Here is a 114,414-nt window from a genome sequence, read left to right on the forward strand (position 1 = left end):
GCAGTATAGCAAGCGGAAGCAGCGGGAATTGTATTTATGTGGGGAGCGAGAGCACCCATCTTCTGGTAGACACCGGAATCAGCAAGAAGAGGATAGAGGAAGGACTCCGCTCATTGGAAATCAAAGGGGAAGAGCTGGATGGAATTTTAGTTACCCATGAACATGCGGATCATATACAGGGGCTTGGCGTGTTCAGCCGCAAATATGAGATTCCCATTTTTGCAACGCCGGGGACGATCCGGGGAATCAGGGATTATAAGTCGCTGGGCAAGATGCCGGAAGGATTGTACCGGGAAGTACATGCGAATTCCGAGTTCATGATAGGAGATATCGCCGTACATCCCTTTGCCATTTCACATGACGCAAATGAGCCAAGCGGTTACCGGTTCGAGCAGGGAGAAAAGCGTGTGGCTGTCGCCACCGATTTGGGAAAATATGATGCGTATACGGTTGAGAATCTTAAGAATCTCAATGCTGTACTGTTAGAATCGAACCATGATTTACATATGCTTGAGGTAGGGCCGTACCCATATTATTTGAAGCAGAGAGTGATGGGAGAACGGGGACATTTATCAAATGAATTGTCAGGACGCTTACTTTGTGATATACTACACGGTGACTTGCAAAATGTGATGCTGGGACATTTAAGTAAGGAAAATAATTACGCGGAGCTTGCATATGAGACTGTAAAACTTGAGGTGACTCTCGGGGACAACCCATATCGAGGCGATGAGATACCGATTTCTGTAGCAAAAAGAGATGTGATATCTCAGGTCATCACAGTTTAGAGATTCGGTGCGGGCCGCTGGACCACAGGAGGCTGGATTTTATGAAAAAATGTATTGTTACTGTAGTTGGAAAAGATTCTGTAGGAATTATCGCGAAAGTATGCTCATATCTGGCAGAGAACAACATTAATATTTTAGATATATCACAGACTATTGTGGATGGTTATTTTAACATGGTGGCAGTGACAGATGTGGACAATTCCGCTAAGGAACTGGAACTCGTATCCGAAGAGCTCCGCAGCCTTGGATTACAGATTGGTGTGGATATTCATTGCCAGAGTCAGGAAATCTTTGAAAAAATGCACAGACTGTAACAGTATGTACAAGGTATGATTTTATTAATTTAGAGAGGAATCCTTAATATGGGAAGAGTAGCAGTTGTAACCGACAGTAATAGTGGAATTACGCAGGCGGAGGGAAAGGACTTGGGAATATTCGTTCTTCCGATGCCGTTCTATATTAACGAAAAGTTATTTTTAGAAGAGATAACGCTGAGTCAAGAAGAGTTTTATCAGCGGCTTGGCGATGACGCGGATATCAAGACTTCACAGCCGGCGCCGGCAGATGTGATGGAGTTATGGGACAAGGTACTGAAGGAATATGATGAACTGGTGCATATTCCAATGTCCAGTGGACTGAGTTCCTCCTGTGAGACTGCGATTATGCTGGCTGCCGATTATGACGGTAAGGTACAGGTAGTGAACAATCAGCAGATTTCTGTCACACAGCGCCAGTCAGTTCTGGATGCGGTCATGCTGGCAGAGGCGGGGAAGAGCGCCGGGGAAATCAAGGAGATTTTGGAGGCGGTAAAGTTCGACTCTGACATTTATATCACAGTAGATACGCTGAAATACTTGAAAAAGGGCGGTAGACTGACGCCCGCGGCAGCGGCGATTGGAACGGTTCTCAACTTAAAGCCTGTTCTGCGGATTAAAGGGGAAAAGCTGGATGCATATTCTAAGACAAGAGGGTGGAAGGCGGCAAAAAAGACGATGATACAGGCCGCGCAGAAATCGATGTCCGAGGACTTTACGGACTGTAACAGTCCGGAGGGGATTTGCCTCTTTGCCGCCTATACATGCAGTCAGGAAGAAGCTCAGGACTGGAAGAAAGAGCTGGAATCCTCATTCCCGGGGTATGATATATATATGGCGCCGCTTTCTCTCAGTGTGGCCTGTCATATTGGGCCTGGCGCAAAAGCAGTGGCATTCACGAAAAAACTGAAAATTTAGATGAAAACAAAAAGTCCGTGCAGATTTCTTTCTGTGCGGACTTTTTATGGATTAGGAGTGGAATCAGACGATGCGGAGCTGTTGTTCATATTCACTGATGAAAGGATATTTATACTTGTTGGTCACTACGGATTCGTAGATGTCGGCGGCATAGATTCCCTGCTCCAGCATATGGATGCCAGCGCGTGTGATACCTCTGGCGCTTGCCAGCTTTGTGATAAGAGGGACCGAAGCATTCCGCTTCATTTCTCTCAGGACCAGTGTGGAATCCTTGCGGAACCCCAGAAGTCTGGCATACTGGCAGATGCCGCTCTCCTCGTAAAGAAGGAGGTCGGATTTGCGGATGCCCAGCAGGATGTGGAGCAGCATACGGCTGACACGGGTCATGGTAATCTCTCGCGTTTTCAGCAGATCACAGAATTGCTCCCAAGAGATGAGCGAATTGCGGTAATTGATAATACGATTTGCCAAGTCCTGCGTAACATCTGCGTATTCTGTCAGGCTTTCCTTTGTTTCGGAGAGCAGACGGTACTTTAGAAGAAGGGAAAAGTCATTGGAATATACGGGATAGCGGATTCTATGATTCTCTTCCAAAAGACGAATACAAGGAGCGGGTACATGGTCCTCCAGCCTTGTCAATACTTCCGTGAGCCTAGGTTCGTCGAATTCCGTGTCGGACTCTATGTGCAGTGAATTGCTGGAATAGGCCAGCAATCTCCGGATGGCGGACGCAGAACTATAAGTGTTGGAAAGCTCTGTGTCGTGGTAATCGGAGTCCAGACGCTTTAGTGTATAAGCCCGTACAGAGCTTTTGGCCAGATAGATAGCCTTGATATATTCCACGCCAAGCGTGTTGTTAGGGTAATCCAGAACTGCCTCCAGTGCAGCGTCGCCGGTATAGTCACGGAGAGCTTTCTGCCGGGCTAATGGGAAGGAGAGGCCACGGCGCAGATAGGTACGAAGGGCAGTCTGATATTCTTCCGGCTCTTCTGCAAAAATGCGGGCAATTTTGTTGAGGGTCTCGAAGTCTCCGCATTCGCTTCCAAAACAGATGGACTCTACACAGCCAAGTGATTCGAAGACAGCGAGAGCGCCCCGGGCGAAATATTCTGCACTTCCACAGGCATAGCAGACAGGCAGCTCCAATACTGCCGAAGCACCGCTTTTTAAGGCTGCCTCAGCCCGCAGATGTTTCGGCATGATCGCGGGAGCCCCCCTCTGGACAAAATCACCGCTCATCAAGACGACGGCGGCATCGGAGTCAGTCATTTCCAGTGCCTTTTCTATATGGTATTTGTGCCCGTTGTGGAACGGGTTGTACTCTGCGATTAGTCCTACAATTTTCATATCGATAAAAGAATCTCCTTGTATATCATTCTGTAAACGATTATACTATAAAAAGGTTCTATTTTCCATGGGAAAATAACAGATTGAAGAAGAGGGGAGGGAACAGAATGAACTATGAGAAGATACAGGGACTCTTGGATTCCAGAGGCTACAAAGAGTTGAAAGAAGAGATGGAGAAGTATTATCCTGTCGATATAGCGGCGCTCTTAGAGGAAGTGGATGAAAAAGAGATGCTGATTCTGTTCCGGCTTTTGGCAAAGGAAGAGGCTGCGGAGACATTCACTTATATGAACAGTGATATGCGTGAGACGTTGATCGACGCACTTACGGACTCTGAGCTGGAAGAGGTCATGGATGAGATGTATCTGGACGATACGGTGGACGTACTCGAGGAGATGCCGGCCAATGTAGTGGAACGACTTCTTCTGGCCACGGACGAGGATACAAGAAAGCAGATCAATACAATCCTTCAATATCCCGAGGACAGCGCGGGAAGCGTGATGAATGTGGATTATGTGGGGCTGCGGCCCGACATGACGGTGGCTGACGCCATACTTAAGATTCGTCAGGTCGGCATCAACAAAGAGACTATTTACACGCTCTACATTACAGAAAAGAGAAAGCTTCTGGGTGTCGTAGACATCAAGGATCTCCTCACCAGCGGGGAGGGGCGGACCATGGAGGAGATTATGGACACCAACATCCTCTATGCCCACACGACGGACGATCAGGAGGATGTGGCTAAGACGATCAAAAAATATGGCCTCGTGGCGATTCCTATCGTAGACCATGAATCCTGCATGGTCGGGATTGTGACCGTCGATGACGCGATGCTTGTCCTTCAGGATGAGACAACGGAGGATATCAGCATCATGGCTGGTGTCAGCCCCAACGAAGAGAGCTATTTTGGGACAAGTGTATTTCAGCATGCAAAGAACCGAAGCACTTGGCTCATGTTCTTGATGCTCTCCGCGACGCTTACCGGGATGGTGCTCGGCCACTACGAAGCGCAGATATTAGCGCTCCCTGTCCTGAACACTTTTATTCCTATGCTGACGGGAACCGGAGGAAATTGCGGTTCACAGAGTTCAACTCTGATTATCCGGGGGCTGGCGGTAGGAGAAGTGCGTTTTAAGGATGCATTCCGTGTGATTTTTAAAGAGGTGCGGGTGGCTCTGCTCGTGGGAGCTTTTCTTGCCGTGGTGAACGGAGTGCGGATTTTGATTATGTACCATGACAGAGATCCCCTGCCGCTTGCTGTCGCGCTTGGCATTACGCTGATGGGGACGATTCTTATGGCGAAGACGGTTGGGTGTACCCTGCCTCTTATCGCAAAAAAATGCGGTCTGGATCCTGCCATTATGGCAGCTCCTCTGATTACCACGCTGGTGGACACCGGAACCACCATAATCTATTTTCAAGTAGCGATGCTGATTTTCCCACAGCTGCGGAATTTATAAGAATACGTAGAGCTTTATTGTGGTTTGCCCGGGATTGTTAAAAAATTATCCAAACTTGTATACAGTGTTTTTATACGGTATAATAAAAAATAGAGTGTTAATTTCCAAAAATAAGGGAATTAAGATAGTAAGAAGGGAGAAACATTATGAATGTATTAGTAATCAACTGTGGAAGTTCATCTTTGAAATTCCAGCTCATCAACTCTGATTCAGAGGCAGTTCTGGCAAAAGGTTTATGCGAGAGAATCGGGATTGACGGAAGACTCACTTATCAGCCGGCCGGCGGGGAAAAGGCAGTGACTGATAAAGCGATGCCGACACATACGGAGGCAATTCAGTTTGTAATCGATGCGCTGACAGACGCGCAGACAGGTGTTGTGAAGAGTCTGGATGAAATCAATGCGGTGGGACACCGTGTAGTACATGGAGGAGAGAACTTCTCCAAGTCTGTTGTCGTGACAGAAGAAGTAAAGAAAGCAATCGAAGAGTGCAACGATCTTGCGCCGCTGCACAATCCGGCGAACTTGATTGGAATCGCTGCTTGTGAAAGCTTGATGCCGGGAACACCTCAGGTAGTTGTATTTGACACTGCTTTTCATCAGACTATGCCGGAGAAGGCATATATGTACGGACTTCCGTATGAATACTATGACAAATATAAAGTGAGACGTTACGGATTCCACGGGACAAGCCACAGCTTTGTATCTAAGAGAGTTGCAGAGTTCCTTGGAAAGCCTTATGACGCTACCAAGACAATCGTATGTCATCTGGGCAACGGTTCTTCCATCTGTGCAGTCATGAACGGGAAATCCGTTGACACTTCCATGGGACTCACTCCACTGGAAGGACTTGTGATGGGGACACGTTCCGGAGACATTGATCCGGCTATCATGGAGTTCATCGCTAAGAAAGAGAATCTCGACATTGCCGGAATCATGAATGTATTAAATAAAAAGTCTGGTGTAGAAGGACTTTCCGGTGTATCCAGCGATTTCCGTGATTTGGATGCGGCAGCCAAGGAAGGCAATGCAAGAGCTGCGCTTGCCCTTGAAGTGTTTGCTTACAAAGTTGCGAAATATGTGGGCAGCTATGCGGCAGCCATGAACGGTGTGGACAACATCGTCTTTACCGCAGGCATCGGTGAGAACGACGGCGCGATGCGCGTCAAAATCTGCAGCTATCTTGAATTCCTTGGAATCAAGATTGACGAGGAAGCTAACGGCAAACGTGGGGAAGAAATTGTAATCTCTACGCCGGATTCTAAGGTGACTGTCCTCGTTATACCGACAAATGAAGAACTTGCCATCGCAAGGGAAACTGTTGCATTATTATAGGAGACACCATATTTTGTAGATAAGTGGATAAAAACCTTAAATTTCGCGAATAATTTTGTTGACAAATACTTTTTACATGATATAATAGTTTAGGTATGAATAGGAGTAACGAATATGTTAATAAACCTATCCGAAGTCTTGACAGAACCGCATAAGACTGTAGAGGAAAGCGTTGTTTCTGATATGAAGGAGGTCTTCTTTGGCGGACAGAAGTTCAGTATAGCTGAGATGAGTCCGGTGCATATCCGTATTGAATATGCCGGGGAGAAGAAGCTTTATATTACAGGAGATACAAGTCTTACTGTAGTGATTCCGTGCGACAGATGTCTTGCGGAAGTACCCACAGAGATGAAGCTTGTATTTGAGAAGAGCGTGAATACAGATACAGAGTGCGGGGATGAAGAAGACGGTTCCGATGAAGCGAATTATATTGACGGATATCATCTCGACGTGGAGAAGCTCCTCTGCAATGAGATTTTAGTAGGGTGGCCGATGAAAGTTCTATGTAGCGAAGACTGTAAAGGGATTTGCAGTGTATGCGGCCAGAACCTCAACGAGGGCTGCTGTGACTGTGAAGACACGAGTCTGGACCCCAGAATGTCAGTTATCCGCGATGTTTTTAAGAATTTTAAGGAGGTGTAACCTATGTCAATTTGTCCAAAGAATAAATCTTCCAAAGCAAGAAGAGACAAGAGAAGAGCGAACTGGAAGATGAGCGCACCAAACCTTGTTAAATGCAGCAAATGCGGAGCACTCATGATGCCGCACAGAGTTTGCAAGGCTTGCGGTTCCTACAACAAGCGCGAAATCGTAAGCGCTGAATAAGTGAATCTAAAAGGGCTTTCCGGATGACCGGGAAGCCTTTTTGATGTAAAAATATATGTTGATTTTTAAAGCGATGTTTAGTAGAATAATCTTTAGTAATGCTGGGAGGTAACAGTATGAAGGAAATGACAAAAATAGCGCTGGATGCGATGGGCGGAGACAATGCTCCTAAGGAGATTATAAAGGGAGCCATGGAAGCCGTTTCGGCACGCAGTGATATCAAGGTAATTCTGACGGGAAAAGAAGATGTCATCAAAGAAGAACTGGCAGGATATACTTACAACAAAGAGCAGATTGAGGTGGTGAATACGACGGAGGTCATTGAGACTGCCGAGCCGCCGGTGATGGCAATACGAAAGAAGAAGGACTCTTCTATTGTAGTGGGCCTTAAGATGGTGAAGAACGGGGAGGCAGACGCGTTTGTATCTGCCGGGAGTTCCGGGGCCATCCTCGCGGGAGGCCAGCTTTTGGTCGGACGTATCAAGGGTGTGGAGCGTCCGCCTTTGGCGCCTCTTATACCGACGGAAAAGGGATTTTCACTACTCATTGACTGCGGGGCTAATGTAGATGCAAGGCCGTCACATCTGCTTCAATTTGCAAAGATAGGCTCTGTCTATATGGAGCATATTATGGGGGTAAAGAACCCTAAGGTCGCAATCGTGAACATAGGGGCGGAAGAAGAAAAAGGTAATGCGCTTGTGAAAGAGACATTCCCTCTCCTGAAGGAATGCCAAGACATTCACTTTACGGGAAGCATCGAGGCCCGGGAAATCCCTCATGGACAGGCAGATGTGGTAGTCTGTGAAGCTTTCGTTGGCAATGTCATCCTGAAACTGTACGAAGGCGTCGGGGCCGTGCTTGTGGATAAAATCAAAGGCGGCATGATGGCGAACCTGCGCAGCAAGATTGGTGCCCTTCTGGTGAAGCCGGCTTTAAAGGCCACGCTGAAGGATTTTGATGCCAGTGAATACGGCGGAGCGCCGCTGCTTGGACTGAACGGTCTGGTGGTCAAGACACACGGCAGTTCTACGGCAAAGGAAATCAAGAATACGATTTTCCAGTGTGTGACGTTCAAAGAGCAGGACATCAATCAAAAAATAAAAGAATGTATTCAGCAGCCGGAAGAAGCTGCCGAATAAGCAGAGATGCGGAAAGGGTATGGTAATTAGGTATGGAATTTGAAAAATTACAGGAAATCATCGCTGATGTATTAGCAGTAAATGCAGAGGAAATCACAATGGATACTACTTTTGTAGACGATTTGGGGGCAGATTCCCTCGACATTTTCCAGATTATTATGGGGATTGAAGATGCATTTGACATTGAAATAGACAATGAAGATGCGGAGAAGATTGTGACCGTCGGAGACGCAGTAGAACAGATTAAAAACGCGAAAAATTAGGCATATATTCGAAAAAGCCCAATTCAGGGCTTTTTCGTTTTAAAAAGGGGAAAATTATGAGCCGTAATGTAAAAGAATTAGAGGAGAAAACCGGATACCAGTTCCACGACAGAGATTTGCTCAAGCATGCTATGACGCACAGTTCCTATGTGAATGAAAAGCATTTAAAAAAGCATGACTGCAACGAGCGCCTGGAATTTTTGGGAGATGCGGTGCTGGAGCTGGTATCCAGTGAATATTTGTTTTTTGAGAATCAAACGATGCCGGAGGGCGAATTGACTAAGCTGAGGGCAAGCATGGTCTGCGAGAAAGCGCTTGCTTTTTGTGCCAGAGATTTGGAGCTTGGCTCTTTTTTACTATTGGGTAAAGGCGAGGACGCGACCGGAGGACGGAAACGTGATTCTATAACTTCAGATGCCCTTGAGGCGCTGATTGGGGCTATTTATTTGGATGGTGGTTTTGCTAATGCAAAAGAGTTTATCTTACAGCACATTTTGAATGATCTGGAAGGTAAGCGGCTCTTTTTTGATAGCAAGACTATCCTGCAGGAGATTGTGCAGGGGAATCTGGAAACAGGGGTTTCCTATCATCTTATAAAAGAGGAGGGCCCGGACCATAATAAAGCCTTCCATGTAGAAGTACGCATCGGGGAAGACAGCTATGGGACAGGTATCGGAAGAACGAAGAAGGCGGCGGAACAGGATGCGGCCTATCAAGCCATATTGAGATTAAGAGAGGGAAAGGCGTAAGACGGTGGAGGCATGTATTTAAAGAGCATTGAAGTACAGGGGTTCAAGTCCTTCGCCCATAAGATTGTGTTCGAGTTCCATAACGGAATCACCGGTATTGTAGGACCGAACGGAAGTGGAAAGAGCAATGTAGCCGACGCCGTGCGCTGGGTCTTAGGCGAACAGAGGGTGAAGCAGCTTAGGGGCGGCAGTATGCAGGATGTCATTTTTTCCGGCACAGAGAACCGCAAACCTCTCAGCTATGCGTCTGTGGCGATTACACTGGACAACTCTGACCACAAGCTTCCGGTGGAATTTGAGGAAGTGAAGGTGACCCGAAAGCTTTACCGCTCAGGAGAGAGTGAATACTTAATTAACGGCAGTTCCTGCAGGCTGAAGGATATCAATGAGATGTTCTACGATACGGGTATTGGCAAAGAAGGATATTCTATTATAGGGCAGGGGCAGATCGATAAGATCCTCAGTGGTAAGCCGGAGGAAAGAAGAGAATTATTTGACGAAGCAGCGGGAATTGTAAAATTCAAGCGCCGCAAGAATATGTCACTGAAAAAGCTGGAAGAAGAGCAGCAGAATCTTGTCCGGGTCAATGATATCTTGAGCGAGCTGGAAAAGCAGTACGGTCCTCTGGAGAGGCAGGCTGAGACGGCACGGGAGTATTTGAAAAAGAAGGAAGAGCTGAAACGGTACGATATCAACATGTTCCTCATGGAAACTGCAAGACTGAAGGGGCAGATTCAAGAGATCGACGATAAACTTGGACTGACACAGGAGGAATTAGCGGAGGCGACTCAGGCGTATTCTGACATGAAGACGGAATATGAGTCCATCGAAGAGCAGATGGATGAGATTGATGATTCTGTGGAGAAGGCAAAACGGCAGCTGAATGAGACGACGCTTTTAAAACAGCAGTTAGAAGGGCAGATAGCGCTTTTAAAGGAGCAGATCAAAAGCGCCCGCATGAATGACGAGCATTATGAACAGCGGGCCAGAAATATTTATGCAGAGCTGTCTCTGCGGGAGAGTCAGAAGGAAACGCTGCAGAAAGAAAAAGATGATATAGCGGGGAAGCTGCAGAAGGAAGAAGAGCGGCAGAAGCAGGCCAGGTCGGCGCTGATAGAACAGCAGAGCCGCATAGCAGAGATGACGGCTTTGATCGATGAAAATCAGAGCGAAATCAGAGAGCTTCTTGGGAACCGCGCGTCCACCAAAGCGAAGATACAGCATTATGATACGATGATGGAGCAGATGAAGGTAAGGGGAGCGGAGCTTTCCAAGCGCCTTCTGGAATCACAGAGCGATGGGGAAAGGCAGAAAGGGCTGTATACCCAATATGAGTCGGAACTGCGGGAGATATCCGGTAAAATCGCCGGATTTGTGGAAGGAATCAAGGGCTATGAAGCCGAGATAGAGAAGCTGCAGCAAGAGATTACGCAGAAAAATAATCAGCTCCGCATCGGCCAGACAGCCTATCACAGGGAGCAGTCACGGCTTGATTCTCTGAAAAATATTACGGAGCGCTACGACGGCTACGGGAACAGTATCCGCCGGGTCATGGAGAAAAAGGAACAGGAAACGGGCCTTCTCGGTGTTGTGGCGGATATCATCAAGGTAGAAAAGAAATACGAGATTGCTGTCGAGACAGCACTTGGCGGAAGTATTCAGAATATAGTGACGTCTGATGAAGAGACCGCAAAAAAAATGATTGGTTATCTGAAGCAGAATAAATTCGGGCGGGCTACATTTTTACCACTTACCGCTATCAAAGGGGGGCAAAGTGTAGGAAAGCCCGAAGCGCTGAAGGAAAAAGGTGTTATCGGGGTGGCCAGTGAATTGGTCAAAGTAGAAGGAAAATACGAGAAACTGGCCGAACATCTGCTTGGCCGCACGATCGTGGCGGACACCATTGATACGGGAATCATGCTGGCGCGCAAATACAGGCAGGCACTCCGCATTGTCACGCTGGAAGGTGAATTGATAAATCCGGGCGGGGCCATGAGCGGCGGGGCATTCAAGAATTCCAGTAATCTGCTCAGCAGGCGCCGGGAGATAGAAGAGTTTGAAAAGACGGTACAGCTATTGAAACGGGAGATGCAGGAAGCGGAGAAAGAGCTGGAGGAGACGAAGGCGAAAAGAGCCGCTCTGTATGCGAAAGTGGAAGAAGTCCAGCACGAACTGCAGAAAGACTATGTTGTGCAGAATACAGCCAAGATGAATCTGGAACAGGTGGCGGGAAAGCAGCGGCTGACGTCAGAGAGTATCGCGCAGATTCAGAAAGAGCGGGCACAGCTTGAGGAACAGGCGAAAGAGATTGAGGAGAATCAGGATTCTATTCAAGTGGAGCTGGAGACTTCGGAGAGTCTGGAAGGAGAGCTTTCGGCGAAGATAGAATCGATGCAGATGGAACTGGAAGCGGAACGTCAGGCAGAGAGCTTGGAAGTGAAGCGCAATGAAGAGATACATTTGGCCTTTGCGGCGCTGGAGCAGAAAAAGGTATTTATCGATGAGAACTTTCAGAGAATTGACGAAGAGATAGAAAAATTCAACGAGGAGCTGAATCTTCTCGACGAGAACAAAGGGGAGACAAGCAGCGAGATTGAGCAGAAGGAAACACAGATAGCTGATATCCGGAGGACGATAGAAGATTCAAAGGAATTGTTCGCTGAGATTAATGAGGAGATTGCCAAATTCCAAAAGGAGCGGGAAGAACTGAATAAAAAGCACAAATCTTTCCTCGGTAAGCGGGAGGAACTGTCCCGCCACATGGCAGAATTGGATAAGGAAGTATTCCGCCTTACAAGCCGGAAAGAGGGGTATGAAGAAGCCTCTGAGAAGCAGATTAATTATATGTGGGAGGAATATGAGCTGACCTATAACCGCGCCATGGAAATCCGGGATGAGAATCTGACCGATTTGGCGTTGATGAAGAAACGGATTCAAGAATTAAAAGGGGAAATCAAAAGCCTCGGCTCTGTCAACGTCAATGCAATCGAAGACTTCAAGGAGCTTTCCGAGCGTTATGATTTCTTAAAGACGCAGCATGACGATTTAGTGGAGGCGGAAGCGACCTTGAACCAGATCATTGAGGAACTGGACGCCGCCATGCGGAAACAATTCGCCGAACAGTTTGCCCTTATCTCTCAGGAATTCAACCTCGTGTTCAAGGAATTATTCGGAGGCGGAAAGGGAACGCTGGAGTTGATGGAGGACGAAGATATTTTGGAGGCGGGAATTCGCATTGTCGCACAGCCCCCGGGCAAAAAGCTGCAGAATATGATGCAGCTCTCAGGAGGAGAGAAAGCTTTGACGGCCATTTCCCTTCTCTTTGCGATTCAGAACCTGAAGCCATCTCCGTTTTGCCTTCTCGATGAAATCGAGGCGGCGCTGGATGACTCGAATGTTACCAGATTCGCACAGTATTTACATAAACTGACCAAGAACACTCAGTTTATCGTTATTACTCACAGAAGAGGGACGATGACTGCCGCTGACCGGCTCTATGGAATTACCATGCAGGAAAAAGGGATTTCCACATTGGTTTCTGTGGATCTTTTAGAGGATGATCTTGACAAATAGAGGAGGATAAAGGATGGATTTTTTTAAACGGCTGGTCTCCGGCCTTACCAAGACCAGAGAGAATATTGTTTCCGGCATAGATAGTATTTTTCACGGATTTTCCAAGATTGATGAGGAGTTCTACGAAGAGCTGGAAGAGATTCTTATCATGGGAGATTTAGGAGTGAAGGCGACTTACGCCATTTTGGATGATTTGAGGCAGAAGGTCAAGGAGCAGCATATCAAGGAGCCGCTTGCCTGTAAGCAACTGCTGATCGACAGTATTAAAGAGCAGATGAATGTGGGAGAGACGGCCTATGAGTTTGAAGAGAAAACATCGGTGGTACTTGTTATCGGAGTCAACGGTGTCGGGAAGACGACGACCATAGGGAAGCTGGCAGGAAAGCTGAAAGGACAAGGCAAGAAGGTCGTGCTGGCGGCGGCGGACACATTCCGTGCGGCGGCCGGTGAACAGTTAAAGGAATGGGCAAAGAGGGCGGACGCAGATTTGATCGGCGGGCAGGAAGGAGCGGACCCGGCGGCCATTGTATATGACGCGGTGGCCGCTGCCAAGGCCAGAAAGGCAGACGTACTGCTGTGCGATACGGCGGGCAGGCTTCACAATAAAAAGAATTTGATGGAAGAGTTAAAAAAAATTAACCGTGTGTTGGAGAGAGAGTATCCGGAGGCTTTCCGTGAGACTTTGGTAGTATTGGATGGGACGACGGGGCAGAATGCATTGTCTCAGGCAAAAGAGTTCAGTGAGGTCGCTGATATTACGGGAATCATCCTGACCAAGATGGACGGTACCGCAAAGGGCGGTATCGCGGTTGCCATTCAGGCGGAACTGGGAATCCCGGTGAAATATATCGGTGTCGGAGAAACTATTGACGATTTACAGAAGTTTGATTCGGACGACTTCGTAAATGCACTGTTTACAATGGAAGAAGGAGAAGAGGCATGTTAACATTAGAAAAATTTGAAGAAGCCAGTGAAATCGTGAAGAGGGTCACAAGGCCCACAAAGCTTATGTACAGCGAGTGCCTGAGTGCGCAGGCCAACGGGAAAGTCTATTTAAAGCCTGAGAATATGCAGTATACAGGAGCCTACAAGCTGAGAGGGGCTTACTATAAAATCAGTACGCTCTCAGAGGAGGAGCGCGCGAAAGGGCTGATTACCGCATCCGCCGGCAATCACGCGCAGGGTGTCGCTTATGCTGCGAAAGAGTTCGGATGTAAGGCCACTATCGTCATGCCTACGGTAACCCCGCTCATCAAGGTAGACCGTACTAAGAGCTATGGCGCAGATGTCGTGCTTTACGGGGATGTCTACGATGATGCGTGCGCCAAAGCATATGAGCTGGCTGAGGAGCACGGGTATACTTTCGTCCATCCTTTCGATGATTTGGACGTGGCCACCGGTCAGGGAACCATCGCTATGGAAATCGTGCAGGAGCTGCCTACCGTAGATTATATCGTGGTTCCTATCGGAGGGGGCGGCCTCATATCAGGGGTCTCTACACTTGCCAAGATGCTGAATCCAAAAATCAAGGTTATCGGTGTCGAGCCGGCAGAGGCGGCCAGCATGTCTGCAGCGGTGAAAGAAGGCCATACGGTGACGCTCTCCAGCGCGAATACAATCGCCGACGGTACTGCGGTCAAGACGGTGGGTGAACAGAATCTGCCTTATGTGCTTGAGAATGTAGATGATATCCTGACAGTAGAAGATGAAGAGCTGGTAGGCGCTTTCCTTGACATGGTGGAGAATCATAAGATGGTCGTAGAGAATTCCGGATTGCTGTCCGTGGCGGCTTTAAAGCAGATGGATTTAAAAGGGAAAAAGGCGGTCTGTATTTTGAGCGGCGGAAACATGGATGTGATTACGATGTCCTCCGTGGTTCAGCATGGACTGATACAGAGGGACCGTATCTTTTCTGTATCTGTGCTTCTGCCCGACAAGCCGGGCGAACTGGTGCGGGTTGCCCAGACAATAGCCGACGAGCAGGGAAATGTTATCAAGCTGGAGCATAACCAGTTCGTAAGCATCAACCGGAATGCGGCGGTAGAACTCCGTGTCACGATGGAAGCCTTTGGAACAGAACATAAACAGAGGATTATACGGGCGCTGGAGGCAAATGGTTTCCGGCCGAAGACAATCAGCGCGAAATTATATTAGAGAGGATGTGGAATCAGGCGATGGAGTACAGAATACCCAGACCGGGCGAATGCTACAGGCATTTCAAGGGAGACCGTTATCAGGTGATAGCTTTGGCAAAACACACGGAGACAGGCGAGGAGCTGGTGATATATCAAGGAATCTATGGAAATCATCCTGTTTATGCCAGACCTCTTGAAATGTTTGCCGGAAAGATTGACCGGCAGAAGTTTCCGGATGTCAGACAAGAGTATCGATTTGAATTGGAAGAGGATACGGCGGTTACAGATGCCGGAGAGCAGAGTCTGCTCATGCAGTTTTTGGAATTAGGGACAAACGAGGAGAAAATCGCGTTTCTTCAGGGCGTGGAAACAGAGATTACCGCTGAATTTATCTCTGCGGCAGCCCAGAGCCTTGATATGACAGAAACCTCAGAAGCACTGGAGCAGCGCTATCAGGATGTCCTCCATCACCTGAAGACACTGGTGAAATATGAAAGCGGGAGACTGAGATAAGTCGGATGGGGCGGGAGTTACTGGATTTCCCGCCTTTTATATTGCTGTCCACAGTGATGAGACATCACGTCAATGCATTAAAATAAATACAATTTGAAAATATCCTTGACATTAGTTGTATAATTGTATACGATTATACAAAATACTACCGAGGAGTGGAAAATGATGGAGAATAGAAAAGTTTACTTAAATGAACACACAAATCTGCTGCAGCTGGAAGAACACATGTATCCGCTTGTGGATGTGCAGACGCCCAATGTATTCCGGAACTTGTTTCACTATGACGAGATTCCGAAGATTGCTTTTAACGACAGGATCGTGCCCCATGATATGCCGGATGAGATATGGATTACGGATACTACATTCAGGGACGGGCAGCAGTCAAGGGCGCCGTACACTACGGAGCAGATCGTGACCATTTATGACTACTTCCACCGCCTTGGAGGCCCCAAGGGAAAGATTCGCCAATGTGAGTATTTTCTCTACAGCAAAAAGGACAGAGATGCTGTTTATAAATGTCTGGAGAGGGGATATGAATTTCCGGAAGTCACCAGCTGGATACGGGCAAGTAAGAAGGATTTCGAGTTAGTCAAAGAACTTGGGCTCAAAGAAACCGGCGTGCTTGTGAGCTGTTCGGATTACCACATTTTCTACAAATTGAAGATGACAAGAAGGGAAGCCATGGAGCATTACCTATCGGTTATCAGAGACTGTCTGGAAATTGGGGTAAGCCCCCGGTGTCATTTGGAGGATATTACCCGCTCAGACATCTACGGATTCGTGATACCATTTTGTTTGGAACTTATGAATCTGATGGAGGAGTATAAGATTCCTATAAAAATCCGGGCGTGTGATACGATGGGATACGGAGTGAACTTTCCGGGGGCTGTAATACCACGGTCCATACCGGGCATTATCTATGGCCTTAAGAATCATGCCGGTGTGCCAAGCGAGCTGATAGAATTCCATGGACATAATGATTTTTATAAGGCGGTAAATAATTCGACCACGGCCTGGCTCTATGGTGCATCCGGTGTGAACTGTTCCTTGTTCGGAATCGGTGAGCGTACAGGCAACACTCCGCTGGAAGCGATGGTATTTGAATACGCACAGCTTCGAGGAACACTGGATGGCATGGACACAACGGCAATCAGCGACTTAGCTGATTATTATGAGAAAGAAATCGGCTACCGGGTACCGTCAAGGACACCTTTTGTCGGAAGAAACTTCAATGTGACGAGAGCGGGGATTCATGCCGATGGACTTTTGAAAAATGAAGAGATATATAATATTTTCGACACAGGCAAGTTCCTGAACCGGCCGCCCCTTGTGGCGGTGTCGAATACATCGGGGCTTGCGGGAATCGCCCACTGGATGAACAGTTATTTTAAGCTTGCGGAAGACAGACAGGTGGATAAGAATTCGATTCTTGTACAGCGGGTAAAGGACTGGGTAGATGAAGAGTACGAGACAGGGCGTGTCACGGTACTCACCGATGAAGAATTGACAACAGTCATTGAGCGGATTTGTGCCGAAGAGGGAATAAATTTATAACAACTACATAACGAATCAGGAGAACAAAAAGAAAGAAAATGGAAGATAATTCATTGAGAAGTCGAGTTTTTCAGTCAATAAGAGATGACATTCTAAAAGGGAAGTACAGCGAAAAAGAAGAGCTTAGGGAGGCTACGCTAGGGAAAGAACTGGGCGTGAGCCGTACACCAGTTCGAGAAGCCCTTCGGCAGCTGGAGCTGGAGGGCTTGGTGGAAATCGTGCCAAACAAGGGCGCCTATGTCACTGGAATCTCCCAGAAGGATGTACATGATATTTACATGATACGTTCTATGCTGGAAGGACTGTGTGCCAGATGGGCCGCAGAGCATATTACGCCGGAACAGCTGGAAGCCTTGGAGGAAGTAATACTTTTGGCGGAATATCATGTGGAAAAAGGACATTCCGCTCAGATGACAGAGCTCGATGGAAAGTTCCATCAAATATTGTATGACGCGTGTGAGAGCAGGATATTGGAACATGTATTGTCAGATTTTCATAAATATGTCCAGCTTACCAGACGCAAATCCGTGAGGACTGAGGACAGGGCCAGAAAATCTATCGAAGAACACAGGGAGATGCTGGAGGCCATCCGGGCAAAGGACGTGGAGCGCGCGGAGAGACTTGCCAACGTCCACATTATGCATGTGATGGAGAATCTTCATATGGAACAGGACTAATTTATGATTTTAATATAGCGCAGGAGGGAGAAACATGAGCAAAATTCAGATGACCGAACCAATTGTAGAGATGGACGGAGATGAGATGACACGAATTCTCTGGAAAATGATAAAGGATGAGCTGTTGATGCCGTTCATAGACTTGAAGACGGATTACTATGATTTGGGATTAGAATATCGAAATGAAACGAACGATCAGGTGACCATCGACTCCGCAAACGCAACAAAGAAATATAAGGTGGCAGTAAAGTGTGCCACGATTACCCCGAATGCGGCACGAATGACGGAATATAATTTAAAAGAAATGTGGAAAAGCCCGAATGGTACGATTCGTGCCATTTTGGACGGAACGGTTTTCCGTACCCCGATCGTAGTCGAAGGAATCGAGCCTTGTGTGAAAAATTGGAAGCGGCCGATTACAATTGCCCGTCATGCGTACGGAGACGTATACAAGGGTTCTGAAATGAAGATACCGGAAGCGGGAAAAGTGGAGCTGGTATATACAAAAGAGGACGGAACTCAGGAGCGTGAGCTGATACATCAGTTTACCGGAGCAGGGATTGTACAGGGTATGCACAATGTGGAAGAATCCATCGAAAGCTTTGCCAGAAGCTGCTTCAATTATGCGCTGGATATCAAGCAGGATTTGTGGTTTGCCACGAAAGATACGATTTCTAAAAAATACGACCACACTTTCAAGGATATCTTTCAAGAAATCTTTGATGCAGAATATAAGGAGAAATTCGCAGAGGCAGGAATTGAGTATTTCTACACGCTGATCGACGATGCGGTGGCACGTGTGATGAAGTCTGAGGGCGGCTATATCTGGGCCTGCAAGAATTACGACGGCGATGTGATGAGCGACATGGTATCTTCCGCCTTCGGCTCACTTGCGATGATGACATCCGTATTGGTATCTCCCCACGGGTATTATGAGTATGAGGCTGCCCACGGCACTGTGCAGCGCCATTATTATAAGTACTTAAAAGGAGAGGAGACTTCTACCAACTCAGTGGCAACTATTTTCGCTTGGACAGGAGCATTGAGAAAACGCGGAGAACTGGACGGAAATCAAGAGCTTATGGAGTTCGCCGACAAATTAGAGAAGGCGACTATTGATACGATTGAGGAAGGGAAGATGACGAAGGATCTGGCATTGATTACCAGCCTACCTAATCCAGTCGTGCTGAACAGTGAGGCGTTTATAAAGGCGATTGCAGAGAAACTTGATAAGTAATAAAAAATGGGAAGTTCCCGCCTATTCGGCGAGTTCTTCCCATTTTTCATATAATTCTTCCAATTCAGCCGCATTGGCGGCCTTTTCTTTTGCCAGTTCCTGACAGCGCACCGAGTTGGTGTAGACTTCCTCCTGAGAGAGCAGGGCATCGATCTCAGCATCCCGCTCTTCAAGCCAGCCAATCCGTTCTTCCGTCCGCTTTAAATCATTCTGGCGCTTACGCTCCCGGGCCTGTGCTTCTTTTTGCTCCTGCCAGCTTAATTTGGACTCAGAGACGTCCACAGCGGGTACAGCTTCTGTACCGGAGGTGCCGGTGGCGGGCGGGACGGCGTAGACTTGTGTCAATTCATCTTTCTTCTCAAGATAGTAGTCGTAATTGCCGATATAATTCACAAAGGTGTTGTTCACCAAATCGAGAATGCGTGTGGCGGTCTGATTAATAAAGTAACGGTCATGAGAGACATAGAGCACCGTTCCCGTATAATCGTTGAGCGCCCGCTCCAGAATCTCTTTCGAAGCAATGTCTAGATGGTTTGTAGGCTCATCAAGAATCAGGAAATTGGCCTCGGAAAGCATCAGCTTTGCCAGCGAGACGCGTCCCCTTTCCCCTCCGCTCAAATCACCGATTAATTTGAAAACATCATCTCCTGTAAAGAGAAAGGCGGCGAGCATATTGCGGATTTCCGTGTTGGTGAGCTTCGGGTATGCATCCGATATTTCCTGAAAAATAGTCTTCTCCATATGGAGTACATGATGCTCCTGATCGTAGTAGCCGACTTTTACATTTGTGCCAAGAGTGAAGAAACCACTGTCGGCGGGGATGACGCTGTTGAGTATCTTTAGAAGCGTCGTCTTACCGGTGCCGTTATCCCCGATGATGGCCACATGCTCTCCCCGGCGGATATCGAAGCTGATGCCGGTAAACAGAGTCTGCGGCGGGAAAGATTTACTTAAATTTTCCACATGGAGGACATCGTTCCCACTGACGCAGGCAGGCTCCAACTGCAGATGGATATCTGTGTTCTGCTCTACCGGTTTTTCCAGAGGAGTGATTTTATTCAGCAGCTTTTCCCGGCTCTCTGCACGCCGGATAGATTTTTCTCTGTTAAAGGAGCGGAGCTTTTCGATAACCGCTTCTTGATGCTTGATTTCCCTCTGCTGGTTAAGGTATTCTTTCAGCTTGGCATCGCGGAGCTGCTTTTTCTTTTCGGCAAAATCCGAATAATTTCCCATATAAGTCATGACGCTGCCAAGCTCAATCTCAATGACTTTTGTCACCACTCGATTGAGGAAATAACGGTCATGTGAGACTATCAATACTGCGCCTGGATAATTGAGCAGGTAAGTTTCCAGCCATGCGATAGAATTCATATCCAAATGGTTGGTCGGCTCGTCCAGCAGTAAAATATCCGGCTTGGTGAGAAGAAGCTTCCCGAGAGATACACGGGTCTTCTGACCGCCGGAAAGGGCGTCCACCGGTTTGTCGAATTCCTCTTCCGTAAAGCCCAGTCCCTTGAGGACGCCGGTCAATTCACTCTTGTAGGCGTATCCGTCGGCCCGCTCAAAAGCGGCGGTGAGACGATGGTAGGAAGCGAGCCTCGCATCCAGCTGTTCACCGCTTAGATGTGACATTTCCAGTTCTATGGTACGGATTTGCTTTTCCATCTCTATGATTTCGGCCTTGGCGGTCTTCACTTCTTCATATATCGTATTGCCACTCATCAAATCCTGATGCTGTGCCAGATAACCTACCGTTTTTCCCTTCGTCAGGATAACTTCCCCGCTGTCTGCCTGAAGTTCCCCCATGACTATCTTGAGAAGTGTAGACTTTCCGGCGCCGTTCAGGCCTACGAGCGCAGCCTTTTCCCGGTCCTCTATATGAAAGGAACCATCTTTTACGATTATCTGGTCCCCGAATGCTTTGTTCAGGTTATGACATGCAAGTATCATGAATAAAACCTCCTGTTAGTTCCTGTCAAATGCTCTATCTACCTAATTATAACGAAAATATAATAAAAAACAACTATAAAGTTTGACTTTTATATGTCAATTTAATATAATAAAGTTTAGAAAAATAAGGAAGGTGGATGCTAGGGTGGAAGAAAGAGAAATATCTCAGGCCGTTATAAGAAGACTTCCGAGGTACTATCGTTATCTTGGGGAACTGCTTGAACATGGAGTAGAGCGCATTTCCTCCAACGATTTGAGTAAGAGAATGAAAGTCACAGCGTCCCAGATACGTCAGGACCTCAACAATTTCGGCGGATTCGGACAGCAGGGCTATGGGTATAATGTTAAATATTTATATACAGAAATCGGCAAGATTTTAGGTCTCAACGAGAATCATAATATTATAATAATCGGAGCCGGTAACCTTGGGCAGGCGCTGGCTAACTATTCTGCATTTGAGAGCAGGGGTTTCATTTTAAAAGGGATTTTCGATGTCAATCCAAGGCTCACAGGCGTGACCATCCGTGGGATTGAGATTCGTATGATGGAAGACTTGAAGGACTTTGTCAGAGAGAACGATATTGAAATCGGGGTGCTTACCATTCCGAAGACTAAGGCGGTAGAGGTCGCCAATCTTTTAGTGGATAACGGTGTAAAGGCAATCTGGAACTTTGCGCATACAGATTTGAATCTGCCGGACAATATTATCGTAGAGAATGTACATTTATCTGAAAGTTTGATGAGACTGTCTTACAACATTACCCGCTACAACGAAGAACATAAGAATGATTAAAATCAATTAGAAACGTGTAGGGAAAAGACAGACATCCCTGCACGTTCTATCGTTTAAGGCGGAAAAGTGCGGTACAAAGTGGAAAGAAGGGAATAATATGCGGTATATAGTGACGGCTGCCCAGATGAAGGAAGCAGATATGCGGACGATTCATGACGTGGGAATCCCCTCTCTGGTACTGATGGAGAGGGCGGCACTCTCCTGTATCAATATCATGAAGCAGGAGGGAGTAGATATCTCCAATCCCCTCATTGTCTGCGGCTCGGGCAACAACGGCGGAGACGGTTTCGCGATAGCCAGACTCCTCTCGGAGGAAGGAATTTTTGCGGACGTAGTGTTAGTGGGAAGAATGGAATCCCGGAGTGAAGAGACGAGAACACAGATGGAAATTCTGCGAAATCTTGGCGTGTCCGTGGGAAACTGTTTGCCTGACAGGGAATATAGTGTTATTATAGATGCAGTGTTCGGCATCGGCCTTACACGACCAATAGAAGGAACATACAAAGAAATTATAGAGCAGATGAATTCCTATGATGCAGAGAAAGTAGCAGTCGATATCCCGTCCGGGATATGTGCGGACACAGGGAAAGTGCTGGGGACTGCTTTTAAGGCAGATATCACGGTAACGTTTGCGTATGCGAAACGCGGCCATATCTTTTATCCCGGAAGTGAGCTGTGCGGGCAGGTATTTGTCATGCCGATTGGGATTGAAGCTCCGGGGCTTGGCAAGGTGCAGGACGTCAGCTTTGCGCTGGATATGGAGGATATTTGGAAGCTTAAACCGGAACGCCCCGCGGATTCCAATAAGGGATGCTTTGGGAAGATGCTTCTGGTCGCCGGGAGCAAAGGGATGTGTGGCGCGGCTTATTTGAGCGCCGGCGCCGCCTATGCGGCAGGGGCAGGATTAGTGCGTGTCTATACGGAGGAGTCCAACAGAGAGATTCTGCAGGGACTCTTGCCCGAGGCTGTCCTCACGACGTATGATGAAAGGGACGGTGAATCCGCAGTCCGACAGCTTGCAGAGCTGCTCGACTGGGCGGATGTGGCCTGCATGGGCTGCGGCCTCGGAAAAGGAAGGACGGCAGTAATGCTTACAGAGGCATTGCTGGAGTTTAACCGAAAGCCTTGTGTCCTGGATGCGGATGCATTGAATATTTTAGGAGAGAACCATGGATTGATGGAAATCCTGAAATCGGCTAAGGCAGACTATATATTGACGCCGCATATGAAAGAGATGTCACGGCTTGCCGGACATACGGTACAGGAATGGAAAAAAGAGCGGGTGGAACTCGTGAGGGATTTTGTGAAGGAATATCCCGCAGTATGTGTATTGAAAGACGCAAGGACACTTGCTGCCGCAAGGGAAAAGCAGCTTTTTATCAATACTTCAGGTAATGCTGCCATGGCAAAAGCGGGGGCCGGAGATGTACTTGCGGGATTGACAGCAGGACTGCTGGCGCAAGGCCTGCCGGGCTGGGAAGCCGCGGTTCTGGGTGTTTATCTTCACGGGCTTGCCGGTGAACGTGCCGCTGCCGATAAGGGAATGTACAGTGTACTGGCCCGGGATATCATAGACGGAATAGGAATGACATGGAAGAGTTTGGAGGAACAGCATGAAGACTTACAGCAGAATACGTGCAGTCATAGATTTGGACGCAGTAAAGCATAATATAAAGATGATGCACGCCCGTTTACAGAAGGGTACAAAGATTACGGCAGTGGTCAAAACAGACGCATACGGCCACGGCGCCGTGCCTATCGCGAGAATGTTGGAGGATATGGAAGAAATATGGGGCTTTGCGGTGGCCACGCTGGATGAAGGGACAGTGCTGAGAAATGCAGGGATAAAAAAACCGATTCTCTGTCTTGGATGTATTTTCCCGGATCAGTTTGAGGCTATGATCGCTCAGGAGATACGGATGACGACTTCTAATCTGGAGCTGGCGCGGCTCGCGTCGTATAAGGCACAGAAGATGGGCAAAAATGCCATATTTCACATAAAACTTGACACAGGCATGTCGCGTCTGGGATTTCCGGCCGATGAGGAGAGTGCCGCCGCGATCATGGAGGTAAGCCGTCTGCCGTTTGTAGAATTGGAGGGGCTTTACACTCATTTTGCCAAGTCTGATGAAACAGATAAAGAGCCCAGCCGGCAGCAGTTCGGCCGATTTGTAGAAATGAAGGAGAGGCTGGCGGAGCAGGGCTTGGTGTTTCCTTACCACCATTGCTGCAACAGCGCGGGAATCATCGATATCCCGGAGGCCGATATGGATTTTGTGAGGGCCGGAATCGCCACCTATGGCCTGTATCCTTCAGAGGAAGTGCAGAAAGGGATGGTTCCGCTCAAGCCGGCCATGGAGCTGATTGCCCATGTGGTACATGTGAAATGGATTGAGCCGGGAACTCCGGTCAGCTACGGGTGGACGTATAAGGCGCAGAAACGCACAAAAGTAGCAACGATTCCTATGGGATACGGAGACGGTTATCCCAGAAGCCTGTCAAACAAAGGATATGTGCTCATACACGGTAAAAAGGCGCCGGTTCTGGGGCGCATATGTATGGATCAATTTATGGTCGACGTGACGGATATTGAGGATGTAAAGTTTGGGGACAAAGTGACGCTGGTAGGGAAAAACGGAGATGAATTTCTTCCGGTAGAGACGCTGAGCAATCTGGCCGGCCGGTTCAATTATGAGTTTATCTGCGACATTAATAAACGGGTGCCCAGAGAGTATGTACAGGGCGGAAAAGTAGTAGAACAGACAGATTATTTTGATTAATCAGAATATGCACGGAATACTTCCGAAAAAAGATGGAAATACTTTTGTTATCTTTAAGACGGAGTGTGAATGAAGTGCAGATTAGACGTGGAGATATTTATTATGCAGATTTAAGCCCGGTGGTTGGTTCCGAACAGGGGGGAATCCGCCCGGTTCTTATTATACAGAATGATATAGGGAACAAGCACAGTCCTACCGTGATTTGTGCCGCTATAACTTCAAAAATGAATAAAGCAAAGCTTCCTACTCATGTGGAGATAGATGCCAAGAGATATCATATCGTGAAGGATTCCGTAGTCCTTCTTGAGCAGATACGGACGATTGACAAGCAGCGGCTGAAAGAATTGGTCTGCCACGTGGATCGGGAACTGATGAAAAAAGTTGATGAAGCACTGTGTGTAAGCCTGATGCTTCATACATAGAAAAGGAGATTTAAAAAAGAAGTATGGACGAGGAGAGCAGTTTACTGCAGAGAATGAAAAGGGCGTTCTCAGATAACGGAGACAAGGAAAAGGCCGCCGGAGAAATCATAGCAAAATTGGAGGAGGGATACGATAAGGGGATTCTTCCAAAGCGGGGACTTAAAATGATGTGTAATATCTTTGACTATATGGAGGCTGAGGCCAGAGATATTATGACCCACAGAAAAAATATCGTGGCCCTTTCAGGGGATATGACAGTGGAAGAAGCTGTCTTGTTTATGCTGGAGGAAAATAACTCCCGTTTTCCTGTGTATGAGGAAGACATCGACAGTATTGTCGGGCTCATGCATCTTCGGGATATCATGGCATGTTATATGGATGAAAGTCTCCGCGGACTGCCCGTGGGAAGCCTGAAAGAGTATATCCGGCCGGTATGCTTTATCCCGGAGACAAAGAGTATAGACAAGCTGTTCCAGCAGATGCAGAAGGATAAATGCCATATGGTGGTCGTTCTGGATGAATATGGCCAGACAGAAGGCATAGTTACGATGGAAGACATCATAGAGGAGATAGTGGGGAATATTCAGGACGAATATGACGAAGAAGAAGAACTGATTATCCAGCAGGCAGACGGTACATATGTAGTGGATGGAATGACGCAGCTGGAAGATTTGGAAGAACTGCTGCAGGTGGATTTTGACGAGGAAGACTATGATACTATCAACGGATATCTGATAGACTGCCTCGACCGGATTCCCTCAGAAGATGAAAAATGTACCGTACAATTTGAAGGATATCTATTCGAAGTGTTGTCTGTAGACAATAATACAATACGGAAAGTGCGTATTGTAAAGAAGGATAAAGAGTGATAGACTATAAAAAGATTAAGTTTACATAAGAGAGGTAGAAACAATGTCAGGACATTCAAAATTTGCAAACATCAAGCATAAAAAAGAAAAAAACGATGCCGCGAAGGGGAAGATTTTCACTAAGATCGGCAGAGAGATTGCTGTGGCCGTGAAGGAAGGCGGCGGACCGGACCCTGCCAACAACAGCAGACTGCGTGATGCCATTGCGAAGGCAAAGGCCAATAATATGCCGAACGATAACATTGACAGAAGTATAAAGAAGGCTGCCGGGGACGGAGACGCCAACAATTATGAACATATTGTATACGAGGGATATGGACCAAATGGAACGGCCATCATTGTGGATGCGCTGACCGATAACCGCAACCGTACGGCATCTAATGTGCGGAGCGCTTTCACGAAAGGGAACGGAAACATCGGTACAAGCGGCTGTGTATCTTTTATGTTCGACCAAAAGGGGCAGATAATCATTGACAAAGAAGACTGTGACATGGATGCGGATGATCTGATGATGCAGGCTCTTGACGCGGGGGCAGAGGATTTTGCAGAAGAAGAAGACAGCTTTGAGATTCTCACCGCGCCTGAAGACTTCAGCGAAGTGCGCCTTGCGCTTGAGGAAGCCGGCATTGCCATGGCAAGTGCGGAAGTGACCATGATTCCTCAGACATGGGTGTCTCTCGAGAGTGAGGAGGACATTAAAAATATCCAGAAAACTTTGGATCTGCTGGAAGATGACGATGATGTGCAGGAAGTTTACCATAACTGGGAGGAAGCATAGAAGCTGTCCACTACCTTAAGGGAGGAAATACTATGACACAAGAGATACAGGAAGGCCTGAATCGGCTGTTTGAACTTCTGGTACCGTTCTCTAAGGAATTTAACAAAAAAACATATGCTGACATTTTCAAGGATAAGTATGAGGAATTCCGCCCCTTATTCTCCGCCATTGCCCATGAGTGCGAGACGGCAGAGAACCCGGACGAGGCGTTGGAAGAGATTGCAAGAGTCATGCCGGACAAAATGCATGCGATTTTGAAAAAGGAAGGCACCAAAAGAAAGCAGGAGAATGCACTGATGAAGTACAATCTGGGCATGGTGGCATTTGTCATCCCTATGTTCCGCTATGGCAGAATCGACAGCTGTGAGAAAATCGTGGATAGAATGGTCGAGCTGTGGAATGACAACGGACTTTCTATGGACATAAGCAAGTCTACATTCGAGGACATAGAGGGAGGGTTCAAATCCCATTTCTGCTATATTACAACGGCGGTCTGCCAAAGTCTTGGCAAGGCAGATGACTGTTATGAACTGAATCTGCTGCGGAACTACCGGGACGGTTATCTCGCTTCGGCAAGCGGCGGCATCGAAGAAATCAATGAGTACTATAATGTGGCGCCGACCATTGTGAGAAGGATTGGACGCATGGACAATGCAGGAGCTATTTATCAAGAGATTTGGGAAAGATATTTGAATCCGTGCGTCAAACTCATAGAGGAGAACCGACAGGAAGAATGTAGAGAAGTATATTCTGATATGGTGCGTTCTCTTGAAAAAAAATATTTATATTCATAGGAGGACACCAGATGAGCAATTACAAAATAGAGACAAAATGTATTCAGTCAGGATATACACCGAAAAATGGAGAAGCAAGAGTACTGCCGATCTATCAGAGCACTACTTTCAAATATGATACAAGCGAGCATATGGGGAAATTGTTTGATTTGGAGGAGAGCGGTTATTTCTATACTCGCCTTCAGAATCCTACGAATGACGCAGTTGCCGCAAAGATTTGTGATATGGAAGGCGGAGTGGCGGCTATGCTTACGTCTTCAGGACAGGCGGCCAATTTCTATTCTATCATGAATATAGCGGAGGCGGGCGATCATATCATTTGTTCCTCAGCAGTCTATGGCGGTACATACAATTTATACGCTCACACGATCCGCAAGATGGGGATTGAGGCTACATTTATAGATCCCGACTGTTCTTTGGAGGAACTGAACGGAGCGTTCAAAGAAAATACGAAGGCCTTGGTCGGTGAGACGATTGCCAATCCGGCTTTGAATGTACTTGATATTGAAAAATTTGCAGAGGCGGCTCATGCCCACGGCGTTCCGCTTATCGTGGACAATACGTTCGCTACGCCTATAAACTGCCGTCCCTTTGAATGGGGGGCAGATATCGTGACACATTCCACGACCAAATATATGGACGGACACGCGTCCTGCGTGGGCGGCTGTATCGTGGACAGCGGCAATTTTGACTGGAATAAATACGCGGATAAATATCCGGGGCTTACGACACCGGATGAGACGTACCATGGTCTAATCTATACAGAAAGATTCGGAGAAGCGGCTTACATTACGAAGGCTACAGCACAGATGATGAGAGATCTTGGCTCTATCCAGTCACCTCAGAATGCGTTTTTGCTGAATATAGGTCTTGAGACGCTGCATCTTAGAATGCCCCGCCATTGCGAGAATGCCCTGAAGGCCGCACAGTATCTGCAGGCACATGAAAAGGTAGCATGGGTGAACTGCCCGTCGCTGGAAGGTGATAAGTACTATGAGCTTTCTAAGAAGTATATGCCGGGCGGTACTTGTGGCGTTATCACATTTGGTTTAAAGGGCGGCAGGGATGCCGCGGTCAAGATGATGGACAGTCTGAAGATGATCGCAATCGTGACCCATGTAGCTGATGCAAGGAGCTGCGTACTTCATCCGGCTAGCCACACACACAGACAGATGAACGATCAGGAACTGAGAGAGGCAGGCGTACAGCCGGATCTCATTCGTTTCAGCGTCGGAATTGAAAATATCGAGGATATTATTGAAGATTTAAAGCAGGCACTTGAGGAAGTGTAGTTTAAAGCAGACAAAATTAGGGCGGACAGCATATCATGAATCGGATATGCCGTCCGTTTTTTTGCTTTGATTTTGGACATATTTTTCGTTCCTCTGCGCATACTATTGCCAGATTTAATACAAATTGAGGAGGAAGATGGTATGTACGATGACAGTGACATGAAAGAGTATAAAATCAAGAAGAAAAGAAAAGACATGGAAGTATCCGGCACAGAGGAAGAAAGAAACGGGGAAAGTGAAGACAGCAGGGTACGAAATGCAGCGGACGGAGAAGAGAAGAAGGGCGACGGCACAAAAAAGGAGCCGGAGAATTTGTCCGAAGAAGATTCCCATATTAAAGAGATGGGGGCTATGCCGCTGGAAGGCAAAGAGCAGCACCGCATTGAGCTTCTTACGATTATCGGGGAGATAGAAGGGCATGAAGCGGTATCCGGAAATACAAAGGCGACAAAATATGAGCATCTGCTCCCCAAACTGGCACAGATCGAGAACAGCTGTGAGGTGGATGGAGTACTGATATTGTTGAATACGCTGGGAGGAGATGTGGAGGCGGGTCTTGCAATCGCTGAAATGATTGCGTCTCTGAGTAAACCCACAGTGTCTCTTGTTCTAGGAGGAAGCCATTCCATCGGCGGCCCGCTGGCTGTTTCTTCCGACTATTCTTTTATCGTACCGAGCGGCACTATGATTATCCACCCCGTCAGATCAAGTGGAATGTTCATCGGGGTCATGCAGAGCCTGCGGAACATGGAGCGCACGCAGGACAGAATTACGAAATTCTTGTCAGAACATTCTAAAATGTCTCAGGAGAGAATTGAGGAATTGATGCTGGATTCCACGCAGCTGGTAAAAGACGTGGGGACAATGCTGGAAGGAAAGGATGCCGTAAAAGAAGGATTGATCGACGAAGTAGGCGGAATCAAGGACGCTTTGAAAAAATTGCATGAAATGATAGACCAAAATAGGGAAAATACTGATGAAAATTAGGTAATGACATAAACTTTCCATAATGATATAATAAGATATGTATGTATAAACAGCCGGACAGAATAATGTTTTCTGTCCGGCCGGATATAAAGTACTAAGCGGGTTTGGAATCCGTTAGAAAATACAGGGGCGTATTTAAGGGGGAAGTTTAATGGCTTCAAAGACAAGCGGTAAAAAAACAACGGCGAGGGGGAGAGGCAGTACAAAAAAGACAACGAAAAGTACTGCCAGAAATACAAAGAACACAAGAACAAAAAAGACACAAGGGGCAGGGGAGAGTTTCTTGGTCAAGGAAATTGCAATTTGGCTTACATTAGCCGTCAGCATTCTACTGATAATCAGTAATTTTGGGCTGGCAGGGTTCGTGGGGGCGAAGATTGCGGATTTCATGCAGAAAATATTAGGTTTTATCGCCTATGTATTCCCGTTCCTGCTATTTGCGGGGGTTGCATTTTTAGTCTCAAATATAGGGAATCCGATAGCTTACATAAAAACGGCGGCAGGAGTTGTCCTGACCGTTTTGCTTTGCGTTATGGCACAGTTGATAGATGATAAGGGCGGAATTACCGGTGAGAAGATAGCCGGTGTCATGACTCCGGCAGTGGGAGTCGCGGGAACCTATGTCATCGTGATTATTCTTATGGTAATCTGTATTGTACTGATTACAGAACGCTCTATATTGGGCGGAGTCAAGAAGGGCAGCGCAAAAGCATACGACAGGGCAATGGAGGATGTAAAACGGCACAAGGAAGAAGCGGCCGTTAAGAAGGCGGAGAGGGAGCAAAGGAGGCTTGACCATCAAGTGTCCGGTGTTTCCTTCAATACGACCCTCGATAAGAGCCAGACAGCACATACAGACTTGGAAGAGGAAAAACCGGTCAAGGAGAAGCGTACAAGAGGAACCAAGGCCACCAACCGTACCAAGCAGGATGTGAACAGTGTGCTGGCAGGGGCCGACGAGGCCGCTGCCAAACACATTTTGGAGCAGACTGGCCAGATATCCTTGGATGAAGTTGTAATTAACCGGGCGATGCCGTTGTCAGCCACAGAATTGATGCCGGAACCGGAAGAAATTGTTGAACCTGAACCGGTCAAGGAAACAGCCGGCATGAAGACGCCGGAATTTTTGCGGGATGCCATGGCAGAGGCCGGCGTGCTGCATAACATAGATAAGACTAAGGTTGACGTAGCACAGGAGACGGCGAATGTTGAGCAGACAATTTCCAAGACGGCGGAGCTTAAGAAGGAGTACAAGATACCACCGCTGAACCTCTTGAAAAAGGGAACAAAGAGCAGTGGTGATACTGACGGACATCTCCGTGAGACGGCCTTGAAGCTGCAGAAAACACTGCAGACCTTCGGCGTGAATGTGACAATAACTAATATCAGCTGCGGACCCTCTGTCACACGTTATGAGCTGCAGCCTGAGATGGGGGTAAAGGTCAGTAAGATTGTGGGATTAGCCGATGATATCAAGCTGAATCTGGCGGCTGCGGATATCCGTATCGAGGCGCCCATACCGGGGAAAGCGGCAGTCGGAATCGAAGTGCCGAACAAGGAGAATTCTGCCGTTATGCTCCGGGATCTTTTAGAATCGGAAGAATTTAAGAAGAGCACGTCCAAGATATCCTTCGCAACAGGCCGGGATATTGCGGGAAAGGTGGTCGTATCGGACATTGCCAAGATGCCTCATGTTCTTGTGGCGGGCGCCACGGGTTCCGGTAAGTCGGTCTGCATCAACACCTTGATCATGAGTATACTTTATAAGGCAAAGCCGGATGAAGTAAAGCTGATCATGGTAGACCCTAAGGTGGTAGAGCTGTCGGTCTATAATGGAATTCCGCATCTGATGATTCCGGTCGTCACGGATCCGAAGAAGGCCGCCGGTGCGTTGAACTGGGCAGTGGCGGAGATGACAAGGCGTTATCAGCTGTTTGCGGAGTATAATGTCCGCGACATCAAAGGGTACAACGATAAGGTAGAGAATATCAAAGATATTGACGATCCGGAAAAACCGAAGAAGATGCCGCAGATTGTCATTATCGTGGACGAGCTGGCGGATCTTATGATGGTAGCTCCGGGAGAAGTGGAAGAGGCAATCTGCCGTCTGGCGCAGCTTGCAAGAGCTGCGGGGCTGCACTTGGTTCTTGCCACCCAGAGACCGTCTGTAAATGTTATAACTGGCCTGATCAAAGCGAATATGCCGTCAAGGATTGCATTTTCTGTATCCTCCGGTGTTGATTCGAGGACAATTATCGATATGAACGGCGCAGAGAAGCTGCTCGGCAAGGGAGATATGCTTTTTTATCCCGCCGGATATCAGAAACCAGTACGTGTACAGGGCGCGTTCGTGTCAGATAAGGAAGTGCAGGCCGTGGTAGAATACCTTAAGACCAATATTGGAGAGGCTGACTACGATGAGGAAATACAGAATCAGGTGAATCTGGGACAGAGCAGTGCAGGAGGAACCGCTGGGACTGTTCAAGATGACAGGGATGTGTATTTTGTCGACGCAGGAAAGTTTATCATAGAGAAGGACAAAGCTTCTATCGGCATGCTGCAGCGTGTCTTTAAAATCGGTTTCAACCGGGCGGCCCGGATTATGGATCAATTGGCAGAAGCCGGTGTAGTGGGGGAAGAGGAAGGCACAAAGCCAAGAAAAGTGCTGATGTCCTTAGAAGAGTTTGAACAATATATTGACGAGTATGTCTAAGAGAGAAAGGAGAATGCAAACGATGAAAACTGACATTCAGATTGCACAGGAGGCTCAGATGGCGCACATTAAAGATGTGGCGGCATCCATTGGAATAAATGAGGAGGATTTAGAGTTTTACGGCAAATATAAAGCGAAACTCTCCAATGAACTTTGGGAAAAGGTGAAAGACCGTCCGGATGGGAAGCTCGTGCTTGTGACCGCAATCAATCCTACACCTGCCGGGGAAGGGAAGACAACTACGACAGTAGGACTCGGACAGGCCATGGCAAAGTTGAACAAAAAAGCTTTGATTGCGCTCAGGGAGCCATCCCTTGGCCCCTGCTTCGGCATTAAAGGCGGGGCGGCCGGAGGCGGATATGCGCAGGTCGTACCCATGGAAGACTTGAATCTTCATTTTACTGGGGATTTTCATGCTATCACCTCGGCAAATAACTTGCTGGCAGCTCTTCTGGATAACCACATCCAGCAGGGGAACGCCCTTCAGATCGACCCGCGTCAGATAGTTTGGAAACGGTGTCTTGATATGAACGACCGTGTACTGCGCAACATTGTAGTCGGGCTGGGAAACAAAATGGACGGCATGGTGCGGGAGGATCATTTCGTCATCACAGTTGCCTCTGAGATTATGGCAATCCTCTGTCTGGCTAATGATTTGGAAGATTTGAAAGAACGGCTTGGCAAAATTATCGTTGCCTACTCCTTTACAGGCGAACCGGTCACGGCCGAGCAGCTTCATGCGACCGGAGCTATGACTGCCCTTTTAAAGGATGCTATCAAGCCCAATATTATACAGACTCTGGAGCATACACCGGCCTTGGTCCATGGTGGCCCGTTTGCAAATATCGCCCATGGATGCAACAGCGTTCAGGCTACGAAAATGGCCCTGAAGCTCAGTGATATCACCATCACGGAGGCTGGATTTGGCGCAGACCTTGGGGCTGAAAAGTTTATGGATATCAAGTGCAGGAAAGCAGGATTAAAACCAGATGCTGTAGTTTTAGTTGCAACTGTGCGTGCTTTGAAGTATAATGGAGGAGTTGCCAAAGCGGATTTGAATGAAGAGAATCTGGATGCTTTGGCGAGAGGAATTGTCAATCTTGAAAAGCATATAGAAAATCTACAGAAATATGGTGTGCCGGTTGTGGTCACGTTGAACTCTTTCGTCTCAGATACAGAGGCTGAATACGAGTATATCCGTAAGTTCTGTGAGGACAGAGGCTGTGAGTTCGCTCTTTCTAAAGTATGGGAAAAGGGCGGCGAAGGCGGAATCGAGCTTGCCAAGAAGGTTCTTGAGACATTGGAGACAAAGACAAGCGGATATCACCCATTATATGCGGATGAGCTTTCTCTTAAGGAAAAGATTGAGACAATCGCGAAGGAAATATACGGGGCCAGAGGCGTTATTTATGAGCCTGCTGCAAATAAGCAGTTGGCAAAGATAGAAGAGATGGGCTTTGGCAATCTGCCGATATGTATGGCGAAGAATCAATATTCTCTGTCTGACGACGCAAAACTTCTCGGCAGGCCGACCGATTTTGATATTCATATTCGTGAAGTTTACGTGAGCGCAGGAGCAGGCTTCGTGGTTGCGCTGACGGGCGCGATCATGACAATGCCGGGACTTCCCAAAGTACCGGCCGCAGATGGAATCGATGTGGTTGACGGCAAAATAACCGGATTATTCTAAGGAGAGTGAATAGTATGGCACATCTGATCGATGGAAAATCAATATCAGCACTGATAAAAGACGAATTGAAAGTTGAAGTAGACGGTCTTCATGCACAGGGCAAGGATGCCTGTCTTGCAGTAATCCAAGTCGGGGAAGACCCTGCGTCAACAGTCTATGTAAGAAATAAAAAGAGGGCATGCGAGTATATTGGAATTAAGTCCCAGTCCTATGAACTTCCGGAGGAGACGACGGAGGATGAACTGGTGGCCCTTGTGAAAAAGTTGAATAAAGATGATGAAGTCAATGGAATTCTGGTGCAGCTTCCGCTGCCGGAGCACATCTGTGAGGAGAATGTCCTGCTCACCATTTCACCGGAGAAGGATGTGGACGGTTTTCATCCAGAGACAGTGGGAAAGATGTGCATAGGAACCAAGGGATATCTTCCGTGTACGCCGGCCGGAGTCATTCAGCTCCTGAAGCGTTCAGGAATCAATATTGAGGGAAAAGAATGTGTGGTAATTGGGCGCAGCAATATTGTCGGTAAGCCGATGGCGTTATTACTGCTTCGGGAGAACGGCACGGTCACGATTGCACATTCCAGAACGAAAGACTTGAAAGAAATTACAAGACGGGCAGACATTCTGGTCGTAGCGGTAGGAAAGCCGAAATATATCACTAAGGACTATGTAAAAGAAGGCGCCGTAGTGATTGACGTGGGAATCCACCGCGATGAAAATAATAAATTGTGCGGAGATGTTGATTTTGCAGACGTTGTGGATCATGTCTCTGCGATTACGCCGGTACCGGGAGGTGTCGGACCGATGACGATTGCGATGCTTATGAACAACTGTGTAGAGACAGTGCGGAACTAGGAGGAGTTATAGACAATGAAATGTATGAATTGTGGAGCAGAAATTCCGGAGGAGCAGCTGATCTGTCCGGAGTGCGGACAAGAAATACAAATCGTGCCTGATTACAATCCATTAGACGATGTGCTGGCGGCTCAGATTAAAGGGGCTGTCAGTGAAACGTTGGTATCCGGTGGCAAAAGCCGGCCCAAGGACGGGCGGTATCAAACCGGAAAGACAGGAAAAAATGGCGGCGGGCGTGCTTCCGGCAGGACGGGATATGTGTCCCAGAAAACGGGCCATGTATCACAGCGGACCGGATATGTTTCTGGGCGTACAGGACAGACAGGAAAAGTACCGCAGAGAACCGGCAGGACTGGCAGAGTAGACGGCAGGACGGGGCGCAACCCGCAGGCTGAGCGCGAGCAGAGAAGAAGACAGGCAGAAAAGAAAAAGATGCTTGCCAAAAAGAAACGGATTCGCCGGCTCATCATTCTTTCCGTAATTGCCATAATCGGAATTGTAATTGGGGTTGTCTGGTACCAGAATTCATACACGGGTCAGATTAAACAGGGTGAGCGCTATCTGGCAGCCAAGGAGTATGATCAGGCTCTGGCAAAGTTTGAGAAGGCAGTCAGGAAGGATAAAAAGCGGAGCGAGGCTTATACAGGGCTAGCCAATGTGTATACTGCGCAGGATAATCTGGATAAGGCAGAGCAGGTCTTTAAAGATGCGATTGCAGAGCAGAGTTCTAACACTGAGCTTTACCGGGCGGCTATCACTTTTTATATGGATACAGAGCAAGAAGATAAAGTTTCCGTACTGTTAGATGAATGCGAGAGTGAGAAAGTACTGGAAGAATTGAAAAACTATGTGTCAGAAGCGCCGGAGTTCAGTCTTGATGACAGTGATGCCTTTGATGATGTGCAGGAGCTGGAGCTTACAGGTGGTAAGGAAATCTACTATACAGTCGACGATACAGAACCTACCACTTCCAGCACAAAGTATGCAGGGCCGATACAGATACCGGAAGGAGAGACTATTGTCCGTGCTATATCGGTAAATAGCAAAGGCATTCCAAGTCTGGAGGTAAAAAAGACTTATACAGTTGAGCTGCCTGTGGCAGATGCCCCGGCGGTCACCCCCTCCACTGGACAGTATGAATCGGCACAGACTATCACGGTGCAGGTGCCGGAAGGCTATAAAGCCTACTATACCATGGATAATTCTACGCCGACGGCGTCCTCTTCTGAATACACCGGCCCCATTGAGATGCCGGAGGGAAATACGATTCTCAGTGTGGTGCTGATCAATGATAAGGGCAAAGCCAGTGGTATAACAAAGAGAAACTATGAATTGATTTTAGAATAGTGTGGGCTGGATTTTGAAAAAATCAGAACGTATGATTGGAAAACAGGTGCTTTTTGGAGAAGCACCTGTTTTTTACGCATTTAATGTCGGTTTTACAACAAGAAATACTTGATATTTGTTTGTTTATAATTTATCATAGAAGGAGCAAAAATGTTTAGGAGGCATAGGAATGTACAAGATAAGAAAAGCTGAAAAACTGGCTGATAAGATTTATCTTATGGACGTAGAAGCGCCGCGAGTGGCTAAGCACTGCGAGCCGGGACAGTTTGTAATTGTAAAAATGGATGACAAAGGGGAGAGGATTCCGCTTACAATCTGTGATTATGACAGAGAAGCGGGAACTATTACGATTGTATTTCAATGTGTAGGTGCGTCCACCGAAAAGATGGCCATGCTGAAAGCTGGGGACAGCTTTAGGGATTTCACAGGCCCGCTTGGATGTCCGTCAGAATTTGTTGAAGAAGATGTGGAAAGCCTGAAAAAGAAAAAAATTCTTTTCGTAGCCGGAGGCGTCGGCGCGGCACCGGTCTATCCACAGGTTAAATGGATGAAGGAACAAGGCATCGATGTTGATGTTATTGTAGGGGCTAAGACAAAAGATATGCTGATTCTGGAGCCGGAGATGGAAGCTGTGGCGGGAAATTATTACCCGTGTACAGATGACGGTACATATGGCCATTCCGGAATGGTTACAACAAAGATTGAAAAGTTGGTTGAAGAAGGCAATAAATATGATGTCTGTGTTGCAATCGGACCTATGATTATGATGAAATTCGTATGTCTGCTCACAAAAAAACTGGAGATTCCTACTGTCGTAAGTATGAACCCAATTATGGTAGACGGTACAGGTATGTGCGGCGCTTGTCGTCTCCACGTTGGCGATGAGATTAAGTTCGCATGTGTAGACGGGCCGGAATTCGATGGACATCTGGTCAACTTTGACGAAGCCATGAAGAGACAGGAAATGTATAGGACAGAAGAAGGCAGGGCAATGTTGAAATTACAGGAAGGTGACACACATCACGGTGGATGCGGTCATTGTGGAGGTGACGAATAATGGCAGACGTATTAAAAAAAGTACCTGTTAGAGAACAGGACCCGAAGGTACGTGCAACGAATTTTGAAGAAGTTTGTTACGGATATAATCAGGAAGAAGCTATGGACGAGGCGACACGCTGCATCAATTGTAAGAATGCACAGTGTGTGAAGGGATGCCCGGTAGGCATTGACATCCCCGCGTTCATCCAGCAGGTAAAAGAAGGGAATATTGAGGAAGCATATAAGATTATTGGACAGTCATCCGCGCTTCCGGCGGTTTGCGGACGTGTGTGCCCGCAGGAATCACAGTGCGAAGGCAAATGTATCCGCGGCATCAAGGGAGAACCGGTCTCCATCGGTAAACTGGAGCGTTTTGTTGCAGATTATGCGCTTGAGAATGATATCAAGCCAGTAGGCGCCGATAAGATGAATGGACATAAAGTCGCTGTTATCGGTTCTGGCCCGGCAGGTCTTACCTGTGCAGGGGATTTGGCAAAACTGGGTTATGAAGTGACTGTATTTGAGGCACTCCATGAGCTGGGCGGTGTATTAGTATACGGTATTCCGGAATTCCGTCTTCCAAAACTCAAAGTTGTCGCAAAAGAAATTGATAAAGTAAAAGAGCTTGGCGTTAAGTTTGAGACCAATGTCGTGATTGGCAAGTCTACAACAATCGACCAGCTGATTGAAGAAGAAGGATTCGAAGCTGTATTTATCGGCTCCGGTGCCGGTCTTCCTAAGTTCATGGGTATTCCGGGAGAAAATGCGAATGGTGTATTTTCCGCCAACGAATACTTGACCCGAAGCAATCTTATGAAGGCGTTTGACGATTCCTATGATACCCCGATAGCGGCAGGTAAGAAGGTAGCCGTAGTAGGCGGCGGAAACGTAGCTATGGATGCTGCCAGAACCGCGCTCCGCCTAGGCGCTGAAGTACATATCGTATACCGCCGAAGCGAAGAAGAACTTCCGGCCCGTGTGGAGGAAGTCCACCACGCAAAGGAAGAGGGCGTTCAGTTCGACCTTCTGACCAACCCGGTAGAGATTTTGGAAGAGAATGGCTGGGTAACCGGCATCAAATGTATCCGTATGGAGCTCGGAGAGCCAGACGCATCAGGTAGAAGACGTCCGGTAGCGATTGAAGGTTCTGAATTTGTAATTGATGTTGACACAGTCATCATGTCACTTGGTACTTCTCCAAACCCGCTTATTTCTTCCACCACAGAGGGATTGGAAGTTAATAAATGGAAATGTATCGTGGCGGACGAAGAACTTGGAAAGACATCCAAAGACGGAGTCTATGCAGGTGGAGACGCTGTGACAGGCGCTGCTACGGTAATTCTTGCCATGGGTGCAGGAAAAGCAGGCGCACAGGGAATTCACGAATATCTGTCCAACAAATAAAAGAAGACAGGGATATGAAAGAAGATAGATACCGGGAGCGGCAGGCAGCCGTTCCCGGTATTTTTGCGCCGCATTGCAGATGGACAAACCGTAAGGCGGATGATATAATTGTTGAAGACGCAAAAGAAAGGAAGAAGGAGAAGATGAGGAGAAAGGACAGGGAAGTTTCAGAAATCTCAGAGATTTTGAAAGTGATTGATGAATGCAAAATATGCCGTGTCGGGTTTTGGGACAGTGAGAATGTCTATATGGTGCCTATGAACTTTGGGTATGAATATAAAGAAGAGTATTTGGTATTCTATTTCCACGGAGCCAAAAGCGGGCGGAAATATGACATTATTGCTGATAATCCGAACGTGGGATTTGAGATGGACTGTGGGCATGATTTAATTGTGGGCGACAGCGCATGTGAGTACAGTTACCGGTTTGCCAGTGTGATAGGGAACGGCAGCGCTGAGGTAGTGTCTGATATAGGCGAGAAAAAGAAGGCTTTGGCGCTTATCATGAAGCAGCAGACCGGAGGGACATTTACTTTTGATGACAAACAGGCTGCTGCGGTGAATGTATGGAAGGTAACAACAAGAGAATTTACCTGTAAAAAGTATTAAACAGGGTGAAATGGGAGGATTTTTATAATGAAATTTCAAGGAAAAACATCAAAATGGTGGTATATAGTTACAGTAGCATTCAATGTGGCTGCAGTGGCTACTTTTTTCTTTACTAACATGAATGGTAATGCGATGATGCTCTATATTCCCCCGTGCATCATAGTAGATTTATATTTAGTTCCTGTAATTTTTAATAACTATGTCACTATCGACAAAAGAGAAATGGTCATACATTTTGGAATATTGAAGAAAACAATTGTGCCGCAGGATATTACAGGGATGATGGAGACAAGGGCTACTTCTTCCTCCTTTAGTGCCTCCTTTGACAGGATTGCCATCGATTCCAAGGGGATTCAGACTATCTACATATCGCTTGAGGATAAAGAGGGATTCTTAAAAGAGGCCAAAAAGGTTAATAAACGAATTAAGTTTTCCATAGGCTAAAGTTTCATAAAAGACAGATAATAGGAGAAAACATGGAGTATAAGTATATTTTTTTCGACTTGGATGGAACATTGACGGAGTCTGGTCCCGGGATTATTAATTCTGTAAGTTATGCGTTGAACAGACTTGGAGTTGAGGTAAAGGATAAAGACGAACTTAAAAAATTTATTGGGCCGCCGCTCTTAGATTCTATGATGCAGTTCTATGGAATGACTGAAGAGGAGGCCGAGCGGGGAATCGCGTATTATCGTGAATATTATACAGAAAAAGGCATTTTTGAAAATACCGTATACGGCGGCATACCGGAAGCGCTTGGAAAGCTCAAGGAGGCGGGGAAGGTGCTGGCAGTGGCCACCTCCAAGCCGGAAGTCTTTGCACGCAGGATTGCAGAACATTTTTCTTTCGACTGCTATTTTGACACTATCTGTGGAGCCGCGCTCGACGGCTCGAGAGTAAATAAAGCGGATGTTATACAGTACACGCTTGAGACGCTTGGCATAGCGGAGTGTGACAGAGGCAAAGTATTGATGGTAGGCGACAGAGAACACGATATTTTAGGCGCCAAGAAAAACGGCGTCGCATCCATGGGAGTCCTTTATGGTTATGGGAATCGTTTGGAGCTGGAGGAGGCGGGAGCCGACTATATTATAGATGTACCGGCGGAACTGCCTGCCAAGATATTGGGAGGCGGAATTCAATGCGGATAACAATCGTTACGGTTGGGAAGATAAAAGAAAAGTATTTGAAGGATGCAATAGCAGAGTATTCGAAGCGCCTGAGTAAATACTGTAAGCTTGAGATTATGGAAGTACCGGATGAGAAGACGCCGGACATGGCCAGCGAAGTCGTGGAGAGGCAGATACGGGACAAAGAGGCCGAGAGAATCGGTAGATATCTGCGGGACGACGCTTATGTCATCGCTCTGGCTATTGACGGGAAGATGCTGGATTCGGAGGAATTGGCATGTAAGATCGACACACTGGGAATTCAAGGGAAGAGCCATATCATCTTTGTGATTGGCGGCTCTATCGGTCTGGGTGATGAAGTACTCCAAAGAGCCGATTATAAGATCAGTTTCTCGAAGATGACCTTTCCCCATCAACTGATGCGCGTGATACTTTTAGAGCAGATTTACCGGAGCTATCGGATTATACAGGGAGAACCATATCACAAGTAAGTAAATTACCGGCAAAAAGACCGGCAGTGAGAAAGAATGCCACTCACTGCCGGTTTTTTATGGAATAGAAACCAATTCTTTATTCTTCAATGGGCTCCAGATGTGCTTGGAAATGCCGGAGTATAGGCGGTTCCCATGTGATGCGGTAACCATGCTTTATCTCGTGGGCACGCTCTTTTATGGCTATCAATGCCTCCGCCATAACGTCAATATGTGCCTGTGTGTACACGCGTCTTGGGATGGCAAGCCTTGTGAACTCAAAATCGGAACGAAGCTGTTCTCCGGTATCTGGGTCATTGCCCAGCATGTAGGAGCCAATATCGCAGGCACGTATCCCTGCCTCTTTGTACAGCTCTATTCCAAGGACCTGTCCCGGAAATTCATAATATGGTATCTGCGGGAACATAGCCGCCGCATCCACGAATACCCCATGGCCTCCCGCGGGCGACTGGTATGCTATCCCTGCATCATCGAGACGTGATGCCAGATATTCCACCTGACCGATACGGTACCTGAGATAATTTTCATCAAGACCTTCATATAATCCTATGGCAAGCGCCTCTAAATCACGTCCGGCCAGACCTCCGTATGTAATAAAGCCTTCATAGCTGATACAGTTCGCCTTGATATTGGAGACGAGCTCTGCATTCTTTTCGGGATCTTTTACACCGATCAATCCACCCATATTGACGATCGTATCTTTTTTTGCGGACATCGTGAACATATCGGCATAGGAGAATGTTTTGCGGACAATCTCTTTGATTGACATATTCTCACAGCCGGCCTCGTCTCTCTTGATAAAGTACGCGTTTTCCGCGTATCTTGCGGCATCAATATCAAGCGGAATCTTGTATTGCCTGCAGATTTCGGAGACCTGCCTCATATTCTCCAGTGATACAGGCTGCCCGCCCGCTGAATTGTTGGTGATAGTCATGACAACGAGACCTACGTTTTCGGCCCCGAACTCCTGAATCAATTCTTTTAATTTTTTTACATCCATATTACCTTTGAACTTACAGCGGCGAGATGGGTCTTTCGCTTCTTCTACAACACAGTCCACGGCTCTGGCGCCGGCCAGCTCTACATGGGCGCGGGTTGTATCAAAAAACATGTTGGAAATGGCATACTGCCCCTTGTGCAGAAAAGCCGGAAACAGTACCTTTTCAGCGGCACGTCCCTGATGAACCGGCTGAATATACTGATATCCGAAAATATCCCTTCCGGCATCCACCAGCTTATAATAACTTTTCGCACCGGCATAAGCTTCATCCCCACGCATCACGCCGGCCCACTGTTCCTGACTCATTGCGTTTGTTCCAGAGTCAGTGAGAAGATCGATATATACATCTTCTCCTTTCAAGTTAAAAAGGTTGTACTTTGCATCTTTGATCTTGGCTTCCCGCTCCTCACGGGTCGTCATTTTGATTGTCTCCACCATTTTGATGCGAAATGGTTCTGGTACATACTTCATAGCCATAACAAATACCTCCAAATTCTTTCTTACCCCGGTTATCTTAAAAGACTAGCGGTCGGTAGTTGTTACCCCGGTCCTCATAAATATGAGTGGCGGACGGCATGTTAAATTTTTGGCAGAATGTACAAAAAACAAGTGTGGGGACGCTGTTAATGTATACACACTGCACTACATCCTGATTCTATCACACTTCATTTATATTTCCAAGTATAAAATTAAAATATTAATTTTTACTTTTCTGTGTTATGATTTATACTGAAAGTAAGAAAATTATAAATCCAGAGGAGGAGAAGATTATGCAATATGAAGGACAAATATGCCGTGCCCCCATGGAGCGGGCGTCGTTTATGCTTCCGGTGATGGTAGGATGCTCCTATAACAGATGTAAATTCTGTAATCTTTTTCGTCATCTGAAGTACCGGATACTGCCTTTAGAACAGATTGAAGACGAGATAAAGCGGGTAAAAAAAGTAGGGGGAAGACCTAAAAAAATTTTTCTTGGGGATGGCAATGCGTTTGGCTTGAAAACGGAGCGGCTGGATGAGATTCTGTCTATGATACAGAATTATTTCCCAGAGTGTCAAACTGTTAATATGGATGCCACCGTGACGAGCATCCTTCAAAAATCAGAGGAAGAGCTTGATAAACTTTACCAAAAAGGTGTGCGGCATTTGTATATTGGAATTGAGAGCGGGCTGGATGACGTGCTTAAGTTTATGAAGAAGGATCACAATGTCAGTCAGGCATATGAGGCGGTCAGGAGAATCAAGGGCGCTGGTATGTCCTTTGACGCCCACATCATGACAGGAGTGGCGGGAAAAGGACGGGGAATTGAGAACGCAGAGGCACTGGCAGAATTTTTTGACAGAACAGAGCCAAGCCATGTGGTCAATTTTTCTATGTTTCTCCATCGGGAAGTCCCGTTGTATTCCGATATTAAGGAGCAGACTTTTACACCGGCTGACGAATTAGAAAATCTCCGGGGGGAGAGAAGGCTTGTGGAAATTTTAGTGGAAAAGCAGGAAAGACAGGATAACGTTATTCTGTATGATGGATTTCACGATTATATAAAGTTCCGGGTCAGAGGAATACTGCCTGCGGACAGAGAGAAGATGCTGGACAAACTAGACAAAGAGATTTTGTATTTCGAGCGGCAGGAGCCGGTATTTTCGTATGTTCAAGGTGAATGTCCGGATTTGGAAAAATGTGACGGTTTAAACAAAGTGTGGGATATGGCCTAAGATACATTTAAAACTTTAGAAAGAGAGCAGACATAATGAAGAATGATTTATTTTCTATCGGAGGATTTACGATACATGGATATGGCTTGATGATTGGGATAGGGATTCTGTGCTGCGTAGCTTTAGGGGTCTATCGCGCAAAAAAAGCGTCCATGAGCGAAGAGGCGGTTGTGGATATCGCTTTAATTGGGATAATCTGTGGGTTTCTGGGAGCGAAACTGTTGTTTGTGGTAGTCGAGTTTCCACAATTTTTGAAAAATCCTCTGGATGTGTTAGGAACTGAGGGATTTGTAGTGTACGGAGGAATTATTGCCGGGGTTATTTCGGCCATAATATACTGCCGCAGGAAGAAGCTGGTGTTCATGGATTATTTTAATCTGGTGGCACCTTGTATTGCTCTGGCACAGGGATTTGGAAGAATTGGATGTTTTTTAGCGGGATGCTGCTATGGGGGCACGACGACTTCCAGCTTAGGCGTGCAGTTTCCGGAGGGAAGTCTGGCGCCTGCAGGGGTAAAACTATGGCCCACGCAGCTTTTTTCTTCGGCCGGCGATTTCTTGATTGTCCTGATACTTCTTGTCTATGACAAAAAGAGGCCGCAATCCGGGAATACGGGCGCACTTTACCTTTTACTCTATGGAGTGGGGAGATTTGCAATAGAATTTCTTAGGGCCGATGAGAGAGGGGCAATTGGGATCTTGTCAACATCTCAAATCATATCTATATTTGTTGTGACGGCAGCAATCTTTTTGCTAGTAAGGAGGAAAAGGGATGAAGATGAAAAGAGAAAAATGGCTTGAGTGGGCAATGGAACTTCAAGGACTGGCGCAGGGAGCGCTGTATTACTGCAAAGATAAATATGACATAGAGCGCTTTGAACGGATTCGGGAGATTTCGGCGGAGATATTAAGTGAATATACAGACCTTTCCGTAGAAAAGGTAACGGAACTTTTCTGCGGCGAAAAGGGATATCAGACTCCGAAGATAGATGTGCGGGCCGCAGTATTCCGGGAGGGCAAAGTATTATTGGTGCAGGAAGAGAACGGACTGTGGTCTATGCCCGGAGGCTGGGCAGATGCGGATTTGTCCGTCAAGGAAAATACAATCAAGGAAGTAAAGGAAGAAGCAGGCCTGGATGTCAGCGCAGGCCGGGTCATCGCGATACAGGACAGGAAGAATCACAATATCCCATTATATGCTTACAATATTTGCAAAATTTTTGTAGAGTGTACGGTTCTGGGCGGACACTTTGTAAAAAATCTGGAGACAGTGGACAGCGGATGGTTTTCGCAAAATGATTTACCGCCTCTTGCTGAAGATAAAATTACGGAAGAACAGATAGAGATGTGCTTTCAGGCCAGCAAGAATCCTCAATGGTGTACCGTATTAGAATAAAGTTTAAGAAATTTCTAAGATTATTCTTAGATTAATCTAAGATAGATTTGTTACAATGAAAGGGAAATGTACGAAAGAGAGGGCCTTGTATGAAGCATATCAAGAGACTGCTTGTGTTGATTTTCCTTTGTATTGTATGTGTGGCTGGGTATTTTACTTACCGGGGATACCAGAGGTACGAAGCTGCAGTGGATGAAATTAGTATAGAAGAGAAAATAGGAGAGATTAAAAGCAATCCATCTTATACGACATATGATGAACTTCCCAAGACATACTTGGAAGCGGTCGTGGCGGTGGAAGATAAGCGGTTCTATAAGCATTGGGGTGTTGATATTATCTCTGTAGGACGGGCAATTAAAAATAACATACAGGCAGGGAAACTGGTTGAAGGCGGCAGTACCATCACACAGCAGCTTGCAAAAAACTTGTATTTTAATCAGGAGCAGAGCATTGAACGTAAAGCCGCCGAGGCTTTTATGGCCTTTTCTTTGGAGAATAAATACAGCAAAAAGGAGATTCTTGAATTCTATGTAAATACGATTTATTTCGGGGATGGTTATTATTGTGTTGCCGATGCAAGCAGAGGATACTTCGGAAAAGAACCGAATCAGATGTCGGATTATGAGAGTACAATGCTTGCGGGAGTACCGAACGCGCCCTCCGCATATGCACCTACAGTGAATCCGGAGCTGGCCAAGGAGCGGCAGGAGAAAGTATTGAGAAGTATGGTCAAGGAAAAATACCTGACACAGGAGCAGGCCAGCCAGATTGTAGAAGGCCAATAAGCTGAGATATCATAGATAGAATATAGAGAGAAAAAGAACATTCCCGCTTCAATCAGAGATGGGAATGTTCTTTTTTCTATGCTTATATATTACCACAAAATGAGCAATTTTTCAAGTCTTGTAAAGGCTGTGGCAGAGACGTATAATGAACCACTAAGACAAAGGAGGCGGTCTCATGGATAGTGAATTATACGGATTTCTGGAAAAAGAAAGAGAAAAAACGGAACTTGCGGTTATTGCGGATTACAATGATAAGACAAGAGAGCGGTTTGCCCTATCGTTATCTGAGGAGGAAGCGAAGCAATTGATCGTGAGTAGGAATGCAAGCCTGAAAAAGTACCATAGGGTGGAGTTCGGGAGGGGAATACTTGATAAGCTGATTTATACGTTCTGTGACTCCCAGTATATTTGCCAAAATAATTATTCAGAAACACTCATTAAACTCCAAGATATTTTTTATGAATATAAAAATGAAGTTCAGGATAAGGTGACGGATGATGAACTGCTTATGTTCATGAAAGAGCAGTTTGAAGGGGTTTGCTATGGAGATGTCGAATATCTGGAAGGGACCTGTCTGAAACGCTTTGCCCAAAATGTACGCATGGGATACCGGGGTTATGAAAAGAGTGGGGGCAAAGCCGAGTACGAGACTTTGAGTGAGGAAAAGCGATGGGATGATGAACTGTATTATAGTGTACTGGAAGAATTGTTCTGGTAGGAGCGGAAGGGAGACAGCATGGAATATCGAATGGAAGAATTATTGCCTGTAGTCGGAAAACTGGTGGAAAAGTTTACTTCAAAAGAGAGTAGTTCGGTGACTTTTGAGACGGCACAGATGCTTATGGAAGGGGTAATCTATTGTATAGAACAGTGCTTCCCGGCATCGGGAACGGCCTTGGAAGCAGCTAAAAAGATGCCCGCAGAGGAAGCTTACCGCATAGGTTATGGACTGGCCGTCGAGAAGGTATATAAAGCAAAGGCGGTGTATGACGGACTGATTGTTGATTTTCAAGATTACGGATGCAGGAATTACCGGGAGACGGTCCGGGAGGGGATGCCCGCGTTTTTTCTCAAGTATGACGCGAAGTTCCAGCCACAAAACCACATTCTCACGTTGGACTATCCTTCCCTTGGTCAACATGAGAATCTGTGCGGCATAAATCTGATTTACGAGTATCTTTGTGATATTGCGCTTGAAAAACGTATCTTAGAGTGCTTTGATCGAGAGGCGGTGCAGATGCTTTTAAAGAGGACCGAGGAGTATCACGATATTCTTTATATGGAAAATCTTTGTTCCCTTGTTCTTTTGCGCGCCGTGGGCTGTATGATTGCAGGGGCGAACGGCGCTGGCTTAGAATTATCATTGAAAGATATTGAGGAAATCAGAGGATTTTTTAAGGGAAATACGAAAGAACAGATTGAGAATAAAGTGGCAGTATATATGAGAATCATAATTGAAAAGGCAAAGCTTGCGCCTCAGGCGTCCCATTTCCAAGGTTTAGTGCATGAATACGCGGTTAGAATCTACAATGCATTGGAAGACGATGGACTGAAGGGGGTATTTTTATAATGACTTCATTTGTAAGGGGTGATATAATGTCCATATGGTGTTGAGGATAGGAGCGTGAAAGGAGAGCGTCTATGAAGAAAAGGGAGCTTCAGATGGCAGGATGTCTGGTTGCGGATACGGTTTCGCAGGCTGCAGGGCTTTATGATGTTAGGGACATGACTGGAACGAAAGAAGAAATCACACAGCGTCTGCAGGATATGGTCAAGCGCAATGGAACAGAGAATACCTATTTTGATTTCTACTATGGCACACTTTCCGGAGAAGAGCAGCAGAAAATCCATTCTTTTTTGAATGCGGAAGAGGTTTCCTTTCTGCAAAAATTGTGTTTGCCCCAGAACCGGGAAGAGGTTTATTTTTCATATGACAGAATGCTGTTTTCTATTGCGCTGAAGCTTTCCTTGAACGGCTGTCTGTTTTCCACATTTTATTTTTCCGCCACGAAGGAGACGGTGTGGTCTAATTATGACTGTAGATTTTTGGTTTTTTCAAGTAAGATGATAAAGCCCCAAAGGTTGAGACGGGGAGACCGGGTGGCAATTGTTTCACTTTCATGGGGCGGCCTCGGTGATTTGGAAACAATACACAAATTTCATATAGCAAAAGAGAGGCTGGAAAAGGACTTTGGGCTGCATGTGACCGTGATGCCTCATGCATTAAAGGGGACTGATTTTGTCGCAGAACATCCGGAGCTGCGGGCAAAGGATCTGATGGATGCCTTTGAGGATAAAACAATTTCAGCCATATTTTGTGCCATTGGCGGGGGGGGGAGTAATTTTGTTTTTTCTGTTTTTTTNTGATTTGGAAACAATACACAAATTTCATATAGCAAAAGAGAGGCTGGAAAAGGACTTTGGGCTGCATGTGACCGTGATGCCTCATGCATTAAAGGGGACTGATTTTGTCGCAGAACATCCGGAGCTGCGGGCAAAGGATCTGATGGATGCCTTTGAGGATAAAACAATTTCAGCCATATTTTGTGCCATTGGCGGGGATGATAGTATTCGTCTTCTTCCTTACATTAACTATGATATTATTAAAAACAATCCTAAAATATTTATGGGATACTCCGACAGTACCATCAATCATTTTATGATGTATAAAGCCGGACTGGTGTCATTTTACGGCCCTTCTATAATGTGTGAATTTGGTGAATACGTGAAAATGTTTGATTACACAAAAAAGGCTGTGGAGGACGTGCTCTTTCACGATACAGCCGGCTATCGTATACAGTCTAGCGAAGAGTGGTCCAGCGATTATATCTATTGGAAAGAGGAAAATCAACACATTCAGCCGACACTTCTCAGGGAAGAACATGGCTACGAAGTGCTTCAGGGCAACGGCTGTGTGAGAGGACATTTGTTAGGCGGCTGCATTGATGTTTTTATGATGGCAAACGGTACGGAGATTTGGCCGGGGCTTGAAAAATGGGAAAATGCTATTTTGTTTTTTGAGACAAGTGAGGACAAGCCGTCGCCGGAATTTATCATTTATTCCCTGCGCAATCTAGCAGCACAGGGGATTCTCAAACTTCTCAAGGGGATTGTAGTTGGGAAACCACAGGGAGAAGTTCATTATGAAAGCTATAAAGAAGCCATATTGCAGGTTGTTGCAAAGGAAGAGCACTTAGTCAGGCTTCCGATATTCTACAACGTGAATTTTGGACATGCGAAGCCTATCGGCATATTGCCCTATGGCATAGAAGCGGAATTGAACTGTGTTGAAAAAAGTATAACCCTGTTGGAAAGTGCAACGGTATCATTTATAGATAAGGAGAGACAAAAATATGACTAGAGACAGTGTGTTACAGTCACTGCAAAGCTCGGCGGAGGTATATGTCATCATATCGGGCTGTACCCATATGCCTTTTGTCCTATGTGACGAAGTCACGTACGATGACCAAATTTTACTGTACCATAAGGTAGAGGAGGCTAAGAGAGCCGCTAAATTGCTTCAGGAGGAGAAGAATCCTATTCAGATCGCGAAACTGTTAAAGCCACAGTACTTGGGATTTTATTCAACGCTGTATACGATGGGCGTGAACTGTGTATATGTGGACAAGGGGACGGACGCGGAGATACAGATACAGCTTGCGGATATCGTGACAAGGCGAGAGATGGAGAAGGCTCCGCAGGGCGCCGTGAGGGTAGAGAATCCTGAGCTTCATCTGACTGCTATTTATTTTATGCAGAAGATTGGCACCGGGGCGAAAGAGGAGGACTCAGAAGAGCTGGCCGAACTTCGTGAGGAGATGATGACGCATTTTAGGGAAGGACGTTATATCGTTGCGGTTCAGGAAGGACAAGGCGTTCCGGTACTAAAGCAAAAAAACGGTGACACTTACCAGCCGCTGTTTACCGATTTGGCGGAATTCATTAAATTCAAACAAAAGAATGAGTTCAAAACGGCGGTGGTAGATTTTGAGGCTATCCCAAAGATATTGGCGCCGGAAGCCCTTGGCGTTGTAGTAAATCCATTTGGTGTAAACTTACAGCTTCAGATAAAAAGGGAATCCGCTTAGCGGGAGTTGGATTGGAGAAAAACGAGATGCTTAAATCTTACATAGCTTTTGATGTTGAGACTACGGGCCTTAGCCCCGCTGAAAACGAGATCATTGAAATCGGCGCGCTGAAAGTCCGGGATGGCAGGGTGACAGAGCGGTTTATGGAATTTATTAAACCGAAAAGCCCTATCCCTCCAGCCATCACTAACCTGACAGGTATTTGCGATGAGTCTGTGGCGTCGGCAGGGAATATAGAGCAGGTACTTCCTGAATTTTTGGAATTTTGCCAAGATGATGTACTGATAGGACATAATATTTTATTCGATTATAGCTTTGTGAAAGTAAGTGCACAGACATTAGGGAAACCGTTTGATAAGCAAGGCATTGATACACTGAAGATTGCTAAAGTCATTCATAAAGATTTGCCGTCCAGAAGTCTGGGGGATCTATGTGACCACTATCAAATTACCAATTCAGCTGCGCACAGAGCTTACCATGACGCTTTGGCTACGGCGAAGCTATATCAGACGATGGCGCACTATTATGAAGAGCAGATGCCAGAGGTCTTTTTGCCTACAGCGCTTATATGCAGGATTCCAAAGAGTGCGCCTGCCACACCGAAACAGCTTGCTTTGCTTGAGCGGCTGTACAGACAAAGAGGGCTGACTCCAAGCTGGAGTAAGGCCAGTTTAACGAAATCGGCAGCTTCTCAGATGATTGACGCGCTGCTGTCAGGAGGAAATAGTATATGAGTGATAACTTAACAAGGAGCTGCATTGACTGCGCCGTTACAAACTGTGACAAACAGGATAAAACGTATCCTGCGTTTTGTCTGACGACAAATAATAAAAATGAAAAAGTCCTGCAGGAAGCATTGGAGCTTTATAAGGAAGAAGAAAATCATGAAGTCATGATAAATGCGGCCGATGTGGAAGCGGAATTTTATGGAATGATGACCAGAGTGGAAGAAATAGTAGAATTTTCGAAACGGATGGGATTTAAAAAATTGGGAATCGCCACGTGTGTGGGATTGATCAATGAAAGTAGAATATTGGCTAAGATTCTGAGAAAAAATGGGTTTGAAGTGTTCGGAGCCGCATGTAAAGCCGGAGCTGTGGAGAAGACGGCTGTCGGCATAAAAGAATCTTGTGAAAAAGTGGGAAAGAATATGTGTAACCCCATATATCAGGCCAAACGCCTCAATGCAGAGAACACGGAGTTCAATATTGTCATGGGATTATGTGTAGGCCATGACAGCCTGTTCTATAAGCATTCGGATGCACTTGTCACAACACTCGTGACAAAAGACAGGGTATTAGGACATAATCCTGCCGCAGCTTTGTATACGGCAAATTCTTACTATCGAAAGCTGTTGGAGGAATAATATCAAACAAACAGAGAGGAACTATTCATATGGGACTTTTGAAACCGGTCATACAGGAAGATTTGGAGCTAGTTGAAAAGGCTGTGGATGCGCTTTTTCTGGCGAAGGAATGTGAGGAACGTGTGCAGGGAATTGTGTTCCAAAATATAAATATTGAATCAGAGGACTTATCGCGTCTTATAGTTTCAGGCACTAAATTTTTGAATTGCCGATTTTGGAACTGTTCGTTCGAACGGGCAGAATTTACCGATATTGTCTTTCAGTCCTGTGACCTTTCCGGCTCTAATTTTCACAGCGGTTATTTCAGCCGCGTTATATTTGATTCTTGTAAGGCGGTGGGAACGAAATTTACCGAGACACGGATGCAGCAGATAACAATTGACAATTGCAGTATGAATTATGCTAATTTTGATAATTCTGTATTAAAGGGGCTGGCATTTGAAAACACGGAATTGAACAGCAGCAATATATCGCAGTGCCATTGCAAGGACATTGTGTGGAAGAATACCGGCCTGATCAATGCCAGTTTTTTCAAGACATCTCTATATGGCATGGACCTTACAGACTGTACAATAAATGGACTGGTGCTTTCGGATGATAGTTCTGAGCTGCGGGGAGCGGTTGTTGATATTTATCAGGCCGCGGAGCTGGCAAAACGTCTTGGAATTACGATAAAATAAAATTTCAATGAATTCGCGGGCCGGATTCTTGCGCATTGTCCGAATATGGGATAGAATAAAAGAACGATACACTTAAAGAAGGAGATAGAGAATATGCTTGAAATTATATGTGTAATCTGGCTGTGGAAGGTGAATGGCAGAAATGCTCTTGCCAGAGGACAAAAGCCAACAAAATACCATGTTCTAACTTTAGTGTTGTGGTTTGGCCTTGAATCTCTGGGAACCATATCCGGCATGCTTTTTTTCGGCGGAACAGATTCGGATAAATCTTTTATGTTTGCATATATCTGCGGTATTATCGGTGCGGCGGCAGGAGGTTTTTTATCTTACCGGCTCGCGCTCAATGCACCGCAGGGAGACTATAGACCGGAGGGACAGAATCCATACGGGCAGGGTTTTGGCGGTCAAAGCCCATACGGACAGAAACCTTATAATCCTTATGCCGGCCAGTGGAATCAGCAGGGTGCTCCGGGAAATGTGAATCCATGGCAGGAACAGAATCAGGATATGCTGACTGCCCCGGCTACGGTCCGAATCCTTACGGAGCCGTCTTTCCGTCAGGATGAGCCAGTTGATTTTTATTTGAACGGAAGATGGGTGTGCAGACTGAACAGCGGCTGCGAGTATACGTTCCTGACATCCAGCAGGCGCAACATAGTCACTGTAGGAAACCCTGTGGAGATGGGGGACAATAATGTCAAATTTATAGCGGCGGCCGGTGGATATACCGAAATCCATACACAGGATGGCCGGATGCTTCCGGAACGTTTTAAAAACTTCACTTCAAAACCATCATAAAGGAGGGACAGATATCATGAAGGGGTTAATCATAGTTGTGGCTGCTGTTGTCGTAATCATTGTAGCGTTTTTGATTTGGCTGGCGGCGTCTTATAATGGATTCGTCAAGCTTCGCAACAAGACGGAGGAGGCATTTTCCGCAATGGATGTGTCTTTAAAGAAAAGGTATGATTTAATACCGAATTTTGTGGAAACGGTCAAGGGATATGCTTCCCATGAAAAGGAGACGCTTCAGAAGGTTATCCAAGCGAGAAATATGGCTATGACGGCCACGACGCCGGAGGATAGAATCGCGGGGGATAATGTGCTCACGGGTACACTACGTTCACTGTTTGCTGTTTCTGAGAATTATCCGGATTTAAAGGCGAATGCTAATTTTATGGATCTTCAGAATCAGCTGTCTAGGATAGAAGAGGAAATCGCCGGCTCAAGAAGGTACTATAACGGTGTGGTGAACAGATATAATACAAAGACAGAGATGTTTCCAGGAAATATTCTTGCAAGTATCTTTGGATTCAAGCGGAAACCGCTCTATGAAGTACAGGACAGTAAGGAACGTGAAAATATAAAGGTTTCTTTCTAATCGGGCATTTCTTAATACAACGTCCCCGGCTTTTTAGCCGGGGCATTTTATCATAGACGGAATCTTCATTCACAGGGGGACATATCAATATGAGAAAAGCGAATCAGAGAATCTCAGGAATCATCGTTTGGATTATAATAGTTGGAATCGTAGGGAATATCGGATTATTCAGCAGTCTTTTCCAATCAAACTCATCGGCATCTCAATCGGTAACGGAAGACACCTATATGGTTACCGAGGGGTATCATACGGCACTGGAAGTACACGAAGATAATTCTTATACAGTGTCAGAGAATATCAATGTATATTTCAAGAATTCCCGCCACGGAATTTACCGCTATATTCCATATAAAGGTATCATAACAGAGGCACAGACGGACGGGGATCTGCTGGATATTCCATACTATGGTGAATTCAGTCATATCAAATCGTCAGAAACTTTGGACGTGACAACAGAGAATGGAAATAAGGTCTTCCGTTTTGGGGACGAAGACACCATGGTGCGTGAGCAGAAGAGTTACAGCTTTACCTACAAAATCACGCCAGTAACGAGCAAGGGATATGAGAACGCTTACTATAACGTGTTTCCTACAGGATGGCGCAATTCAATCCCGGCGGGCAGCAGCTTTACAATAAATTTTCCGGCAGATTTCGATCATGACGCCCTGAGGCTTTACTGGGGGAGTTATGGAGAGCAGAAAGATGCGTCTGATATTACGAAACTTACTTGGTCGGGCAATACATTGACCGGCGTCCTGCAGGAAGAACTTCCCGTGGGGGCCGGCATGACGTTCTATGCGCCGATGGAGAATGGATATTTTAAAGATGTACACACCTCATGGAGTTTGAATATGCCCTTTATGATAGTGACGGCTGCAATTACAGCAGTGCTTTTGCTCCTATTCTTTTTGTTTGGCAGAGATACTCCGATTATACCGTCAGTCCAGTTCCAGCCGCCGGCAGGGCTTGACAGTGCGGCCGTTGGCTACATTATAGATGGCAGTGTTTCAGATGAGGATATTACTTCATTGTTCGTCTTTTGGGCCGACAGAGGTTTCATTAAGATTCGTGAGACAAAAAATAAAACGTTAGCCTTCAGAAAGATGAGGGAGCTGCCCCCGGACGCTCCGGAATATGCAAAGTTATTGTTCAATAAGGTGTTTGGAAACGGGGATGCCGGGGCAGGGGAGGAAGTTTTAGTATCCAGCCTGAAATATAAGCTTTCATCTACATTTACGAGTTCGAAAGCTCTCCTGCGGAAAAATTTCAAGAATTTGTACACATCATCTTCTAAAACGGCCAGATGGGCATCAACAATTTTGTCCATAGTGCCAATGTTTTATTTTGTAATTCTTATGTACACACATACCTTTGCCAATGTGCTCGTTGTTATTTTGGCCGTTGCCTACACTATTGGTATCATCTTGTTTAATATGACAGTTAATTTTTGGTATTCAAGAGCAAGAAAAAGCAGAATGCTCTTGGGGAGCGCGGCAGCCGCACTGTGTATTGCTCCGGCGTTCGTGCTGTTCTTCGTCCATGGTATCAGTATGCTCAGGGGGAATATGCTAAATCTGTTTCCGGCCATGCTAAGCCTGATGATTGCGTCCCCATTATGCATGGTACTCACTGGCTTTATGAAAAAGCGTACCGAGCAGTGTGTAGAATGGATGGGATATTTGGCAGGACTCAGAGACTTTATTGAGACGGCAGAGCTGGAGAGAATGCAGGCTATCGCGCAGGAAAGCCCTCAGCTTTTCTACCATATCCTTCCGTTTGCCTATGTCTTTGGCCTTTCAGATATACTTATGGATAAGATGAAGGAGCTGAGTCTTCCGTCGCCAGAATGGTATGAGACAAGAAGCGGGAATCCATATTTTGATTACTATATGATGCATTATTTATTCCACACAAATATGCGGCAGGTAGCTGCCACGCTCTCTACGCCCAAACCTACCCAAACATCCTCCGGCAGCGGCGGCTTTACAGGAGGCGGATTTTCCGGTGGCGGTTTCTCGGGGGGTGGTTTCGGCGGAGGCGGAGGCGGAAGCTGGTAGTCTGCTGTTTGAAGAGTCCTATTGCAGTTACAGGAGGAAATTAGTATGTCTATGTATGATTTGATTGTAAAGAAAAAAAGAGGGGAGACCCTGACAAAAGATGAAATAAATGAGATGATTGCCGGATATGTGGGTGGTTCTGTACCCGATTATCAGATGTCGGCCATGATGATGGCAATCTGCTTTCAGGGGATGACCGAGGAGGAGACGGTGAATCTTACACTGGCCATGGCAGAAAGTGGTGAGAGGCTTGACTTGTCTGCCATCAAAGGTATTAAAGTAGATAAACACAGTACCGGAGGGGTGGGCGACAAAACGTCTCTGGTATTGGCGCCTTTAGTGGCATCGGTTGGGGTGCCGGTGGCGAAAATGTCGGGGCGCGGATTAGGACACACCGGAGGTACGATTGATAAACTGGAGAGTTTCAGCGGGTTCCGCACATCACTTTCGGAGGAGGAATTTATAAATAATGTGAACCGGATTCATATTGCGGTGGCCGGACAGACTGCCAATTTGGCGCCGGCGGACAAAAAGCTCTATGCACTTCGGGATGTGACGGGAACGGTAGATCAGATGTCTTTAATAGCAAGCAGTATCATGAGCAAGAAACTGGCCTCAGGAGCGGATGCCATTGTACTTGACGTTAAGACAGGAGATGGCGCGTTCATGAAGTCTCAGGAAGACTCGGAAGCGTTGGCCCGGGAAATGCTCAGTATCGGACAGCTCGCGGGCAGACAGATGGCGGCAGTCATCTCCGATATGGATCAGCCATTGGGATATGCCGTGGGCAATGCGCTTGAAATCAAGGAGGCTGTCGATACATTGAAGGGGAAGGGGCCAAAAGATCTGGAAGAACTTGTGCTGACCCTCGGGGCTTTGATGACTGTAATGGCAGGGGAGGCAAAGGATGAGGATGAGGCCCGTCTACTGTTGAAAAATAATCTTTATAATGGCAAGGCATATGACACTTTTCTTACATTTATTGAGGCGCAGGGGGGCGATATCCGTCAGGCGGAAGATACAAGCCTGCTCCCGGAAGCTTCCATCACTGCCGAGGTGCCTTCTGAATACAGTGGTTATATCGCTGACATTGCCACTGAGGAAATCGGAAAAATAAGCCTGCTTCTCGGCGGGGGGAGAGAGACGAAGGAGAGTAAGATTGATCTGGCGGTCGGAGTAGCGCTGAAAAAGAAAAAGGGCGACGCTGTCAGGAAAGGGGAGACGTTGGCCGTGATACATGCCAATCATCCGGAGAAAGTTGCGGCTGCCAGAAAGAGACTTGCAGCCGCCTACACAATTTCAAAAGAGCCGGCAGAGAAACCAAAGCTTATTAAAAAGATTATGAAATAGGACGTTCATAAAATATGCTTTTTACACATATATTTACAACAAAACGATATGTGGCAAGAGCATGAAACGTGAATCCAGTCAGGAAAACGGGACGCTTAAGAACCGCATGGCAGAAGCTGCAAATATGCCAAAGGATGTGGTGCTTGGCGTCCCGATTGTAACCTTAACAGGTCAGATAGAAGTCGATGTAGAAAATTACAGGGGAATTATAGAGTATACGGATGTTCTTATCCGCATTAAAACAAAGAACGGGCAGATAAAGATTACAGGAAAGAATTTACAGATTGCATATTATACCAACGACGAAATGAAAATAACGGGACGTGTGGAGGCGGTAGAATATCTATAGCGGAAAGGGTGTAAAACCATGCTGATTGCAATCTTACAATATTTATCCGGATATCTTATTATCCGGATTGAAGGGTATTCCCCTGAGCGTTTTCTCAATATGTGCAGCCATCACGGGATTTATCTGTGGAACTTAAAGCCTTGCGGACACGCCTATGAGATGAACATCAGTGTGAAGGGGTTCCGCAGGCTTAAGCCGATTATACGGAAGACCGGAACGAAAATAATTATCAGGGAACGCAGGGGCTTTCCTTTTTTTTTACACAAATACAGAAAGCGGAAAATCTTTTTTGGAGGCATCTTCTTCTGCATCATCAGTATCTATATTCTTTCAATGTTTGTCTGGAACATTCACATTGAAGGAAACCAGAGGAGAACGGATGAAGTCATTCTTGAATTTCTTGAAAAAAAAGGGGTCACTCACGGCATGTTCCGCTCTTCCGTTGACTGCAGCAGGATTGTCAAAGATATAAGAAAAGAATACAATGATATTATTTGGGTGTCTGCCTATATGGAAGGCACTCGACTGATGATACAGGTAAAGGAGAATCAGGATACGATTGAAACGAAGGAAAAATTGAATCCTCCGGTGGATATTGTGGCTGATAAAGATGGTATTGTCAAAAGCATTATTACTCGGAAAGGTGTACCTATGGTGCACGAGGGAGATGAGGTAAAAAAAGGAGATGTGCTTGTCTCTGGAACAGTGGAAGTTCTGAATGACGCTAAGGAAGTAATCGATTATCAATATCATGAATCCGACGCAGATATTCAAGTTCAGACGGTCATGGAATATGAAGATTCAATGCCGATTACATATGAAGAGAAAAAAATGACCGGTAGAAAGAGATATGCTGTATGGTTTAGGGCAGGTGGGAGAAACTTTACATTAGGAGTGCTTAACAATTCATTTTCACATGCGGTCACTGAGACTTGGGATGAGCAGTGGAAACTGGGAGAACACTTTTGGATGCCATTTTCCGGAGGACTTATCAGGGTACAGGAATATGAACCTCAGAAGAAAAAGCGGGGAGAAAAGGAATATCAACAGCTTCTCACAGCAGATTTTCAGAAATTTTGCCATAATTTAGAGAAAAAAGGGGTTCAAATTTTGGAGAATGATGTTAAAATATACAAGGAGACGGATACGGCGGCCGCAAAAGGGAATCTGACGCTTCTTGCGCCTGCGGGAGAAAAGCAGGCCGGTCAGGAAAAAGAAGTTCCTCAGGCGGACACTGGAGAATCCGGACAGCAGGAAGGAAATTAATAAATGGGAATTCTTGAAACAGTGATTGAAATACCGGCAGAACACGAACGCAATGTCTTTGGGCAGTTCGATGTTTTTGCAAAAAAAATAGAGCGCGCCCTGCACGTTACTTTGATTGCCCGGGACGGTAAGGTGAAGATTCTTGGTGATGAACGCAATGTAGAGCGTGCCAGAGACGTGCTTTTGAATCTTACGGAACTTTCCGGGAGAGGAAATGTGATTCAAGAGCAAAACGTAGATTATATCTTGTCTCTTTCTATGGAAGACAGTGCAGAAGAGGTGCTGGAGATTGATAAGGAGCTTATCTGCCATACACTTCAAGGGAAGCCTATCAAGCCGAAAACACTGGGACAAAAGCGCTATGTAGATGCAATCCGCGACAAGATGATTACGTTTGGCCTGGGGCCGGCCGGGACGGGAAAGACTTATCTGGCTATGGCTATGGCCATCACGGCCTTTAAGAGCAACGAGGTGGGCAGAATCATCCTGACACGTCCGGCGATTGAAGCCGGTGAAAAGCTTGGATTTCTGCCGGGGGACCTGCAGAGTAAAATAGACCCCTATCTACGCCCTCTATATGACGCGCTCTATCAGATCATGGGCGCAGAAAGCTTTATTAAAAATTCGGAGAAGGGTCTGATCGAGGTGGCGCCCCTTGCTTACATGAGAGGGCGGACACTGGACAATGCTTTTATCATATTGGATGAGGCGCAGAATACGACTCCTGCGCAGATGAAGATGTTCTTGACGAGAATCGGATTTGGCTCCAAGGTAGTGATTACCGGTGATTCTACACAGAAGGATCTGCCTTCGGGGCAGATATCCGGGTTGGATACTGCCGTCAATGTGGTAAGAAATATAGAGGATATCAGTATATGTAAACTGACAAGCAGAGATGTAGTGCGCCATCCTCTTGTGCAGAAAATCGTGAAAGCTTACGAAGAATATGAGCAGAAGAGCACACAGAAGAAACCCTATGGTAAAGACAGAAAGAAAAGGAATCGAAAATGAAACTATACTTTGAAGAAGAAGGGGACTTAAAGCTTCCTTTGGACTGTGAGCAGATAGCCGGGGAAGTGGCAGAGGCGGTGCTGGAGTGTGAAGCATGTCCCTATGAGGTTCAAGTCGAGCTGCTTCTGACGATGAATGGAGAAATCCATGAGATGAACCGGGAATTCCGGCAGGTAGACAGGCCTACCGATGTTCTCTCTTTCCCGATGGTAGACTATGAGAAGCCCGCTTTTTTTGAACCGCTGGACACGGATGAAAGTCTTTTCGATCCGGATACCGGGGAATTGTTGCTCGGCAATATTGTGATTTCTAAGGAGAAGGTATTGGAGCAGGCCGAAGAGTACGGCCATTCTCCAAAAAGGGAATATGCTTTCCTAATTGCGCATAGTATGTTACACTTATTAGGTTACGACCATATGGAAGAGAACGAGCGTCGTATCATGGAAGAAAAACAAAAGGCAGTACTTGATGGCTTAGGTATCAGCCGATAACAGTCTGCTGTTCGACGAGGTGCTTTATGGCAAAGAAAAAGAAATCTAAAGGCAGAGGTTTTCTGGTACAGGGTACCATTCTGGCGGCGGCTGGAATTATAACGAAGGTAATAGGCGCCATTTACCGGATTCCTATGCTGAATATAATGGGACTGGAAGGACAGGGGTACTATGACATCGCATTTCAGGTGTATTCGATCGCGCTGTTAATTTCTTCCTACAGTCTTCCCTTGGCAGTTTCCAAACTGGTTTCGGCCAGAATGGCAAAAGGACAGAAGCGCAATGCATTCCGCGTATTTAAAGCGGCCATGATATTTGCTGTTGCGGTAGGGACAGTCATTATGATTGTTGTATTTATCGGTTCAGATGTAATTGCGGATCATGTGATGGGAGCAAAGTTAAGCTCCTATGCACTCAGGGTATTGGCTCCCGGTCTGTTGATCGTGGCCATAATGGGAGTACTGCGCGGATACTTTCAGGGAATTGGTACAATGATTCCCACAGCTATTTCACAGGTATTGGAGCAGATCCTCAATGCGGTAGTGAGTATATTAGGCGCTGCCATGCTCATGGAGTATGGAAAGGGAATTGCCGAGAAGAAGAATAACGAACTTCTAAGTTCTGCGTACTCTGCGGCGGGCGGAACGCTGGGTACGGTGGCAGGCGCCCTGATTGGTCTGGTATTTCTTGTTTTATGTTATGCCGCATACAAAAATATATTAAAACGCCAGCTACGCTCCGATAAAAGTAAACGGCAGGATGAGTACCAGATGCTTTTCAAATTGCTGCTCATAACGATTGCGCCCGTAATTCTCAGCACGGCCATTTACAATGCAAGTAATGTGATCGACAGTGCTATGTTCAACAAGATTATGGGGGCGCAGGGGAAGACAGAAAAATGGTGCGCACGGATGATAGGGAAACTGGGTGAATATTATACACTCTTCAATGTTCCTCTGGCAGTTGCAAATGCGTTGGGCGCTTCCATGATGCCGGGACTTGTGCGGGCGGTAGAAAGCAGAGAGCGCCGTCTCATACATAACCGGATATATATGGCAGTACGTTACACAATGCTGATCGCCATTCCCAGCGCCGTAGGTTTTTTTGTGATAGGAAAGCCGATATTGGACTTTCTCTGGCCAAATGTTGAAAATAGTGTACAGGGAAGAATGCTGATGATTGGAGCTATATCGCTGGTATTTTACTCTTTGTCCACGATAACCAATGCAGTGCTTCAGGGACTGAACCGGATGATGAAGCCGGTGAAAAATGCGACGGTAGCACTTGTCCTGCATATTGTGTCGCTGTTCATTATGCTTGTTGTATTCAAATGGGGAATTTATTCTATTATTGTCAGCAAGATTGTTTTTTCATTGTGCATGTGCATCATGAACTCCCACGACATCAGAGAGGCTGTGGGATATGTGCAGGAGCGTCAGAGAACATACGTCATCCCTGCAATTGCGGCGGCAATCATGGGTGGTGTGGCCTTCGTGCTCAATCTTGTGCTGGATATTTTTATGCCGGGCCGTTTGGCTACCCTGATCGTGCTGATCGTGGCGGTTATCGTTTATGGCGTATGCCTGCTGAAGTTCGGAGGATTGTCCGAAGACGAGCTGCTGTCCATGCCAAAAGGGGCTACGCTCATATCCGTCTGCAAAAAGCTGCACTTATTGAATGACAATTATTATTAAAATCGTATAAATACCGGAAAACAGGTCGATACTGTATACAAAAAGGAGTTGTCCTTATGGAAAAAAAGTACAGTATTGGCCTTTTGCTGGCGGCAGTCGTCTGCCTTGCGACATTAAGCTTTGCTTTTCATGTAGAATATAAATATGATCAGGAGCGGGCCCGCATTGAGGCGGAAGAAGCAAAAAGAAAAGAAGAAGAACAGTCGGTTTCAACTCAAGGAAATGCAGAAAAGGCAGAATGCTATTACCTATTAGAGTTGAACGGTTATGTAGCTGTATACCAAAATGATAAAACGACAGTGTTTGAATATACAAATATAAGGGTATCTGAACTGCCGCAGGAGCTGCAGTCGGAGATAAAGAGCGGGAAAAAGATTGAGACCACAGAAAAATTGTATGGTTTTTTGGAAAATTATTCTAGTTAGGACCAAACAGAAAATCTGGGGTGCGGAGAGGAACAGAAGATATGGATGAAAAAAAGATAGCAAGAATTAATGAACTTTACAGGAAGTCTAAAGCAGAAGGACTGACGGAAGCGGAGAAGAAGGAACAACAGATTTTAAGGCGGGAATATGTAGACGCATTCAAGCAGAATCTCCGGGGGCAGCTGAATAATATTTCAATCAAAGAAAAGGATGGAAGCATTACACATCTGGGTGAAAAATATGGCAGCAAAAAAGGAAATTAGACTGGCAGTTTTAAAAGCGCGCCGGAATCTATCCCAGCAGGAGACTATGGAGAAAAGCAGCCATATCTGTGAGAGCGTTGTATCTCATCCTTGGTTTCAGAAGGCGAAAACAGTTCTTCTCTACATGGATTATAACCGGGAAGTGATGACAGGCCAGATTATCGAAAGAGCGTGGGAACTGGGGAAATGCGTAGGTGTTCCCAAAGTACACGGAAAGACGATGGAATATTATCGTATAGAGTCTTTTGAGGATTTGGAGGAGGGAGCATACGGCATTCGGGAGCCGAGGAAAGAATGCCCCCGCATCCAGACAGAGGGAGCAAAACGGGGGGATATACTGGCGGTAATGCCGGGGGTCGCTTTTGACTCAGAGCGGAATCGAATCGGCTATGGCGGCGGATATTATGACAAGTACTTTGAGAAGAAAGACAATATCAATAAAATGGCCGTTGCCTTTGAACTGCAGATGGTCCCGTGTATCGACGCGGAGGAATTTGACTTAAAACCTGACTGTATTGTCACAGAAAAACAGCTCTACTGCCCGGATTAATCCGGATAGCAGAGCTGTTTTTCTGTGATGTTGGCAAGTACTTTGTCCAAATAATTTTTTGCAGTATATCTGGCCATAGGCAGATTCATATCCAAATAGTTTCCGCAGTCTTTCGCGGATGCGCCGGGTACTTCACCTTGGTAAGCGGCTATAAATGTAAACATTTCCCTCATAAGCGGAAGAAGTTCTTCTGAACGATAATTCCCATAGAGGATAAGATAAAAGCCTGTACGGCATCCCATGGGGCCAAAATAGACGACCTTGTCTCCATATTCTTTGTTGTTCCTTAAAAATGTGGCGCCGAGATGTTCGATTGTATGCACTTCAGCCGTGTTCATGACAGGTTCTTCATTTGGGTTCGTCATGCGGATGTCAAAAGTCGTCAACGTAACACCACCATAGGTGTCCTTTCTTGAAACATATAGACCGGGGACTAACTTGAGATGGTCTATCGTAAAGCTTGTGATTTTTTCCATATACTAACTGTGCGGCGGGCCGCCGCGCTCCTTCCCGTATTATTGGCTCATTAGAACAATAAATATTATATCTGTTATATTTGATAAAAGCAAGGGCACGCTTCACGCAGAAGAAAAAATATGGTACAATACATGAGTGCAATTAAAGGCAATTGCACGTGGCAATGAACGCTGCTTAGCGTAAGAATTTAAGAGGTGTAGATAATGAAAATTTATATGATCAGACATGGTGAAACTGACTGGAATAAAAAACGAAAGTTACAAGGGCAGGTAGATATTCCACTCAATGAGTTCGGGAGACATCTGGCCAGAGAGACTGCCCCGGCGCTCAGGGACATTCCTTTCGCCGCCGTATATACGAGTCCTTTGAGCCGGGCAAAGGAGACGGCAGAGCTTGTTCTGGAAGGCAGGGCCGTTCCTATCATTGAAGAGGCACGGATAATGGAAATGGGCTTTGGCGAGTATGAAGGACTTTGCTGTAATCAGGAGGGATGGAATATTCCGGACCCCGATTTCCGCTATTTTTTTGATGCCCCTGAGAAATATCATCCTCCGAAGGGAGGAGAGACTTTCCAGCAAGTATCTGACCGGCTGGATGACTTTTTGAAAGAGCTGCTGGGAAATAAAAAGCTGCAGGACAAGACGGTGCTTCTGTCCACCCACGGTGCGGCGCTCTGCGGGATTCTCAGACTGATAAAAAGGAATCCCATAGAAAGGTATTGGGACGGCGGTGTGCACAAAAACTGTGCAGTGACGATAGCAGAGGCCGCTGAAGGCGGGATAAGGATTTTGGAAGAAGCAGTGACATACTATAACGATAGTGTATCTGACTGGTAAGCCCTTTTTTTGCATGAATTGCGTACGACCAGCTCGCAGGGAAGCTTGATTTTTAACGCGGCAGCAGGTCCTTCAAGAATGATGTGCTGGAGGACGGCTGCACCGTAACGCCCCATATGGTAGGCCGGCGCGTGGATGGTAGTCAGCGGAGGTACCGTGAATTCCGCAATGCGGATATCATTGAAGCCCATGACAGAGACATCACCGGGGACGGAAAAGCCGTGCTCGCTCAATGCCTTCATTGCCCCCAGGGCAATCGGGTCACTGGCAGCAAAGACCGCAGTGGGAAGCCTGCCGGAATCAATCAGCTCACACATCATCTCATAGCCAGAATCAATCAAAAAGCTGCCTTCTTTCAGGTAGGGACGGTAATTTATCTCATGTTCTTCACAATAATTGATAAAGGCGTTCTTTCGATATTCGGGATAAAGCTGGTTATCGTCCACATACTCCCTCCCGGACAGGAATCCGATATCTTTATGTCCAAGGGAGGTGAGATATTGTAGGCCTTCGGCCACTGCCTGTTCGAAATCCATGGTAATCGTAGATATTTTAGGATTATCCACCGGCATGTCAAGAAATAGAATGGAGGGGTTCAGTTCTTCGAAGAACTGGACTTCTTTTTGGCTGAATTTCCCGATGCATATGAGGCAGTCTACCGTTTTGAGGGCCTCGGCGTAGTTCCGGTCGCTTTTATAGGTTCTTACTATCTGGATATTATGGGCGAAACAGTAGTCTTCGATACCCTGACGTATGAGCAGATAATAACTGTCCTCCAGTTCCTGCTGTGAAGAGAACCACTGTACGATGCCCAGTGTAAAAGCGGCTTTGACAGATGGCCGGTTTCTTTTTATATAGTTTAATTTCTGTGCAGTATCTAATACTTTCTGTCTTGTCTCCGGAGATACATTCAGCGTCTCATCCATGTTCAAGATTCTTGAGACAGCCGCTGTGGAGACATTCGCTATTTTGGCAATGTCTTTTATAGTAGCCATAAGTTTTCCCCCGATTAAAAAGTTTACAAATTTAGTAAATCAGTGTTGTATGTTTACTAAATATATTATATAATTTACTTAACGCAAAAGCAAGTGTAAAGTGAGAAATAACGAAGTATAAAATGGAGGAATTGCCATGAAACAAGTTACTGAGATTATGGAGGAAATGAAGGCAGGAAAGCTCAGGGGACTGCTGGAGGATATCTATGTAGATGCCCATGTTATTCCGGCACAGGAAGCCCGCTATATAAAGGCTATGGAGAAGTTTACTGCATTATTTGGCCCACAGGAAGTAGAAATTTACAGTGCGGCAGGGCGCAGCGAAGTGGGCGGTAATCATACGGACCATCAGCAGGGGATGGTACTGGCTACATCTATCAATCTGGATGTAATCGCAGTTGTCAGTAAAAATGAGGATTCTGCGGTGAGGGTAGTATCGGAAGGCTACAAGATGATTGAATTAAGCGCAGAAGATTTAGAGAAAAGACCGGAGGAGGAAGAGACGTCGATTGGACTGATTCGAGGTGTTCTCCGCGGTTTACGGGACAGGGGATATAAGACGGGAGGATTTAACGCTTATATGACGAGTGATGTGCTGGGTGGCTCGGGCCTGTCTTCTTCTGCGGCTTTTGAGACTGTGATAGGTACTATTGTGGATGGCCTGTATAATGAGATGAGTATCAGCATGGTTGAAATTGCCCAGATAGGTCAATTTGCGGAGAATGTATTTTTCGGCAAACCGAGCGGACTCATGGATCAGATGGCATGCGCGGTGGGAGGGATGATACATATTGATTTTAAAGATCCTGAAAAACCGAAAGTAGAAAAGGTGGATGTGGACTTTGAAGCTTATCATTACAGTCTCTGTATCGTAGATGTCAAAGCATCCCACAGTGATTTGACCTATGCCTATGCTCTGGTGCCGGAGGAGATGAAGAAAGTATGTGATTATTTTGGCAAAAAGCATCTCCGGGAGATTGAGCCAGAGGAGTTTTATACACATATACCTGAAATACGCAAGGTGACGGGGGACAGAGCGGTACTTCGCGCCATCCACTTTTACGGGGATAATGAGCGGGTGCAAAAAGAGGTAGACGCACTGAAGAACGGTGAATTTAAGGAGTTCTTAAAATTAGTAAAAGAATCCGGTGATTCTTCATTCAAATACCTTCAGAATATTTATACGAATGAGGATGTACAGAATCAGAGCATGTCCATCGCTTTGGCTGTGAGTGAGCGGGTGCTCGGCGGACACGGCGTATGCAGGGTGCATGGCGGCGGATTTGCGGGCACGATACAAGTATTTGTAGAAAATGATTTTGTGGAAACTTACCGCAGGGCAATGGATGAGATATTTGGAGCTGGTGCATGCCACGTGCTGAAAGTGCGTAAATATGGCGGACTCAAGGTAATGTAAGTGGTGAATTTGAAGGGAGAAGCATTATGATATACGAAGCAGTAGGAAAGCTTGTACAGTATGGGAAAATGACGGGCCTTGTAAAAAAAGAAGATGAAGTTTATGTGACGAACCAGATTCTGGAAACCCTTGGACTGACCGGATATGAGGCGCCGGAGCTGGGAGAAGAGATGCCGGAACTTGAGAGTGTACTCAGGGAGATTACTGATTATGCTGTAGAGTGTGGGCTGATAGAAGATTCAGTGGTCTACCGTGATTTGTTTGATACAAAGGTGATGGGGAGACTTGTGCCGCTGCCAAGCACTGTGATAGATGAATTCAACAGCCTTTATCAGGAGGGCCCCAAAGCGGCTACGGACTATTTCTATAAGCTGAGCCAAGACAGCGATTACATACGGAGATACCGGATTAAGAGAGACCAAAAATGGATAACGTCCACACCTTATGGGGACATGGAAATTACAATCAATCTGTCCAAACCGGAAAAGGATCCAAAGGCGATTGCCGCAGCGAGAAACGCCAAGGCAAGCGGTTATCCAAAGTGCCTTCTCTGTAAGGAGAACGAGGGTTATGCCGGGCATGTCAGTCATCCGGCAAGGCAGAACCACCGTGTCATCCCTATTACCATAGCGGGAAAGGACTGGGGATTCCAGTATTCACCTTACGTGTATTATAATGAACATTGTATTGTCTTTAACGGCGAACATGTCCCGATGAAGATAGAAGAGGCGGCATTTGCTAAGCTTTTAGACTTTGTGAGCCAGTTCCCCCACTATTTCGTAGGCTCCAATGCAGACCTTCCTATTGTAGGCGGCTCCATTTTAAGCCATGACCATTTTCAAGGGGGAAATCATGAGTTCGCAATGGCGAAGGCACCGGTTATACGGACATGTACGATTCATGGATTTGAGGATGTGGAGGCGGGCATCGTAAAATGGCCTATGTCAGTCATCCGCCTCAGAAGCAAGGAGACAGGGCGTTTGGTCAAAACAGCCGCACATATATTGGAAGTGTGGAGAGGATATACGGACGAAGCGGCATTTATCTATGCTGAGACAGACGGGGAGCCACACAATACGATTACGCCGATTGCCCGTATGAAGAATGGAATGTATGAATTGGATCTCGTGCTCCGCAATAATATTACAACGGAAGAACATCCAATGGGCGTGTATCACCCACATGCAAATCTGCATCATATCAAGAAAGAGAATATTGGACTCATTGAAGTCATGGGGCTTGCCGTTCTTCCGGCCCGCCTAAAGACAGAGATGGAACGACTGGCAGATGCGATGCTCACCGGAAAAGATATCTACTCTGATGAAATGCTTGAAAAACATGGGGCATGGGCAGAGGAGATTCTGAAAAAGTATGAGCATATCACAGAGGATACTATCATGGATATTCTCCATGAAGAAATTGGGCTGGTATTTAACCAAGTGCTGGAAGACGCTGGAGTCTATAAACAGACTGAGGAGGGACAGAGAGCGCTGGATCGCTTTATTGCTTCACTATAATCTGCGGGGTTAAATACAAGGTATAGGATATGAGTACGGAATATAAAAAGTACAGGGGATTAACAGAAAAGGAAATAAGTGAGCGTATTCAGGCGGGAAAGGTAAATGGGGTGCAGAAAGGCCCGCTGAAAACGGAACGCGAAATTGTGACAAGCCATATAGTGACTTACTTTAATATTCTGAATCTTTTTCTGGGTTCTTTGATTTTTATGACAGGGAAGTTCGTAAATGCGGCCTTTTTGATGGTGGTCGTGCTGAATTCCCTGATTGGTATCATTCAGGAATTAAAGGTAAAGCGCTTGATAGATAAGCTGTCGGTCTTGACTGCAGTGAAGGTGTCCGCGATAAGGGACGGCGAAGTCCGGGAGATTAAAGTGGAGGAGATTGTGCTGGATGATCTCCTCCTGCTTGAGGGCGGCGTCCAGATATGCAGCGATTGCAGTGTTGTGGAATCCCGTGGAATGGAGGTCAACGAATCCATGCTGACCGGTGAATCGGTTCCGGTCAAAAAAAAGCCGGGGGACAAACTGTTGTCCGGCAGTTATCTGACATCCGGTACAGGGGTTGGAAGGGTCATCCATGTGGGGGATGAGAACTATGCACAGGCTCTGACCATGAAGGCAAAGACAAAGAGAAGGGCTTCATCGGAAATGCAGGACACCATCAAGCAGGTTATCAAGGCGGTAAGCATTATGATCATACCCGTGGGAATCCTGCTTTTTATAAGCCAATATGCCGTGGGCGGCCTTACCGTCAATGAATCGGTTGTCAAGACCGTGGGCGGAGTGATTGGGATGGTTCCGGAAGGGCTGGTGCTTCTCACCAGTGTGTCATTTGTCTTGGGCGTGGGACGTCTTGCCCGGAAGAGAGCGCTCGTTCAGGAGATGGAAGCTGTGGAAGCATTAGCCAGAGTGGACGTTTTGTGTCTGGATAAGACTGGCACAATCACGACTGGTGAGCTGGCCGTGGAGCGGTTGATACCGGAAAAAGGGATATCCATTGTAGATATGCGCAGAGTTATGAACGCTATGTCTTTTGCATTTGATGATATCAATCCCACACAGGAGGCATTGATGCGGTGCTTTCAGAATACGGGGGAATGGAAGACAGTCGAGACCATCCCCTTTTCACCGGAACGGAAATACCGCGCCGCCACGTTCGAAGGGCAGGGAAGCTTTGTGCTTGGTGCTCCTGAATTTTTTATGGATGCCACGGAGGAACTCTATCTGGAAGCTCTTAGTTATGAGGAAAACGGAATGCGGGTCCTGTTTCTGGGTACATGCGACCGTATCGACAAGGAGACGGGAGAGGTCTTTGGCGTCGGAAGTTTTGGACTTATCGTGCTATCGGATGTAATACGCCCTGAGGCGGAGGAGACATTTCAATACTTTAAGGAAAATGATGTCCGTATCATAGTTATTTCCGGGGACAACCCAGTCACGGTATCTAAAATCGCGGAAAAAGCCGGAGTCCAAGGAGCGGCAAGCTATGTAGATGCCTCCAGCCTGCCTGATAAGCCGGAGGAATTGGAAAGCGTCATCAGCCAATATGCCGTATTTGGCAGAGTCACGCCGGAACAAAAGCAGCATATCATACGTGGATTCCAAAATAACGGCCATACGGTAGGCATGGTAGGGGATGGTGTCAATGACGTGCTGGCCATCAAGGATGCAGACTGTGGTATTGCCATGGCGGCAGGGAGCGAAGCCGCGCATCAGGCCGCGCATATTGTCCTTCTGGACTCAGATTTTTCTTGTATGCCGGAGATAGTCCGGGAGGGCAGGATGATTATAGGGAGTATAGAGCGGGTCAGCGCACTGTACCTCACAAAAACATTATACTCGTCACTTTTGTGCGTCATATTTATCTTGATTTCAAGGGCTTATCCGTTCATACCAATTCAGCTTACTCTTATCAGCACGATAACGATAGGAATACCTAGTTTCATCTTGACGCTGGAACAGACAGAGTCGGTCAGTAAGGAAGGTTTTTTGCCCCATATCATGCAGATATCTCTGCCGGCCGCTCTTACGATGGCTGTCGCAATGGGAGCGATTCAGATACTGCACTATTTTCTGCATTTTACGCCGGAAGTTCTCTCCACGTACAATCTGCTGGTCGGAGGGACGGTAGGATTGACTGTGCTCTACAGAGTCTGCCGACCGCTGAACCGTCTGCGGGGGCTTTTATTGGGAGTGCTGGCAGCAGGATTCTTCTTCAGTGTGGTGGGATTCAAGCCTCTCTTGAGCATTGCGAATCTTTTGCAGCTGGACATGATATGGGTTCTTCCTATTATTGTGGGCAGTATGGCGATGGCACAGGGACTTGCTCATATGGCGGAGAAGATATATCTATATAGGAAGCGGAGGAACGTGGATGATAAAAAAACGTGCAGACATAAATAATCTGCACGTTTTACTTTAATTATCTTCTTCTTCCATAATGTAAGTTTGACGTTTTCTCGCCATCTCATCACTGGCAAGGTATTCATCATAAGTTGTGATTTTATCGATCATATGGCCGCCCGGCATAAATTCCATAATCCGGTTGGCAGTAGTCTCCACAATCTGGTGGTCACGGGAGGCAAAGAGGAGAACGCCCGGGAATTTCTTCATACCATTGTTGAGGGCGGTAATCGCCTCCATATCAAGGTGGTCGGTAGGCTCGTCAAGAATTAAGACGTTTGCCCCTGAAATCATCATTTTTGACAACAGACACCGAACCTTCTCACCGCCTGAAAGAACCTTGACTTTTTTAAGCCCGTCCTCTCCGGCAAAGAGCATCCTTCCGAGGAAGCCCCTCACATAGGTCACGTCCTTTTCCTCTGAATACTGGGTGAGCCATTCCACGATAGTATCTTCATTGGAAAACTCATGGCTGCTGTCTTTTGGAAAATACGCCTGCGTAGTCGTGACGCCCCATTTATAACTGCCCTCATCCGGCTCCATCTCACCGGTAAGTATTTTAAAGAACACGGTTTTTGCAAATTCATTGCCGCCAACGAAAGCGACTTTGTCTTCACGGTTCAAAGTGAAAGAGATGTTGTCCAGTACCTTTACACCGTCGATCGTCTTAGAGATGCCGTCCACGGTCAGGACTTCGTTGCCTATCTCTCTGTTCGGTTTAAAATCGATATAAGGATACTTACGGCTGGACGGGCGTATCTCATCCAGCTGGATTTTCTCCAGAGCACGTTTTCTGGATGTGGCCTGTTTTGATTTAGAAGCGTTGGCGCTGAACCGGGAGATGAACTCCTGAAGTTCTTTGATTTTTTCCTCTTTCTTTTTATTCGCCTCTTTCATCTGGCGGATGAGCAGCTGGCTTGACTCGTACCAGAAATCATAATTTCCCGCATAAAGCTGAATCTTGCCGTAGTCGATATCCGCAATCTGGGTACAGACTTTATTTAAGAAATACCGGTCATGGGATACCACGATAACGGTATTGTCAAAATTAATAAGGAATTCTTCCAGCCAGGCAATAGCGTCAAGATCCAAGTGGTTCGTAGGTTCGTCCAACAGAAGAATATCCGGATTACCAAAAAGGGACTGTGCCAAGAGAACTTTGACTTTCTGCGCTCCCGTCAGGTCTTTCATCATTTTCAGATGAAGGTCTGTGTCGATTCCAAGTCCGTTTAAAAGAGACGCTGCATCTGATTCCGCTTCCCAGCCGTTCATGGAGGCAAATTCACCCTCTAATTCGCTGGCCTTGATGCCATCCTCATCGGTAAAATCCTCCTTCGCGTAGATAACTTCTTTTTCCTTCATAATTTCATAAAGACGGGCGTTTCCCATAATTACGGTGTCCAGAACAGGATACTCGTCGTATTTAAAGTGATCCTGCTGCAGGAAGGAGAGGCGCTCTCCGGGAGTAATGATGACATCCCCCTGCGTAGGCTCAAGCTGCCCTGATAAAATTCTTAAAAATGTAGACTTCCCGGCGCCGTTGGCACCGATTAAGCCATAACAGTTTCCTTCGGTAAATTTAATGTTCACGTCTTCGAATAGTGCTTTTTTCCCGACTCTTAAAGTGATATTACTTGTACTGATCATAGAGGTTCGCTCCTTATTTCACTCTTACTTATTATTTATGGCGTTATGCATGCTCACCCGCATATAGTAACACGCCTATTTGATTTTAGCAAGACAGGAATACAAAGTTGTGCTATACTGGACGCATAGCATTTTGACCATGAAAGGAGCGGTTTGATGATAGAAGCAGGTTTGGTCTTAGAGGGGGGAGCCACACGGGGAGTCTTTACCTCCGGGGTCTTGGATTACCTGATGGAGCGGGAGATATATCTGTCCCATGTTGTCGGAGTATCCGCTGGTTCTTGCAATGCAGTGGACTATTTGTCCAGACAGCCCGGCAGGACGAGGGATTGTATGATACACAGGGGCAAAGAATATGATTATTATTACGGGCTGAAGGATTTTGTCAAGGAGCGGAGCCTTCTGGATATGGATATGATTTTTGACAAATACCCGAATGAAGTGTTCCCTTTTGATTTTGACACTTATTTTAAGTCAGACATGCAGTGCGAGATCGTAGTGACTAACTGTGTGACTGGCAAGGCTGAATACTTGACGGAGGGCAGTGACCCGCAGAGGCTCATGATGCTCTGCAGGGCGTCCAGCAGTATGCCTTTAGTATGCCCGGTGGTGAAGATTGACGATGTGCCATATTTGGACGGTGGATTAGCTGACTCGGTACCCGTACAGCATGCAATAGAAACGGGGCCGAAGAAAACCGTAGTCATTTTGACCCGGCCTAAAGGATACCGGAAAAAGCCGGTGTCAAAAAGTACAGCAAGATTATACCGTACACTTTATAGAAATTATCCGGCGCTGGTTGAGACTTGTATAAAAAGAAATGAAAAATACAACGAAGAGATGGCATATATCGAAGCGCTGGAGGAGGAAGGCAGCATCTTTGTCCTGCGGCCGCACATGAGGCCGGTGTCAAGGCTGGAGAAGGATTTCGAGAAGCTGCTGGCGTTTTACCACCATGGATATCGCATGATGGGATTAAAATATCATTCATTGATGGAATATCTGGAAAAATAAAAGGAGGCAGGCTTTATGTATTTAAAAGAACACACTATATCTACTCAACATGCGCAGCAGATGTCAAAAATCACCAACATGATACGGGAAGACATACAGGAAAGCGGTGTTAAGGAGGGGACAGTGCTTGTGTTTTCCCCACATACTACGGCTGGATTTACAATCAACGAAAATGCGGACCCGGATGTGGTGCACGACATGCTTCTTGGATTCGATAAAGTATTTCCCACAGAGCAGCCTTATTACCGGCATATGGAAGGAAATTCGCATGCACATATGAAAACTTCTTTGGTGGGGCCTTCCCAGACTCTGATTATACACAAAGGTGAGATTATTTTTGGCATCTGGCAGGACTTGTACTTTTGCGAGTTCGACGGCCCTAGGAACCGTAAGTTCTATGTTAAGATTGTTGAGGGGTAAGACAGATGAATATGAATGAATCCATTTTGCTGGACTTTATGAGCCTCTGCGAGCGTTTAAAATGCAATACCCGCCATTCTTGGACGTCAACAGGGAGACATGAGAGTGTGGCGGAGCACAGCTGGCGGCTGTGCGTGTTCGCCTGGCTCATGAAGGAGCAGTTTCCCGAGCTGGATATAGAGCGGGTGATGATGCTTTGCCTCTTTCATGATTTGGGGGAAGCCGTCACAGGGGACGTTCCTTGTTTTGAAAAGGGAGAAGAGGACTGTCTGAAAGAAGAAAACGCGTTGGAGGCCATTGCAGAGATGCTGCCAGAAACGTATTGTCAAGAGCTGAAGGGAATGTTCAAGGAAATCTCAGAGAACTGTACCCCGGAAGCCCGGCTGTTTCATGCACTGGATAAGATGGAAGCAGTTATCCAGCACAATGAGGCGCCTGTCAGTACGTGGCTGCCGCTGGAGCACGAACTCCAGCTTACATATGGGACTAGTCAGGCCGAGGACTTTCCTTTTACCAAATCGCTGAGAGAACGGATAAGACAGGATTCTCTCAATAAGATGGCAGAGGAGAAGCACTGACGGCTATACATAATTGGTCTCCATGAGACACAGCCCGAGGGCAGGGCTGGGTGCGCTGCACTTCGATGTCCCTTCTAAGATAGCTGTGATATCTTCTGGAAAACGTTTCCCGGTTCCGATATCTAAAAGGGTGCCTACGATCAACTGGGGCATAAGGCGCAGAAAGCTGTCTGCACAAATGTAAAGATGCAGCTGACTGCTGGATTCCGATGTATAGAGTACAAGCTCAGAGATAGAGCGCACGGTTGATTTTTTATTCTTTCCGGCCGAAAAACAGGCAAAATCATGAGTGCCGCACAGCTGGCGGGCCGCAGCCTCAATGGCCTTCGTATGAAGCGGAGCCGGAAAATGAAGCGCGTATTTTCCGGTGAAAATATCCGGTACACGTCCGGTGTCGAGAAGATAGGTGTAAGCACAGGATTTTAAATTCAAGGCTGCGTGAAAGCGGGAGGGCATCTCGGAAATTCCGGTAACCGCAATATCCATGGGAAGATTGCGGTTCAGGGCAGTTTTAAGCTCCCGCAGTGAAAGAGGAGTGTCGGTCAGAAAGTGGACTGTCTGGGCGGTGGCGTGGACACCGGGGTCGGTCTTGACAGCGCCTGTCAAATCAACCTCCTTGCCCGTGACGCGCAGAAGAGCTTCCTGAAGTTTATAAGAGATGGTCTTGCCGGAATCACGCCGGGTGAATCCTTGATAGCGGGTACCATCATATTCAATAAGCAATTTTATATTACGCATAAAAATATCCTTTCCGGTTAAATATAATACATATGTGCAATGCAATTGCCTTTAATTGCACGTATGTGTAATTATTATACCATAAATACCAGATGGATAAAAGAAACAGAGGTGACAAAATGACAGAGAGAAAAGTGGCTGATTCCCTTGTGGAAACTATACATATGGTCAGGCCCCAGCACCTGAATTCTGCCGGGCGGCTGTTCGGCGGCACACTGATGCAGTGGATTGATGAGGTGGCCGGACTCGTAGCTAAAAGACATACACATATGAACATCACTACGGCATCCGTAGACAATCTGAATTTTCTGCGCAGTGCATTTCAGAAAGATGTTGTCGTGTTGATAGGAAAGATGACATATGTAGGACGTACTTCCATGGAAGTGCGTGTGGATACGTATGTAGAAAGTATGGACGGTGTCAGAAAGCCCATCAACCGGGCCTATGTGACACTTGTAGCGTTGGGGGAGGACGGCAACCCCACAGAAGTTCCGAAGCTCATCACGGAGACTCCGGGTGAAAAAATGGAGTGGGAAGGTGCGCTGAAGAGGAGAGAGATGCGTGACTTGAGGCGTAAGGAAGGATTTTAACTCCTTCCTTTTCTGCCCCCGTTTTTCTGCATATTCTGTACCATCTGTACCATATTATCAATCTGTGCGCATTCTTGAGGGGATTTTCCTTCTTTGAGAATGTCGAGAATCAGAGACACTTCGCCGGGGGTGAATTGAATCCCCTTTTTATTGGCACTGGTTATCAGATTCATCATGACGGGAGCCAGAGACTTCCCATTCTTCCCTTTCGTCTGCTGGGCTGCCGCTTTGATCAGCTCCAGTTTCACAGGGTCCAGATTCTTCATTGCCGGATTGTTCATCCATTCGTTCATTGTTATCCGTCCTTTCTGACTGAAATGCGTTCATCATATCGAACATTGATTGTTGTTCGGGCGTCAGCATCTGCTTAGCCATCTCCGAAAAATCCATGCCTCCTGCTGAAAAACCACCATTTCCGTTGGAACTATCCCCAGCAGCATTCATTACTTCCATCATACTCATAACCTGAGCAAACATATCCATAGTCTGGCCTGCATCCTCAGGGAGGTAAGGCCCCAAATCCTGAAGCATGGATGCGAGTGTGAACTCTTTTTGCCGCAGCCGCCCTCTGCGGCTATGATAATAAGGAGGTTGGAAATAGTAAATGGCATTCTGAAATTCCGAAAATTTGGCATACATGCCCGCCATACGCTGAAAATCGGGCGGCATATAGGGAAGCATCAGTTTAAGCATCTGAATAGCTTCATTTGTCACCATCATATCAAAAGGTGTCATTTTTAAAGGCGGTCTCTTTTCCATATATACTCTCCGATACAGCGTTATAAATATATATGTGCCATGATGCTGATTTATGAAAACAGCATATACTGAAATGAGAGAATGAAACAGGTGAAAATCATGAACAGAACAATTATTATCGAAGGAAATTCGGTATATGAGCTGGATGAAAACTGTATGCTGAAGAAACACTGCAAATCTGCGGAAGAGAAAAAAGAGAAGAAAAGATTGGTGGATGTTCCAGATGAAAAAGAAGAGAAACGCTAGATGATATAGAAAATGGGGATGCCTTAAGGCATCCCCATCTTAGATTACTGCGTATTAGCAGCCACATCCACAGCCATTGCCGCATCCGTTGTTGCCAAATCCACCACAGCAGCACAGAAGCAGTAAGATAATCCAGATACAGCTGTCGTTTCCGCCGCAGTCATTGCCGCCAAATCCGCCGCCGCATCCGCCGCAGCAGAAGAGAAGGATAATAATCCAGAGACAGGAAGACATCCCGCCGCCGCATCCACAGTTTGATGCGCTATTCTCGCATCCACATCCACAGTTTGTTGCACTTAAATCACTCATGTTAATAGCCTCCATTGGGTTTCTTTACACTTCATCATATGTAGCACAGCTTGCCAGTGTTTCCATATTTTAAACATTTTTCTATCTTTCTGAATATCTTAAAACAAAAAGGATATAAAATGAAAGAATTAAAGAAGACAATCCACTACTGGTGTCCTGATGTAATAGATAGGAAATTTACGGGAAGGGGGATTGCCATCGCTGTACTAGATACGGGAATCCAGCCCCATCCCGATCTTGCGGCGCATATTTCAGCCTGGAAAGATTGTGTGAATGGAAGGGAGCATCCCTATGACGATAACGGACACGGAACGCATGTGGCCGGCATCCTTGCCGGTGACGGACGTTGTATGAGAGGGATGTATGCAGGGATGGCGCCCGATGCAAGGCTGATATCCGTAAAGGTTCTCAATGAAAAAGGAGACGGAAGGATAGATCAAGTCATTCAAGGGATACGTTTTATCTTGGAGCAAAAGGAGCGCCTGAGAATACGTATTGTCAATATCTCTATTGGAACTCTGCCGCACCCACAAAACAAAGGAGAGCAAAATTTATTGTTCTGGGTGGAAAAAATGTGGGATGCGGGACTGGTGGTCGTGGCTGCGGCAGGGAATCTGGGGCCGGAGGAAGGGAGTATCACACTGCCCGGAATCAGCAGAAAAGTCATTACAGTCGGCGCCGATGTACCCGCCGGTGTCAGACGAATGTATTCAGGATGTGGGCCGACCGTCGAGTGTGTAAAAAAACCGGATGTGACAGCTCCGGGACTGGGGATATACTCCTGTAATCACCTATATCCAAGACGCAGCAGAATGCCTTATATTAAAAAAAGCGGCACTTCTATGGCAACGCCGGTCGTATCAGGGGCGGCAGCACTTTTGCTTGAGAAGTACCCGGATATGAGCAATACGGAGGTGAAGCTAAGGGTTTGGAATGGGTGTGAAGATATGGGGCTGCCGGAAAATCAACAGGGACACGGCAGGATTCATATACAGAAACTATTGGCATAAAATTCAATATGTAATTGGTAATTTTATTGACAAGGATTGAATTTAAGGTGATAATAGAGTCGTAACAGAAATTTACGTTTAGGAGAAGCAAAAGGGATGCAAGGGCGGAACACGATTCTAATAGTAGATGATCAGGAAGTCAACCGTATGATACTAGCGGAGACTTTCCGAGAACAATATAAGCTTGCGGAAGCCATAAATGGCGAGGAGGCACTTCAATATATTTATGACCATGAAGATGAATTAGCGGCTATTCTGCTGGACATTGTGATGCCCAAGCTGGATGGTTTCCAAGTGATGGAACGACTGGAAGCCGATGGGATAGTAAGGCGTATTCCAGTCTTCTTCATCACAGCCGCCGACTCTCATGATACAATTATACGGGGATATAATATGGGAGTGGTGGATGTCATCAGTAAACCTTTTTTTCCTGAATTTATTCAGCGCCGTATCGGGAATGTCGTGGAATTGTACCAGACAAGGGAGAAGCTGAAGGATATCGTTGACCGTCAGGTCGTTGAACTGCAGAAGCAGGCTGACAAGCTGAAAAAGCAGGCAGATGAACTGCAGCATGTCAACAGTTCAATCATTGAGATGCTCAGTACTATCATCGAATTCCGTGACTGCGAATCGGGGGAACATGTCAAGCGGATACGGGATATTACGAGTATGCTTCTTGACTGTGTGACTAAATTTTACCCAGAGTACCAGATAGAAGAAGAGCAGATTCCTCTGCTTTGTGATGCGGCAGTCATGCACGATGTTGGTAAGATTTCTATTCCCGATTCTATTTTGAAGAAACCGGGCAGACTTACCAAAGAAGAATTTGAATTGATGAAAGAGCATACTATCAAGGGATGCGACATATTGGACAGTATCCCGAATATCAAGGACAGTGAGCTATATAAGTACTGTTATGATATTTGCCGTCATCATCATGAGCGCTGGGATGGCAATGGTTACCCGGACCGGCTGAAAGGGGATGAAATATCTATCCAAGCTCAGGTAGTGTCCCTTGCCGATGTCTACGATGCGCTTGTGAGTGAACGTGTATATAAGAGCGCCTACTCACATGAAAAGGCAGTACAGATGATTTTGAATGAAGAGTGCGGGGTATTTAATCCTAAACTTCTCACCTGTTTCCAAAAGATAGCAGACCAAATCAATCTGAGTTTATATAAGCAGCAATAAAAGAAAAAAGATTGTCAAGAAAAAACACTTGACAGTCTTTTCCTTTTGTTATATGATAACACAGGTGATAAATGATGGACGAAATACTGAAACAGACATTATTATATGATTTCTACGGAGAACTTCTGACGGAGCATCAGAAGGAGATATATGAGCAGGCTGTCCTTGAGGACTACTCTTTAAGTGAGATTGCGAAAGAGGCCGGAATCAGCCGTCAGGGAGTGCATGATATGATTAAGCGGTGCACGAAGACTCTGGAAGGGTATGAGGAAAAGCTTCATCTGGTAGAAAAGTTTGTGTCTGTAAAACAAAAGGTCAGTGAGATAGATGAATTGCTGGAGAACTATGAGCATCAGGATGAAAAAGACTTGATTGCAAAAGTAAAGCGAATATCCGGCGAGATAATAGAGGAGTTATAATATGGCGTTTGACAGTTTAACAGAAAAACTTCAGAATGTTTTTAAGAACCTCCGGAGCAAAGGGCGGCTCACCGAAGATGATGTGAAGGCGGCGCTGCGAGAAGTAAAGATGGCGCTTTTGGAGGCGGATGTTAACTTCAAGGTAGTAAGGAGTTTTATCAAAGATGTTCAGGAGCGCGCAGTCGGGCAGGATGTGATGAACGGTCTTAATCCCGGACAGATGGTCATTAAGATTGTGAATGAAGAGCTGGTCCGCCTGATGGGGTCTGAGATGACGGAGATTAAGCTCCAGCCCGGAAGTTCTAAAACTGTCATTATGATGGCGGGCCTTCAGGGAGCAGGTAAAACGACCACGACAGCAAAACTTGCTGGCAAGTTCAAGCTCAAGGGCAAGAAGCCGCTGCTGGTAGCCTGTGATGTCTACCGTCCGGCGGCAATCAAGCAGCTTCAGATCAACGGGGAAAAGCAAGGCGTGGAAGTGTTTTCCATGGGAGACAAGCAGAAACCTGCCGACATTGCCAAAGCGGCGCTTGAACATGCCGCGAAGAATGGCAACAACCTGATTATTCTTGATACGGCGGGGCGTCTGCATGTGGATGAAGAGATGATGGAAGAGCTGCAGGACATCAAGAATGCCGTGGAAGTCCATCAGACGATTCTTGTAGTCGATGCCATGACCGGTCAGGACGCGGTCAACGTAGCAGAGAATTTTAATCAAAAGATTGGCATAGACGGTGTCATTGTGACAAAATTAGACGGTGATACCAGAGGCGGTGCGGCGCTTTCAATTAAAGCAGTCACCGGCTGTCCCATACTTTATGTTGGTATGGGAGAGAAGCTTTCTGATTTGGAGCAGTTTTATCCGGACAGAATGGCTTCCAGAATACTGGGCATGGGCGATGTCTTAAGCCTCATTGAAAAAGTCGGTGAGGAGATTGACGAAGAACAGGCCAGAAAGATGACAGATAAGCTCAAAAAGGCACAATTCGATTTTGAGGATTATCTGGAGAGTATGAAGCAGATGCGCAAGATGGGCGGCTTTGGCAGTATCCTTGGGATGATGCCGGGGATGGGCGCCATGGGCGGCAAAGGAAAGATGCCCGATATCGACGCGGATGATGCGGAGCAGAAGATGGCGAGAGTGGAATCCATTATTTATTCCATGACAATCAAGGAACGCCAGAATCCCGATTTGCTCAACCTATCCAGAAAGCGTAGAATTGCGGCGGGCGCCGGCGTTGACTTGGCAGAAGTGAACCGGACGGTGAAGCAGTTCGAACAGATGCGAAAGATGATGAAGCAGTTCCCCGGGATGATGGGAGGCAAAGGTGGTAAGAAAGGCAAGTTCAGACTTCCTTTTTAACACATAGATAATCAAGAGAGAAAGAGGTGAAATAAAATGGCAGTAAAAATCAGATTAAAAAGAATGGGACAGAAAAAGGCTCCTTTCTATAGAATCGTTGTAGCTGACGGCAGAGCTCCGAGAGACGGTAAATTTATCGAAGAAATCGGTACTTATGATCCGACTCAGAATCCAAGCGTATTCAAAGTGGACGAAGAGGCAGCTAAGAAATGGTTAAACAACGGTGCTCAGCCTACAGAAGTAGTTGGCAAGATTTTTAAAGCAGCAGGTATTGAGAAATAGGCTGCTTCGCGGAGGTGCGAGTGATGAAAAATTTAGTAGAAGTAATTACAAAAGCACTGGTAGATGATCCTGCGAGTGTGGTAGTTACAGAGAAACAGGAAGGCAGGACCACGGTTGTCGAAGTACATGTCGCAGATAACGACATGGGGAAGGTAATCGGAAAACAAGGCCGAATTGCAAAAGCAATCCGTTCCGTTGTGAAAGCCGCTGCGGCGAAGGAAGATAAGAAAGTCGTAGTTGAAATTATGCAATAAGCAGTCAAAGAAGATGAAACGCAGGTAAGTGTAAATTTATCTGCGTTTTGTGCACTCATGGGATATGTGAAAGGATTTAGGAGAATGTCAAAGGAACAATATTTGCAGGTGGGCGTAATCACCGCCACACACGGCATCAAGGGAGAGGTCAAGGTGTTTCCGACAACAGATGATGCCGCACGCTTCAAAGTGCTGAAAGAAGTGATTTTGGATACGGGAAAAGAGCAGATTCCGCTGGAGATAGAAAATGTTAAGTTCTTCAAACAATTTGTTATTCTAAAATTTAAGGGAATCGATAATATAAATGATATAGAGAAGTACAGAAAGATGCCGCTGCTTGTCACGAGAGAAGATGCAGTGGAACTGGAAGAAGACGAGTATTTTATTACAGATATGATAGGGATGCAAGTGCTGAGTGAGGACGGTAAAAACTTTGGTATCCTCCGCGACGTGATGGAGACCGGAGCAAATGATGTCTATGTGATTGACAGCGATGAGCACGGGGAAGTACTTGTCCCGGCCATACACGAATGTGTGTTGAATGTGGATATTGAAAAGCGGGAGATGCATATACATCTTCTAGAAGGATTACTGTGACAGAGAGGATAAATCATGAGGTTTTATATAATGACACTATTTCCGGAAATGGTACTTGGCGGATTGAATACCAGCATTACCGGCCGGGCGGTCCAGAAGGGGCTTCTGGATATCCAAGCCTTAAATATCCGGGACTATGCCTTTAATAAGCACAGCAGTGTGGACGATTACCCTTATGGAGGAGGAGCGGGCATGCTGATGCAGGCAGAGCCGGTATATCAGACTTATTTGGCGGTCTGTCAAAAGATAGCGGAGGCCAGAGGCACCGCAGGGCAGGCAGAACCTGCTTGTTCAGACAATGAACTGCCCCGGCCACGGGTGGTCTATCTGTCGCCGCAGGGAAAGCCATTTCATCAGGCCATGGCGGAAGAGTTTGCAAAGGAGGAAGATTTAGTACTGCTTTGCGGACACTACGAAGGAATCGATGAACGGGTGTTGGAAGAAATTGTGACAGATTATGTTTCGGCAGGGGACTATGTGCTGACAGGAGGGGAACTGCCCGCTATGATGATGGTGGATGCAATTTCCAGATTAGTGCCCGGCGTTCTTCACAATGACGTGTCTGCAGAATTTGAAAGTTTTCAGGATGACTTGCTTGAATACCCTCAGTATTCCAGACCTGAGATTTGGCATGACAAACAAGTGCCATCCATCCTTCTTTCCGGACACCACGCCAATGTGGAGAAATGGAGAAGAGAACAATCGGTTATCCGTACTGCTAAATGGCGGCCGGATTTACTTGAAAAAGCCCATCTCACAGAAGCGGAGAAACTGTTGGTAGATGCAGTACAGAATGAACAAGCAGATAATACCGGTAAATAACGAATCTTTCGAGTGAATAATTTGTAAATATATGGAATTGGCAGTTATTTTCAGTGATTAGTGAACAAAAGATATTGAAAGTATGATATAATTAGCCAAAGAGGCGGGATATATTTTTGCAGTTTTCCCCGCGTTTGAAAGGAGGGTTCGTTATGTTTATTCCGAAAATTGAAAGTATGAGGAGAGCGATAGAAAAAAGTAGATACACGGTTGCTCTCTGTGGCTCCGGCATCATGGAAGAATGTGGTTATATTGTTCTGAAAAAGCCGGACAGAGCTTATGAGATAGAAACGAAGTACGGGGTGTCACCGGAATACATATTTACAGATTCATATTATAGTACCAGAACGGATAAATTCTTCGAGTTTTACCGGAATGAGGTTCTGAAAGATATTGAGCCGCCGGAGACATCTTACAGGCTGGCAGCGATGGAGCGGGCGGGCAGACTGAACTGTATTATCACAAGTAATTTGTATGAGCTGGCTCAACGGGCGGGCTGCCGTAATGTCGTCAATATGCATGGCAGTATCTATCAGAACAGATGCAACCATTGTGGGCGTGAATATTCAGTGGACTATATTAAAAATTCTAAGAGAGTTCCGCTCTGTGAGAGCTGCGGCTCTGTAATTCGTCCTAAAGTTGCATTTTTCGGAGATATGCTTGACGGCAGATTGATTGCCAGAACGGCCGGAGAAGTAGAACGTGCGGATGTCCTGCTGGTGCTGGGCACTACGCTGGATTCAGATGTGTTTGGCAATTACATCAAATATTTTAACGGTAGCAAGATGATCATTGTCCATAAAGAGGAACATTTAAAAGATAAAATGGCCGATATCGTCATCTATGATACTCCGGGCAATGTGCTTGCACAGTTAGGATATTAGAGGAAAAGCTTGTAAAAATACTTGCAAATACTGTAGCTTTGTGGTAAAATAGGGCATGTTGTGAGATAAAAGAGATGGTCCTCTGGTACTGACACAGTATTAAGAACGTCAAAATAACAAGGAGGTCACACACATGAACGAGATTATCAGAAACATCGAAGCTGCACAGCTGAAAGAAAATGCACCGGAATTCAATGTTGGTGATACTGTAAAAGTTTACGGTAAAATCAAAGAAGGAAACCGCGAAAGAATTCAGGTTTTCGAAGGAACAGTCCTTAAAAAACAGGGCGGTGGAGCAAGAGCTACATTTACGGTAAGAAAGAATTCTAATGGAATCGGCGTAGAAAAGACATGGCCGTTACATTCTCCGAACGTTGAAAGAGTAGAAGTTGTACGTAGAGGTAAAGTAAGACGTGCTAAATTGAACTACTTAAGAGGACGTGTAGGAAAGAGAGCAAAAGTAAAAGAATTAGTAAAATAGTAAATGTTGAGAGAGGGACAAATACACACGTACTTGTCCCTTTTTATCTTAAGATAAATAAAAGCAGGCGGTATATCCTGCTTTCTATATAAGGGGTACAATATGCACAGAGACTTAAAATTCGGAAGGGAATCCAGACACATTAATCTGGACTGGGTGCCGGAGGCATTAAAATGGGCGCTGCAGATTGTGATTGTCTGCATATTTGCGTTCGTATTTGTCTGGTATTTTGGACAGCGTATCAGTAACATCGGCGATTCTATGAATCCGGTCTTGAAGAATGGAGACGTGGTGCTGGTCAACAGAATCCTGTATGACGCCAGTTCTCCAAAACGGGGGGATATCATTGTGTTCAAGCCGAACGGCAATGAGAACCTTCACTCCTATGTCAAACGGATTGTAGGACTGCCGGGCGAGACTGTGCAGATTAAAGATGGAGCTGTCTACATAGACGGAAAGAAGCTGAAGGAAAGCTACAAAACGACCAGTCTTGAGGAGGCTGGCCTGGCTGCGGAAGAGATTACACTAGGCGGAAATGAGTTCTTTGTGCTGGGAGACAACCGAGAGAGCAGTGAAGACAGCAGGATGGCTGATATAGGAAACGTAAAACGTTCCGAAATCGAAGGGAAGGCATGGTTCAACATTACGCCGGGAAATCGGTTCGGATTAATCGGATAGACTGGGGAGGTAGGCAGATGAATTTTCAATGGTATCCGGGACATATGACAAAAGCTAAACGGATGATGCAGGAGAACATCAAGCTGATAGATTTAGTGATAGAGCTTGTGGATGCAAGGATTCCTATGAGCAGCAGGAATCCGGATATTGATGAGCTTGGCAAGAATAAAGCGAGACTGATACTGCTGAACAAATCGGATTTGGCTGACGAGAGGACAAGCGATGCGTGGACAGAATACTTTAAGGGAAAGGGATATTCTGTCGTGAAGGTAAATTCCCGAAAAGGCGGAGGAATCAAGTCTATTCAAGGTGTGATTCAGGAGGCTTGTAAGGAGAAAATAGAGAGAGACCGGAAAAGGGGAATTCTCAACCGGCCTGTCCGTGCGATGGTGGTGGGTATTCCCAATGTGGGCAAATCCACTTTTATCAATGCGCTTGCCGGCAAGGCGTGCGCAAAGACCGGAAATAAGCCCGGTGTCACTAAAGGGAAACAGTGGATCAGGCTGAATAAACAGGTAGAACTTTTGGATACTCCGGGAATCCTTTGGCCTAAATTCGAAGACCAGACCGTAGGACTGAGGCTTGCGTTTATTGGTTCTATCAAGGATGAAATCATGAATCTGGAGGAGCTTGCGGCGGAACTGATTGGATTTTTAAGGGATAGATATCCGGGAGTACTGGCAGATAAATACGGCATAGAAGAAACCGAAGATAATTACCAGTGCCTCACTGAAGTGGCTAAAAGCCGGCACTGTCTGGTGCGGGGGAACGAACTGGATACACAGAAGGCTGCGGGGATTCTGCTTGATGATTTCAGAAGTGGAAAACTCGGCAGGATAACACTGGAATTTTCGGAGGATTTTAATGATGATGGAAGCAGAAAATAAAGAAATGGAAATAAAAGACGGCCGCCCGGATAAAAAGAAAGATGCTGTTCCCAAAAGCGCGTGGCAGGAGCTGGGAGGCTGGATTGTGTATATCATTCTCATTATTGGCCTTACTTATCTAATCATTACATTTGTAGGGCAGAGAACACAGGTGGACGGACATTCCATGGAGCCTTCTTTAAGCCATGGAGACAACCTGATCGTCGATAAGCTGAGCTACCGGTTCCGTGACCCGAGCCGTTACGATGTGATTGTGTTCCCATATCAGCATGCGGAGAATACCTATTATATTAAGCGAATTATCGGTATGCCGGGAGAGACTATACAGATAAAGGATGGATATGTTTATATCAATGGAGAAAAACTGGATGAACATTTCGGGGCGGAAGTCATGCAGGAGACGAGCAATAACATTGCGGCCAATCCAGTTGAACTGGCTGATGATGAGTATTTCGTGCTTGGAGACAACCGAAACCACAGTTCCGACAGCAGAGATCCGAGTGTAGGGATACTGAAAAGGAGTCAAATAATCGGAAGGGCATGGGTCCGTATTTTTCCATTTAATAAGATTGGATTTGTGAAACATGAATAAGGAGTTGTTTTATTATGGAGCAGAAGAGTATCGCCGATATTCGGCGTGAACTGGAACAGACGGCTTTTGATGAGCGGACTGCTCTTTATGTGCGGTATCAATCGGACTCCAGAAGCGGGGTTCAAAAGCTTCTGGAGTCCTTTCACAAAAAAGACGATAAGCTTCTGGCAGAGAAAGAACGGCTGGAAGGGATGCGGATTTTTGAGCGTCAATATGAGCAGGAAGGCTATGTGTGCGGGATTGACGAAGTGGGCAGAGGCCCTCTTGCAGGCCCGGTGGCGGCGGGGGCCGTCATCCTGCCGAAAGATTGTGAAATCCTTTATTTGAACGATTCTAAACAGCTTTCCGCCAAAAAGAGAGAACTCCTCTACGACGAGATTATGGAGAAGGCTGTTGCCGTGGGAATCGGTATGGTAAGCCCGGCGGTCATTGACGAGAAGAACATATTGAATGCCACCTACGAGGCTATGCGGATTGCAATATCGAAGCTCAGCATAACGCCGGACGTGCTTTTGAACGATGCGGTGACAATCCCGGGGATTGGCATACGGCAGGTGCCGATTATCAAGGGCGATGCAAAAAGCGTCTCTATTGCGGCGGCCAGCATAGTTGCGAAGGTGGCCAGAGACAGGCTGATGGAGGAGTATGAAAAAGTATTTCCCGGCTATGGTTTTGCGGCCAACAAGGGCTACGGCTCGGCGCAGCACATCAAGGCGTTGCGGGAATTAGGGCCTACTCCCATACACCGAAGAAGTTTTATCAAGAATTTTATTTAGATTGCGCGAGTCTCCGGGATGCCGGAATATGAAGAAAGAAATAATCAAAAAGAATAAGTGTGCAAATGTCAATAAACGGCGAATGGGTACTTCGTTCGAAAGACTGGCAGGTCAATTTTTAGAAATGAAAGGCTACCAGATTCGGACTTACAATTACTACTGCAGATATGCGGAGATAGATATCGTCGCCGAGGAAAGCGGATATCTGGTCTTCTGTGAGGTGAAATACCGCTGCAAAGCCTCCGCTGCCGAGACTCTGGCGGCGGTTGATGTGCGTAAACAGCGCCAGATATGCCGAGGCGCACTTTTTTATATGTACGAACACCATATCACTGGCGTCCCATGCCGTTTTGATGTCGTGGGAATTACCGGCGGCGATTCCGGGCACCAGATTACTTTGGTAAAGGATGCATTCGATTATAAGTGAATATTGAGAGGAAAATGATAACTTGAGATTTGAATATAAAAATGCAGAACATATCTATACGGAAAAGAATTGCAACGGAGTGCTTTTTCTTGAATTCCCGCTCTTGTCTGAGACGGGGGTCGTGCGTCATGGAATATCAACGAGAGAAGGCGGAGTGAGCGAAGGAATCTACCGCTCCATGAATTTGAGCTTTGCGCGTGGCGATAAGGAAGAACATGTCATGGAAAATTACCGCAGGATAGGAGCGGCAATCGGTGTCTCACCTGACAGGATGACGGCTTCTTCACAGACTCATACTACTAATGTGCGGGCAGTGACAGAGGACGATATAGGGAAAGGAATCGTCTATCCACGGGATTATACAGATGTGGACGGACTCATGACGAATCTTCCGGATGTCTGTCTGGTCACCTACTACGCAGACTGTGTCCCGCTCTTGTTCGTGGACCCAGTACATCGGGCAATCGCTTCCAGCCATTCCGGCTGGCGCGGTACAGTGAACAGGATGGGGGAGATTACAGTTCAGGCAATGCAGCGTGCATACGGCAGTAGGCCGGAGGATATTGTGGCTGCAATAGGCCCCTCTATCTGTCAGGACTGTTATGAGGTGAGTGAGGACGTGATCGAGAGATTCCGCGCGGCTTTCCCCGAGACAGAATGGGCGTCTCTGTTTTACGGAAAACCGGACGGGAAGTTCCAGTTAAATCTCTGGCGCGCCAATGAATTGATTTTACTGAGGGCGGGAATTAAGCGGGAGCATCTGGCGGTGACGAATCTGTGTACCTGCTGTAACTCGGAATTATTATTTTCCCATAGGGCGTCCCATGGGAAAAGAGGGAATCTGGCGGCGTTTCTGGCGTTAAAATAGGCCTTTTACATATTAGGAGGAAGACTTTATGATACTTTTGGCAGACACGAATGCAGTGCAAGAAACCGTAAAGGAAATCAGTAATTTTCAAAAATTTATAGAGAAGAGCGGACCGTCGGTCATAGCATTTGGGATACGTGTACTTTTGGCACTGCTGGCCTTTTTCGTGGGACATCAGCTGATAAAGTGGGTCCGCAGGCTGGTGCGTGCGTCTATGGAACGTGCGAATTCTGACACGGGAGCACGGCAGTTCGTAGATTCCCTGCTGAAGTTCGGCCTTCACATATTACTCATTATGTTTATAGCGAACCAACTGGGCGTGGAATCAACATCCACAGCGGCTTTGATTGCATCCGGCGGCGTAGCGGTCAGCCTTGCCCTGCAGGGAAGTTTATCCAATCTGGCTGGCGGGGTGCTGATTCTTCTTCTCAAACCTTTTGTGGTCGGTGATTATATCATGGAAGATGCGCACGGCAATGAAGGAACGGTGAAAGAAATTCAGATTTTTTATACAAAGCTGGCAACGCTAGACAATAAAACCATTGTAATTCCCAATGGTACGCTGGCAAATACCAGTCTTACCAATGTGACGGACAAGGATTACCGGCAGCTGGATTTAAAGATTGATATATCCTATGATGCAGATTTAAAGAAGGCCAAGCGGCTGCTGGAGGGGATTCTCTTGGAGGATTCCTGTGTCATACAGGAGATGGCTCACAATGTATTTGTGGACAACCTTGGTGAAAGTTCTGTCGTTCTAGGAGTGAGGGCATGGGTGAGGACAGAAGAATACTGGCCTACAAGATGGCGTATGCTGGAGACGATCAAACTTACCATGGATGAAAATGAAATTGAAATTCCGTTCAAACAATTAAAAATTCATGTCGGGAACATTTGACATTTTTCTAACAAATATTTATAATAAACGGGAAATCTATCACATTTTGCGAGGAGTAACAATGAGAGTCATAGCCGGACAAGCCAGAAGAACACAATTAAAGACGTTAGAAGGAAAAGATACCAGACCAACTACGGACAGGATAAAAGAGACACTCTTTAATATCATTGCACCGGGGCTCTGCGACTGTGAATTCCTTGACTTATTTGCAGGCAGCGGCGCTATCGGAATCGAGGCGCTGAGCAGGGGAGCCACAGAGGCCGTTTTCGTGGAAAGCAACCCAAAGGCTATGGCATGTATCAAGGAGAACCTTGCGCGTACGAGGCTTGAAGGACAGGCAGTTACCATGGCCGCCGACGCTGTCAGTGCAATCCATACACTCAGCGGAAGAAAGCAGTTCGATTACATTTTTATGGATCCGCCCTACGATTGTCTGCTGGAGAAGCAGGTGCTGGCAAGTCTTATAGATTCCGGACTTTTGAGGGATGATACCGTGGTGATTGTCGAAGCGTCGAAGGGGACAGATTTTTCCTATCTCAAAGAGATGGGCTACGCTGTATTAAAAGAGAAAGAATACAAAACAAACAAGCACATTTTTGTCGTACAGGAGGGAAAGTACCCATGCTAAAGGCAGTTTATCCGGGCAGTTTCGACCCGGTTACATACGGTCATCTGGATATTATTGAAAGAACATGTAAAATCGCGGACGAGGTTATTGTCGGAGTATTGAACAATAAAGGAAAAATGCCGTTGTTTTCTGTAGAAGAACGTGTTAAAATGTTAGAGGAGGCAACGAGGGAGTTGCCTAAAGTTAAGATTATTCCGTTTGAAGGCCTTTTAGTGGAATTTGTAAAAGAATTGAACGCTAATATGGTCATTCGTGGACTTCGTGCAATCACAGATTTTGAGTATGAACTGCAGATGTCACAGACGAATCATAAGCTGGAGCCGGGGATAGAGACGATGTTTCTCACGACCAGTCTGGAATACTCGTACTTAAGTTCTACTATTGTGAAAGAAGTAGCAGCTTTCGGAGGGGACATATCACAATTTGTGCCGGAGGTTGTCATCAATAGAATGAAAGAAAAGATGCCGCAGACGGAGGCGGCAAGAAGGAGAGTGTAAATATGAGCAGCCGTATTGAACAGATTATCGAAGAGATTGAAGAGTATATTGACAGCTGTAAATTTCAGCCACTGTCTACTACGAAGATTATTGTCAATAAGGATCAGATGGATGAGCTTCTTAGAGAACTTCGCATGAAGACACCGGATGAAATTAAGCGTTATCAAAAAATAATTGCAAATAAAGATGCCATCCTTGCGGATGCACAGTCAAAGGCTGAAAGTATGATCGAGGAAGCACAGGTTCATACGAATGAGCTTGTGAGTGAACACGAAATTATGCAGCAGGCCTATGCGCAGGCGAACGAGATTGTTATGGCGGCGACCGAGCAGGCACAGCAGATTCTGGATAATGCCACGAGCGATGCCAACGATATCCGTATCGGCGCTATGCAGTATACAGATGATCTTATGGCCAACGCTGAGAGTATTATAGGGCATACACTGGATACTTATACGACCAAGTATGACGGTCTGGTGAACTCTCTTCAAGAATGTTATGATGTCGTGCGCAATAACAGAGCAGAACTGCAGGTGCCGGAGAAGTCTTCCAGAGGCTTGGAAGCGGAGTTTGGAAACGGTGAGGAGCTTCCACCTGTCGAATAAGCCAAAAGCGTCAGCCGTATTAATGGCAATAGTATATATAGAAAAAAGCGAACAGGCTGGTTACCACTGCGGTAATCAGCTTTTCTGTTATGTAGGGGAGCATGGGAAAACCGTTCTTCTGTACCATGCACTGCGTCTGAAAAGCGGCGCAAAGACCGCCGAAGGATACGAGAGCCATTGTCAGCGTATATCGCAGGGGAAGCGGGAAGGCGGTGCTCGTTGTCATTTTTACACCGGCTGTAATCTCCATGGAGGGCAGAAAGAGGCCGTTCCAGAAAAGTGAAGATACCGGTAAGGTCTTGAGCAGTGCAAGCAGTATGGAAAATACAATAATGTAGCCCCCTACCTTCGTGATAGTCTCACAGCTGTCCATGATACATTGGTCTAATATCTTCAAAAAAGGACCCTTTTCTGCGCCGGAGAGAGCCGGCGGTGATGTCAGGGGGGATTCCGGTGCCCTGCGTCTTTTATAAAAGCACCGGAAGAGAAAGCTGGACAGTATGGGCGAGGCATATAAAATCAATATGCTCGGAAGGGCAAGACTCTTATCCTGCAGACTTTGCCATACTACATAACTCAATATAAACATAGGGCTTGTATTATTACAAAAAGAGAGCAGATAAGCACCCTCCTCCCGGCCTATCAGCCCCTCCGTTACGAGGTCGGAAGCTATCTTGGCTCCCATCGGGTATCCGCACAGAAAGCCGCCCAGAACGGCGAAGGAAGCACTGCTTGAGATGCCAAATAATGGTCCTAATATAAGACCGGCTGTTTTAGAAATCAAGTGTACAGCATTGGTGCGGATAAGAAGCCCCGTGATGATCAGGAACGGGAAAAGAGTAGGAAGTACCGTGTTGAACCAGAGGAGAAGGCCTTGGGTAGCCCCATTAAAAACTGTGTCCGGAAATGCGAGCATTACAACAAAGACTGTGCCTAAAAATATGACAAAAAAATAACGTTTCATAAAACCTCAAAAAGCTTGTTTTTTCTTAAGATATCTATATGGAAAAGGTTGACTTTTTATGTACAATATGACAGTATTGAATATGGAAATATTATATAGAAAAGGGGAAACGAAATGGCAGTTTTAGAACAACTCAAACCTCAGGAAGTATTTCACTTTTTTGAGGAACTGTGCAAAATTCCGCACGGTACATTTGATACAAAGCGTATCAGCGATTATTGCGTAGAATTCGCAAAAGAAAGAGGATTGGAGTTCATTCAGGACGATGCGAACAATGTAATCATCCGTAAACCGGGAACAGCAGGCTATGAAGATAGTGAACCGGTTATTATTCAGGGACATCTGGATATGGTATGTGAAAAGACAGAGGATTCCACTCATAATTTTGACACAGACGGTCTGGAGCTTTTGATTGAGGATGGTTATGTAACGGCAAAGGATACGACTCTTGGGGGAGACGATGGCATTGCGATTGCCTTTGCGATGGCCGTTCTGGACAGCAAAGATATTCCGCATCCGCCGATTGAGGCAATTTTCACCACAGATGAAGAAGTAGGAATGGGCGGTGCGACTGCAATCGATATGAGTCCGATCAAGGGGAAAATGCTTCTGAATCTGGACTCTGACAATGAGGGCGTCATTGTAGCCGGATGCTCAGGAGGATATGTAGATACCGTGACGATTCCGGTTGAGAGAGAAGAACGCCAAGGCTCTGTAGTTACAATTCAGGTTAAGGGGCTCAGAGGAGGACATTCCGGGCTGGAGATTCACGAGCAGAGAGGAAACTCCAATAAAATGATGGGCCGTCTTTTGAATCATTTAAATTTGAATACAGATATCGCACTTGTCGCTGTAGATGGAGGTACGAAGGATAATGTTATCACATCGATGACTACCGCGAAGGTTGTTGCTGCAGATGCAGATGCGGTGGTTGAGATGGTGAAGGCTATGGAAGCCAATTGGTTTCAGGAATTTGCGGGGGAAGAACCGGGACTTACTGTTATAACAGAGGTATCCGATGAAACTGTGCAGGCGATGACGAAAGCGGCTACACAGAAAATCATTCACTTTGTATATAATTCCCCATACGGCGTGCAGGAGTACAGCCGTGCGCTGAAAGGGCTGGTAGAGACATCCCTGAACTGTGGAGTTGTAGCAACTTCCGAGACAGATGTCAAGGCTCTGCTGTATGTAAGAAGTTCTGTCAACAGCAAATTGGATGAGATGCATGAAGCGTTATGCGCATTTGCAGATATTCTCGGCGGAACCTGTGTGAAAGATAACGAGTATCCGGCATGGATGTACAAACATGATTCAAAGATTCGTCCGCTTGTTATCGATACATATAAAGAAATGTTTGGAGAAGAGCCAATCGTGAATACCGTACATGCAGGTCTGGAATGTGGACTTCTTTCCGGTAAGAAACCGGATCTTGACTGTGTGTCCTACGGACCGGAGATGCTGGACATCCATTCTGTAGCTGAGAGATTGAATATTGAGTCTACCCAGCGTATGTGGGAATTTACAAAAGAATTGTTAAAGAGATGTAAGTAAACTGCTCTGAGCAGCATAAAAGTGAGGTTTGGCTTTGGCCGGACCTCATTTTTTAATGTTTTTCACCGGGAAGACATAAGTATTAATAAAGCATATAAGAAAGCATGGTGTCTTTATTTGGCCCAAACGAAATTGAAAAGAAATCTGTTTCTATTTCTTGTACTGCTGGCTCTTTTTTCCGTACTTCTGCAAGAAAATCTGCAGGAGAGGGCAAGATGCAGCCGGCTGAAAAGCAATACGGTAATGTCAGATGGATTCCGACAGATGCAATTGTCAGAGCCTATGCTGAAAATGCTGGAAGGACTTCCTGTCGAAAAACGGGGGACAGCCGCGGGCATCTACTATTTGGAGAAGAAAGACAGCGATAAAAAGAATCTAAAAAAGGCACAAAATATGTGGGCGAAGCGTCCGGCGTGGGGGGAATATCTGGATATATGTAATGCGATATGGAATGACGTTACATATTTTCCGGTGCCTGTCTCCTCCAAGCATGAAAGTTATTCGGTAAGTTTCGTGGATTCATGGATGGGTGAACGTACATATGGAGGAAAAAGAGGACATGAGGGGACGGATATCATGGCAAGTCAAAATACTCCCGGACTCTATCCGGTGGTCAGTATGACAGACGGTACTGTCGTGAGCAAAGGGTGGCTGGAAAAGGGCGGCTGGCGGCTTGGGATTTCAGCCCCTTCAGGCGGTTATTTTTATTATGCCCATCTGGATTCCTATGCAGATATTGAAGAAGGCGACACCGTCCGCGCCGGAGAAGTGATTGGGTTCATGGGGAACAGCGGGTACGGCCCGGAAGGGACGACAGGAGTGTTCGCGACACATCTGCATGTAGGGATTTATATCTACCCGCAGGGGGAAGAAATCAGTGTGAATCCATATTGGGTTTTGCGCCTCCTTGAAGAGAAAAAACTTTCCTGTTCTTTCTAACTATGGTATACTTAAACGATGTGGAGGAACGAATATGAATTTACCGATTGCGTTTGAAAAAAAGATGAAGCACCTCTTAGGTGCAGAGTTCGATAAATATATCGCCTGTTATGAAAACCCGAGATATTATGGACTTCGGGTAAATACAGGGAAGATAAGCGTAGAGAAATTCCAACAAATCTGTCCTTTTAAGATAACTCCTATTCCATGGATAGAGAACGGATTTTATTATGACGGCGAGGAAGTGTCTCCGGCGAAACATCCCTACTATTTTGCAGGGCTCTATTATCTTCAGGAGCCAAGTGCCATGACACCTGCCAGCAGGCTGCCTATTGCGCCCGGTGAGCGGGTGCTGGATGTGTGTGCGGCGCCCGGCGGCAAAGCCACGGAGCTCGGGGCAAGACTTTGCAGGGAAGGCGTACTTGTGGCCAATGATATCAGCAGCTCCCGTGCGAAAGGGCTGCTGAAGAATCTGGAAGTGTTCGGAATCGGCAATATGCTTACTGTAAGTGAGGAGCCCGGACGGCTCATGGACTATTTTCCAGAATATTTTGATAAGATTCTCATCGACGCTCCCTGCTCAGGGGAGGGCATGTTCCGCAAGGATAAGCGCATGATAAAGGCATGGGAAGAACATGGGCCGGAGTTCTTTGCCAAACTGCAGCGCAGCATCGTGACACAGGCGGCGTCTATGCTGCGCCCGGGAGGCATGATGCTTTATTCTACTTGTACCTTTGACGGACTGGAGAATGAAGAGACGGTAGAATATCTGCTGGAGTCCTGTCCGGAATTTCATCTTGTAGAGATGGAAGGATATGAAGGCTTTGTATGCGGGAAGCCGGAGCATACGAAGAGCGGGAATCCTGACTTGACAAAGACTGTTCGTATCTTCCCGCACAGGATGAACGGAGAAGGACACTTTTTGGCACTTTTACAAAAAGGGCAGGCAACTCCCCGCATGAAGCCGGCTTTAAAGTCAAAGTCTGGCGGGAAGTTGCCGGATGAGCTGGCAGAATTCTGCCAAGACGTCGCGTTTCCTCTCGCAGCCGAACGGCTGGATATCCATGGCGGGCGGGTATATTATATGCCGGACGGACTGCCGGAGCTTAGAGGCATCCGTTTCCTAAGGACAGGCCTCCTGCTCGGTGAATTGAAGAAAAAACGTTTCGAGCCAAGTCAGGCTCTTGCTATGTATCTTAAAAAAGAGGAGTATGCGCATACATTGGATTTCACGCTCGAAGATGACAGAATCCGCCGCTATCTGAAGGGCGAAACAATTGACGTGGAAAGTATAGCCGGGCCGAAAGCGAAAGGATGGCATCTAGTCTGTGTGGATGGTTTTCCCCTTGGCTGGGGCAAGCTTTCGGGAGGCACTTTGAAGAATAAATATCTTCCGGGATGGAGGGATCAGTCCGTATGATTCGTCTGGACAAATATTTGGCTGATATGGGCGTTGGCACGAGGAGTGAGGTAAAGAACTTTATCCGCAGAGGCATGGTGACTGTAGACGGCGCGGCCGCGTCAAGGCCGGAGCAGAAGATTCAGCCGGAGCGGCAGACGGTCATGGTGAACGGCAGTCAGGTATGCTATGTAGAATTTGAATATTATATGTTGAATAAGCCGGCCGGGGTAGTCTCGGCTGTGACAGATACAAGGGAGAAAACGGTTCTTGATTTACTGACTGGTAAAAAGAGGAAGGATTTGTTTCCGGTAGGACGTCTTGACAAGGACACAGAAGGGCTTCTGCTAATTACGAATGACGGAGAGCTCTCACACCGGCTGTTATCTCCTTCCAAACATGTGGACAAGACGTATTTTGCACGTATACAGGGGCGGGCCACCGCGGATGATATACGGGCATTTTCAGAAGGAATCGATATCGGGGATGAAAAGCCTGCCCTGCCGGCGGTGCTTAAAATACTGAAAACGGGAGATACTTCTGAGGTAGAAATTACAATTCAAGAAGGACGGTTCCATCAGGTGAAGCGTATGTTCGAAGCGGTGGGCAAAAAGGTAATCTATTTGAAGCGCCTTTCCATGGGGAGCGTTGTGCTGGATGAAACACTTCCGCCGGGAGGATACCGGGAATTGACGAAAGAGGAGTTGGAGCGATTATGTTAGAGCAGATAGAGGCTGTTATATTTGATATGGATGGTACACTCGTAGATTCTATGTGGGTCTGGACAGCTATCGATCAGGAATATATAGACAATTATCATCTGACGGTGCCGGAAGATTTCCATACGGCCATCGAAGGGATGAGCTATACAGAGACCGCACAATATTTTCTTGACAGCTTTCCCCAGCTCCCTCATACTTTGGATGAGATAAAACAGGAATGGTTTCAAATGTCTCTTGACAAGTATACCCACGATGTCCATTTGAAAGAGGGAGCCGAAACATTTATACGGGAAATACGCAGAAGGGGAATCCGCACGGGAATCGCAACCAGCAATGACAGGAAGCTTGTGGAACAATCTCTGCAGGCCATGGGAGTCGCCGGCCTGTTCGATACAATCAGCACCGGATGCGAGGTGAAGCGTGGAAAGCCTGCGCCGGATGTATATTTGAAGGCGGCGGAGAATTTAAAAACGCCGCCCAGAGAGTGTCTGGTATTTGAGGATGTGCCCATGGGGATACTGGCCGGAAAGAACGCAGGCATGAAAGTCTGTGCGGTCGACGATTGGTTCTCACGCCCTCAGGAGGCAAAGAAAAGGCAATTGGCGGATTATTATACCCACCATTACGATGAGATATTGAATCATACATTTGAGGTATTAGGATGAGCAGAGGATTTTTGCCGGTAACAAGAACAGAAATGAAAGAGCGGGGCTGGGATGAGGTCGACTTTGTCTATGTGAGCGGGGATGCATATGTGGACCACCCTTCCTTCGGACATGCCATCATAACACGGCTGCTGGAGGCCCATGGATACCGGGTCGGAATCATCGCGCAGCCCGACTGGAAGGACAAAGAGAGTGTCTGCGTTTTCGGGGAGCCAAGACTGGGCTTCCTTGTTTCCGGGGGCAATATGGATTCCATGGTGAATCATTATACCGTTTCCAAGAAGAGACGGAGGCAGGATTCCTATACGCCGGGCGGTGAGATGGGACGGAGGCCCGATTATGCGGTGGTGGTCTATGGCAATCTGATTCGGCAGACTTATAAGAACACGCCTATCATTTTGGGCGGGATTGAGGCCAGCTTAAGAAGGCTTGCCCATTATGACTATTGGTCTGACAAGCTGAAACGCTCCGTACTTTTGGATTCCGGCGCCGATTTGATTTCCTATGGTATGGGCGAGCACTCGATCGTGGAAATCGCGGACGCACTGGCGGCGGGAATCGATGTCAAGGATATTACGTTCATTGACGGAACAGTCTGTAAGGTGAAGAGTCTGGACAGTGTATACGATGCAGTTGTCTTGGAGCCTTATGAGGCGATGAAGCAGGATAAGCTGCTCTATGCAAAGAGCTTCTATACGCAGTACTGCAATACCGACCCTGTCGCAGGCAAACGTTTGGCAGAGCCCTATTCGGAGCATTTATATGTGGTACAGAATCCACCCGCAAAGCCGCTTACGCAGGAAGAGATGGATTTTGTCTACGGGCTTCCCTATATGCGCACTTATCATCCTTCTTACGAGAAGGCCGGGGGTGTGCCTGCCATCGCGGAGGTCAAGTTCAGCCTGATCAGCAACAGAGGATGTTTTGGAGCCTGCAGCTTTTGCGCGCTCACCTTTCATCAGGGAAGGATTATTCAGACGAGAAGCCACGCCTCCTTGCTGGATGAGGCAGAGGGATTTACAAAAGACAAAGAGTTCAAGGGATATATTCATGATGTGGGAGGCCCTACGGCCAACTTCCGTGCGCCGGCCTGTGATAAGCAGCTGAAGCACGGGGCCTGTGTGAACAAGCAGTGCCTGTTTCCAAAGCCTTGTAAGAATCTAAAGGCAGATCATCAGGACTATCTGGAACTTCTTCGGGAGCTGCGGAGGCTTCCGGGGGTAAAGAAGGTCTTCATCAGATCCGGAATCCGATTTGATTATCTACTGGCAGACCGTGATGAATCTTTTTTTAAGGAATTATGTCAGTACCATGTCAGCGGGCAGTTAAAAGTTGCCCCGGAGCACGTGTCGGATCCGGTATTGTCCATGATGGGGAAGCCGGAGCATGCAGTCTATGAGGAATTCGCCAAAAAATACAAACGATGGAATGAAAAGCTAAATTTAAAGCAGTACTTGGTTCCTTATCTGATGTCTTCCCATCCGGGGTCGACGCTGAAGGATGCGGTAAAGCTGGCAGAGTATCTGCGGGATTTAGGCTATATGCCGGAGCAGGTGCAGGACTTTTATCCGACGCCGTCCACAATATCTACCTGCATGTACTATACAGGAGTAGACCCGAGGACGATGAAACCGGTCTATGTACCAAAAAATCCTCACGAAAAAGCAATGCAGCGTGCGCTCATTCAATACAGGAATCCACAGAACTATGATTTGGTGGCTGAGGCGTTGAAAAAGACGGGACGTATGGATCTTATCGGATTCGGGGAAACGTGTTTGATCCGGCCGAGAAAGCTCCACGCCGAGAGGGAGGCAGGCGCCGGGAAGAGAAGCGCCGTTAAGAAGAAGGCCATCCGTAATGTGCATAAAAAGAAGAGGTGAGTAGTATGAGAATTGCAATAGTAACAGGGGCGTCTTCCGGGCTTGGACGAGAATTCGTGCGGCAACTGGAACACTTCTACAGAGAGCTGGATGAGATCTGGGTCATAGCAAGGAGAGAAGAGCGCCTCGTTGAACTGAAAAAGGAAATGAAGACCTATGTTCGTGTTTTTGCCGGTGATATGGAGCAGAGCTTGGTATATAAGCAGGTGAAGAACCGGCTGGAGAACCAAAATCCCGATGTGCGCATGCTGGTCAACGCCGCCGGTTTCGGTAAAATAGGAACGGTAAGCGATGTTGCACAGGAGGATAAGAACCTTCAGCTCCGCATGATTGACTTGAACTGCCGGGGATTGACAGAGATGACCTGCGTCTGCCTGCCGTGGATGTCCCGTGGGAGCCGCATTGTCAATCTAGCCAGTGCGGCCGCGTTCTGCCCGCAGAGTGGATTTGCAGTTTATGCGGCGACAAAGTCCTATGTCTTGAGTTTCTCTAGAGGTCTTGGGGCTGAACTTAAGGATAAGGGAATCTGGGTGACAGCAGTATGCCCCGGCCCAGTGGATACCGAATTTTTTCAAGTGTCCGGCTCCGCCGGCAGCCTGATGAAAGAATCTGTCATGGCAGAGCCTTACGATGTAGTACGGCAGGCGCTTCTGGACGTCAGAGAGAAAAAAGAGCTTTCTGTATATGGGGCTGCGATGAAGGGCGCTGAAGCCGCGGCAAAACTTCTGCCGCACAGTCTGGTCATGAAGGCCATGGAAAAATGGGGACGCTAAAACATTAGAATTACGAAGAGGAAGAAATCATGAAAATACACAAGGGAGAAGCGGGGTATATCCGCGTACAAAAGAAGAAACTTGCTATCCAGACAGTACTTTCTTTTGCACTGGTGGCAGCACTTGTAATAACCGGCTATCTGTTGAATCACACAAAATTGAATCTGCTCACTCTGGTGGCTATTTTAGGGTGTCTGCCTGCCTGCAGGACTTTGGTGAATCTTATTATGATGCTGGGACACCGCTCCATCAATGAGGCCACAGAGATCGAGATATCCGGGTGTACAGATCAGCTTACACCGGCCTATGATTTGATTATAACGAGCGAACGGAAAGCTATGCCCATAGATGCAGTCGTGATTTCCCGGAACACGGTCTGCGGATACACAAAGAATGCAAAAGTAGATACTGCTTATGCGGCAAGGCATATCAAATCGATATTGAGGCAGAATAAATTTGATAAGGTGACGGTGAAAATATTTCATGATTATGTCGCGTTTTTAAGCCGTGCGGAGGGAATGAACAATATCGCTGCGGTAGAGAAATCCGACAAAAAAACCGAAGAGGAAATCCGCGAGATTATACTGGATATTTCTTTGTAGGGTAGAGTATGGTATAATGATTGCACATACGTGCAATGAAAGGCAATTGCATTGCCTTTATGCCGCTTGAGCGGCATATTATACCGGCAAGCCACCACTTGAAAAGTAAATGGCGCGAAGCGCCGCTTCCTTTTCTGCGTTTGTGGTATAATGATTGCATATATGTGCAATGAAAGGCAATTGCATTGCCTTTATGCCGCAATTAATAGTTGAATGAGGAGCTGCAATGCAGAAGATTATCGTGACTCAGAATGAGGCCGGACAGAGGCTGGACAAGCTGTTGGCAAAACATCTTAAGCTTGCCCCTAAAAGTTTTTTTTATAAGATGCTTCGCAAGAAGAATATTAAGCTTAACGGCAGAAAAGCTGAGGGCAGTGAAAAACTCAATATTGGGGATGAGATCGTCCTTTATTTATCGGATGATACCATTGAAAAGTTTTCTGACAGAGGCGGGAAATTGGACTGGAAGCGGGCGTCGTCTGCAAAGGCTGATTTAGATATCGTCTATGAGGATGAACATATCCTGCTTCTGAATAAGCCCGCGGGCATGCTGTCACAGAAAGCGAAGCCGCAGGATTTGTCGTTGAATGAGTATATGACGGCTTATCTTTTACAGAGCGGCGCCCTGACAGAAGAAGAATTGACCCACTTTCATCCTTCTATATGCAACCGTCTGGACCGCAATACAAGCGGGCTGGTAGCTGCCGGCAAGACATTGCCTGCGCTGCAGGAGTTGAGTGAGATGTTTCGGGAGCGCACCATGGGAAAGTATTATTTGACTGTGGTGAAGGGCAGGGTCGACGCGGAGCAATACATAAAGGGATATCTATGGAAGGACACTGCAACTAACAAAGTGACTGTATGGGAGACAGAGCCGAAGGATGACAAAGGGGAAGCACAGCCTATCGAGACCGGATATCGTCCGCTGGCAGTGGGAGATGGCTGCACCCTCTTAGAAGTTCACCTGATAACGGGACGCACCCATCAGATTCGGGCGCATTTGGCTTCCGTGGGGCATCCAGTGGCAGGAGACAAGAAGTACGGGAATTCCCGCTTCAACGAGGAATATCGGAAAAAATACGGAATACAAGAGCAGGTACTGCACGCGTGGAGAATAGAATTCCCGGAATGTGGAAACGCCTTGAAAGGGCTGTCCAAGCGAACAGCTTTTGCACCTATTCCGGAAAAATTCCATAGAATCTGTGAAGGAGAGCATCTGGCATGGGAACATGGAACAGCAGAGGATTAAGGGGCTCAACGCTTGAGGATTTTATCAACCGCACGAATGAGCGGTATTTGGAACAGGGACTGGCGTTGATACAGAAGATACCGACTCCGATAACGCCTGTCCGCATGGATAAGGAGAACCGGCAGATTACACTGGCATATTTTGACCAGCGCAGTACGGTGGATTATATTGGCGCAGTACAGGGAATCCCCGTATGTTTTGACGCAAAGGAATGTAATGCAGACACGTTCCCGCTGCAGAATATCCACGAACATCAGATGACATTTATGAAACATTTTGAGGAACAGGAGGGCATTGCCTTTCTCATCATATACTACAGCGCTAGAAATGAATTATATTATATGCGGTTCGAGGAGATCCGCTCATATTGGGAGCGGGGACAAAACGGAGGGAGAAAAAGTGTGCGGTTCGAGGAACTTGACCCCTCATTTTTTATGCAGCTGAAAGGTGGTATATATGTCCCCTATCTGGATATGCTGCAGAAAGACTTGACCATGCGCGATGAGCAGTAAGGATTATACTTGACAAGTCTCAATAAAGTTCGTATAATACTACAAGACTAATTTTAACATGGTAGCACACTAAAGCGGAGAGAATACAAAAGAAGGCTAAATCAGACAAAGAAGAGGAGTTATCATTATATGAAGCAGTTATTACATACACCAGAGGGAGTCAGGGATATCTATAATGAAGAATGCGCTAAGAAGCTGGCGCTACAGAATCGTCTTCACAAGATGCTGCATTTATACGGATACCACGATATCCAGACACCTATGTTTGAATTTTTTGATGTATTCCGCAAAGAAATAGGAACGATTCCTTCCAAAGAACTATATAAATTTTTTGACAGGGAGGGTGAAACTCTTGCGCTGCGTCCGGACATGACTCCGCAGATTGCAAGGGCAGCCGCCACATTGTTTCAAGAAGAGGAGCTTCCTGTAAGACTATGTTATATGGGCAGCACATTTATCAATCACTCCAGCTATCAGGGACGTCTCAAGGAGAATACCCAGATGGGAGCGGAGTTCATTGGCATCGACTCTGTGGAAGCCGATGCAGAGATGCTTTCTCTCGTTGTAGACTGCCTGAAAAAAGCGGGATTAGAGGAATTTCAAATCAATGTCGGCAACGTGGACTTTTTCCAGAGCATGATAGAGGATGCGCAGGTAGAGGAAGACACAGAAATCCGCCTGCGGGAGTTGGTTAACAACCGTAATTATTTCGGGGTGGAGGAGCTTTTGGAAGAGGCAGAAGTAAAGCGCAGCGCCCGAGAGTCTTTTTCGGCCTTGTCTGAACTGGTGGGTGGACCAGAGATATTGGAAAATGCGAAACGTATCGCGCCTAACGCCAAGGCACTGAAGGCGGTAAAGCGTCTGGAGCAGATATACGAGGTATTGAAAGCTTATAAAGTAGAGAGCTATGTATCCTTTGATTTGAGCATGAGCGGCCTTTACGGTTACTATACCGGCATTATTTTCAGGGGTTATACGTTTGGAAGCGGAGATGCCATCGTGAAAGGCGGACGGTATGACCATCTGATCGAGAAGTTCGGAAAGGAAGCAGCTTCCATTGGATTTGCCATTGTGGTCGATGATTTGATGAGCGCGCTGGAACGCCAAAAGATACAGCTTCCGCACCACCGGAAAAACACCTTGATTATTTATGACGACGGCCGTGAGAAAGAGGCGATTCTTCTGGCTCAGGAATTCAGGAGCAAAGATAAGAATACAGAGATACTTAAGAAGAGCAAAGAGCGCTCTGTTGAATACTATTCGGAATACGGCAGGCGTAATCAGGCTAACAGTATGCTCTATTTACAGGATTCCAGCCAGATACGGATGGTCAACTTAGTAACAGGAGAACAAAAAATAGTAAAAAGTAGGGATTAAACAATGAGTGACATGAGATATTTAACCTTTGCCCTCGGTAAGGGAAGACTTGCGAAACAGACGTTGGAATTATTAGAGCAGCTTGGCATCACTTGTGAGGAAATGAAAGACAAAAATTCCAGAAAGCTTATATTTGTGAATGAAGAACTGAAGCTTAGATTTTTTCTTGCCAAAGGACCGGATGTACCTACTTATGTAGAATACGGCGCCGCCGATATCGGCGTGGTAGGTAAAGACACGATACTGGAAGAGGGCCGCAAGGTTCATGAAGTCTTAGATCTTGGGTTCGGAAAATGCAAAATGTGCGTCTGCGGGCCGGCAGAGGCGAAGAAATATCTCGAGCACCGGGAATTAATCCGGGTGGCGACGAAATATCCTGCCATAGCAAAAGACTATTTTTATAATACAAGACACCAGACGGTGGAAATCATTAAATTAAACGGTTCTATAGAGCTGGCTCCAATAGTGGGGCTTTCCGAAGTCATCGTCGATATTGTGGAGACCGGCTCCACTTTGAAGGAGAACGGGTTGGAAGTTCTTGAGGAAGTCTGCCCTCTCTCTGCGAGAGTAATCGTGAATCCGGTCAGTATGAGGCTGGAGAGTGAACGTATCAAGGAACTTTTGATTAATCTGAGAACACTTTTGAAAGGGGAGGCATAGCGTTGAGAATACAAAAGCTTACGAAAGAGACAAAACAGAATCTGCTGGAAGATTTGTTGAAAAGAAGCCCCAACAGTTACGGAGAATATGAGGCCAGTGTGCAGGCTATTTTAGACAAAGTGAAAGAAGAGAAAGACCGGGCAGTTTTTGCTTTCACTAAACAGTTCGATCAAGCTGATATCGATGCAACCAATATCCTTGTGAGCGAGGAAGAGATTGAGGAGGCATATGGAAAGGTAGACGCGTCACTTTTAGAAGTTGTGCGCAGGGCGCTTCAAAATATCAAGGATTATCATGCCAAGCAAAAGATTAACAGTTGGTTCGACAGCCGGCCTGACGGCACTATTTTAGGACAGAAAGTGACACCTCTCCAGAGAGTGGGCGTATATGTGCCGGGGGGAAAGGCAGCCTATCCCTCCTCTGTATTGATGAATGTGATGCCGGCGAAGGTGGCCGGTGTGGATGAGATTATTATGACCACTCCTCCCGGAAAAGACGGTAAGGTGAATCCTACTACCTTAGTGGCTGCCAAAGAGGCAGGCGTGGATAAAGTGTATAAGGCAGGCGGGGCGCAGGCAATCGCCGCCCTTGCGTACGGGACAGAAAGCATTCCAAAGGTAGATAAGATCGTGGGACCAGGCAATATCTATGTGGCGCTGGCAAAAAAAGCAGTATATGGGCATGTGAGCATTGACTCCATCGCGGGCCCCAGTGAGATTTTGGTGCTGGCGGACGAGACTGCAAATCCACGTTTCGTGGCGGCGGACCTTCTTTCACAGGCCGAGCATGATGAACTGGCTTCCGCTATTTTGGTTACGACCAGCGAAAAGCTTGCGCAGGAGGTATCTCTGGAAGTGGACAACTTTTTAAAGGAGCTTTCCAGAGCAGAGATTATCGAAAAGTCTTTAGATAATTATGGGTATATACTGGTTGCCGAGACGATGGAGGATGCCATAGACGCGGCCAACGAGATTGCCTCGGAGCATCTGGAGATACAGACGGCGGCTCCCTTTGAGGTGATGACAAAAATCCGCAATGCAGGTGCGATTTTTATCGGCGAGTATGCAAGTGAGCCTCTGGGAGACTATTTTGCAGGGCCGAACCATATTCTTCCGACTAACGGGACGGCAAAATTCTTTTCCCCACTGTCGGTGGACGATTTTATTAAGAAATCCAGCATTATTTCTTATTCGAAAGAGGCACTTTTTAAGGTACATAATGATATTGAGACATTTGCAAAGGCAGAGCGGCTGACTGCACATGCCAATTCTGTACATGTCCGTTTTGAGAACGAGGAGGCCTGATTATGGAGCGTCGAGACAGAATTTCAGAGCGCAGCAGAGTCACAAGTGAGACAAAGATTAATTTGACTTTCAATGTAGACGGGACAGGCTCTTCACAGCTTCACAGTGGTATTCCCTTTTTTGACCATATGCTCAGCGGTTTCGCGAAGCACGGCATCTTTGACATGACTTTGAATGTGGAGGGCGATTTGGAAGTCGACTGCCACCATACAATAGAGGATACCGGAATTGTACTTGGAGAAGCGATCAAAGAGGCTGTAGGGGATAAGCGGGGCATCAAGCGTTATGGGCACTTTATACTTCCCATGGACGAGACATTGGTTCTCTGTGCCATTGATTTGAGCGGCAGGCCTTATTTGAGTTTTGAAGCTCCGTTTACAGTGGACACGCTGGGCAGTATGGATACCGAGATGGTCCGGGAGTTCTTTTACACTGTATCTTACAGTGCAGGTATGAATCTCCACCTAAAGGTACTGACTCCGGGGAATAACCATCACATGGCAGAAGCGCTTTTTAAGGCCTTTGGAAAGGCACTTGATATGGCTTCATCCAAAGAGACACGTGCGCTTAAGGATGAAGTAATGTCTACAAAAGGAAGTCTGTAAAGGAGTACAAGATGAGTTATAAAAGATTGATTCCCTGTATATTTATATACAAGGGAAAGGCGGTAAAATGGTTTGATAATATGGAAGTGCTGTCCGACAATGTGGTTGCGCTGGCGAAAGAATACAGTGACCATGGAGCGGATGAGCTTTTGGTTTTTGATTTGTCCAATACGGATCAGGAGCATGATGAATCAATCGATCTGATGAAAAAAATTAACCGTGTCATCCGTATTCCTATGGTGGCCGGAGGTAATATCAAGCGGCAGGAGGATGTCAAAAAGATTCTCTATACGGGCGCAAAGCGGGCGATGCTGAATTTCTCAAAGCCTGACGCACACGCACTGATAGAAGACGCGGCAAAAAGGTTTGGAAAAGAAAAGATTGCCGTATCGCTGAATGATTTCGACGCCCTGTTCAAACAGCAGCATTTGATTCAGAATTACAGTAGTGAGATTGTGTTCATGCACAGGCTTGATTTGGATTCTGTCATGAATGTGACGGATATTCCCTGTGTCGTGGTGACGGACACATTGGAAGAACAGGAGCTTTTTAAGATATTGAAATGTCCCGGGGTGAAAGGCCTATCGGGCAAATATGTGAGCGGCAGAGAGTTGGATTTTAATGTCTACAAAGAAGAATGTGCCAAGGAAGGAATCAAGATGACATCTTTCGAAAGCATCATGGAATTCTCCGAATTCAAACTGAATTCGGATGGTTTGCTGCCGGTCATTGTCCAGCATTATAAAACGGCGGAGGTGCTGATGCTGGCATACATGAATCAAGAGGCCTTTGACACTACCGTCAAAACAGGGAAGATGACTTATTTCAGCAGGAGCAGACAAAGCCTCTGGGTGAAGGGAGAGACGTCCGGACATTTTCAGTATGTGAAGTCTTTGACTATCGACTGTGATAAAGATACACTGCTGGCAAAGGTCGAGCAAGTAGGAGCAGCCTGCCACACTGGCAATCCGACCTGCTTCTTTCAGCCGATTGTAGGGAATGACTACGATGAGACCAATCCGCTTCAGGTGTTTGAAAGTGTCTATAGCACAATTATGGATAGAAAATCCAATCCGAAAGAAGGCTCCTATACAAACTACCTTTTCGACAAAGGGCTTGACAAGATACTTAAAAAGGTAGGAGAGGAAGCTACAGAACTTGTAATAGCTGCAAAGAATCCCAATCCGGAGGAAATTAAATACGAGCTGTCCGATTTCCTCTATCACGCTATGGTGCTGATGGTAGAAAGAGGAGTAACGTGGGAAGATATTGTTCAGGAACTGGCGGAGAGATAGAAGAATAATGCAGAGCTTTGAGAGCATATACTGTTGTAAGTATATGCTCTTTTTAGGAGGGATGATATGAACGAATCAGAGAAACGCAGGGAAAAGCTTTTGCGGGATACAAGGAGTCAGTACAGCTCCAGAAGAGGTACGCCTGCTGTTCATCCCAGATACAGGGCGATGTATCAGAACCTATACGGATATGGAGAAGAGGACCGGATATCCGGCTCCACGCTGGGAGTGCGCATTTTTATCTGCCTTATCCTTTTTGGAATCTTTGCGGCGGCAGATTACCGGGATGAAAAGATATGGAAATTTTCACCGGCACAGATTATCTCAGAGATTGGAAACCAGCCTGATTTTTCTGCTCTTGGTGACGGATTTTTGAGCCGGTGACAGATACTGTCGGATGAGGGCGTTTGAATTTGATTGTCTTTCTTCCTATTTGACGTTATAATGGAGTGAGAATTGAGAATCAAAAGGAGGAGGCATTAGACTATGAAACGGAAGAAAAGAGGACGACTTGCTTTGGTTTTCTGTGTTGTCATGTTTGTATTTACGGCATGTGGGAAAAGCAAAGAATTTGATGCTGCCGGATATGTGAAATCCGCTCTGGACGCACTCTACAAGGGTGAGTATGCAGAACATGCAAAATATGTGGATGAGGATGACGCTAAGCTGAAAAAGGAGATGGAAGAGGATTTTACAAGTCAAGTACAGCAGGCCCTGTCCGGAAAGGAATTGACGCAGGAGGATAAAGATAAATACTGTGAATTTGCAGAGAAATTATATACATATGCAAAATACGAGGTGGGAGAGTCCAAAGAAGAGGAGGACGGAAATTATACGGTGACAGTGGCAGTAGAGCCCTGTACGGTATGGAAGACGTATTATGCCGGAATCGAAGAAAAACTGACAGAGTTTTCTTCTGCACGCGATACGTTTTCAGATTCTGAATTGTTCGCCGCACAGCTTGACTACATGAATGAATGTTTAGCGTCCCCTGCCTTTGATGCAAAGCAGGAGGTTACCGTACGGGTTACCCAGAACAGTAACCATGTATATTCAATTCCTGACGAAGATATGGAAATGCTGGAAAATGCAATGTTTCCTATCGAATAATGACAAGAGGAGCGTCAAATCATGAAAACGTTTAAATATATGGGACTGGCTGCCATTGTCCTTTTTATACTGGCATTTACAGGGTGCGAGAAACGGCCGTCGCCGAAGGAATATTTGCAATCTGAAATCAAAAAAGTGAAAACAGGAAAGTCCGATATTTATGAAAAGATTTTGGAAGAGGAATTAGAGCTGGAGGATGGACAGGCATTCCCCGAGGAGCTGAAAGAAGGGTATCTGGTCTTTCTGAAAGAGGCATATTCACATATGAAATATGAGATTACAAAGGTGGAAGATAAGAGTAATAACCAATACCGTGTCATCGTATCTGTAGAGCCATTGGATCTAAAAGCTACCGTACAGGATATCACACAAGAATATCTAGCCAATATGCAGTCTGCCAATCTCACCACGGAGACAAAGGAAGTACTTGCGCTGAATCAAGAGGAATTGGAACGTTCAAAGTATACGGACAAGCTTGAAATTCCGGTACGCATGGATTGGGAGCAGAAGAAATACACGATTAACGAATTTGACTTTTCTGCATTAGTAAGCGCGGCGGTAGCTAACAAATTGGCGCCTTATCAGATGGTGGAAGAGGTCTTTGACATTCAAAAATATGTGGAAGCATGTCTGGATGCCGATTTCAAAGGTGAGTTCGATGAATACACCCGTCAGACCGGACTCACTAAGGAAGAGGCGGAGGCGCAGAGGAACGAGGGGCTGTGGGATTCTGAATTGGAGTCACAGCTGAACTTTACGGAGGAAGAAAAAGGGCGCTTCACAGAAGCTCTGAAGGGATTTCTCGCATCCGTGTCTTACGAGGTCGGCATTCCACGCAAGGTAGAGGAGAATCACTATACGGTGGAGATTACATATACGCCCAATCTATCATTAAAGAAATGTATGGATGAGGCTATGGCAGCCGTAACTTCTGGCGCCATAACCAGTATGGACGCTTTAAAGCAGGAATACTTGACCTCCATGGAAAGCTATGTAAATGCGGGGGAGTATGAAGAACAGGCGGCCGCTACAGTAAATGTTGTGCCGGGAGACGATAATAGACTTCAAATTGTCGAGGAAGATCTCGAGAGTCTTTACAGTGCAATACTGCCGGTAGAATGATTCGGCGCTGAATAAAACATTTAATATACAGAAAAGGATAAAAATATGACAGGAAATACAGGCATAAAATGGTATCATAGTGAACAACTTAAAGTGGTCGCGGCAGCTTCTATGCTGATTGACCATATAGGGGCCGTGTTGATTGAGAATACGGTTCTGTATGAAAATGTGAATTGGACAATAGCGGCAGTAATATGCCGTCTTATTGGGCGGATAGCCTTCCCGCTATTCTGTTTTCTTCTTGTGGAAGGATTTATACATACCTCAAATATTAAAAAATATATAGCAAGAATCGGGTTGTTTACTTTGATTTCAGAAGTACCTTTTGATTTGGCGCTGTTTGGAAGAATCACGCTCTACAGGCAGAATGTGTTTTTTACACTTTTCATCGGACTGCTCATGCTGCTGGCTGTCCAGGCGGTGGAGCAAAAGATGGCCAGCCTTATATACAAAGGGATTATTCAAGGGCTGATTGTAGTATTGGCCTGTGGTTTGTCCTTTTTCCTGCTGACAGATTACTCCTACATGGGAATTCTGTTGATTGCCGTACTATATTTCCTGAGAAATGACACCAAAAAGAAATGTATAGCAGGGGGGATTTTATTCCTCTATGAGTTGACCAGTGTCTTTGCATTTGTCATGATTTACCGCTACACCGGTAAAAAGGGAGAATCCAAGATTCCCAAACAGGCTTTCTACTGGTTCTATCCACTGCATCTGCTGGTTCTGTGGGGAATTAGGTATACAGTGTGTGGATATTAGAAAGACTCCTTGCCGTTTACTCGCTGCTTTTTCTTATATTCAAAGACCAGTTAAAATCATCATGATAGATCATTTGATGTGTCATGCCCCCATCAATACAGATGTTTTCGCCCGTAATAAAACCGGCTTTATCCGAACAGAGATACAAAACCATATTGGCGATGTCAAGTGGATTTCCCACTCTTCCGGCGGGATGCTGCGAGGAATCGGCACCATCATATTCAACAAAGCTGGTATCAATCCATCCGGGAGAAATGGAATTGACCCGCACTTTGCCCGCAAAGCTTAGGGCGAGCGCATGTGTCAAAGCGGATATGCCGCCCTTGGCGGCGGTATAGCTTTCCGTCTGTGGCTGGCTCATTCTGTCGCGCGAGGAGGAGATATTGACAATAGAGGCACCTGATGCAAAATATTGTGAAAACAATTTAGACAGATAAAACGGCGCCGTCACTCCTACACGCAGAGCATAGTTAAATTCTTCATAAGAACATGCATCAATGCCTTTCATCAAAGGAAGAGCATTGTTGATTAAATAATCTACATGCCCGTAATCAGAAATCACTTTTTCTGCAAAGCAGGAGAGCGTTTTTTCATCGGCGAGATCACCAGTAAAATAGCCGCCGGGTTGTTTATCAATTACACATACAACGGTGCCTTCCTTTTGAAATTCATCGGCAATACACTTGCCAATCCCCTGTGCACCGCCAGTGATGACGGCAATTTTATTATGGAACATATCTTCAGCCTCCTTTGTGAGTTCTGATTTCTATTATACCAAATTGCATTGAGAAATGACAGTGATGTTGTTAGGTTTTAGTGCTGTGTGCTCGTGTTTTCCCCTTACATTTATTTTTATCTTTTTATGGGTGGTATGACGGTCACTTTTCTTGATATCTGAAGCCATGAGGCCGCAGTAGCGATTTCATGGCTTTACTATGTTTATCATTCGTAATAGCTTCAAATATCAAAATCTTCGGAATGAAAATTACTGTAATATCTTCCCTTGACAGCTGTGAATTTTAGGACGCAATAATCGGGGTCTGTTACACCTTCTGTGTAATACATGGTGTCGCCTTCCCGCCATAACATTTCTTTAGCCTCCCTTGTCTCTAACACTTCTACAGTACCCAGCAGACTTGCTCCGCGAAAGAAACGCTTATCTACAAAATAAATACTGGCTTTGGGGTTTTCACGAAAGAATTTTACTTTGTTTGACGATGTGTTTGTGTGAAACCAAAATACATTGATTCCTTGCCGTTCTCTCGGTTTCAGCATCGCTTTTGTAACTGGGAATCCTTCATTATCAATATAGCTGATAAAGACAGTACTGCACTTATCTGCCATATTTCCTATTGTTTGTTCAGGATTTTTCAACATTAAAACCTCCCTTGTTTTTATTTTATTTTAACAGGGAGAGGCTCTTTTGTACACTACACACTTTTTTGTGTGTACCTAAATTAATCCTTTGCTTTTGAGAAATTCTTCCTTACCGTCCTCTAACATTAACTCAATTCCTATTTCCTGCATAGAAACTATAACATTTAACATCCGCATGCCTTTGTCTGTAAGGGAGTATTCTACTTTAAGAGGGTAGCCCTCAAACAATTGTTTTTGTACCATGCCAAAATGCTGCAATTCCCCCAAATGTTGTAACAACATTTTCTGCCCGATTTCGGTTATATCATTCTGTAAGGTGGAAAGAGAAGCTGCGCCTTTTCCCAACTGCCACAATATAATCGGTTTCCATTTTCCACGTATAATATCATGTGTCAATTCCAGAGGACATGTATAATTATCCCGTATCTTCATGTTCAGTCACCTCTTGTCATCCCAATATAATTATAATATTGGTGTGCCGTTCTGGAATGTAAGCGATTCAAAAATAATTTTTCCATCACGGATTCGCTGCGTAAGCACGCCGCATGTCTTTTTAGCTCTGTGCTGGAATGCAATACAGCTCAATTCTGCGACTGCCTCTTTTACAGTAATCTTTGCAGAGGAATCCGTCAAGGCGTCAATTTCATCATTGGCTTTTTCAATGAGGCCTTCACAGTAACGGCGGATATCCTCGCTTCCTTCCAGCGGCCGTTTACACAGATTAGTCAGAATGACTGCATCGTCGGCATAACCGGCGAACAGTGCTTCGACATCACGTTCTTTCAGATTGGCAAGGTGCCTGTCCGTAACTGCCATTGCTTCTGCATTGTGTGGGAACGGGTGCGCTTTTATGCCTAGTGATGGCATACTGACTGCCGTTTTGGCATAGCCGCTCACATAAACTGCTTTCCCATTTTCCACCATATATGTGAAAGAGGCAAAAGAGGAGAACGGCGGCAGGGAAGCGACAAGGGTTATATAGTTTTCTGTACTTTGGCGATAGAGAAAATTCAGCTTTTCAACGGCATGCTCTATATCCATCCCTATCTTAACTGCAAATGATAAGGAATTGCGCATTACACTGGTTAGGGTGTCATGTCCCATAGTCCGGGTACGGCCATCCAGACGGGTAATCGCGATCAAATCCTCAGAATAGTCGGACAATGCTTCGTCCAGATTTGAATCTTTTTTCATATTCATCATAGACTCAATATGGTGTGTCATTAGTTCTTCAGCGGTTCTTGACATATCTATTTCTCCTTCTTTATGTTGCTTGCGTGTATTATTACTCTCGTGTATAATATAAACCATGTTTTTATCATTATCAATAACCAGATTTGAGAATCCATGTAGTAATACTCATTTTTAAAAATATGTGTAGTAAGGAGGTATAACGTATAAAATGACGGACCGGAGAATTACAAAATCCAAAAATGCTATCCAATCCGCCTTCTTGGAAATGCTCCTAGAATCAGGATTCGATGCCATTACCGTGAAAGAGTTGACAGAAAAAGCTGATATTAGCCGGAAGACCTTTTATCTTCATTATATGGATAAACATGATCTGTTAAATGAAATCGTAAACGAGACAATAAAGGACCTTACCGAGCTCTGTGAGAAAAAGAAGGATATGGGATTTGTAGAAGGGACTGTCCTATGGTTTTATTACTTTGAAGAGCATAAGTCTTTTTTTACCGCCTTGTTTTCAACAGAAAGTACCGTCACATTCCGCCACCGCCTGTTGAACTTTATTATGGAACAGCTGGATTATAAGCTGGAAGGGGTATCAAATAGGAGAAACACTGAAGTGTTGCGGAAATTTATGGCTATGGCCGTTCTTGGTGTTATAGAATCTTATGTCTTAGACCAGTTTCATGTAGAAATTGAAGAAATTGCAGAACAAGTAGGGGAGCTGTTAGAACAGATTATTATGAGTGATAATATGATTCTACCGAATGCAGGAGGTAAGCTGTCATGAACGGTAGTCAAGAACAGCGGCATATTTATTATGACCGTGATTTAGAAATAGAGGCATATCAATTAAGTGGCATTGTACAAAAGTTTCCTAATCATTTTCATGAATATTATGTGATTGGGTTTATTGAAGGCGGAAAACGCCACCTTTGGTGTAAGGGACAAGAATACGATTTGAATGCCGGGGATTTAATTTTATTTAATCCCAGAGATAATCATTATTGTGCTCCCATAGGCGGGGAATTATTAGATTACCGGGCTGTGAATATTCAGTCCGGTGTCATGTTGGAAATTGCAAAGGAAATCACCGGAAAAGATTACACCCCTTATTTTACAAAGAATGTTATTTATCAAAGTGAAATTGCGTTATCGGTGGCAGAGGTATACGAGGCCATTCTTATGGATATGTCAAAGTTAAAAAAAGAAGAAGCCCTTTTTTATCTTATAGAGCAGATACTTCAAGAATATAGTGTACCTTTTGAGAAAATTGAAAAGACAGGGCCCAACAAGCAGACAAAAATGCTTTGCCAATACATGGAACAGCATTTTTCGGAGAATATAACTCTGGATGATTTGGCTTCTATGATTGGAGCTGGAAAGTCTTATCTTCTTCGCTCTTTCACAAAAGAAATAGGAGTGTCTCCCTATCGGTATTTACAGACGATACGAATAGAAAGGGCAAAGGCGCTGCTGGAAGAAGGGATTGGCCCCATAGATGTTGCGGGTATGACAGGCTTTTCCGATCAAAGCCATTTTACAAATTACTTTAAGGAATTTATTGGGCTGACCCCGAAGCAGTACCAAAGAATTTTTACCGACGCATAGTCTGC

125 protein-coding genes (1 of these 125 running past the window's edge) are annotated in these 114,414 nt (G+C 46.1%); 110 read left to right on the plus strand and 15 right to left on the minus strand.

The genetic code is table 11. The annotated features are described in order from the left end of the window. The 3 genes in view from BN6465_RS04485 to BN6465_RS04495 are tightly spaced (at most 48 nt apart) and all read left to right on the plus strand, a layout consistent with a single transcriptional unit that may run on beyond the window. A protein-coding gene (locus tag BN6465_RS04485; RefSeq protein ID WP_066732087.1) for an MBL fold metallo-hydrolase crosses the window boundary here: on the plus strand, positions 1–788 show its 3' portion. 10 nt of this gene lie to the left of the window's left edge; 788 of the gene's 798 nt are visible here — the last part of the coding sequence; its start codon lies beyond the left edge, outside the window; it ends in the stop codon at positions 786–788. 41 nt (positions 789–829) lie between these two features. Next, positions 830–1,102 (plus strand): ACT domain-containing protein, encoded by a 273-nt coding sequence (locus tag BN6465_RS04490; protein ID WP_066732089.1) that lies wholly within the window; start codon positions 830–832, stop codon positions 1,100–1,102. 48 nt (positions 1,103–1,150) lie between these two features. Further along, positions 1,151–2,020, plus strand: coding sequence for a DegV family protein (locus tag BN6465_RS04495; protein WP_066732090.1), 870 nt, complete (start codon positions 1,151–1,153; stop codon positions 2,018–2,020). Between the two features lie 63 nt (positions 2,021–2,083). Here BN6465_RS04495 and BN6465_RS04500 read toward each other — a convergent pair whose 3' ends face one another. Then, complete coding sequence (locus BN6465_RS04500; RefSeq protein WP_066732092.1) at positions 2,084–3,367, minus strand: tRNA(Met) cytidine acetate ligase; 1,284 nt, start codon at positions 3,365–3,367, stop codon at positions 2,084–2,086. A 107-nt stretch (positions 3,368–3,474) separates the two neighbouring features. Between BN6465_RS04500 and mgtE the strand changes: the two genes are divergently transcribed. The 14 genes from mgtE (at position 3,475) to BN6465_RS04570 (ending at position 18,826) form a co-directional block, all read left to right on the plus strand. After that, a complete protein-coding gene (gene mgtE, locus BN6465_RS04505; RefSeq protein ID WP_066732094.1) occupies positions 3,475–4,827 on the plus strand; it encodes a magnesium transporter in 1,353 nt (450 codons plus the stop codon). A 146-nt stretch (positions 4,828–4,973) separates the two neighbouring features. Continuing rightward, the gene (locus BN6465_RS04510; protein ID WP_066732095.1) at positions 4,974–6,161 is read left to right on the plus strand and encodes an acetate kinase; all 1,188 of its coding nucleotides are present in this window, start codon (positions 4,974–4,976) and stop codon (positions 6,159–6,161) included. A 114-nt stretch (positions 6,162–6,275) separates the two neighbouring features. Next, a complete protein-coding gene (locus BN6465_RS04515; protein ID WP_066732096.1) occupies positions 6,276–6,803 on the plus strand; it encodes a YceD family protein in 528 nt (175 codons plus the stop codon). A gap of 3 nt (positions 6,804–6,806) precedes the next feature. Further along, positions 6,807–6,986 (plus strand): 50S ribosomal protein L32, encoded by a 180-nt coding sequence (gene rpmF / locus BN6465_RS04520; protein WP_066732098.1) that lies wholly within the window; start codon positions 6,807–6,809, stop codon positions 6,984–6,986. 116 nt (positions 6,987–7,102) lie between these two features. Beyond that, positions 7,103–8,125 carry a phosphate acyltransferase PlsX gene (gene plsX / locus BN6465_RS04525; protein ID WP_066732100.1) on the plus strand — a complete coding sequence of 341 codons (1,023 nt, stop codon included), beginning with the start codon at positions 7,103–7,105 and terminating at the stop codon, positions 8,123–8,125. A 32-nt stretch (positions 8,126–8,157) separates the two neighbouring features. Beyond that, on the plus strand, positions 8,158–8,388 hold the full coding sequence (acpP, locus tag BN6465_RS04530) for an acyl carrier protein (protein WP_066732102.1): 231 nt from the start codon (positions 8,158–8,160) through the stop codon (positions 8,386–8,388). A 56-nt stretch (positions 8,389–8,444) separates the two neighbouring features. Next, a complete protein-coding gene (gene rnc / locus BN6465_RS04535) occupies positions 8,445–9,137 on the plus strand; it encodes a ribonuclease III (protein ID WP_066732104.1) in 693 nt (230 codons plus the stop codon). A 12-nt stretch (positions 9,138–9,149) separates the two neighbouring features. Continuing rightward, positions 9,150–12,710 carry a chromosome segregation protein SMC gene (smc, locus tag BN6465_RS04540; protein WP_066732111.1) on the plus strand — a complete coding sequence of 1,187 codons (3,561 nt, stop codon included), beginning with the start codon at positions 9,150–9,152 and terminating at the stop codon, positions 12,708–12,710. 13 nt (positions 12,711–12,723) lie between these two features. Next, entirely contained in the window at positions 12,724–13,656 is a 933-nt protein-coding gene (gene ftsY / locus BN6465_RS04545) for a signal recognition particle-docking protein FtsY (protein WP_066732113.1), read from the plus strand. Continuing rightward, positions 13,650–14,864 (plus strand): threonine ammonia-lyase, encoded by a 1,215-nt coding sequence (ilvA, locus tag BN6465_RS04550; RefSeq protein WP_066732115.1) that lies wholly within the window; start codon positions 13,650–13,652, stop codon positions 14,862–14,864. Before ftsY ends, ilvA begins: the two co-directional genes overlap by 7 nt. Before the next feature lie 20 nt (positions 14,865–14,884). Continuing rightward, entirely contained in the window at positions 14,885–15,358 is a 474-nt protein-coding gene (locus BN6465_RS04555; RefSeq protein ID WP_066732117.1) for a DUF1653 domain-containing protein, read from the plus strand. 165 nt (positions 15,359–15,523) lie between these two features. Further along, positions 15,524–16,912 (plus strand): beta/alpha barrel domain-containing protein, encoded by a 1,389-nt coding sequence (locus tag BN6465_RS04560; protein WP_066732118.1) that lies wholly within the window; start codon positions 15,524–15,526, stop codon positions 16,910–16,912. A gap of 38 nt (positions 16,913–16,950) precedes the next feature. Beyond that, positions 16,951–17,589 (plus strand): GntR family transcriptional regulator, encoded by a 639-nt coding sequence (locus BN6465_RS04565; protein ID WP_066732120.1) that lies wholly within the window; start codon positions 16,951–16,953, stop codon positions 17,587–17,589. A 34-nt stretch (positions 17,590–17,623) separates the two neighbouring features. Then, positions 17,624–18,826, plus strand: coding sequence for an NADP-dependent isocitrate dehydrogenase (locus tag BN6465_RS04570; protein ID WP_066732122.1), 1,203 nt, complete (start codon positions 17,624–17,626; stop codon positions 18,824–18,826). 21 nt (positions 18,827–18,847) lie between these two features. Here the strand turns inward: BN6465_RS04570 and abc-f are convergent, their stop codons facing one another. Beyond that, positions 18,848–20,776: a ribosomal protection-like ABC-F family protein gene (abc-f, locus tag BN6465_RS04575; RefSeq protein ID WP_066732124.1), complete on the minus strand. Its 1,929-nt coding sequence runs from the start codon at positions 20,774–20,776 to the stop codon at positions 18,848–18,850. A 145-nt stretch (positions 20,777–20,921) separates the two neighbouring features. Between abc-f and BN6465_RS04580 the strand changes: the two genes are divergently transcribed. The 19 genes from BN6465_RS04580 to rlmH all read left to right on the plus strand — a co-directional run bounded on the left by BN6465_RS04580 (position 20,922) and on the right by rlmH (position 40,766). Next, a complete protein-coding gene (locus tag BN6465_RS04580) occupies positions 20,922–21,569 on the plus strand; it encodes a redox-sensing transcriptional repressor Rex (protein WP_066732126.1) in 648 nt (215 codons plus the stop codon). A gap of 97 nt (positions 21,570–21,666) precedes the next feature. Further along, positions 21,667–23,238 carry a bifunctional ADP-dependent NAD(P)H-hydrate dehydratase/NAD(P)H-hydrate epimerase gene (locus BN6465_RS04585; protein WP_066732128.1) on the plus strand — a complete coding sequence of 524 codons (1,572 nt, stop codon included), beginning with the start codon at positions 21,667–21,669 and terminating at the stop codon, positions 23,236–23,238. After that, positions 23,183–24,349, plus strand: coding sequence for an alanine racemase (alr, locus tag BN6465_RS04590; protein WP_066732130.1), 1,167 nt, complete (start codon positions 23,183–23,185; stop codon positions 24,347–24,349). Before BN6465_RS04585 ends, alr begins: the two co-directional genes overlap by 56 nt. A 74-nt stretch (positions 24,350–24,423) precedes the next feature. Further along, entirely contained in the window at positions 24,424–24,771 is a 348-nt protein-coding gene (locus BN6465_RS04595; RefSeq protein WP_066732132.1) for a type II toxin-antitoxin system PemK/MazF family toxin, read from the plus strand. A 23-nt stretch (positions 24,772–24,794) separates the two neighbouring features. Continuing rightward, positions 24,795–25,640 carry a hemolysin family protein gene (locus tag BN6465_RS04600; RefSeq protein ID WP_066732134.1) on the plus strand — a complete coding sequence of 282 codons (846 nt, stop codon included), beginning with the start codon at positions 24,795–24,797 and terminating at the stop codon, positions 25,638–25,640. A 43-nt stretch (positions 25,641–25,683) separates the two neighbouring features. Continuing rightward, positions 25,684–26,418 (plus strand): YebC/PmpR family DNA-binding transcriptional regulator, encoded by a 735-nt coding sequence (locus BN6465_RS04605; protein WP_066732136.1) that lies wholly within the window; start codon positions 25,684–25,686, stop codon positions 26,416–26,418. Between the two features lie 32 nt (positions 26,419–26,450). Next, on the plus strand, positions 26,451–27,212 hold the full coding sequence (locus tag BN6465_RS04610; RefSeq protein WP_066732138.1) for a CFI-box-CTERM domain-containing protein: 762 nt from the start codon (positions 26,451–26,453) through the stop codon (positions 27,210–27,212). Between the two features lie 11 nt (positions 27,213–27,223). Then, complete coding sequence (locus BN6465_RS04615) at positions 27,224–28,504, plus strand: O-acetylhomoserine aminocarboxypropyltransferase/cysteine synthase family protein (RefSeq protein WP_066732140.1); 1,281 nt, start codon at positions 27,224–27,226, stop codon at positions 28,502–28,504. A gap of 342 nt (positions 28,505–28,846) precedes the next feature. Next, the gene (locus BN6465_RS04620) at positions 28,847–29,491 is read left to right on the plus strand and encodes a ClpP family protease (RefSeq protein WP_227183274.1); all 645 of its coding nucleotides are present in this window, start codon (positions 28,847–28,849) and stop codon (positions 29,489–29,491) included. A gap of 151 nt (positions 29,492–29,642) precedes the next feature. Continuing rightward, positions 29,643–32,204: an FtsK/SpoIIIE family DNA translocase gene (locus BN6465_RS04625; protein WP_066732141.1), complete on the plus strand. Its 2,562-nt coding sequence runs from the start codon at positions 29,643–29,645 to the stop codon at positions 32,202–32,204. Between the two features lie 22 nt (positions 32,205–32,226). Further along, complete coding sequence (locus BN6465_RS04630; protein WP_066732143.1) at positions 32,227–33,894, plus strand: formate--tetrahydrofolate ligase; 1,668 nt, start codon at positions 32,227–32,229, stop codon at positions 33,892–33,894. 14 nt (positions 33,895–33,908) lie between these two features. Further along, positions 33,909–34,748 (plus strand): bifunctional methylenetetrahydrofolate dehydrogenase/methenyltetrahydrofolate cyclohydrolase FolD, encoded by an 840-nt coding sequence (gene folD / locus BN6465_RS04635; protein ID WP_066732145.1) that lies wholly within the window; start codon positions 33,909–33,911, stop codon positions 34,746–34,748. 15 nt (positions 34,749–34,763) lie between these two features. Then, complete coding sequence (locus BN6465_RS04640; RefSeq protein WP_066732148.1) at positions 34,764–36,095, plus strand: chitobiase/beta-hexosaminidase C-terminal domain-containing protein; 1,332 nt, start codon at positions 34,764–34,766, stop codon at positions 36,093–36,095. Positions 36,096–36,264: 169 nt separating this feature from the next. Next, positions 36,265–37,152, plus strand: coding sequence for a sulfide/dihydroorotate dehydrogenase-like FAD/NAD-binding protein (locus BN6465_RS04645; protein WP_066732150.1), 888 nt, complete (start codon positions 36,265–36,267; stop codon positions 37,150–37,152). Continuing rightward, positions 37,152–38,537, plus strand: coding sequence for an NADPH-dependent glutamate synthase (gltA, locus tag BN6465_RS04650; protein WP_066732152.1), 1,386 nt, complete (start codon positions 37,152–37,154; stop codon positions 38,535–38,537). Before BN6465_RS04645 ends, gltA begins: the two co-directional genes overlap by 1 nt. Positions 38,538–38,551: 14 nt before the next feature. Then, positions 38,552–39,145, plus strand: coding sequence for a pyridoxamine 5'-phosphate oxidase family protein (locus tag BN6465_RS04655; RefSeq protein WP_227183220.1), 594 nt, complete (start codon positions 38,552–38,554; stop codon positions 39,143–39,145). A gap of 27 nt (positions 39,146–39,172) precedes the next feature. Then, on the plus strand, positions 39,173–39,589 hold the full coding sequence (locus tag BN6465_RS04660; RefSeq protein ID WP_066732154.1) for a PH domain-containing protein: 417 nt from the start codon (positions 39,173–39,175) through the stop codon (positions 39,587–39,589). 32 nt (positions 39,590–39,621) lie between these two features. Next, positions 39,622–40,296: an HAD family hydrolase gene (locus tag BN6465_RS04665; RefSeq protein ID WP_066732156.1), complete on the plus strand. Its 675-nt coding sequence runs from the start codon at positions 39,622–39,624 to the stop codon at positions 40,294–40,296. Further along, positions 40,287–40,766 (plus strand): 23S rRNA (pseudouridine(1915)-N(3))-methyltransferase RlmH, encoded by a 480-nt coding sequence (gene rlmH, locus BN6465_RS04670; RefSeq protein ID WP_066732158.1) that lies wholly within the window; start codon positions 40,287–40,289, stop codon positions 40,764–40,766. The genes BN6465_RS04665 and rlmH overlap by 10 nt, the downstream gene beginning before the upstream one ends. A 79-nt stretch (positions 40,767–40,845) precedes the next feature. On the opposite strand, the gene BN6465_RS04675 is transcribed toward rlmH, so the two are convergent. Then, positions 40,846–42,243 carry a tryptophanase gene (locus BN6465_RS04675; RefSeq protein WP_066732160.1) on the minus strand — a complete coding sequence of 466 codons (1,398 nt, stop codon included), beginning with the start codon at positions 42,241–42,243 and terminating at the stop codon, positions 40,846–40,848. A gap of 293 nt (positions 42,244–42,536) precedes the next feature. Between BN6465_RS04675 and BN6465_RS04680 the strand changes: the two genes are divergently transcribed. The 24 genes from BN6465_RS04680 (at position 42,537) to BN6465_RS04795 (ending at position 62,632) form a co-directional block, all read left to right on the plus strand. After that, positions 42,537–43,481, plus strand: a complete 945-nt coding sequence (locus tag BN6465_RS04680) for a radical SAM protein (protein ID WP_066732162.1) — start codon at positions 42,537–42,539, stop codon at positions 43,479–43,481. 35 nt (positions 43,482–43,516) lie between these two features. Further along, positions 43,517–44,281 carry a prolipoprotein diacylglyceryl transferase gene (lgt, locus tag BN6465_RS04685; RefSeq protein WP_066732164.1) on the plus strand — a complete coding sequence of 255 codons (765 nt, stop codon included), beginning with the start codon at positions 43,517–43,519 and terminating at the stop codon, positions 44,279–44,281. Next, the gene (locus tag BN6465_RS04690) at positions 44,253–44,876 is read left to right on the plus strand and encodes an NUDIX hydrolase N-terminal domain-containing protein (protein ID WP_066732166.1); all 624 of its coding nucleotides are present in this window, start codon (positions 44,253–44,255) and stop codon (positions 44,874–44,876) included. Before lgt ends, BN6465_RS04690 begins: the two co-directional genes overlap by 29 nt. Positions 44,877–44,965: 89 nt before the next feature. Next, on the plus strand, positions 44,966–45,661 hold the full coding sequence (locus BN6465_RS04695; RefSeq protein ID WP_066732168.1) for a transglycosylase domain-containing protein: 696 nt from the start codon (positions 44,966–44,968) through the stop codon (positions 45,659–45,661). Between the two features lie 175 nt (positions 45,662–45,836). Next, positions 45,837–46,379, plus strand: a complete 543-nt coding sequence (locus tag BN6465_RS04700; RefSeq protein WP_066732170.1) for a DUF6323 family protein — start codon at positions 45,837–45,839, stop codon at positions 46,377–46,379. A gap of 18 nt (positions 46,380–46,397) precedes the next feature. Further along, positions 46,398–47,231: a DUF6179 domain-containing protein gene (locus tag BN6465_RS04705; RefSeq protein WP_066732172.1), complete on the plus strand. Its 834-nt coding sequence runs from the start codon at positions 46,398–46,400 to the stop codon at positions 47,229–47,231. A 71-nt stretch (positions 47,232–47,302) separates the two neighbouring features. Then, positions 47,303–48,028 (plus strand): LD-carboxypeptidase, encoded by a 726-nt coding sequence (locus tag BN6465_RS21165; protein ID WP_066732177.1) that lies wholly within the window; start codon positions 47,303–47,305, stop codon positions 48,026–48,028. After that, positions 47,943–49,022: a S66 family peptidase gene (locus BN6465_RS04715; protein WP_066732178.1), complete on the plus strand. Its 1,080-nt coding sequence runs from the start codon at positions 47,943–47,945 to the stop codon at positions 49,020–49,022. The genes BN6465_RS21165 and BN6465_RS04715 overlap by 86 nt, the downstream gene beginning before the upstream one ends. Next, entirely contained in the window at positions 49,015–49,749 is a 735-nt protein-coding gene (locus BN6465_RS04720; RefSeq protein WP_066732179.1) for an SseB family protein, read from the plus strand. The genes BN6465_RS04715 and BN6465_RS04720 overlap by 8 nt, the downstream gene beginning before the upstream one ends. 26 nt (positions 49,750–49,775) lie before the next feature. After that, positions 49,776–50,483, plus strand: a complete 708-nt coding sequence (locus tag BN6465_RS04725) for an exonuclease domain-containing protein (protein ID WP_066732181.1) — start codon at positions 49,776–49,778, stop codon at positions 50,481–50,483. Then, positions 50,480–51,115, plus strand: coding sequence for a DUF1847 domain-containing protein (locus BN6465_RS04730; protein WP_066732183.1), 636 nt, complete (start codon positions 50,480–50,482; stop codon positions 51,113–51,115). Before BN6465_RS04725 ends, BN6465_RS04730 begins: the two co-directional genes overlap by 4 nt. 29 nt (positions 51,116–51,144) lie before the next feature. After that, positions 51,145–51,795: a pentapeptide repeat-containing protein gene (locus BN6465_RS04735; protein WP_066732185.1), complete on the plus strand. Its 651-nt coding sequence runs from the start codon at positions 51,145–51,147 to the stop codon at positions 51,793–51,795. 93 nt (positions 51,796–51,888) lie between these two features. Then, positions 51,889–52,593 carry a hypothetical protein gene (locus tag BN6465_RS04740; RefSeq protein WP_066732187.1) on the plus strand — a complete coding sequence of 235 codons (705 nt, stop codon included), beginning with the start codon at positions 51,889–51,891 and terminating at the stop codon, positions 52,591–52,593. A 16-nt stretch (positions 52,594–52,609) separates the two neighbouring features. Further along, on the plus strand, positions 52,610–53,176 hold the full coding sequence (locus BN6465_RS04745; RefSeq protein WP_154670184.1) for a LemA family protein: 567 nt from the start codon (positions 52,610–52,612) through the stop codon (positions 53,174–53,176). An 89-nt stretch (positions 53,177–53,265) separates the two neighbouring features. Next, positions 53,266–55,233 carry a DUF2207 domain-containing protein gene (locus BN6465_RS04750; RefSeq protein ID WP_066732189.1) on the plus strand — a complete coding sequence of 656 codons (1,968 nt, stop codon included), beginning with the start codon at positions 53,266–53,268 and terminating at the stop codon, positions 55,231–55,233. Positions 55,234–55,278: 45 nt separating this feature from the next. Further along, entirely contained in the window at positions 55,279–56,583 is a 1,305-nt protein-coding gene (locus BN6465_RS04755; protein WP_066732190.1) for a pyrimidine-nucleoside phosphorylase, read from the plus strand. A gap of 61 nt (positions 56,584–56,644) precedes the next feature. Continuing rightward, positions 56,645–56,932: a sporulation protein YqfC gene (gene yqfC / locus BN6465_RS04760; RefSeq protein WP_066732191.1), complete on the plus strand. Its 288-nt coding sequence runs from the start codon at positions 56,645–56,647 to the stop codon at positions 56,930–56,932. Between the two features lie 18 nt (positions 56,933–56,950). Continuing rightward, a complete protein-coding gene (locus BN6465_RS04765; protein WP_066732192.1) occupies positions 56,951–58,198 on the plus strand; it encodes a sporulation protein YqfD in 1,248 nt (415 codons plus the stop codon). A gap of 3 nt (positions 58,199–58,201) precedes the next feature. Then, positions 58,202–59,209 carry a PhoH family protein gene (locus BN6465_RS04770; RefSeq protein ID WP_066732193.1) on the plus strand — a complete coding sequence of 336 codons (1,008 nt, stop codon included), beginning with the start codon at positions 58,202–58,204 and terminating at the stop codon, positions 59,207–59,209. Next, on the plus strand, positions 59,206–59,700 hold the full coding sequence (gene ybeY / locus BN6465_RS04775; protein WP_066732195.1) for an rRNA maturation RNase YbeY: 495 nt from the start codon (positions 59,206–59,208) through the stop codon (positions 59,698–59,700). Before BN6465_RS04770 ends, ybeY begins: the two co-directional genes overlap by 4 nt. Before the next feature lie 26 nt (positions 59,701–59,726). After that, positions 59,727–61,394: a putative polysaccharide biosynthesis protein gene (locus tag BN6465_RS04780; protein ID WP_066732197.1), complete on the plus strand. Its 1,668-nt coding sequence runs from the start codon at positions 59,727–59,729 to the stop codon at positions 61,392–61,394. Positions 61,395–61,450: 56 nt separating this feature from the next. Further along, positions 61,451–61,819, plus strand: a complete 369-nt coding sequence (locus tag BN6465_RS04785) for a hypothetical protein (protein WP_066732200.1) — start codon at positions 61,451–61,453, stop codon at positions 61,817–61,819. A gap of 41 nt (positions 61,820–61,860) precedes the next feature. Beyond that, positions 61,861–62,082: a DUF896 domain-containing protein gene (locus BN6465_RS20645; protein ID WP_066732202.1), complete on the plus strand. Its 222-nt coding sequence runs from the start codon at positions 61,861–61,863 to the stop codon at positions 62,080–62,082. Further along, on the plus strand, positions 62,060–62,632 hold the full coding sequence (locus BN6465_RS04795; protein ID WP_066732204.1) for a 5-formyltetrahydrofolate cyclo-ligase: 573 nt from the start codon (positions 62,060–62,062) through the stop codon (positions 62,630–62,632). Before BN6465_RS20645 ends, BN6465_RS04795 begins: the two co-directional genes overlap by 23 nt. On the opposite strand, the gene BN6465_RS04800 is transcribed toward BN6465_RS04795, so the two are convergent. Next, on the minus strand, positions 62,629–63,108 hold the full coding sequence (locus BN6465_RS04800) for an S-ribosylhomocysteine lyase (protein WP_066732207.1): 480 nt from the start codon (positions 63,106–63,108) through the stop codon (positions 62,629–62,631). The two genes, BN6465_RS04795 and BN6465_RS04800, sit on opposite strands and share 4 nt — an antisense overlap. 204 nt (positions 63,109–63,312) lie before the next feature. Between BN6465_RS04800 and BN6465_RS04805 the strand changes: the two genes are divergently transcribed. Next, on the plus strand, positions 63,313–63,945 hold the full coding sequence (locus BN6465_RS04805) for a histidine phosphatase family protein (protein WP_066732209.1): 633 nt from the start codon (positions 63,313–63,315) through the stop codon (positions 63,943–63,945). Here BN6465_RS04805 and BN6465_RS04810 read toward each other — a convergent pair. Then, on the minus strand, positions 63,918–64,940 hold the full coding sequence (locus BN6465_RS04810) for a LacI family DNA-binding transcriptional regulator (protein ID WP_066732213.1): 1,023 nt from the start codon (positions 64,938–64,940) through the stop codon (positions 63,918–63,920). The genes BN6465_RS04805 and BN6465_RS04810 overlap by 28 nt on opposite strands. Positions 64,941–65,076: 136 nt before the next feature. Between BN6465_RS04810 and BN6465_RS04815 the strand changes: the two genes are divergently transcribed. Genes BN6465_RS04815 through BN6465_RS04825 form a run of 3 tightly spaced genes read left to right on the plus strand, consistent with a single transcriptional unit; the run spans position 65,077 to position 70,279 of the window. Continuing rightward, complete coding sequence (locus BN6465_RS04815; RefSeq protein WP_066732216.1) at positions 65,077–66,357, plus strand: galactokinase; 1,281 nt, start codon at positions 65,077–65,079, stop codon at positions 66,355–66,357. A gap of 26 nt (positions 66,358–66,383) precedes the next feature. Further along, positions 66,384–67,874, plus strand: a complete 1,491-nt coding sequence (gene galT / locus BN6465_RS04820; RefSeq protein WP_066732218.1) for a UDP-glucose--hexose-1-phosphate uridylyltransferase — start codon at positions 66,384–66,386, stop codon at positions 67,872–67,874. A 29-nt stretch (positions 67,875–67,903) separates the two neighbouring features. Next, a complete protein-coding gene (locus BN6465_RS04825; protein WP_066732220.1) occupies positions 67,904–70,279 on the plus strand; it encodes an HAD-IC family P-type ATPase in 2,376 nt (791 codons plus the stop codon). Between the two features lie 15 nt (positions 70,280–70,294). On the opposite strand, the gene BN6465_RS04830 is transcribed toward BN6465_RS04825, so the two are convergent. After that, on the minus strand, positions 70,295–71,926 hold the full coding sequence (locus BN6465_RS04830) for an ABC-F family ATP-binding cassette domain-containing protein (protein WP_066732222.1): 1,632 nt from the start codon (positions 71,924–71,926) through the stop codon (positions 70,295–70,297). A gap of 156 nt (positions 71,927–72,082) precedes the next feature. On the opposite strand from BN6465_RS04830, the gene BN6465_RS04835 reads away from it, so the two are divergent. Genes BN6465_RS04835 through BN6465_RS04845 form a run of 3 tightly spaced genes read left to right on the plus strand, consistent with a single transcriptional unit; the run spans position 72,083 to position 73,938 of the window. Continuing rightward, the gene (locus BN6465_RS04835) at positions 72,083–72,940 is read left to right on the plus strand and encodes a patatin-like phospholipase family protein (RefSeq protein WP_066732224.1); all 858 of its coding nucleotides are present in this window, start codon (positions 72,083–72,085) and stop codon (positions 72,938–72,940) included. A 15-nt stretch (positions 72,941–72,955) separates the two neighbouring features. Continuing rightward, the gene (locus BN6465_RS04840; RefSeq protein ID WP_066732226.1) at positions 72,956–73,360 is read left to right on the plus strand and encodes a secondary thiamine-phosphate synthase enzyme YjbQ; all 405 of its coding nucleotides are present in this window, start codon (positions 72,956–72,958) and stop codon (positions 73,358–73,360) included. A gap of 5 nt (positions 73,361–73,365) precedes the next feature. Beyond that, entirely contained in the window at positions 73,366–73,938 is a 573-nt protein-coding gene (locus tag BN6465_RS04845; protein ID WP_308013029.1) for an HD domain-containing protein, read from the plus strand. A 3-nt stretch (positions 73,939–73,941) separates the two neighbouring features. Here BN6465_RS04845 and truA read toward each other — a convergent pair whose 3' ends face one another. Continuing rightward, a complete protein-coding gene (gene truA / locus BN6465_RS04850) occupies positions 73,942–74,676 on the minus strand; it encodes a tRNA pseudouridine(38-40) synthase TruA (protein ID WP_066732228.1) in 735 nt (244 codons plus the stop codon). 119 nt (positions 74,677–74,795) lie between these two features. On the opposite strand from truA, the gene BN6465_RS04855 reads away from it, so the two are divergent. Beyond that, positions 74,796–75,266 (plus strand): acyl-CoA thioesterase, encoded by a 471-nt coding sequence (locus tag BN6465_RS04855; RefSeq protein WP_066732230.1) that lies wholly within the window; start codon positions 74,796–74,798, stop codon positions 75,264–75,266. Here the strand turns inward: BN6465_RS04855 and BN6465_RS04860 are convergent. Then, a complete protein-coding gene (locus BN6465_RS04860; RefSeq protein WP_227183276.1) occupies positions 75,263–75,532 on the minus strand; it encodes a hypothetical protein in 270 nt (89 codons plus the stop codon). The two genes, BN6465_RS04855 and BN6465_RS04860, sit on opposite strands and share 4 nt — an antisense overlap. Beyond that, a complete protein-coding gene (locus BN6465_RS21170; RefSeq protein WP_227183278.1) occupies positions 75,414–76,025 on the minus strand; it encodes a hypothetical protein in 612 nt (203 codons plus the stop codon). Before BN6465_RS21170 ends, BN6465_RS04860 begins: the two co-directional genes overlap by 119 nt. Before the next feature lie 99 nt (positions 76,026–76,124). Here BN6465_RS21170 and BN6465_RS20930 point away from each other — a divergent pair, with 99 nt between their 5' ends. Further along, the gene (locus BN6465_RS20930) at positions 76,125–76,271 is read left to right on the plus strand and encodes a hypothetical protein (RefSeq protein WP_199882788.1); all 147 of its coding nucleotides are present in this window, start codon (positions 76,125–76,127) and stop codon (positions 76,269–76,271) included. Positions 76,272–76,325: 54 nt separating this feature from the next. On the opposite strand, the gene BN6465_RS04865 is transcribed toward BN6465_RS20930, so the two are convergent. Next, on the minus strand, positions 76,326–76,580 hold the full coding sequence (locus tag BN6465_RS04865; RefSeq protein WP_074017762.1) for a chorion class high-cysteine HCB protein 13: 255 nt from the start codon (positions 76,578–76,580) through the stop codon (positions 76,326–76,328). A gap of 119 nt (positions 76,581–76,699) precedes the next feature. Here BN6465_RS04865 and BN6465_RS04870 point away from each other — a divergent pair, with 119 nt between their 5' ends. From BN6465_RS04870 to BN6465_RS04965, 20 genes are all read left to right on the plus strand, one after another. Then, positions 76,700–77,590, plus strand: a complete 891-nt coding sequence (locus BN6465_RS04870; RefSeq protein WP_066732239.1) for a S8 family peptidase — start codon at positions 76,700–76,702, stop codon at positions 77,588–77,590. A 96-nt stretch (positions 77,591–77,686) separates the two neighbouring features. Continuing rightward, a complete protein-coding gene (locus tag BN6465_RS04875) occupies positions 77,687–78,781 on the plus strand; it encodes an HD domain-containing phosphohydrolase (protein WP_066732240.1) in 1,095 nt (364 codons plus the stop codon). Between the two features lie 74 nt (positions 78,782–78,855). After that, on the plus strand, positions 78,856–79,200 hold the full coding sequence (gene ylxM, locus BN6465_RS04880) for a YlxM family DNA-binding protein (RefSeq protein ID WP_066732242.1): 345 nt from the start codon (positions 78,856–78,858) through the stop codon (positions 79,198–79,200). Between the two features lies 1 nt (position 79,201). Then, the gene (gene ffh, locus BN6465_RS04885) at positions 79,202–80,563 is read left to right on the plus strand and encodes a signal recognition particle protein (protein WP_066732244.1); all 1,362 of its coding nucleotides are present in this window, start codon (positions 79,202–79,204) and stop codon (positions 80,561–80,563) included. A 36-nt stretch (positions 80,564–80,599) separates the two neighbouring features. Further along, on the plus strand, positions 80,600–80,845 hold the full coding sequence (gene rpsP, locus BN6465_RS04890; protein WP_066732246.1) for a 30S ribosomal protein S16: 246 nt from the start codon (positions 80,600–80,602) through the stop codon (positions 80,843–80,845). A gap of 23 nt (positions 80,846–80,868) precedes the next feature. Continuing rightward, on the plus strand, positions 80,869–81,099 hold the full coding sequence (locus tag BN6465_RS04895) for a KH domain-containing protein (RefSeq protein WP_066732248.1): 231 nt from the start codon (positions 80,869–80,871) through the stop codon (positions 81,097–81,099). An 84-nt stretch (positions 81,100–81,183) separates the two neighbouring features. Next, positions 81,184–81,696, plus strand: coding sequence for a ribosome maturation factor RimM (rimM, locus tag BN6465_RS04900; RefSeq protein ID WP_082891586.1), 513 nt, complete (start codon positions 81,184–81,186; stop codon positions 81,694–81,696). 15 nt (positions 81,697–81,711) lie between these two features. After that, positions 81,712–82,518 carry a tRNA (guanosine(37)-N1)-methyltransferase TrmD gene (gene trmD / locus BN6465_RS04905; protein ID WP_066732252.1) on the plus strand — a complete coding sequence of 269 codons (807 nt, stop codon included), beginning with the start codon at positions 81,712–81,714 and terminating at the stop codon, positions 82,516–82,518. A 152-nt stretch (positions 82,519–82,670) separates the two neighbouring features. Continuing rightward, positions 82,671–83,402 (plus strand): SIR2 family NAD-dependent protein deacylase, encoded by a 732-nt coding sequence (locus BN6465_RS04910; RefSeq protein WP_066732254.1) that lies wholly within the window; start codon positions 82,671–82,673, stop codon positions 83,400–83,402. Positions 83,403–83,535: 133 nt separating this feature from the next. After that, positions 83,536–83,883 carry a 50S ribosomal protein L19 gene (gene rplS / locus BN6465_RS04915; RefSeq protein ID WP_066732256.1) on the plus strand — a complete coding sequence of 116 codons (348 nt, stop codon included), beginning with the start codon at positions 83,536–83,538 and terminating at the stop codon, positions 83,881–83,883. Between the two features lie 102 nt (positions 83,884–83,985). Further along, positions 83,986–84,561 (plus strand): signal peptidase I, encoded by a 576-nt coding sequence (lepB, locus tag BN6465_RS04920; RefSeq protein ID WP_066732257.1) that lies wholly within the window; start codon positions 83,986–83,988, stop codon positions 84,559–84,561. A 17-nt stretch (positions 84,562–84,578) separates the two neighbouring features. Then, positions 84,579–85,448, plus strand: a complete 870-nt coding sequence (gene ylqF, locus BN6465_RS04925) for a ribosome biogenesis GTPase YlqF (RefSeq protein ID WP_066732258.1) — start codon at positions 84,579–84,581, stop codon at positions 85,446–85,448. Further along, entirely contained in the window at positions 85,426–86,040 is a 615-nt protein-coding gene (gene lepB / locus BN6465_RS04930) for a signal peptidase I (protein ID WP_082891587.1), read from the plus strand. Before ylqF ends, lepB (BN6465_RS04930) begins: the two co-directional genes overlap by 23 nt. A gap of 14 nt (positions 86,041–86,054) precedes the next feature. Then, positions 86,055–86,816: a ribonuclease HII gene (locus BN6465_RS04935; RefSeq protein ID WP_066732259.1), complete on the plus strand. Its 762-nt coding sequence runs from the start codon at positions 86,055–86,057 to the stop codon at positions 86,814–86,816. 28 nt (positions 86,817–86,844) lie between these two features. After that, positions 86,845–87,243 carry a YraN family protein gene (locus BN6465_RS04940; protein WP_066732261.1) on the plus strand — a complete coding sequence of 133 codons (399 nt, stop codon included), beginning with the start codon at positions 86,845–86,847 and terminating at the stop codon, positions 87,241–87,243. A 22-nt stretch (positions 87,244–87,265) separates the two neighbouring features. Further along, on the plus strand, positions 87,266–88,111 hold the full coding sequence (pgeF, locus tag BN6465_RS04945; RefSeq protein ID WP_066732263.1) for a peptidoglycan editing factor PgeF: 846 nt from the start codon (positions 87,266–87,268) through the stop codon (positions 88,109–88,111). 28 nt (positions 88,112–88,139) lie between these two features. Next, positions 88,140–89,009: a mechanosensitive ion channel family protein gene (locus BN6465_RS04950; RefSeq protein WP_066732265.1), complete on the plus strand. Its 870-nt coding sequence runs from the start codon at positions 88,140–88,142 to the stop codon at positions 89,007–89,009. Positions 89,010–89,070: 61 nt separating this feature from the next. Next, positions 89,071–89,637, plus strand: coding sequence for a 16S rRNA (guanine(966)-N(2))-methyltransferase RsmD (gene rsmD, locus BN6465_RS04955; protein WP_066732267.1), 567 nt, complete (start codon positions 89,071–89,073; stop codon positions 89,635–89,637). After that, positions 89,631–90,134 (plus strand): pantetheine-phosphate adenylyltransferase, encoded by a 504-nt coding sequence (coaD, locus tag BN6465_RS04960; RefSeq protein WP_066732269.1) that lies wholly within the window; start codon positions 89,631–89,633, stop codon positions 90,132–90,134. The genes rsmD and coaD overlap by 7 nt, the downstream gene beginning before the upstream one ends. Positions 90,135–90,136: 2 nt before the next feature. Beyond that, positions 90,137–90,739 (plus strand): ATP synthase subunit B family protein, encoded by a 603-nt coding sequence (locus BN6465_RS04965; protein WP_066732273.1) that lies wholly within the window; start codon positions 90,137–90,139, stop codon positions 90,737–90,739. A 19-nt stretch (positions 90,740–90,758) separates the two neighbouring features. On the opposite strand, the gene BN6465_RS04970 is transcribed toward BN6465_RS04965, so the two are convergent. Further along, a complete protein-coding gene (locus BN6465_RS04970) occupies positions 90,759–91,703 on the minus strand; it encodes a transporter (RefSeq protein WP_066732275.1) in 945 nt (314 codons plus the stop codon). Between the two features lie 114 nt (positions 91,704–91,817). On the opposite strand from BN6465_RS04970, the gene BN6465_RS04975 reads away from it, so the two are divergent. From BN6465_RS04975 to BN6465_RS05065, 19 genes are all read left to right on the plus strand, one after another. Continuing rightward, on the plus strand, positions 91,818–93,257 hold the full coding sequence (locus BN6465_RS04975) for an aminoacyl-histidine dipeptidase (protein WP_066732277.1): 1,440 nt from the start codon (positions 91,818–91,820) through the stop codon (positions 93,255–93,257). Between the two features lie 117 nt (positions 93,258–93,374). Then, positions 93,375–94,196: a M23 family metallopeptidase gene (locus BN6465_RS04980; protein WP_227183225.1), complete on the plus strand. Its 822-nt coding sequence runs from the start codon at positions 93,375–93,377 to the stop codon at positions 94,194–94,196. A gap of 34 nt (positions 94,197–94,230) precedes the next feature. Then, complete coding sequence (locus tag BN6465_RS04985) at positions 94,231–95,616, plus strand: RsmF rRNA methyltransferase first C-terminal domain-containing protein (protein ID WP_066732282.1); 1,386 nt, start codon at positions 94,231–94,233, stop codon at positions 95,614–95,616. Further along, a complete protein-coding gene (locus BN6465_RS04990; protein WP_082891588.1) occupies positions 95,613–96,317 on the plus strand; it encodes a pseudouridine synthase in 705 nt (234 codons plus the stop codon). The genes BN6465_RS04985 and BN6465_RS04990 overlap by 4 nt, the downstream gene beginning before the upstream one ends. Then, positions 96,311–96,982, plus strand: a complete 672-nt coding sequence (locus tag BN6465_RS04995; protein ID WP_066732286.1) for an HAD family hydrolase — start codon at positions 96,311–96,313, stop codon at positions 96,980–96,982. The genes BN6465_RS04990 and BN6465_RS04995 overlap by 7 nt, the downstream gene beginning before the upstream one ends. Then, the gene (locus tag BN6465_RS05000) at positions 96,979–98,862 is read left to right on the plus strand and encodes a YgiQ family radical SAM protein (RefSeq protein WP_066732288.1); all 1,884 of its coding nucleotides are present in this window, start codon (positions 96,979–96,981) and stop codon (positions 98,860–98,862) included. Before BN6465_RS04995 ends, BN6465_RS05000 begins: the two co-directional genes overlap by 4 nt. Before the next feature lie 5 nt (positions 98,863–98,867). Beyond that, positions 98,868–99,635, plus strand: a complete 768-nt coding sequence (locus BN6465_RS05005) for an SDR family NAD(P)-dependent oxidoreductase (RefSeq protein WP_066732289.1) — start codon at positions 98,868–98,870, stop codon at positions 99,633–99,635. Between the two features lie 29 nt (positions 99,636–99,664). Continuing rightward, positions 99,665–100,237, plus strand: coding sequence for a hypothetical protein (locus tag BN6465_RS05010; RefSeq protein WP_199882789.1), 573 nt, complete (start codon positions 99,665–99,667; stop codon positions 100,235–100,237). Between the two features lie 226 nt (positions 100,238–100,463). Continuing rightward, on the plus strand, positions 100,464–101,486 hold the full coding sequence (locus tag BN6465_RS05015) for an RluA family pseudouridine synthase (RefSeq protein WP_066732293.1): 1,023 nt from the start codon (positions 100,464–100,466) through the stop codon (positions 101,484–101,486). Next, positions 101,459–101,998, plus strand: coding sequence for a Holliday junction resolvase RecU (locus BN6465_RS05020; RefSeq protein ID WP_066732296.1), 540 nt, complete (start codon positions 101,459–101,461; stop codon positions 101,996–101,998). The genes BN6465_RS05015 and BN6465_RS05020 overlap by 28 nt, the downstream gene beginning before the upstream one ends. A 129-nt stretch (positions 101,999–102,127) precedes the next feature. Further along, on the plus strand, positions 102,128–103,375 hold the full coding sequence (gene hisZ / locus BN6465_RS05025; RefSeq protein WP_066732298.1) for an ATP phosphoribosyltransferase regulatory subunit: 1,248 nt from the start codon (positions 102,128–102,130) through the stop codon (positions 103,373–103,375). Positions 103,376–103,387: 12 nt separating this feature from the next. Further along, entirely contained in the window at positions 103,388–104,035 is a 648-nt protein-coding gene (gene hisG / locus BN6465_RS05030; protein WP_066732791.1) for an ATP phosphoribosyltransferase, read from the plus strand. Between the two features lie 2 nt (positions 104,036–104,037). Further along, positions 104,038–105,339: a histidinol dehydrogenase gene (hisD, locus tag BN6465_RS05035; RefSeq protein ID WP_066732300.1), complete on the plus strand. Its 1,302-nt coding sequence runs from the start codon at positions 104,038–104,040 to the stop codon at positions 105,337–105,339. Positions 105,340–105,341: 2 nt separating this feature from the next. Then, positions 105,342–105,944 (plus strand): imidazoleglycerol-phosphate dehydratase HisB, encoded by a 603-nt coding sequence (gene hisB, locus BN6465_RS05040; protein WP_199882790.1) that lies wholly within the window; start codon positions 105,342–105,344, stop codon positions 105,942–105,944. 11 nt (positions 105,945–105,955) lie between these two features. Continuing rightward, positions 105,956–107,239, plus strand: coding sequence for a bifunctional phosphoribosyl-AMP cyclohydrolase/phosphoribosyl-ATP diphosphatase HisIE (hisIE, locus tag BN6465_RS05045; RefSeq protein ID WP_066732304.1), 1,284 nt, complete (start codon positions 105,956–105,958; stop codon positions 107,237–107,239). A 66-nt stretch (positions 107,240–107,305) separates the two neighbouring features. Then, entirely contained in the window at positions 107,306–107,623 is a 318-nt protein-coding gene (locus tag BN6465_RS05050) for a hypothetical protein (RefSeq protein ID WP_066732305.1), read from the plus strand. A gap of 102 nt (positions 107,624–107,725) precedes the next feature. Then, complete coding sequence (locus tag BN6465_RS05055; RefSeq protein ID WP_066732306.1) at positions 107,726–108,349, plus strand: hypothetical protein; 624 nt, start codon at positions 107,726–107,728, stop codon at positions 108,347–108,349. A gap of 21 nt (positions 108,350–108,370) precedes the next feature. Next, positions 108,371–109,471, plus strand: a complete 1,101-nt coding sequence (locus BN6465_RS05060) for a hypothetical protein (protein WP_066732307.1) — start codon at positions 108,371–108,373, stop codon at positions 109,469–109,471. A gap of 45 nt (positions 109,472–109,516) precedes the next feature. Continuing rightward, complete coding sequence (locus BN6465_RS05065) at positions 109,517–110,233, plus strand: TraX family protein (RefSeq protein ID WP_066732308.1); 717 nt, start codon at positions 109,517–109,519, stop codon at positions 110,231–110,233. Positions 110,234–110,249: 16 nt separating this feature from the next. On the opposite strand, the gene BN6465_RS05070 is transcribed toward BN6465_RS05065, so the two are convergent. The 4 genes from BN6465_RS05070 to BN6465_RS05085 form a co-directional block, all read right to left on the minus strand. Next, a complete protein-coding gene (locus BN6465_RS05070) occupies positions 110,250–110,969 on the minus strand; it encodes an SDR family oxidoreductase (protein WP_066732310.1) in 720 nt (239 codons plus the stop codon). 221 nt (positions 110,970–111,190) lie between these two features. Next, positions 111,191–111,610 carry a pyridoxamine 5'-phosphate oxidase family protein gene (locus tag BN6465_RS05075; protein WP_199882791.1) on the minus strand — a complete coding sequence of 140 codons (420 nt, stop codon included), beginning with the start codon at positions 111,608–111,610 and terminating at the stop codon, positions 111,191–111,193. Between the two features lie 75 nt (positions 111,611–111,685). Next, the gene (locus BN6465_RS05080; RefSeq protein WP_066732311.1) at positions 111,686–112,042 is read right to left on the minus strand and encodes a winged helix-turn-helix transcriptional regulator; all 357 of its coding nucleotides are present in this window, start codon (positions 112,040–112,042) and stop codon (positions 111,686–111,688) included. A 30-nt stretch (positions 112,043–112,072) separates the two neighbouring features. Beyond that, complete coding sequence (locus BN6465_RS05085; protein WP_066732312.1) at positions 112,073–112,858, minus strand: nuclear transport factor 2 family protein; 786 nt, start codon at positions 112,856–112,858, stop codon at positions 112,073–112,075. A 154-nt stretch (positions 112,859–113,012) separates the two neighbouring features. Between BN6465_RS05085 and BN6465_RS05090 the strand changes: the two genes are divergently transcribed. Further along, complete coding sequence (locus BN6465_RS05090) at positions 113,013–113,588, plus strand: TetR/AcrR family transcriptional regulator (RefSeq protein WP_066732314.1); 576 nt, start codon at positions 113,013–113,015, stop codon at positions 113,586–113,588. After that, positions 113,585–114,409, plus strand: a complete 825-nt coding sequence (locus BN6465_RS05095) for a helix-turn-helix domain-containing protein (RefSeq protein WP_066732316.1) — start codon at positions 113,585–113,587, stop codon at positions 114,407–114,409. The genes BN6465_RS05090 and BN6465_RS05095 overlap by 4 nt, the downstream gene beginning before the upstream one ends. Positions 114,410–114,414: the final 5 nt, after the last annotated feature.

This window comes from Bariatricus massiliensis (assembly GCF_900086725.1).
Classification (GTDB): domain Bacteria; phylum Bacillota; class Clostridia; order Lachnospirales; family Lachnospiraceae; genus Allocoprococcus; species Allocoprococcus massiliensis.

Bases quoted from the DNA above. Each gene is read 5' to 3' on its own strand.
- BN6465_RS04565 (WP_066732120.1), top strand. From the start codon at position 16,951: ATGGAAGATAATTCATTGAGAAGTCGAGTTTTTCAGTCAATAAGAGAT.
- BN6465_RS04495 (WP_066732090.1), top strand. From the start codon at position 1,151: ATGGGAAGAGTAGCAGTTGTAACCGACAGTAATAGTGGAATTACGCAG.
- folD (WP_066732145.1), top strand. From the start codon at position 33,909: ATGGCACATCTGATCGATGGAAAATCAATATCAGCACTGATAAAAGAC.
- BN6465_RS04835 (WP_066732224.1), top strand. From the start codon at position 72,083: ATGATAGAAGCAGGTTTGGTCTTAGAGGGGGGAGCCACACGGGGAGTC.
- BN6465_RS20930 (WP_199882788.1), top strand. From the start codon at position 76,125: ATGAACAGAACAATTATTATCGAAGGAAATTCGGTATATGAGCTGGAT.
- BN6465_RS04585 (WP_066732128.1), top strand. From the start codon at position 21,667: ATGCGGTATATAGTGACGGCTGCCCAGATGAAGGAAGCAGATATGCGG.
- BN6465_RS04615 (WP_066732140.1), top strand. From the start codon at position 27,224: ATGAGCAATTACAAAATAGAGACAAAATGTATTCAGTCAGGATATACA.
- BN6465_RS04855 (WP_066732230.1), top strand. From the start codon at position 74,796: ATGACAGAGAGAAAAGTGGCTGATTCCCTTGTGGAAACTATACATATG.
- BN6465_RS04870 (WP_066732239.1), top strand. From the start codon at position 76,700: ATGAAAGAATTAAAGAAGACAATCCACTACTGGTGTCCTGATGTAATA.
- BN6465_RS04570 (WP_066732122.1), top strand. From the start codon at position 17,624: ATGAGCAAAATTCAGATGACCGAACCAATTGTAGAGATGGACGGAGAT.
- BN6465_RS04630 (WP_066732143.1), top strand. From the start codon at position 32,227: ATGAAAACTGACATTCAGATTGCACAGGAGGCTCAGATGGCGCACATT.
- BN6465_RS05000 (WP_066732288.1), top strand. From the start codon at position 96,979: ATGAGCAGAGGATTTTTGCCGGTAACAAGAACAGAAATGAAAGAGCGG.
- BN6465_RS04610 (WP_066732138.1), top strand. From the start codon at position 26,451: ATGACACAAGAGATACAGGAAGGCCTGAATCGGCTGTTTGAACTTCTG.
- BN6465_RS04985 (WP_066732282.1), top strand. From the start codon at position 94,231: ATGAATTTACCGATTGCGTTTGAAAAAAAGATGAAGCACCTCTTAGGT.
- BN6465_RS04995 (WP_066732286.1), top strand. From the start codon at position 96,311: ATGTTAGAGCAGATAGAGGCTGTTATATTTGATATGGATGGTACACTC.
- rpmF (WP_066732098.1), top strand. From the start codon at position 6,807: ATGTCAATTTGTCCAAAGAATAAATCTTCCAAAGCAAGAAGAGACAAG.
- BN6465_RS04785 (WP_066732200.1), top strand. From the start codon at position 61,451: ATGGAAAAAAAGTACAGTATTGGCCTTTTGCTGGCGGCAGTCGTCTGC.
- BN6465_RS04680 (WP_066732162.1), top strand. From the start codon at position 42,537: ATGCAATATGAAGGACAAATATGCCGTGCCCCCATGGAGCGGGCGTCG.
- BN6465_RS04665 (WP_066732156.1), top strand. From the start codon at position 39,622: ATGGAGTATAAGTATATTTTTTTCGACTTGGATGGAACATTGACGGAG.
- mgtE (WP_066732094.1), top strand. From the start codon at position 3,475: ATGAACTATGAGAAGATACAGGGACTCTTGGATTCCAGAGGCTACAAA.
- BN6465_RS04950 (WP_066732265.1), top strand. From the start codon at position 88,140: ATGATACTTTTGGCAGACACGAATGCAGTGCAAGAAACCGTAAAGGAA.
- rsmD (WP_066732267.1), top strand. From the start codon at position 89,071: ATGAGAGTCATAGCCGGACAAGCCAGAAGAACACAATTAAAGACGTTA.
- BN6465_RS04700 (WP_066732170.1), top strand. From the start codon at position 45,837: ATGGATAGTGAATTATACGGATTTCTGGAAAAAGAAAGAGAAAAAACG.
- BN6465_RS05065 (WP_066732308.1), top strand. From the start codon at position 109,517: ATGACAGGAAATACAGGCATAAAATGGTATCATAGTGAACAACTTAAA.
- ybeY (WP_066732195.1), top strand. From the start codon at position 59,206: ATGAAACTATACTTTGAAGAAGAAGGGGACTTAAAGCTTCCTTTGGAC.
- lepB (WP_082891587.1), top strand. From the start codon at position 85,426: ATGATGATGGAAGCAGAAAATAAAGAAATGGAAATAAAAGACGGCCGC.
- BN6465_RS05050 (WP_066732305.1), top strand. From the start codon at position 107,306: ATGAACGAATCAGAGAAACGCAGGGAAAAGCTTTTGCGGGATACAAGG.
- ffh (WP_066732244.1), top strand. From the start codon at position 79,202: ATGGCGTTTGACAGTTTAACAGAAAAACTTCAGAATGTTTTTAAGAAC.
- BN6465_RS05070 (WP_066732310.1), bottom strand. From the start codon at position 110,969: ATGTTCCATAATAAAATTGCCGTCATCACTGGCGGTGCACAGGGGATT.
- hisIE (WP_066732304.1), top strand. From the start codon at position 105,956: ATGAGTTATAAAAGATTGATTCCCTGTATATTTATATACAAGGGAAAG.
- BN6465_RS04640 (WP_066732148.1), top strand. From the start codon at position 34,764: ATGAAATGTATGAATTGTGGAGCAGAAATTCCGGAGGAGCAGCTGATC.
- hisG (WP_066732791.1), top strand. From the start codon at position 103,388: ATGAGATATTTAACCTTTGCCCTCGGTAAGGGAAGACTTGCGAAACAG.
- BN6465_RS05055 (WP_066732306.1), top strand. From the start codon at position 107,726: ATGAAACGGAAGAAAAGAGGACGACTTGCTTTGGTTTTCTGTGTTGTC.
- BN6465_RS05090 (WP_066732314.1), top strand. From the start codon at position 113,013: ATGACGGACCGGAGAATTACAAAATCCAAAAATGCTATCCAATCCGCC.
- hisZ (WP_066732298.1), top strand. From the start codon at position 102,128: ATGAAGCAGTTATTACATACACCAGAGGGAGTCAGGGATATCTATAAT.
- BN6465_RS04770 (WP_066732193.1), top strand. From the start codon at position 58,202: ATGGGAATTCTTGAAACAGTGATTGAAATACCGGCAGAACACGAACGC.
- rplS (WP_066732256.1), top strand. From the start codon at position 83,536: ATGAACGAGATTATCAGAAACATCGAAGCTGCACAGCTGAAAGAAAAT.
- BN6465_RS04750 (WP_066732189.1), top strand. From the start codon at position 53,266: ATGAGAAAAGCGAATCAGAGAATCTCAGGAATCATCGTTTGGATTATA.
- BN6465_RS04560 (WP_066732118.1), top strand. From the start codon at position 15,524: ATGGAGAATAGAAAAGTTTACTTAAATGAACACACAAATCTGCTGCAG.
- BN6465_RS04935 (WP_066732259.1), top strand. From the start codon at position 86,055: ATGGAGCAGAAGAGTATCGCCGATATTCGGCGTGAACTGGAACAGACG.
- BN6465_RS05015 (WP_066732293.1), top strand. From the start codon at position 100,464: ATGCAGAAGATTATCGTGACTCAGAATGAGGCCGGACAGAGGCTGGAC.
- ylxM (WP_066732242.1), top strand. From the start codon at position 78,856: ATGGACGAAATACTGAAACAGACATTATTATATGATTTCTACGGAGAA.
- BN6465_RS04625 (WP_066732141.1), top strand. From the start codon at position 29,643: ATGGCTTCAAAGACAAGCGGTAAAAAAACAACGGCGAGGGGGAGAGGC.
- truA (WP_066732228.1), bottom strand. From the start codon at position 74,676: ATGCGTAATATAAAATTGCTTATTGAATATGATGGTACCCGCTATCAA.
- ylqF (WP_066732258.1), top strand. From the start codon at position 84,579: ATGAATTTTCAATGGTATCCGGGACATATGACAAAAGCTAAACGGATG.
- BN6465_RS04555 (WP_066732117.1), top strand. From the start codon at position 14,885: ATGGAGTACAGAATACCCAGACCGGGCGAATGCTACAGGCATTTCAAG.
- BN6465_RS05010 (WP_199882789.1), top strand. From the start codon at position 99,665: ATGAAAATACACAAGGGAGAAGCGGGGTATATCCGCGTACAAAAGAAG.
- abc-f (WP_066732124.1), bottom strand. From the start codon at position 20,776: ATGATACTTGCATGTCATAACCTGAACAAAGCATTCGGGGACCAGATA.
- BN6465_RS04830 (WP_066732222.1), bottom strand. From the start codon at position 71,926: ATGATCAGTACAAGTAATATCACTTTAAGAGTCGGGAAAAAAGCACTA.
- rpsP (WP_066732246.1), top strand. From the start codon at position 80,600: ATGGCAGTAAAAATCAGATTAAAAAGAATGGGACAGAAAAAGGCTCCT.
- hisB (WP_199882790.1), top strand. From the start codon at position 105,342: ATGGAGCGTCGAGACAGAATTTCAGAGCGCAGCAGAGTCACAAGTGAG.
- BN6465_RS04600 (WP_066732134.1), top strand. From the start codon at position 24,795: ATGGACGAGGAGAGCAGTTTACTGCAGAGAATGAAAAGGGCGTTCTCA.
- trmD (WP_066732252.1), top strand. From the start codon at position 81,712: ATGAGGTTTTATATAATGACACTATTTCCGGAAATGGTACTTGGCGGA.
- BN6465_RS05080 (WP_066732311.1), bottom strand. From the start codon at position 112,042: ATGAAGATACGGGATAATTATACATGTCCTCTGGAATTGACACATGAT.
- BN6465_RS04695 (WP_066732168.1), top strand. From the start codon at position 44,966: ATGAAGCATATCAAGAGACTGCTTGTGTTGATTTTCCTTTGTATTGTA.
- BN6465_RS04675 (WP_066732160.1), bottom strand. From the start codon at position 42,243: ATGGCTATGAAGTATGTACCAGAACCATTTCGCATCAAAATGGTGGAG.
- rnc (WP_066732104.1), top strand. From the start codon at position 8,445: ATGAGCCGTAATGTAAAAGAATTAGAGGAGAAAACCGGATACCAGTTC.
- lgt (WP_066732164.1), top strand. From the start codon at position 43,517: ATGAAGAATGATTTATTTTCTATCGGAGGATTTACGATACATGGATAT.
- BN6465_RS04865 (WP_074017762.1), bottom strand. From the start codon at position 76,580: ATGAGTGATTTAAGTGCAACAAACTGTGGATGTGGATGCGAGAATAGC.
- BN6465_RS04800 (WP_066732207.1), bottom strand. From the start codon at position 63,108: ATGGAAAAAATCACAAGCTTTACGATAGACCATCTCAAGTTAGTCCCC.
- rlmH (WP_066732158.1), top strand. From the start codon at position 40,287: ATGCGGATAACAATCGTTACGGTTGGGAAGATAAAAGAAAAGTATTTG.
- BN6465_RS05075 (WP_199882791.1), bottom strand. From the start codon at position 111,610: ATGTTGAAAAATCCTGAACAAACAATAGGAAATATGGCAGATAAGTGC.
- BN6465_RS04845 (WP_308013029.1), top strand. From the start codon at position 73,366: ATGAATATGAATGAATCCATTTTGCTGGACTTTATGAGCCTCTGCGAG.
- BN6465_RS04840 (WP_066732226.1), top strand. From the start codon at position 72,956: ATGTATTTAAAAGAACACACTATATCTACTCAACATGCGCAGCAGATG.
- BN6465_RS04620 (WP_227183274.1), top strand. From the start codon at position 28,847: ATGGGGGCTATGCCGCTGGAAGGCAAAGAGCAGCACCGCATTGAGCTT.
- BN6465_RS05095 (WP_066732316.1), top strand. From the start codon at position 113,585: ATGAACGGTAGTCAAGAACAGCGGCATATTTATTATGACCGTGATTTA.
- plsX (WP_066732100.1), top strand. From the start codon at position 7,103: ATGAAGGAAATGACAAAAATAGCGCTGGATGCGATGGGCGGAGACAAT.
- BN6465_RS04860 (WP_227183276.1), bottom strand. From the start codon at position 75,532: ATGAAGAATCTGGACCCTGTGAAACTGGAGCTGATCAAAGCGGCAGCC.
- BN6465_RS04500 (WP_066732092.1), bottom strand. From the start codon at position 3,367: ATGAAAATTGTAGGACTAATCGCAGAGTACAACCCGTTCCACAACGGG.
- galT (WP_066732218.1), top strand. From the start codon at position 66,384: ATGATATACGAAGCAGTAGGAAAGCTTGTACAGTATGGGAAAATGACG.
- BN6465_RS04735 (WP_066732185.1), top strand. From the start codon at position 51,145: ATGGGACTTTTGAAACCGGTCATACAGGAAGATTTGGAGCTAGTTGAA.
- BN6465_RS04895 (WP_066732248.1), top strand. From the start codon at position 80,869: ATGAAAAATTTAGTAGAAGTAATTACAAAAGCACTGGTAGATGATCCT.
- BN6465_RS04515 (WP_066732096.1), top strand. From the start codon at position 6,276: ATGTTAATAAACCTATCCGAAGTCTTGACAGAACCGCATAAGACTGTA.
- rimM (WP_082891586.1), top strand. From the start codon at position 81,184: ATGTCAAAGGAACAATATTTGCAGGTGGGCGTAATCACCGCCACACAC.
- BN6465_RS04605 (WP_066732136.1), top strand. From the start codon at position 25,684: ATGTCAGGACATTCAAAATTTGCAAACATCAAGCATAAAAAAGAAAAA.
- BN6465_RS05020 (WP_066732296.1), top strand. From the start codon at position 101,459: ATGGGAACATGGAACAGCAGAGGATTAAGGGGCTCAACGCTTGAGGAT.
- BN6465_RS05060 (WP_066732307.1), top strand. From the start codon at position 108,371: ATGAAAACGTTTAAATATATGGGACTGGCTGCCATTGTCCTTTTTATA.
- BN6465_RS05005 (WP_066732289.1), top strand. From the start codon at position 98,868: ATGAGAATTGCAATAGTAACAGGGGCGTCTTCCGGGCTTGGACGAGAA.
- gltA (WP_066732152.1), top strand. From the start codon at position 37,152: ATGGCAGACGTATTAAAAAAAGTACCTGTTAGAGAACAGGACCCGAAG.
- BN6465_RS04910 (WP_066732254.1), top strand. From the start codon at position 82,671: ATGTTTATTCCGAAAATTGAAAGTATGAGGAGAGCGATAGAAAAAAGT.
- BN6465_RS04655 (WP_227183220.1), top strand. From the start codon at position 38,552: ATGAAAGAAGATAGATACCGGGAGCGGCAGGCAGCCGTTCCCGGTATT.
- BN6465_RS20645 (WP_066732202.1), top strand. From the start codon at position 61,861: ATGGATGAAAAAAAGATAGCAAGAATTAATGAACTTTACAGGAAGTCT.
- coaD (WP_066732269.1), top strand. From the start codon at position 89,631: ATGCTAAAGGCAGTTTATCCGGGCAGTTTCGACCCGGTTACATACGGT.
- lepB (WP_066732257.1), top strand. From the start codon at position 83,986: ATGCACAGAGACTTAAAATTCGGAAGGGAATCCAGACACATTAATCTG.
- BN6465_RS04765 (WP_066732192.1), top strand. From the start codon at position 56,951: ATGCTGATTGCAATCTTACAATATTTATCCGGATATCTTATTATCCGG.
- BN6465_RS21170 (WP_227183278.1), bottom strand. From the start codon at position 76,025: ATGGAAAAGAGACCGCCTTTAAAAATGACACCTTTTGATATGATGGTG.
- BN6465_RS04705 (WP_066732172.1), top strand. From the start codon at position 46,398: ATGGAATATCGAATGGAAGAATTATTGCCTGTAGTCGGAAAACTGGTG.
- BN6465_RS05085 (WP_066732312.1), bottom strand. From the start codon at position 112,858: ATGTCAAGAACCGCTGAAGAACTAATGACACACCATATTGAGTCTATG.
- BN6465_RS04690 (WP_066732166.1), top strand. From the start codon at position 44,253: ATGAAGATGAAAAGAGAAAAATGGCTTGAGTGGGCAATGGAACTTCAA.
- BN6465_RS04940 (WP_066732261.1), top strand. From the start codon at position 86,845: ATGAAGAAAGAAATAATCAAAAAGAATAAGTGTGCAAATGTCAATAAA.
- BN6465_RS04810 (WP_066732213.1), bottom strand. From the start codon at position 64,940: ATGGCTACTATAAAAGACATTGCCAAAATAGCGAATGTCTCCACAGCG.
- BN6465_RS04990 (WP_082891588.1), top strand. From the start codon at position 95,613: ATGATTCGTCTGGACAAATATTTGGCTGATATGGGCGTTGGCACGAGG.
- yqfC (WP_066732191.1), top strand. From the start codon at position 56,645: ATGAAACGTGAATCCAGTCAGGAAAACGGGACGCTTAAGAACCGCATG.
- alr (WP_066732130.1), top strand. From the start codon at position 23,183: ATGAAGACTTACAGCAGAATACGTGCAGTCATAGATTTGGACGCAGTA.
- BN6465_RS04755 (WP_066732190.1), top strand. From the start codon at position 55,279: ATGTCTATGTATGATTTGATTGTAAAGAAAAAAAGAGGGGAGACCCTG.
- BN6465_RS04975 (WP_066732277.1), top strand. From the start codon at position 91,818: ATGGCAGTTTTAGAACAACTCAAACCTCAGGAAGTATTTCACTTTTTT.
- smc (WP_066732111.1), top strand. From the start codon at position 9,150: ATGTATTTAAAGAGCATTGAAGTACAGGGGTTCAAGTCCTTCGCCCAT.
- ilvA (WP_066732115.1), top strand. From the start codon at position 13,650: ATGTTAACATTAGAAAAATTTGAAGAAGCCAGTGAAATCGTGAAGAGG.
- BN6465_RS04825 (WP_066732220.1), top strand. From the start codon at position 67,904: ATGAGTACGGAATATAAAAAGTACAGGGGATTAACAGAAAAGGAAATA.
- ftsY (WP_066732113.1), top strand. From the start codon at position 12,724: ATGGATTTTTTTAAACGGCTGGTCTCCGGCCTTACCAAGACCAGAGAG.
- BN6465_RS04780 (WP_066732197.1), top strand. From the start codon at position 59,727: ATGGCAAAGAAAAAGAAATCTAAAGGCAGAGGTTTTCTGGTACAGGGT.
- BN6465_RS04490 (WP_066732089.1), top strand. From the start codon at position 830: ATGAAAAAATGTATTGTTACTGTAGTTGGAAAAGATTCTGTAGGAATT.
- BN6465_RS04720 (WP_066732179.1), top strand. From the start codon at position 49,015: ATGACTAGAGACAGTGTGTTACAGTCACTGCAAAGCTCGGCGGAGGTA.
- BN6465_RS04730 (WP_066732183.1), top strand. From the start codon at position 50,480: ATGAGTGATAACTTAACAAGGAGCTGCATTGACTGCGCCGTTACAAAC.
- BN6465_RS04795 (WP_066732204.1), top strand. From the start codon at position 62,060: ATGGCAGCAAAAAAGGAAATTAGACTGGCAGTTTTAAAAGCGCGCCGG.
- BN6465_RS04815 (WP_066732216.1), top strand. From the start codon at position 65,077: ATGAAACAAGTTACTGAGATTATGGAGGAAATGAAGGCAGGAAAGCTC.
- BN6465_RS04510 (WP_066732095.1), top strand. From the start codon at position 4,974: ATGAATGTATTAGTAATCAACTGTGGAAGTTCATCTTTGAAATTCCAG.
- BN6465_RS04970 (WP_066732275.1), bottom strand. From the start codon at position 91,703: ATGAAACGTTATTTTTTTGTCATATTTTTAGGCACAGTCTTTGTTGTA.
- BN6465_RS04645 (WP_066732150.1), top strand. From the start codon at position 36,265: ATGTACAAGATAAGAAAAGCTGAAAAACTGGCTGATAAGATTTATCTT.
- BN6465_RS04875 (WP_066732240.1), top strand. From the start codon at position 77,687: ATGCAAGGGCGGAACACGATTCTAATAGTAGATGATCAGGAAGTCAAC.
- BN6465_RS04740 (WP_066732187.1), top strand. From the start codon at position 51,889: ATGCTTGAAATTATATGTGTAATCTGGCTGTGGAAGGTGAATGGCAGA.
- BN6465_RS04725 (WP_066732181.1), top strand. From the start codon at position 49,776: ATGCTTAAATCTTACATAGCTTTTGATGTTGAGACTACGGGCCTTAGC.
- BN6465_RS04660 (WP_066732154.1), top strand. From the start codon at position 39,173: ATGAAATTTCAAGGAAAAACATCAAAATGGTGGTATATAGTTACAGTA.
- BN6465_RS04745 (WP_154670184.1), top strand. From the start codon at position 52,610: ATGAAGGGGTTAATCATAGTTGTGGCTGCTGTTGTCGTAATCATTGTA.
- BN6465_RS04805 (WP_066732209.1), top strand. From the start codon at position 63,313: ATGAAAATTTATATGATCAGACATGGTGAAACTGACTGGAATAAAAAA.
- acpP (WP_066732102.1), top strand. From the start codon at position 8,158: ATGGAATTTGAAAAATTACAGGAAATCATCGCTGATGTATTAGCAGTA.
- BN6465_RS04965 (WP_066732273.1), top strand. From the start codon at position 90,137: ATGAGCAGCCGTATTGAACAGATTATCGAAGAGATTGAAGAGTATATT.